The organism is Cellulophaga baltica (assembly GCF_900102165.1).
GTDB lineage: Bacteria > Bacteroidota > Bacteroidia > Flavobacteriales > Flavobacteriaceae > Cellulophaga > Cellulophaga baltica.
Genome location: NZ_FNBD01000013.1, coordinates 1 through 105,788 on the forward strand (window position 1 = coordinate 1; position 105,788 = coordinate 105,788).

Annotated in this window: 102 protein-coding genes, 5 tRNA genes and 1 pseudogene; 61 read left to right on the plus strand and 47 right to left on the minus strand. The window is 34.6% G+C overall.

Annotated features, from left to right (window positions below):
- Together BLQ19_RS17560 and pepE are read right to left on the minus strand one after the other, a co-directional pair.
- The coding region (locus BLQ19_RS17560; RefSeq protein WP_217637586.1) for a phage tail-like protein at nucleotides 1–1,783 on the minus strand (1,783 nt) is incomplete at its 3' end.
- A gap of 156 nt (nucleotides 1,784–1,939) precedes the next feature.
- Nucleotides 1,940–2,632 (minus strand): dipeptidase PepE, encoded by a 693-nt coding sequence (pepE, locus tag BLQ19_RS17565; protein ID WP_074539210.1) that lies wholly within the window; start codon nucleotides 2,630–2,632, stop codon nucleotides 1,940–1,942.
- 178 nt (nucleotides 2,633–2,810) lie between these two features.
- Between pepE and BLQ19_RS17570 the strand changes: the two genes are divergently transcribed.
- The 8 genes from BLQ19_RS17570 to BLQ19_RS17605 all read left to right on the plus strand — a co-directional run bounded on the left by BLQ19_RS17570 (nucleotide 2,811) and on the right by BLQ19_RS17605 (nucleotide 9,972).
- Entirely contained in the window at nucleotides 2,811–3,572 is a 762-nt protein-coding gene (locus tag BLQ19_RS17570) for a BamP family beta-assembly machinery protein (protein WP_024481646.1), read from the plus strand.
- A complete protein-coding gene (locus BLQ19_RS17575) occupies nucleotides 3,559–4,329 on the plus strand; it encodes a BamP family beta-assembly machinery protein (RefSeq protein ID WP_074539211.1) in 771 nt (256 codons plus the stop codon). Before BLQ19_RS17570 ends, BLQ19_RS17575 begins: the two co-directional genes overlap by 14 nt.
- Nucleotides 4,330–4,374: 45 nt before the next feature.
- Complete coding sequence (locus BLQ19_RS17580) at nucleotides 4,375–5,160, plus strand: carboxypeptidase-like regulatory domain-containing protein (RefSeq protein ID WP_254788419.1); 786 nt, start codon at nucleotides 4,375–4,377, stop codon at nucleotides 5,158–5,160.
- Nucleotides 5,161–5,177: 17 nt separating this feature from the next.
- A complete protein-coding gene (locus tag BLQ19_RS17585; protein ID WP_139150282.1) occupies nucleotides 5,178–5,975 on the plus strand; it encodes a carboxypeptidase-like regulatory domain-containing protein in 798 nt (265 codons plus the stop codon).
- A 69-nt stretch (nucleotides 5,976–6,044) separates the two neighbouring features.
- A complete protein-coding gene (locus BLQ19_RS17590; RefSeq protein ID WP_074539213.1) occupies nucleotides 6,045–6,554 on the plus strand; it encodes a DUF6702 family protein in 510 nt (169 codons plus the stop codon).
- Between the two features lie 62 nt (nucleotides 6,555–6,616).
- Nucleotides 6,617–8,923, plus strand: a complete 2,307-nt coding sequence (locus BLQ19_RS17595) for a M1 family metallopeptidase (RefSeq protein ID WP_074539214.1) — start codon at nucleotides 6,617–6,619, stop codon at nucleotides 8,921–8,923.
- A gap of 189 nt (nucleotides 8,924–9,112) precedes the next feature.
- Nucleotides 9,113–9,394: a Sec-independent protein translocase subunit TatA/TatB gene (locus BLQ19_RS17600; protein ID WP_024481640.1), complete on the plus strand. Its 282-nt coding sequence runs from the start codon at nucleotides 9,113–9,115 to the stop codon at nucleotides 9,392–9,394.
- 2 nt (nucleotides 9,395–9,396) lie between these two features.
- A complete protein-coding gene (locus BLQ19_RS17605; RefSeq protein WP_074539215.1) occupies nucleotides 9,397–9,972 on the plus strand; it encodes a phosphatase PAP2 family protein in 576 nt (191 codons plus the stop codon).
- Here BLQ19_RS17605 and BLQ19_RS17610 read toward each other — a convergent pair.
- On the minus strand, nucleotides 9,935–10,576 hold the full coding sequence (locus tag BLQ19_RS17610; protein ID WP_074539216.1) for an O-methyltransferase: 642 nt from the start codon (nucleotides 10,574–10,576) through the stop codon (nucleotides 9,935–9,937). The genes BLQ19_RS17605 and BLQ19_RS17610 overlap by 38 nt on opposite strands.
- A gap of 58 nt (nucleotides 10,577–10,634) precedes the next feature.
- On the opposite strand from BLQ19_RS17610, the gene BLQ19_RS17615 reads away from it, so the two are divergent.
- The 4 genes from BLQ19_RS17615 to BLQ19_RS17630 all read left to right on the plus strand — a co-directional run bounded on the left by BLQ19_RS17615 (nucleotide 10,635) and on the right by BLQ19_RS17630 (nucleotide 14,986).
- A complete protein-coding gene (locus BLQ19_RS17615; RefSeq protein WP_074539217.1) occupies nucleotides 10,635–11,093 on the plus strand; it encodes a GNAT family N-acetyltransferase in 459 nt (152 codons plus the stop codon).
- A 69-nt stretch (nucleotides 11,094–11,162) separates the two neighbouring features.
- Nucleotides 11,163–12,446: a kynureninase gene (gene kynU, locus BLQ19_RS17620; protein WP_074539218.1), complete on the plus strand. Its 1,284-nt coding sequence runs from the start codon at nucleotides 11,163–11,165 to the stop codon at nucleotides 12,444–12,446.
- Between the two features lie 24 nt (nucleotides 12,447–12,470).
- On the plus strand, nucleotides 12,471–13,622 hold the full coding sequence (locus BLQ19_RS17625; protein ID WP_024481635.1) for an MFS transporter: 1,152 nt from the start codon (nucleotides 12,471–12,473) through the stop codon (nucleotides 13,620–13,622).
- 332 nt (nucleotides 13,623–13,954) lie between these two features.
- Nucleotides 13,955–14,986, plus strand: coding sequence for a M12 family metallopeptidase (locus tag BLQ19_RS17630; RefSeq protein ID WP_175444448.1), 1,032 nt, complete (start codon nucleotides 13,955–13,957; stop codon nucleotides 14,984–14,986).
- Between the two features lie 171 nt (nucleotides 14,987–15,157).
- Here BLQ19_RS17630 and BLQ19_RS17635 read toward each other — a convergent pair whose 3' ends face one another.
- Nucleotides 15,158–15,835 carry a hypothetical protein gene (locus tag BLQ19_RS17635; RefSeq protein ID WP_074539220.1) on the minus strand — a complete coding sequence of 226 codons (678 nt, stop codon included), beginning with the start codon at nucleotides 15,833–15,835 and terminating at the stop codon, nucleotides 15,158–15,160.
- 121 nt (nucleotides 15,836–15,956) lie between these two features.
- On the opposite strand from BLQ19_RS17635, the gene BLQ19_RS17640 reads away from it, so the two are divergent.
- The gene (locus BLQ19_RS17640) at nucleotides 15,957–16,505 is read left to right on the plus strand and encodes a ClpP family protease (protein WP_024481632.1); all 549 of its coding nucleotides are present in this window, start codon (nucleotides 15,957–15,959) and stop codon (nucleotides 16,503–16,505) included.
- A gap of 109 nt (nucleotides 16,506–16,614) precedes the next feature.
- Nucleotides 16,615–17,955, plus strand: a complete 1,341-nt coding sequence (locus tag BLQ19_RS17645; protein ID WP_024481631.1) for an FAD-dependent oxidoreductase — start codon at nucleotides 16,615–16,617, stop codon at nucleotides 17,953–17,955.
- A gap of 6 nt (nucleotides 17,956–17,961) precedes the next feature.
- Here BLQ19_RS17645 and BLQ19_RS17650 read toward each other — a convergent pair whose 3' ends face one another.
- The 3 genes from BLQ19_RS17650 to BLQ19_RS17660 all read right to left on the minus strand — a co-directional run bounded on the left by BLQ19_RS17650 (nucleotide 17,962) and on the right by BLQ19_RS17660 (nucleotide 20,366).
- On the minus strand, nucleotides 17,962–18,387 hold the full coding sequence (locus BLQ19_RS17650) for a DUF4174 domain-containing protein (protein WP_074539221.1): 426 nt from the start codon (nucleotides 18,385–18,387) through the stop codon (nucleotides 17,962–17,964).
- A gap of 101 nt (nucleotides 18,388–18,488) precedes the next feature.
- Nucleotides 18,489–19,268 (minus strand): zinc ribbon domain-containing protein, encoded by a 780-nt coding sequence (locus tag BLQ19_RS17655; RefSeq protein ID WP_024481629.1) that lies wholly within the window; start codon nucleotides 19,266–19,268, stop codon nucleotides 18,489–18,491.
- 3 nt (nucleotides 19,269–19,271) lie between these two features.
- Nucleotides 19,272–20,366 (minus strand): Nif3-like dinuclear metal center hexameric protein, encoded by a 1,095-nt coding sequence (locus tag BLQ19_RS17660; RefSeq protein WP_074539222.1) that lies wholly within the window; start codon nucleotides 20,364–20,366, stop codon nucleotides 19,272–19,274.
- 51 nt (nucleotides 20,367–20,417) lie between these two features.
- Between BLQ19_RS17660 and lpxK the strand changes: the two genes are divergently transcribed.
- Entirely contained in the window at nucleotides 20,418–21,416 is a 999-nt protein-coding gene (gene lpxK / locus BLQ19_RS17665; RefSeq protein WP_074539223.1) for a tetraacyldisaccharide 4'-kinase, read from the plus strand.
- Here the strand turns inward: lpxK and BLQ19_RS17670 are convergent.
- The 9 genes from BLQ19_RS17670 to BLQ19_RS17710 form a co-directional block, all read right to left on the minus strand.
- Nucleotides 21,409–23,625, minus strand: a complete 2,217-nt coding sequence (locus BLQ19_RS17670; RefSeq protein WP_367888707.1) for a tetratricopeptide repeat-containing hybrid sensor histidine kinase/response regulator — start codon at nucleotides 23,623–23,625, stop codon at nucleotides 21,409–21,411. The two genes, lpxK and BLQ19_RS17670, sit on opposite strands and share 8 nt — an antisense overlap.
- Nucleotides 23,622–24,635, minus strand: a complete 1,014-nt coding sequence (gene gap / locus BLQ19_RS17675) for a type I glyceraldehyde-3-phosphate dehydrogenase (RefSeq protein WP_029449915.1) — start codon at nucleotides 24,633–24,635, stop codon at nucleotides 23,622–23,624. Before gap ends, BLQ19_RS17670 begins: the two co-directional genes overlap by 4 nt.
- Before the next feature lie 74 nt (nucleotides 24,636–24,709).
- Nucleotides 24,710–25,585 (minus strand): lipoyl synthase, encoded by an 876-nt coding sequence (gene lipA, locus BLQ19_RS17680; RefSeq protein ID WP_024481624.1) that lies wholly within the window; start codon nucleotides 25,583–25,585, stop codon nucleotides 24,710–24,712.
- A 99-nt stretch (nucleotides 25,586–25,684) separates the two neighbouring features.
- Nucleotides 25,685–26,251 carry an RNA polymerase sigma factor gene (locus BLQ19_RS17685; protein ID WP_024481623.1) on the minus strand — a complete coding sequence of 189 codons (567 nt, stop codon included), beginning with the start codon at nucleotides 26,249–26,251 and terminating at the stop codon, nucleotides 25,685–25,687.
- Between the two features lie 30 nt (nucleotides 26,252–26,281).
- Nucleotides 26,282–26,491 (minus strand): hypothetical protein, encoded by a 210-nt coding sequence (locus BLQ19_RS17690; RefSeq protein WP_029446995.1) that lies wholly within the window; start codon nucleotides 26,489–26,491, stop codon nucleotides 26,282–26,284.
- 71 nt (nucleotides 26,492–26,562) lie between these two features.
- A complete protein-coding gene (locus BLQ19_RS17695; protein WP_024481621.1) occupies nucleotides 26,563–27,321 on the minus strand; it encodes an anti-sigma factor domain-containing protein in 759 nt (252 codons plus the stop codon).
- 4 nt (nucleotides 27,322–27,325) lie between these two features.
- Nucleotides 27,326–27,892, minus strand: a complete 567-nt coding sequence (locus BLQ19_RS17700) for an RNA polymerase sigma factor (RefSeq protein WP_024481620.1) — start codon at nucleotides 27,890–27,892, stop codon at nucleotides 27,326–27,328.
- A gap of 208 nt (nucleotides 27,893–28,100) precedes the next feature.
- The gene (gene murB, locus BLQ19_RS17705) at nucleotides 28,101–29,114 is read right to left on the minus strand and encodes a UDP-N-acetylmuramate dehydrogenase (RefSeq protein WP_074539225.1); all 1,014 of its coding nucleotides are present in this window, start codon (nucleotides 29,112–29,114) and stop codon (nucleotides 28,101–28,103) included.
- On the minus strand, nucleotides 29,104–30,303 hold the full coding sequence (locus tag BLQ19_RS17710) for a pyridoxal phosphate-dependent aminotransferase (protein ID WP_024481618.1): 1,200 nt from the start codon (nucleotides 30,301–30,303) through the stop codon (nucleotides 29,104–29,106). The genes murB and BLQ19_RS17710 overlap by 11 nt, the downstream gene beginning before the upstream one ends.
- A gap of 225 nt (nucleotides 30,304–30,528) precedes the next feature.
- Between BLQ19_RS17710 and BLQ19_RS17715 the strand changes: the two genes are divergently transcribed.
- Nucleotides 30,529–31,794 carry a PDZ domain-containing protein gene (locus BLQ19_RS17715; RefSeq protein WP_083332286.1) on the plus strand — a complete coding sequence of 422 codons (1,266 nt, stop codon included), beginning with the start codon at nucleotides 30,529–30,531 and terminating at the stop codon, nucleotides 31,792–31,794.
- Nucleotides 31,795–31,846: 52 nt separating this feature from the next.
- On the opposite strand, the gene BLQ19_RS17720 is transcribed toward BLQ19_RS17715, so the two are convergent.
- Entirely contained in the window at nucleotides 31,847–32,236 is a 390-nt protein-coding gene (locus BLQ19_RS17720; RefSeq protein WP_081688274.1) for a DUF1573 domain-containing protein, read from the minus strand.
- A gap of 180 nt (nucleotides 32,237–32,416) precedes the next feature.
- Between BLQ19_RS17720 and BLQ19_RS17725 the strand changes: the two genes are divergently transcribed.
- From BLQ19_RS17725 to BLQ19_RS17740, 4 genes are all read left to right on the plus strand, one after another.
- Entirely contained in the window at nucleotides 32,417–35,047 is a 2,631-nt protein-coding gene (locus tag BLQ19_RS17725; protein WP_074539227.1) for a valine--tRNA ligase, read from the plus strand.
- Between the two features lie 19 nt (nucleotides 35,048–35,066).
- On the plus strand, nucleotides 35,067–35,678 hold the full coding sequence (locus BLQ19_RS17730; RefSeq protein WP_024481614.1) for a fumarylacetoacetate hydrolase family protein: 612 nt from the start codon (nucleotides 35,067–35,069) through the stop codon (nucleotides 35,676–35,678).
- Nucleotides 35,679–35,782: 104 nt separating this feature from the next.
- Nucleotides 35,783–36,061 carry a hypothetical protein gene (locus tag BLQ19_RS17735; protein WP_024481613.1) on the plus strand — a complete coding sequence of 93 codons (279 nt, stop codon included), beginning with the start codon at nucleotides 35,783–35,785 and terminating at the stop codon, nucleotides 36,059–36,061.
- A gap of 233 nt (nucleotides 36,062–36,294) precedes the next feature.
- The gene (locus BLQ19_RS17740; protein WP_025615782.1) at nucleotides 36,295–37,866 is read left to right on the plus strand and encodes an SDR family NAD(P)-dependent oxidoreductase; all 1,572 of its coding nucleotides are present in this window, start codon (nucleotides 36,295–36,297) and stop codon (nucleotides 37,864–37,866) included.
- Here BLQ19_RS17740 and BLQ19_RS17745 read toward each other — a convergent pair.
- A complete protein-coding gene (locus BLQ19_RS17745; RefSeq protein ID WP_051333201.1) occupies nucleotides 37,853–38,311 on the minus strand; it encodes a hypothetical protein in 459 nt (152 codons plus the stop codon). The genes BLQ19_RS17740 and BLQ19_RS17745 overlap by 14 nt on opposite strands.
- Nucleotides 38,312–38,671: 360 nt before the next feature.
- Between BLQ19_RS17745 and BLQ19_RS17750 the strand changes: the two genes are divergently transcribed.
- A complete protein-coding gene (locus tag BLQ19_RS17750) occupies nucleotides 38,672–39,826 on the plus strand; it encodes a sensor histidine kinase (RefSeq protein WP_254788421.1) in 1,155 nt (384 codons plus the stop codon).
- Complete coding sequence (locus BLQ19_RS17755; RefSeq protein ID WP_083332287.1) at nucleotides 39,810–40,514, plus strand: response regulator transcription factor; 705 nt, start codon at nucleotides 39,810–39,812, stop codon at nucleotides 40,512–40,514. Before BLQ19_RS17750 ends, BLQ19_RS17755 begins: the two co-directional genes overlap by 17 nt.
- Before the next feature lie 38 nt (nucleotides 40,515–40,552).
- Here BLQ19_RS17755 and BLQ19_RS17760 read toward each other — a convergent pair whose 3' ends face one another.
- From BLQ19_RS17760 to rsfS, 6 genes are all read right to left on the minus strand, one after another.
- Nucleotides 40,553–40,825: an acyl-CoA-binding protein gene (locus BLQ19_RS17760; protein ID WP_074539229.1), complete on the minus strand. Its 273-nt coding sequence runs from the start codon at nucleotides 40,823–40,825 to the stop codon at nucleotides 40,553–40,555.
- Nucleotides 40,812–41,483 (minus strand): phosphatidylserine decarboxylase family protein, encoded by a 672-nt coding sequence (locus BLQ19_RS17765; protein ID WP_024481607.1) that lies wholly within the window; start codon nucleotides 41,481–41,483, stop codon nucleotides 40,812–40,814. The genes BLQ19_RS17760 and BLQ19_RS17765 overlap by 14 nt, the downstream gene beginning before the upstream one ends.
- A complete protein-coding gene (locus BLQ19_RS17770) occupies nucleotides 41,473–42,288 on the minus strand; it encodes a phosphatidate cytidylyltransferase (protein WP_074539230.1) in 816 nt (271 codons plus the stop codon). The genes BLQ19_RS17765 and BLQ19_RS17770 overlap by 11 nt, the downstream gene beginning before the upstream one ends.
- Nucleotide 42,289: 1 nt before the next feature.
- Nucleotides 42,290–42,901 (minus strand): LUD domain-containing protein, encoded by a 612-nt coding sequence (locus BLQ19_RS17775; RefSeq protein WP_074539231.1) that lies wholly within the window; start codon nucleotides 42,899–42,901, stop codon nucleotides 42,290–42,292.
- Nucleotides 42,902–42,984: 83 nt separating this feature from the next.
- Nucleotides 42,985–44,964: an ATP-dependent zinc metalloprotease FtsH gene (gene ftsH / locus BLQ19_RS17780; protein ID WP_025615776.1), complete on the minus strand. Its 1,980-nt coding sequence runs from the start codon at nucleotides 44,962–44,964 to the stop codon at nucleotides 42,985–42,987.
- A gap of 12 nt (nucleotides 44,965–44,976) precedes the next feature.
- Entirely contained in the window at nucleotides 44,977–45,351 is a 375-nt protein-coding gene (gene rsfS, locus BLQ19_RS17785; RefSeq protein WP_024481603.1) for a ribosome silencing factor, read from the minus strand.
- A 94-nt stretch (nucleotides 45,352–45,445) separates the two neighbouring features.
- On the opposite strand from rsfS, the gene BLQ19_RS17790 reads away from it, so the two are divergent.
- Nucleotides 45,446–46,180 (plus strand): biotin--[acetyl-CoA-carboxylase] ligase, encoded by a 735-nt coding sequence (locus BLQ19_RS17790; protein ID WP_074539232.1) that lies wholly within the window; start codon nucleotides 45,446–45,448, stop codon nucleotides 46,178–46,180.
- On the opposite strand, the gene BLQ19_RS17795 is transcribed toward BLQ19_RS17790, so the two are convergent.
- Nucleotides 46,177–46,569, minus strand: a complete 393-nt coding sequence (locus BLQ19_RS17795; protein WP_074539233.1) for an orotate phosphoribosyltransferase — start codon at nucleotides 46,567–46,569, stop codon at nucleotides 46,177–46,179. The genes BLQ19_RS17790 and BLQ19_RS17795 overlap by 4 nt on opposite strands.
- 4 nt (nucleotides 46,570–46,573) lie before the next feature.
- Nucleotides 46,574–47,215 carry an orotate phosphoribosyltransferase gene (pyrE, locus tag BLQ19_RS17800; protein ID WP_024481600.1) on the minus strand — a complete coding sequence of 214 codons (642 nt, stop codon included), beginning with the start codon at nucleotides 47,213–47,215 and terminating at the stop codon, nucleotides 46,574–46,576.
- A gap of 7 nt (nucleotides 47,216–47,222) precedes the next feature.
- Here pyrE and BLQ19_RS17805 point away from each other — a divergent pair, with 7 nt between their 5' ends.
- Nucleotides 47,223–47,810 carry an NUDIX hydrolase gene (locus BLQ19_RS17805; RefSeq protein WP_029446981.1) on the plus strand — a complete coding sequence of 196 codons (588 nt, stop codon included), beginning with the start codon at nucleotides 47,223–47,225 and terminating at the stop codon, nucleotides 47,808–47,810.
- Nucleotides 47,811–47,813: 3 nt separating this feature from the next.
- On the opposite strand, the gene BLQ19_RS17810 is transcribed toward BLQ19_RS17805, so the two are convergent.
- The 5 genes from BLQ19_RS17810 to BLQ19_RS17830 all read right to left on the minus strand — a co-directional run bounded on the left by BLQ19_RS17810 (nucleotide 47,814) and on the right by BLQ19_RS17830 (nucleotide 53,615).
- Nucleotides 47,814–49,577, minus strand: a complete 1,764-nt coding sequence (locus BLQ19_RS17810) for a M14 family metallopeptidase (protein ID WP_074539234.1) — start codon at nucleotides 49,575–49,577, stop codon at nucleotides 47,814–47,816.
- A 145-nt stretch (nucleotides 49,578–49,722) separates the two neighbouring features.
- On the minus strand, nucleotides 49,723–50,127 hold the full coding sequence (locus tag BLQ19_RS17815) for a response regulator (protein ID WP_024481597.1): 405 nt from the start codon (nucleotides 50,125–50,127) through the stop codon (nucleotides 49,723–49,725).
- Nucleotides 50,114–51,958 carry a PAS domain-containing sensor histidine kinase gene (locus BLQ19_RS17820; RefSeq protein WP_074539235.1) on the minus strand — a complete coding sequence of 615 codons (1,845 nt, stop codon included), beginning with the start codon at nucleotides 51,956–51,958 and terminating at the stop codon, nucleotides 50,114–50,116. The genes BLQ19_RS17815 and BLQ19_RS17820 overlap by 14 nt, the downstream gene beginning before the upstream one ends.
- A gap of 193 nt (nucleotides 51,959–52,151) precedes the next feature.
- Nucleotides 52,152–52,607 carry a pantetheine-phosphate adenylyltransferase gene (gene coaD, locus BLQ19_RS17825; RefSeq protein ID WP_024481595.1) on the minus strand — a complete coding sequence of 152 codons (456 nt, stop codon included), beginning with the start codon at nucleotides 52,605–52,607 and terminating at the stop codon, nucleotides 52,152–52,154.
- 27 nt (nucleotides 52,608–52,634) lie between these two features.
- Nucleotides 52,635–53,615 carry a D-alanine--D-alanine ligase gene (locus BLQ19_RS17830; protein WP_074539236.1) on the minus strand — a complete coding sequence of 327 codons (981 nt, stop codon included), beginning with the start codon at nucleotides 53,613–53,615 and terminating at the stop codon, nucleotides 52,635–52,637.
- A gap of 186 nt (nucleotides 53,616–53,801) precedes the next feature.
- Here BLQ19_RS17830 and BLQ19_RS17835 point away from each other — a divergent pair, with 186 nt between their 5' ends.
- The 6 genes from BLQ19_RS17835 (at nucleotide 53,802) to BLQ19_RS17860 (ending at nucleotide 57,580) form a co-directional block, all read left to right on the plus strand.
- Nucleotides 53,802–54,389: a PASTA domain-containing protein gene (locus BLQ19_RS17835; protein WP_074539237.1), complete on the plus strand. Its 588-nt coding sequence runs from the start codon at nucleotides 53,802–53,804 to the stop codon at nucleotides 54,387–54,389.
- Between the two features lie 6 nt (nucleotides 54,390–54,395).
- Nucleotides 54,396–55,436, plus strand: a complete 1,041-nt coding sequence (locus tag BLQ19_RS17840; protein WP_074539238.1) for an RluA family pseudouridine synthase — start codon at nucleotides 54,396–54,398, stop codon at nucleotides 55,434–55,436.
- A gap of 116 nt (nucleotides 55,437–55,552) precedes the next feature.
- Nucleotides 55,553–56,314 carry a peroxide stress protein YaaA gene (yaaA, locus tag BLQ19_RS17845; RefSeq protein ID WP_074539239.1) on the plus strand — a complete coding sequence of 254 codons (762 nt, stop codon included), beginning with the start codon at nucleotides 55,553–55,555 and terminating at the stop codon, nucleotides 56,312–56,314.
- Nucleotides 56,315–56,396: 82 nt separating this feature from the next.
- Nucleotides 56,397–56,618 (plus strand): hypothetical protein, encoded by a 222-nt coding sequence (locus BLQ19_RS17850; protein WP_074539240.1) that lies wholly within the window; start codon nucleotides 56,397–56,399, stop codon nucleotides 56,616–56,618.
- A gap of 65 nt (nucleotides 56,619–56,683) precedes the next feature.
- A complete protein-coding gene (locus BLQ19_RS17855) occupies nucleotides 56,684–57,058 on the plus strand; it encodes a hypothetical protein (RefSeq protein ID WP_139150284.1) in 375 nt (124 codons plus the stop codon).
- Nucleotides 57,059–57,193: 135 nt separating this feature from the next.
- Nucleotides 57,194–57,580, plus strand: coding sequence for a hypothetical protein (locus tag BLQ19_RS17860; RefSeq protein ID WP_074539242.1), 387 nt, complete (start codon nucleotides 57,194–57,196; stop codon nucleotides 57,578–57,580).
- Between the two features lie 13 nt (nucleotides 57,581–57,593).
- Here BLQ19_RS17860 and BLQ19_RS17865 read toward each other — a convergent pair whose 3' ends face one another.
- On the minus strand, nucleotides 57,594–57,722 hold the full coding sequence (locus BLQ19_RS17865; RefSeq protein WP_074539262.1) for a 30S ribosomal protein THX: 129 nt from the start codon (nucleotides 57,720–57,722) through the stop codon (nucleotides 57,594–57,596).
- Between the two features lie 289 nt (nucleotides 57,723–58,011).
- Here BLQ19_RS17865 and BLQ19_RS17870 point away from each other — a divergent pair, with 289 nt between their 5' ends.
- From BLQ19_RS17870 to BLQ19_RS17885, 4 genes are all read left to right on the plus strand, one after another.
- The gene (locus BLQ19_RS17870) at nucleotides 58,012–61,464 is read left to right on the plus strand and encodes a pyruvate carboxylase (protein WP_074539243.1); all 3,453 of its coding nucleotides are present in this window, start codon (nucleotides 58,012–58,014) and stop codon (nucleotides 61,462–61,464) included.
- Nucleotides 61,465–61,595: 131 nt separating this feature from the next.
- Nucleotides 61,596–64,142 carry a phosphoenolpyruvate carboxylase gene (locus BLQ19_RS17875; RefSeq protein WP_074539244.1) on the plus strand — a complete coding sequence of 849 codons (2,547 nt, stop codon included), beginning with the start codon at nucleotides 61,596–61,598 and terminating at the stop codon, nucleotides 64,140–64,142.
- A 194-nt stretch (nucleotides 64,143–64,336) separates the two neighbouring features.
- Complete coding sequence (locus BLQ19_RS17880; RefSeq protein WP_254788423.1) at nucleotides 64,337–64,981, plus strand: hypothetical protein; 645 nt, start codon at nucleotides 64,337–64,339, stop codon at nucleotides 64,979–64,981.
- Complete coding sequence (locus BLQ19_RS17885) at nucleotides 64,978–65,646, plus strand: uracil-DNA glycosylase family protein (protein ID WP_074539246.1); 669 nt, start codon at nucleotides 64,978–64,980, stop codon at nucleotides 65,644–65,646. Before BLQ19_RS17880 ends, BLQ19_RS17885 begins: the two co-directional genes overlap by 4 nt.
- On the opposite strand, the gene BLQ19_RS17890 is transcribed toward BLQ19_RS17885, so the two are convergent.
- The 14 genes from BLQ19_RS17890 to BLQ19_RS17950 form a co-directional block, all read right to left on the minus strand.
- A complete protein-coding gene (locus BLQ19_RS17890; RefSeq protein ID WP_029446971.1) occupies nucleotides 65,643–67,064 on the minus strand; it encodes a hypothetical protein in 1,422 nt (473 codons plus the stop codon). The genes BLQ19_RS17885 and BLQ19_RS17890 overlap by 4 nt on opposite strands.
- A 179-nt stretch (nucleotides 67,065–67,243) precedes the next feature.
- Nucleotides 67,244–67,384, minus strand: a complete 141-nt coding sequence (locus BLQ19_RS21360; RefSeq protein WP_173399846.1) for a hypothetical protein — start codon at nucleotides 67,382–67,384, stop codon at nucleotides 67,244–67,246.
- 105 nt (nucleotides 67,385–67,489) lie between these two features.
- Nucleotides 67,490–68,986 carry a M20/M25/M40 family metallo-hydrolase gene (locus BLQ19_RS17895; RefSeq protein ID WP_074539247.1) on the minus strand — a complete coding sequence of 499 codons (1,497 nt, stop codon included), beginning with the start codon at nucleotides 68,984–68,986 and terminating at the stop codon, nucleotides 67,490–67,492.
- Between the two features lie 65 nt (nucleotides 68,987–69,051).
- Nucleotides 69,052–69,282, minus strand: a complete 231-nt coding sequence (locus BLQ19_RS17900; RefSeq protein WP_025615763.1) for a hypothetical protein — start codon at nucleotides 69,280–69,282, stop codon at nucleotides 69,052–69,054.
- 8 nt (nucleotides 69,283–69,290) lie between these two features.
- Nucleotides 69,291–70,052, minus strand: a complete 762-nt coding sequence (gene trpA, locus BLQ19_RS17905) for a tryptophan synthase subunit alpha (protein WP_025615762.1) — start codon at nucleotides 70,050–70,052, stop codon at nucleotides 69,291–69,293.
- 13 nt (nucleotides 70,053–70,065) lie between these two features.
- Complete coding sequence (gene trpB, locus BLQ19_RS17910; RefSeq protein ID WP_074539248.1) at nucleotides 70,066–71,247, minus strand: tryptophan synthase subunit beta; 1,182 nt, start codon at nucleotides 71,245–71,247, stop codon at nucleotides 70,066–70,068.
- A gap of 76 nt (nucleotides 71,248–71,323) precedes the next feature.
- Nucleotides 71,324–72,007 (minus strand): phosphoribosylanthranilate isomerase, encoded by a 684-nt coding sequence (locus tag BLQ19_RS17915; protein ID WP_074539249.1) that lies wholly within the window; start codon nucleotides 72,005–72,007, stop codon nucleotides 71,324–71,326.
- Between the two features lie 7 nt (nucleotides 72,008–72,014).
- Nucleotides 72,015–72,803 (minus strand): indole-3-glycerol phosphate synthase TrpC, encoded by a 789-nt coding sequence (gene trpC, locus BLQ19_RS17920; RefSeq protein WP_074539250.1) that lies wholly within the window; start codon nucleotides 72,801–72,803, stop codon nucleotides 72,015–72,017.
- 8 nt (nucleotides 72,804–72,811) lie between these two features.
- Nucleotides 72,812–73,807 carry an anthranilate phosphoribosyltransferase gene (trpD, locus tag BLQ19_RS17925; protein WP_074539251.1) on the minus strand — a complete coding sequence of 332 codons (996 nt, stop codon included), beginning with the start codon at nucleotides 73,805–73,807 and terminating at the stop codon, nucleotides 72,812–72,814.
- Between the two features lie 93 nt (nucleotides 73,808–73,900).
- Complete coding sequence (locus BLQ19_RS17930) at nucleotides 73,901–74,467, minus strand: anthranilate synthase component II (RefSeq protein WP_034668131.1); 567 nt, start codon at nucleotides 74,465–74,467, stop codon at nucleotides 73,901–73,903.
- A 2-nt stretch (nucleotides 74,468–74,469) separates the two neighbouring features.
- Nucleotides 74,470–75,867 (minus strand): anthranilate synthase component I family protein, encoded by a 1,398-nt coding sequence (locus BLQ19_RS17935; protein WP_074539252.1) that lies wholly within the window; start codon nucleotides 75,865–75,867, stop codon nucleotides 74,470–74,472.
- Between the two features lie 242 nt (nucleotides 75,868–76,109).
- Nucleotides 76,110–76,694, minus strand: coding sequence for a YceI family protein (locus BLQ19_RS17940; protein WP_024481575.1), 585 nt, complete (start codon nucleotides 76,692–76,694; stop codon nucleotides 76,110–76,112).
- Between the two features lie 32 nt (nucleotides 76,695–76,726).
- Entirely contained in the window at nucleotides 76,727–77,359 is a 633-nt protein-coding gene (locus BLQ19_RS17945; protein WP_074539253.1) for an NAD(P)H-dependent oxidoreductase, read from the minus strand.
- Between the two features lie 8 nt (nucleotides 77,360–77,367).
- Entirely contained in the window at nucleotides 77,368–77,814 is a 447-nt protein-coding gene (locus BLQ19_RS17950; RefSeq protein WP_074539254.1) for a MarR family winged helix-turn-helix transcriptional regulator, read from the minus strand.
- A 154-nt stretch (nucleotides 77,815–77,968) separates the two neighbouring features.
- Between BLQ19_RS17950 and BLQ19_RS17955 the strand changes: the two genes are divergently transcribed.
- The 26 genes from BLQ19_RS17955 to BLQ19_RS18080 all read left to right on the plus strand — a co-directional run bounded on the left by BLQ19_RS17955 (nucleotide 77,969) and on the right by BLQ19_RS18080 (nucleotide 102,815).
- A complete protein-coding gene (locus tag BLQ19_RS17955; RefSeq protein WP_074539255.1) occupies nucleotides 77,969–79,348 on the plus strand; it encodes a DUF1800 domain-containing protein in 1,380 nt (459 codons plus the stop codon).
- A gap of 12 nt (nucleotides 79,349–79,360) precedes the next feature.
- Nucleotides 79,361–80,551: a DUF1501 domain-containing protein gene (locus BLQ19_RS17960; protein WP_074539256.1), complete on the plus strand. Its 1,191-nt coding sequence runs from the start codon at nucleotides 79,361–79,363 to the stop codon at nucleotides 80,549–80,551.
- Between the two features lie 53 nt (nucleotides 80,552–80,604).
- Nucleotides 80,605–80,916, plus strand: a complete 312-nt coding sequence (locus BLQ19_RS17965; protein ID WP_074539257.1) for a rhodanese-like domain-containing protein — start codon at nucleotides 80,605–80,607, stop codon at nucleotides 80,914–80,916.
- 123 nt (nucleotides 80,917–81,039) lie between these two features.
- Nucleotides 81,040–82,320 (plus strand): DUF2851 family protein, encoded by a 1,281-nt coding sequence (locus BLQ19_RS17970; protein ID WP_074539258.1) that lies wholly within the window; start codon nucleotides 81,040–81,042, stop codon nucleotides 82,318–82,320.
- A 9-nt stretch (nucleotides 82,321–82,329) separates the two neighbouring features.
- Nucleotides 82,330–82,557 (plus strand): PspC family transcriptional regulator, encoded by a 228-nt coding sequence (locus BLQ19_RS17975; protein ID WP_025615752.1) that lies wholly within the window; start codon nucleotides 82,330–82,332, stop codon nucleotides 82,555–82,557.
- 3 nt (nucleotides 82,558–82,560) lie between these two features.
- The gene (locus BLQ19_RS17980; protein ID WP_024481568.1) at nucleotides 82,561–83,568 is read left to right on the plus strand and encodes a potassium channel family protein; all 1,008 of its coding nucleotides are present in this window, start codon (nucleotides 82,561–82,563) and stop codon (nucleotides 83,566–83,568) included.
- Between the two features lie 88 nt (nucleotides 83,569–83,656).
- A complete protein-coding gene (locus BLQ19_RS17985; protein ID WP_029446961.1) occupies nucleotides 83,657–85,366 on the plus strand; it encodes an alanine/glycine:cation symporter family protein in 1,710 nt (569 codons plus the stop codon).
- A gap of 11 nt (nucleotides 85,367–85,377) precedes the next feature.
- Complete coding sequence (locus BLQ19_RS17990) at nucleotides 85,378–86,253, plus strand: ComEA family DNA-binding protein (RefSeq protein WP_074539259.1); 876 nt, start codon at nucleotides 85,378–85,380, stop codon at nucleotides 86,251–86,253.
- 92 nt (nucleotides 86,254–86,345) lie between these two features.
- On the plus strand, nucleotides 86,346–87,518 hold the full coding sequence (locus tag BLQ19_RS17995; RefSeq protein WP_024481565.1) for an acyl-CoA dehydrogenase family protein: 1,173 nt from the start codon (nucleotides 86,346–86,348) through the stop codon (nucleotides 87,516–87,518).
- 131 nt (nucleotides 87,519–87,649) lie between these two features.
- Nucleotides 87,650–87,844, plus strand: a complete 195-nt coding sequence (gene rpsU / locus BLQ19_RS18000) for a 30S ribosomal protein S21 (RefSeq protein WP_013551133.1) — start codon at nucleotides 87,650–87,652, stop codon at nucleotides 87,842–87,844.
- A 106-nt stretch (nucleotides 87,845–87,950) separates the two neighbouring features.
- Nucleotides 87,951–88,841 (plus strand): tyrosine-type recombinase/integrase, encoded by an 891-nt coding sequence (locus tag BLQ19_RS18005; protein WP_024481564.1) that lies wholly within the window; start codon nucleotides 87,951–87,953, stop codon nucleotides 88,839–88,841.
- A gap of 450 nt (nucleotides 88,842–89,291) precedes the next feature.
- Nucleotides 89,292–89,365: transfer RNA gene (locus BLQ19_RS18010), tRNA-Thr, on the plus strand.
- A gap of 25 nt (nucleotides 89,366–89,390) precedes the next feature.
- Nucleotides 89,391–89,472: transfer RNA gene (locus BLQ19_RS18015), tRNA-Tyr, on the plus strand.
- 103 nt (nucleotides 89,473–89,575) lie between these two features.
- Nucleotides 89,576–89,648 (plus strand) — tRNA-Gly (locus tag BLQ19_RS18020).
- An 81-nt stretch (nucleotides 89,649–89,729) separates the two neighbouring features.
- A tRNA-Thr gene (locus BLQ19_RS18025) sits at nucleotides 89,730–89,801 on the plus strand.
- Between the two features lie 54 nt (nucleotides 89,802–89,855).
- Nucleotides 89,856–91,043, plus strand: coding sequence for an elongation factor Tu (tuf, locus tag BLQ19_RS18030; RefSeq protein WP_024481563.1), 1,188 nt, complete (start codon nucleotides 89,856–89,858; stop codon nucleotides 91,041–91,043).
- An 80-nt stretch (nucleotides 91,044–91,123) separates the two neighbouring features.
- A tRNA-Trp gene (locus BLQ19_RS18035) sits at nucleotides 91,124–91,196 on the plus strand.
- 72 nt (nucleotides 91,197–91,268) lie between these two features.
- Nucleotides 91,269–91,457 (plus strand): preprotein translocase subunit SecE, encoded by a 189-nt coding sequence (secE, locus tag BLQ19_RS18040; protein ID WP_024481562.1) that lies wholly within the window; start codon nucleotides 91,269–91,271, stop codon nucleotides 91,455–91,457.
- Between the two features lie 10 nt (nucleotides 91,458–91,467).
- Nucleotides 91,468–92,019, plus strand: a complete 552-nt coding sequence (gene nusG, locus BLQ19_RS18045; RefSeq protein ID WP_024481561.1) for a transcription termination/antitermination protein NusG — start codon at nucleotides 91,468–91,470, stop codon at nucleotides 92,017–92,019.
- A gap of 65 nt (nucleotides 92,020–92,084) precedes the next feature.
- A complete protein-coding gene (rplK, locus tag BLQ19_RS18050) occupies nucleotides 92,085–92,522 on the plus strand; it encodes a 50S ribosomal protein L11 (RefSeq protein ID WP_024481560.1) in 438 nt (145 codons plus the stop codon).
- A gap of 18 nt (nucleotides 92,523–92,540) precedes the next feature.
- On the plus strand, nucleotides 92,541–93,230 hold the full coding sequence (rplA, locus tag BLQ19_RS18055) for a 50S ribosomal protein L1 (RefSeq protein ID WP_024481559.1): 690 nt from the start codon (nucleotides 92,541–92,543) through the stop codon (nucleotides 93,228–93,230).
- A gap of 11 nt (nucleotides 93,231–93,241) precedes the next feature.
- Entirely contained in the window at nucleotides 93,242–93,760 is a 519-nt protein-coding gene (gene rplJ, locus BLQ19_RS18060) for a 50S ribosomal protein L10 (RefSeq protein WP_024481558.1), read from the plus strand.
- 53 nt (nucleotides 93,761–93,813) lie between these two features.
- Nucleotides 93,814–94,188, plus strand: coding sequence for a 50S ribosomal protein L7/L12 (gene rplL / locus BLQ19_RS18065; protein WP_024481557.1), 375 nt, complete (start codon nucleotides 93,814–93,816; stop codon nucleotides 94,186–94,188).
- 131 nt (nucleotides 94,189–94,319) lie between these two features.
- On the plus strand, nucleotides 94,320–98,129 hold the full coding sequence (gene rpoB / locus BLQ19_RS18070) for a DNA-directed RNA polymerase subunit beta (protein ID WP_024481556.1): 3,810 nt from the start codon (nucleotides 94,320–94,322) through the stop codon (nucleotides 98,127–98,129).
- Nucleotides 98,130–98,194: 65 nt separating this feature from the next.
- A complete protein-coding gene (gene rpoC / locus BLQ19_RS18075) occupies nucleotides 98,195–102,493 on the plus strand; it encodes a DNA-directed RNA polymerase subunit beta' (protein ID WP_029446956.1) in 4,299 nt (1,432 codons plus the stop codon).
- Between the two features lie 16 nt (nucleotides 102,494–102,509).
- Nucleotides 102,510–102,815 (plus strand): DUF3467 domain-containing protein, encoded by a 306-nt coding sequence (locus tag BLQ19_RS18080; RefSeq protein WP_024481554.1) that lies wholly within the window; start codon nucleotides 102,510–102,512, stop codon nucleotides 102,813–102,815.
- A 53-nt stretch (nucleotides 102,816–102,868) separates the two neighbouring features.
- On the opposite strand, the gene BLQ19_RS18085 is transcribed toward BLQ19_RS18080, so the two are convergent.
- Entirely contained in the window at nucleotides 102,869–104,458 is a 1,590-nt protein-coding gene (locus BLQ19_RS18085) for a peptide chain release factor 3 (RefSeq protein WP_024481553.1), read from the minus strand.
- 417 nt (nucleotides 104,459–104,875) lie between these two features.
- On the opposite strand from BLQ19_RS18085, the pseudogene BLQ19_RS18090 reads away from it, so the two are divergent.
- A pseudogene (locus BLQ19_RS18090) lies at nucleotides 104,876–105,788 on the plus strand (hypothetical protein); the annotation flags it as partial.

Consider the following 105,788-nt stretch of genomic DNA (forward strand, 5'->3'; position numbering starts at 1 on the left):
TATCTGTAGTCACAGCATCATCCGCTAGTTCATTTGTTGTAATTCCTTCAGTGGCTACAGCAACAGTAAATTCATCACCAACAACTCCCGTTCCTGTACGAGTTAATGTAGTATTAGTTACATCAACAATTTCGTTTCCAATAATTCCATCAATTTCCGTGATGGTAAGTGCAGAATCATCAACTAAGACCCAATCAGTTCCGTCCCACTGCATCAATTGTCCGGCAGCAGTACCGTCTTCCAATTTAGCAAGCGTAACATTATTGTCTGTAATTTTATCTGTAGTCACAGCATCATCCGCTAGTTCATTCGTGGTAATTCCATTTGCGCTTACCACTAAAGTATAAGGGTCAGCAGTGTTCCCAACTCCGTTTAGCGTTAAAGTGGTATTTCCTAAAGTTGGTCCCACGACTTCATTGCCTATAAAACCATCTACTTCCGTAATTGCCAATGTAGATTGGTCGGCAAGCACCCAGTCCGTACCGTCATATCTTAATATTTCACCAGCTGTCGTGCCGTCGGCTAACTTAGAAGGCGTAATCGTTCTATCTAAAAGATCTGCGTCTGCAATGCTGCCATCTAAAATATCTTCAGATACGATAGTTTCATTTAAAATTTTGGCACTTGTAATTCCGTCATCTTTTACTTGAACTCCAGTAACATTATCAGGATTTACTTCTATAGTAAGGTCATCTGCTTTTATCTCTAGATCCATAGCTACTAAGGCGGCATCGAGAGCAGTACCTGTAATAGAACCGTTTGTAGAAGTAACATCTTCGCCTAAGTTGGCGGCTATAGTTACAGCATCTTGCCATTCAGGGTTTCCATTAATATCTGTTCCTAAAACTCTATTGCCGTCTGTAGATCCTGTTGTTCCTATCTTATCCGTAGTTACGGCATCATCTGCAAGTTCTAAAGTATTTACCGCATTGTCTGCAAGTTTTGCATTCGTAATCGCATCATCTGCGACATCAGCTTCCACAATAGTACCGTCTAGAATATCTTCAGAAAGTATGGTTTCATTTAAAATCTTATCGGTAGTTACAGCATCGGGACCAAGTTTAATAGTGGTGATTCCCGCATCTGCTACGCGCACATTTGATTCTACGAGTGTGGCGCCAAGACCGTTAGTTACCACAATTGAAGTGTCACCGGCCGTAAGATCTTTTCCGGTAACATTATCAACATTTAAAGGAGCCCATTCAACGAACGAACTTGCGTTAGTTTGTAAGATAGTATTAGGTAGGCCTGCCGCCATCTTTCCAGGTTGTATGGTTCCATTCTGAATTTTACTGTTGTTTACAGCGTTATCAGCTACTTTATTTAAGGTAACGGCGCCGTCTACTAATTTTGTAGTGCCTATGGTGCCATCTTGAATGTTAGAAGCATTTAATAAACCTACTTCAAAATTATAATTTGTATCTGTCGTTTTAGTGATGCTAATGGATTCAAAATTACCAGGATTTTCTAATGCCTCACTAGTAAACGTTAAGGTGTCACCAAATGCTTCACAAATATTAATCCACTGTAAGCCATCATAATAATGGATACATTGTTCCTCGGTATTGTACACCATGGCACCTTCAAGAGGGGTAATGGCATTCATTTGAGCATTGGTTACTCTTGAAACAACAAAAGCTTTGTCAATACTTTCTAGTTCCAATAAGGAGGATGGGTTTATGGTTTGAGGGTTGTTTCCTATTTTTACTTGGGCCTGTAGCTGTCCTGATCCAAGAAATAGAAAGGCTATAATTACAACTGTTTTGAAATAAAAATTGCGCATAAGTGTAAGAACTTAATAGGGGTTATTTTGATAAAACTACAATTATATAAAGATTTCACCACTTTTTTAGGATGAAATGCAATTGCTCTAGTTTAACTGGTTGAAAGTTAAGGAATAGCTCTGTAAAAGACCAAAGTTTTTAATGTGTAATCATGATTAAAAGTGTAGGTTTATTCCCTCATACGGAGCTTTATTTTGCTCGAAAATTCTTGCTTTGAACGCTCCTTTTAGTGTAGTATTTTTGTCTTGAATATGAATGAAACTTCCTTCGCGTAGCCCAACTACAGGAGTACTATTAAAGCAATGAAATTCCTTAATTCTAGTGGCTCTAGTTTCGCCATTATGAGTGCTGGTAGGGTCCGGATCTAAATAATGTGCGTTGATATTGAATGGTACAAGTCCTAATGTTTCAAAACTTGATGGATATACAATAGGCATATCATTGGTGGTTTGCATATTTACACCTGCAATATTGCTTCCTGCACTAGTGCCAAAATACGGTGCACCTGTCAAAATTTTGCTTTTCAACGGCTTCATTAGTCCTAGTTCATGTAATTGCTGTACCAATAAAAAGGTGTTGCCGCCTCCGGTAAAGAAGGCCTCTGCCTCTTGGATGCCCTTTGCAGGATCTTTATGGGTGTGCAAGCCCACTACTTTTTTGTTTATCGTAGCAAATGCTTTTGCAACTAGAGCCGTGTATGCGTCATGTGTAATGCCTCCTGGTCTAGCGTATGGAATAAAGGTAACCGTGGTTACCGTTTTAAAAAAATCTTCTAAAGTTTCTAAAAGATAAGCCAAATATGGTTCTCCGTGAAGCGTAGATGTGCTAGCAAGTAGTAAATTTTTCAATTTGTAGTATTTTTTGATCTGCTAAATTAACAAAAGTTTAATGGTGCATTATTTTTTTTTGAGGGCAACTTATATTTCCTTTATACTTAACTTTAACTTGTAATGATACGACCCTTGTTCAATATTGGAAAACGAGTAAGGTTTTTAACACTACGTATTTCTTAGATAAAAGAACCTTATGAAAAAAATTATACTTTTTATATGCTTACTTACTTTCTCAATAGCGCAAAGTTTTGCGCAAGACCAAGACCGTACCTTTTTGCGAGGTAAAGTAATGTACCGCAATAGTAATGTGCAAAATGAAAATGTTATAAATGTAAATACCGAATTAGGAGTAATTACGAATACGGATGGCGAATTTGGTATTAATGTTAAAGTAGGAGATGAGCTTGTATTTACGGCATTGAATTACCAGATGAAACGCGTTATTATTACTCCTGAAATTATAGCCAATAACAGGCTTGTTGTTGAGGTGAATGAAAAAGTAACCGAACTTGATGAGGTAGTAGTAGGTCCTGAAAACCAAGAAGCATTTCTTATTGTAAAGAATGAAGAGTTTAAAAAATACGAGTATGGTATAGATGAAACTTCAAGAGTAGAAAATATAGCCATGTCTGATCAAGAGCGCGGTATGCAAAACGGAATCAATTTTGTAAATATTTTTAAAGCTATCAAAAAAGGAATTAAAAATGAAGATGGTGCCACTACAGAAGCTGCGCCTAGATTAAAAGTGAGTGATGTACTGCGTCAAGTGTATGATGATCAATTCTTTGTGTCTGATTTGCAATTGCCGCAAGATAAAATTACGCAGTTCTTATACTATTGTGATACGCGTTTGCCAGAACAATCGCTACTTAAAAAAACCAATGAGTTTGAACTGATTGATTTTCTAGTGAATGCAAGTAAAGATTTTCGCGCACAACTAGATGATAAAAACTAGTCTCTATAGCGCCTTTTTTTTTATTTGTGCTGCAAGTTTGTACGCACAAGACACTGCTTCTAAAGAAATAGCAGGTAGGGTATCTAGTGCGGATGGTGATGTAGCCGCTACACATGTATTAAATATTAGTTTACAAAAAGCAGCGATTACAGATATTGATGGCTTTTTTACCATTACGGCGCGTTTAAATGATACCTTAGTTTTTTCAGCAGTACAGTTTCAGCGTAAAGAGCTTGTAATGACTAAAGAATTACTAGCCAGTAAATCGTTAAATATTAACTTAGAACCCTCTTTAAATGCCTTAGATGAGGTAGTGGTTATGCCCTTTAATCTAAGTGGCCAGTTGGGTAGAGACATGAATAGGATTGAAATTGACCCGCCCCTGACGGCAGCAAGTTTAGGATTGCCTAATGCTTTTGTCGAGAAAATGAGCCAAGCGGAACGCAAAGCTTTTTCTGCAAGATCAGGAGGACCTTTACTAACCGCACTCAATGCTTTGACGGGTGAAACTAAGAGGCTGCGTCTAATTAGTGAGCGCGAAGCAAAATATACGCGTACGGAGTTTATTCGAAAAGCCTATCATGATTCTCTCTATGTAAAGCAATTGAAAATACCTGCAGATAAGATTAATGACTTTATGTATTTCTGCGAGATAGATTCCTCTTTTGCAGCAATTGATAAGAAAGATAACTTAAGTATTTGGGAGTTTATGCTACATAAAAGCATGGCTTACCGAAAGAATTATGAATTAGATTAATCCTTATTTCATGATAAATTTAAACAAACTTTTATCCCTAAGCTTTTGATTAGAAAATTAAAACATACGCTTGTTTTTATATGCTTTGCAGCTAGTTTTTACGGGCAAGCACAGGGTGTTTTTTCAAAAGATATAGAAGGGAAGGTTTCTAGTGCCGATGGCGATGTTGCAGCAACGCATGTACTCAATGTTTCTACCAAAAAAGCTGCGATTACTGATATTGACGGATTTTTTAAGATTTCAGCAAGCTTAAAGGATACCCTAGTTTTTTCGGCCATTCAATTTCAACGAAAAGAAATTATTGTTACCGCAGAGATTCTCACCAGCAAAACTATTTATATCACCCTAGATCCTGCATTAAATGAATTGAAGGAGGTAGTAGTCATGCCTTATAATTTAACAGGTAATCTAGCTCAAGATATGCGCAGTGAACCGGTAGTCGTTGCTGCTACCTTAGGATTGCCCAATGCATACGTGAAGAAAAAAACACAGGGTGAGCGTAAACTCAATGAAGCTACCACAGGTGGTGGTTTGATACCTGTAAACCCGATAATTAATGCCATAACGGGTAGAACCAAAATGCTTAAAGACCGTGTAAAACGCGATGAAAAATATGCGCGAACAGAAAGAGTGAGAGCTTTTTATGCGGATACCCTTTATGTAACGGAATTAAAAATTCCCGCTTTAAAGATTGATGACTTTTTATATTTCTGTGAAGTAGATGACTCGTTTTCGAGTGTTGTTGATACGCACAATAAAATTAGGATATGGGAATTTCTTAAGAAGAAAAGTAAAGTGTATCGGGAAAATAACAACATAGAAACCCCCTAATTTAATAGCCTACAACCGTGAGAAAAAGCGCTAAAGAATATCTTGTTATACTGATACTGTTCCAAGCAATGGGGATGCAAGCACAAGATCATCAAGTGACTTTAGAAGGGAATGTGCAGGTGGTAAATTCAGAATTAGCAGGCATTCATGTGCAAAATATTTCTACCAAGAGGGCAACGATTACAGATGGCTATGGCTTCTTTGCGCTTGCGGTACGTTTATCGGATACGGTCGTATTTTCGTCCGTACAATTGAAAAACAAAGAAATCATAATCACCCAAGCTATTTTAGAAAGCAAGCAGCTTCTAGTTCCTTTAGAAGAGGCTGAAAATGAATTGCAAGAAGTGGTGGTGATGCCCTATAATTTATCAGGAGATTTAACTAAAGATGCGCACGGATTAAAGCAGTCTGTGGTGTCTTCTTCTACTTTAGGTTTGCCCAATACTCATGTGGTGAAAATGACCTACAATGAGCGGAAATTATTGGAGGCAGATCGGGGTACCATGATTAAAGTTCTCCCGCTAGGTTTTGCTATAAATACACATAAAATCTTAAATAGAATTTCGGGTCGTACGAAAATGTTGAAAGAACGTATTGTCAGAGAGGAAAAGAATAACATGGTTGCGCAACTAATGGCTTATTACCCAGATTCTATTATTACTAAAAACCTTAAAATTCCAGACCTACAACTACATGAGTTTGTATATTTTTGCGAAACAGATGAGAATTTTGACGCACTATTAAAATCAGAAGATCAATTACTTGTTTGGGAGTTTTTAGAGCGTAAAAGCATAGTATTTCTAAAAACAGAATAAACTAGATTAGCTTTATCTTTGGCACAAGCTTTGCTAAATTGACTCATAAAAAGAAGCATACTATATATTATGAAACCACTGAAGAAACTTATTTTAATTTTACTATTCCCTTTATTAGCATTTACTGCAGCGCATAAATTTTATGTAACCGTGACCAATATTGCGTACTCAGAAAAAGATAAGGCGCTACAAATTACCTCGCGTATTTTTATTGATGATTTAGAGAAAACGCTGAATGAGCGCTACGGAATTAAAGGAAGGATGGCTACTGAAAATGAACTAAAAGATATGGAGGTGTATATTGAAAAATACATAAGATCAAAATTCATCCTCACGATAAATCAGGAGCAACAAAAATACAAATTCATTGGTAAAAAGTATGATAATGATGTTGTTGTAGTCTACTTAGAAGTACCTAAGGTTAATTACGCTAAAATAAAATCTATAGCAGCCACAAATGAGGTTCTTGTAGATATGTTTGACGAGCAACAAAATGTGGTCCATTTTAAATTTCCTGGCAAGAAGAAGAGTTTTGTACTTACCCGTGAAAATAATAAAGGAATGTTAAACTTAGATTAATACGTTAACAATTTCTTAAAAAAGCTTTAATTTTCTAGCGACTAAATTAATTAATTCGAGAAATGAGCAAAATTAAGTACTACTTCACAGCACTTTTGTTTGTGTTTGCAAGTGTTCTAAGCGCACAAGACACAGAAGTTAAAGAAAAATCAGCGCCACATGGCAATGTTAATGAATTCAAACAGATGTACGAAGAGTTTGCAACTCCGAATACGTACAGATCTGCATCTGGAGCTCCAGGTCCTAATTACTACCAGCAGCAAGCTGATTATAAGATGGATATTACGCTAGATGATAAAAATGCAAAAATCTTTGGTGAAGAAACCATCACCTATACCAACAATTCTCCTGATGATCTAGAGTTTTTGTGGTTGCAATTAGATCAAAACGTACGTACAAAAGATACGAAGTCTGATTTAAGAAATGGGTCAGCAGCACCTTTTGCAAGTACTGTAGAACGTTTTACTGGAACTTTTATGACGGCACCTTTTGATGGTGGTTTTAATATTGAGTACGTGAAGGATGCAAATGGTAAAGCATTACCTTTCACCATCAACCAAACCATGATGCGTGTAGATTTACCATCACCATTAAAAAGTAAAGCTCAAGTTTCTATAAAAGTAAAATGGAACTATAATATTCCAGATCATACCGTAAGCAGAGCACGTTCTGGTTATGAGTATTTTCCTGAAGATGGGAACCGTGCTTATGTAATTGCACAGTTTTTTCCAAGAATGGCAGTTTATAGTGATGTAGAAGGATGGCAAAACCATCAATTCTGGGGGAATGGCGAATTCGCACTTCCTTTTGGAGATTATGAAGTAAATATTACTGTACCTGCAGATCATATTTTAGATGGTACTGGAGAACTTCAGAATACAAAAGAGGTTTTCTCTAAAGAAATGATGAAGCGTTATGAGTTGGCTAAAAAATCTTATGATAAGCCAGTAATCATCGTTACACAAGCAGAGGCGGAAGCAGCAGAAAAAGGTTTTTCTGAAAAAACAAAAACATGGAAGCTGAAAGCTGAAAATGTTCGTGATTTTGGTTTCGCAACGTCAAGAAAGTTTATCTGGGACATGCAAGCGGTAAAAGTAGGTAGCAAAGATGTAATGGCTATTTCTATGTATCCAAAAGAAGGAAATCCATTATGGGAAGAATATTCTACAAAAGCAGTAGCACATACCTTAAGATCATATTCTTCACACACGTTTGATTATCCTTATCCAAAAGCAATTTCGGTACATGCAAAAAATCAAGGAATGGAATATCCTATGATCTGCTGGAATTATGGAAGACCAGAAAACGATGGTACCTATTCTGACCGCGTTAAATACGGAATGATTAGTGTAATTATACATGAAGTAGGACATAACTTTTTCCCGATGATTGTAAACTCTGATGAACGTCAGTGGGGATGGATGGATGAAGGTTTAGATACTTTTATGCAATACATGGCAGAACAAGAATTTGGAGAAGCTTATCCTGCAGCAATTGCGCCAAATGATAAATACCCTTCTAGAAGAGGAGAGCCTTCTAAGATTGTACCTTACATGAGTGGAGATCAAGATTACATATCGCCAATTATGTCTAACCCAGAAAATGTATTTCAATTAGGGAACAATGCCTACGGTAAGCCTGCTACAGCATTAAATATTCTTAGAGAAACAGTAATGGGAAGAGAATTGTTTGATCATGCCTTCAAAACATATTCTCAAAGATGGATGTTTAAGCACCCTACTCCTGAAGATTTTTTCCGTACGATGGAAGATGCATCTGCAGTAGATTTAGATTGGTACTGGAGAGGTTGGTTTTATACCACTAACTTTGTTGATATAGGGGTTGGTAATGTTAAGAAGTATGTAGTCACAGATAAGCCAACGGCAAAAATGAAAGAATATGCTGCGGCTAGAAATCAAGATATAAAAGATTTACCACCATTAGTATACTTAGCAGAAGAAGGATCAGAAGATTATGATGATGCTTTAAGAGGTAAGATGGCATCAGAAGTTTCTAAGCCATTGAAAGAATTTATGATGGATAACATGACTCCAGCAGAGAGAACGGCTGTTAAAGAACCTAAGTTTTTCTATGAAGTTACGTTTACGAAACCAGGAGGTATTCCAATGCCATTAATTGTAGAGTATACTTATGCAGATGGTTCTAAAGAGAACATTACATACCCTCCACAAATATGGAGAAAGAACCCAAAAGAGGTTACACGTATGCTTTCATTACAGAAAGAATTGACGAGTGTTGTCGTAGATCCAAAAGCTGAAACAGCAGATATTGATACGACCAATAACTCTTGGCCTAAGAAAGAAGAACAGTCAGATTTTGATAAGTTTAAAAACGATCAGGAAGACTAAGCTTATAAATTATAAAGTTTAAGGTGTTAAAAGCCTAGAATGAAAACAGCCGTTTTTTATTCTAGGCTTTTTTCATGCAATGCGTTTTTTTAGTATTGTGGTTTGTAATATGTTAAATGTTTAAAAAGGGGAATTATGTTTTAGTCTTTTTTTTTATGGGACTCACAAACTTCTGATTATATTTGTATCATGTTAACGACACATTTTTTATTTATAAGTGGTGGAGAGATATTCTTCATACTTTTTATAGTGGTGATGGTATTTGGAGCAGATAAAATTCCAGATATCGCCCGTGGCTTGGGTAAAGGGATGCGTCAATTAAAAGATGCTACTGAAGATATTAAACAAGAAATTCAGAAAAGCGCAGATAAGCAAGGCATCAATACCGACTTCACTAGAGATATTAAAAGCGAAATAAATAAAGTAAAAGAAAACATTAACGAGGTTACGGGTACCATCAAGAGAAAGTAACTATGCTCGATAAATTGTTAACCTGGGATAGGGAAACTTTTATTTATTTAAATAGCCTAGGAATAGAAAAATACGATCAGTTTTGGAGTATTGCTACTAATATTTCTACCTGGATTCCACTTTATATCACATTCCTTTTTTTGGTCATCTATAAGAATAGTACCAAAGAAAAATTCCAAAAAATCAGTACGGCTGTTCTAATGTTGATTTTTGTTCTATTGTTAACAGGATTAACCAAAGAATTAGTTGGGAGAATACGCCCTAGTGCAGACGCAGAACTAAATACTTTAATACGTATTATTAAGGGATCTGATGGCTTTAGTTTCTTTTCAGGGCATTCTGCATTTTCCTTTTCACTAACGACTATTGTTGTCCTCTTCATAAAAGAGCGTTTTAAATGGAGTTGGGCATTTTATTGCTGGCCTATATTTTTAGCATTTAGTCGCATATATGTAGGAGTACACTATCCCGTAGATTTAATAACAGGTGCTGTTGTTGGAATAGTATCCGCAAATTTATTTTATAAAATTTATCTAAAATTTATAGTACCCTACTCAGCGTCAAACCATCACGAATAGGTAATAAAACCGTTTCCACTCGTGGGTCTTCTTTTAGCTTTTTATTGTAGTCCAATAGTATTTTTGTCACTTTATCTTTAGGATGCAGGGGTTCCACCACTTTTCCAGACCACAGAACATTATCAGAAAGAATAACACTGCCCGGTCTTGTTTTTTTCAATACGGTTTCAAAATAGTGATCATAACTTGCTTTTTCTGCATCAATAAAAATCAAATCAAAGGTTTCATCCATGGCAGGAATAAGTTTAAGCGCGTCACCAGTATGCTGGATGATTTGAGAACCAAATCCGCTTTTATCAAAATACGTACGCTGCATTTCTACCAGTTCCTCATTAACATCAATCGTATGCAAAGTTCCGTTCTTCTGTAAACCTTCAGCCAAACAAATAGCGGAGTACCCAGTATAGGTGCCAATTTCTAAAATGGTTTTAGGGTTGATGATTTTAGATAATAAACTTAGAGCTCTTCCTTGAAAATGACCCGTAATCATTCTAGGCTGTATTACTTTTAAATGCGTCTCTTTTGTAAGCTCTTGTAGCACTTTAGGTTCAGACTGAGAATGATCTGTAATGTAATTTTCAAGTAATGGAGATAAGAAATGCATGTAAAAAAATTTTTACAAAAATAGATATTAATAGTATCTTCAAGTAAACTTTTTAAAGATGAATACAATTAGACTTCGGGAAGCTCTTGTTACCGATATCCCTACATTACGATTATTTGAGCAAGGCCTTATTGAAGCAGAACGCCCGTGTGATGTAACCATAAAAGATAATCCTGTGCACTATTATGATTTGGAGGGACTTTTAAAAGATACTACAGCGCAGGTATTAGTTGCAGAGTATGATGCAAGCGTCGTTGCTTGTGGCATGGTGCTAACGGCGCAGGCAAGACCTTACTTAAAACATCAACAATATGCAAATATTCGTTTTTTGTATACGGAACCAGAGTATAGAGGCAAGGGTATCAATGCAAAAATAATAGCAGCTTTAAAAACTTGGGCAAATGAAAACGGATTATCAGAGGTGAGGCTTACGGTTTATCAAGATAATATGCCCGCAATTAAAGCCTATGAAAAAGTCGGTTTTACCAAGCACATTATAGAAATGCGATTGCCTTAGGGAAGTCAATCTTTATTGTGCGTACTAAATACAATTGTAAATCGTAATTTTATAAAAAAAAAGCTTTTTATGCCATTTGAAAATTCGCTAGCCTACGCGCAACAATTAGACCAACAAGATCCTTTAAGAAACTATAGAGAAGAATTTCATTTTCCAGAAGTTAATGGAAAGCCGGTGATCTACTTTACAGGAAATTCTTTAGGCTTACAGCCAAAGAGAACGGAAGCTATAGTAGCCGAAGTAATGACAGATTGGGCAAAGTTAGCGGTAGAAGGGCATTTTTATGCGGAAAAGCCTTGGTGGGATTACCATGAGCGCTTAGCAGCCCCTTTGGCAAAAGTTGTAGGTGCAAAGACGGCAGAAGTTTCCGTGATGAACACCCTTACGGTAAACTTGCATTTGCTAATGGTATCTTTCTATAGGCCTACGCCAAAACGTTTTAAAATTATTTGTGAAGAGAAAGCTTTTCCTTCAGATCAATATATGCTTACTAGTCAGGTGAAATTTCATGGATTAGACCCTAAAGATGCTATTGTTGAGGTAAAGAAAAGAGACGGAGAACACCATTGGCGTACAGAGGATGTTGTCGCCAAGATTAACGAAGTAGGAGATGAATTAGCCTTAGTGCTTATAGGCGGCGTTAACTATTACAACGGACAAGTTTTTGATATGGGAACAATTACAAAAGCGGGACAGGCCGTTGGTGCTTTTGTAGGTTGGGATCTGGCACATGGCGCTGGTAATATTGAATTGAAGCTTAACGAGTGGAATGCAGATTTTGCCGCATGGTGTAGCTATAAATATATGAATAGCGGTCCAGGGAATGCCTCCGGAGTATATATTAATGAAAGGCACTTAAATAACCCAGATATTCCAAGATTTGAAGGGTGGTGGGGAACCAAAAAAGAAACACGCTTTTTAATGAAGCCGGAGTTTGAGCCTATGGAAAATGCAGACGCATGGCAATTAAGTAATGCCCCAATATTATCTGTAGCCCCGTACTTAGCTTCCTTAACAATGTTTGAAGAAGTAGGGATGCCGGCATTAATTAAAAAGAGAGATACTATTGTAGCTTATCTTGAGTACATACTTCACGAAATAGACGCTGAGGTTTCTAGTAGCTTTGAAATAATTACACCGGAAGACCGTGGTTGCCAGTTATCTGTTTTTTTACATGGGCAAGGTAAATCTTTGTTTGATTATTTGATGAAAAATGGAGTGATCACAGATTGGAGAGAGCCTAACGTAATCCGTTTGGCACCAGCACCTTTTTACTGTTCTTATGAAGACATGTATAGATTTGGACAATTGCTTAAAAAAGGAATTTTAGCTTTAGAAAAAGAAAATTCTTAGCATTAAGGCTAGGGCAATAACTAAATGAAGTCACTGCAACTTATTTTATCTAATCCGCGATACTTTGCACCGGCTTGGTCTTTTGCTACGCTAAATATTTTGTTTGGAACCTGGGCAACCTATATTCCGTTGATCAAAGAAGATATTGGTTTGGATAAAGCAAGCTTAGGTTTTGCGATTTTTTTTCTGTCCTTAGGTAATTTTACAATTTTTCCGGTAGCGTCAAGATTAATTAATAAGATAGGAGTAGGCAAATCTGTATGGTATGGGCTAATTTTAATTTGCCTGTCTTCCGTTTTGCCATTTATTGCCGTTAATTATTTTACTTTAATTGCGGCGCTTTATTGTTATGGTGCTGCCAATGGTTTTTTAGATATTTCTATGAATACTTTGGTGACTGAAATTGAAAAAGAAGACCGTCAAAATTTTATGTCTGCCGCCCATGGTTTTTTTAGTTTAGGGGGTGTTATTGCTGGGATTGGTAGTTTTTTAATAGTACTTCTAGATAACAGGGTACTTCATATATGTGGTACTGTAGCACTATTGTTAATTGCAAGTGCGCTCTTACGTAAAAATTATATGCATATCATATCGCCGCCCATAGAAAAAGAAGCCTTTAAGATAAAGAATTTTAAACCGCTGTTTCTCTTGGGGATTATTTCTTTTGTAATTATGGGAAGCGAAGGAGCTATAATTGATTGGAGTGGAATTTATCTACAAGAAATTAATTTAGCGCCAGAAAAATTTATCGGATTAGGGTTTTTAGCTTTTTCTATCATGATGACCTTAGGTAGGTTTCTGGCAGATGGTATTAGTGCAAAAATTGGCCCTGTTAAGATTATAATTTTAGGTACGCTTCTAGCTATAGGTGGGTATTTTTTAGTGCTTTCAGGAATTCTTTGGGTAACCATTCTTGGTTTTGCTTTAATAGGGCTAGGGTTCTCGGCTATAATACCAGAACTCTTTAGGATAGGAGGTAAGGTAGAAGGTGTAGCGTCTTCTCAAGGAATTGCATTTATTGCAGGAACAGGTGTATCAGGGTTCTTATTAGGTCCTGTGGTGTTGGGTTTTTTGGCAGAGTCTTTTTCCTTGCGGATAAGCTTCATGCTCTTGCTGGTCTGTTCTGTAATTGTTTTAGCAGCATCTTTTATCTTAAAAAGGAAAAGAGGCGTATAAGAAACGAATACTACTATTTTTTTCTGTAAGGCATCCGTAATTTCAAAATTCAGAAGAAAACTTCCTCAATGGATTTAATTTTTGTGAAAATTATCTAATTGTAAATAGTCTATAATAATCGTTGTATAAGAATTTGTAATGTTCCTATTATCAATTGCTTACAAATTGTTTTAGCTTTATTCGAGTGATTTTTAGTCTTGCTATTATTTTTTAAATCATGTATTTCATCGAAAATATAAGCTGTTCGTCGTCATTTTTCTAGTTCTGTTCGTACATAGTCTAGAGTTTTAGCCCCAAAACTTATTATGAACATGAAAACTAAAAGTGAAAAAATGAAACAAACAAAAAGAATGTACCAAGCTGCTATGGCAAGTTTGGTACTTGCATTATGCTTGACTTCTTGTCAAAAAGAAACAGAAACGACAGGAGAAGATCAAGAAGCAGTAATCACTCAGGATGCAGATTTTACAACCAAGTATTTTTTAGGTACTGAAGTAAAAGTACGATTAGAAGATGATGGTACGTATAGCTTAGCAGGGAGTGATGTTCGCTTGTTCGAAGATCAGCTAACAGATAGTGCTGATGATTTTAATGAAAATCCAAACCCAGAAGAAGGCCTTACTCGTTTAGGTTTAGGTGGTGGTGTTAGAAAATGGACGAATAGTACCGTTGTATATACTATCCAAGGATTGAGTGCATCCGTACAATCTGAATTACAGAAATCTTTTGATGAATGGACGAGTAAAACAAATATTCGTTTTAAAGAACGTACCAATGAATCTAATTATGTGACTATTTCTTCTTCGGGATCTAATAGTAACTCTGGTGTAGCAACATTAGGAATGAATGGTTCTAATGGATTTATTCGTTTAGGAACACGTGCTACTGCTGTAGTGATTATCCATGAGATTGGTCATACACTAGGGTATATTCACGAGCAGAATAGAAGTGACAGAGATAATTATATCATTATTAACGAGGAAAATATCCAGAATGATGCTATTGATCAATTTTACAAAAGTAATTCTGCAACTTTAGTTACAAGTCAGTTTGATATTAACTCTACTATGATGTACGGTAGCTATACTTTTTCTAAAAACGGACAGCCTACAATTACAGATCTTAACGGTAATGTATTGTCTCAACGTCAAGCAAAAGTTTCTGACCTTGATATTTCTGGAACCAATTCTATTTACCCAGCTGTTGACGGTGGCGGTACTGATGTGCCTGCAGTAGATTCTTGCGATGGTGTTTCGGCTTGGTCTAGTTCTAAGCGGTACGCTGTTGGAGACCGTGTGACGTATGCTGAAGGTTTATATGAAAGAGATTTTACTAGATGGATCTTTATTAAAACCTGTAACTAATTTAAAACGGGGTTAAAGTTTTTTGGAACACATCTGTGTTTTAAATAGATAAAAAGAAACCGCTCGAAAGAGCGGTTTTTTGTATTCTAATACTATTACTTAGGTCGTAATTTAATTCATCAGGTTCTTTTTTATATATCACTAGATATACAAGCCTCATTGAAATGATGTTTAATTGATGTGTATCTCCGTAAAATTTAGATCAAATTTTTGACCGTCCATTTTATGAGATTTTGCAATTTTTATGCCATTAATCGTGGTGTAGTCTTCCCAAGTAGTTATCATAGAAGGTTCTTTTTGGTTTTCCTTTCTAAATACCCATTCTTGAATGACGTAGTCTTCCCCAAAATAAAAATCATAAGCATCACCAGGAGTGTAACCACCTTCATTATCGTAAACGATGCTTAATTTTTGCATCGGTTTTTTGCTGATAGGTGCTTCGCTTTCTGCGGTATGTGTAAACTCAAAACTCTTGGCATCCCAAACTAATTGAAAAGGAGCTAGAAGCCAGTACTTATCATTGATAAAGCCGGCATCCGTTTTTGTTACCGTGCTGTCTCTGTTTTTTCTGAGATAGGTGATGGTGTCTTCTTTCGTAATACTTGTTACCTCATTTGTTTTGGGTTTCCAAGCCCAAGAGCGTTCAAAATGTGTCGTATCGCGATCTACATTAAACGTAAATTTTAATTCATTAACGTTTTTCCAATTTTCATACCCATTGGCCTGTGCCACTTGTTCAAGAATAGTAAGTTCAGGAGTGGCGATAGATGCTTTTGTTTCTTTTTTATCTGTTTTGCAACTTGCTAAAAGAAGGATAAGAATGGCAGTAAAACCTATTGTTTTTTTCATTTTTTCATTTTTTTAACAAAGATAATGGCTTTTGCAGCTACTTAAATTAAATCCTTAGGTTTTTGAGTGTAACAATTAGCGATATTTTGATTAATTTTGATATTCAATAAGAAATAAAAAAATGAGTTCAAAAAAAGGAAAAATACAAGAGGCTATAGACGAGAAAATGTTAGAAGAGCGTAAAGTCTTCCTTTGGGGAATGGTCGATGACGATTCTGCAAAGCATGTAATTGATCGTTTATTGTATCTCGATATGCAAAACGATAAAGAAATTCAATTATACATCAACAGTCCAGGAGGGTATGTAACTTCTGGTTTTGCAATGTATGATACTATAAAATCGCTAAAAAGTCCAGTTTCAACTATTTGTACTGGGTTGGCAGCATCAATGGGATCTATTTTATTATCTGTTGGTAAAAAAGGAAGGCGTTTTATTCAGCCACATGCTCAGGTAATGATTCATCAGCCTAGTGGTGGTGCAAGAGGTCAGGCTTCTAATATTGAAATTCAAGCTAAAGAAATAATCAAAACAAAAGAACTTAGTGCACGTATTTTGGCAGAAAATTGTGGCCAAGATTATGACCGAGTGATGAAAGATTTTGATCGTGACTATTGGATGGGAGCAGAAGAGTCTATTGCTTACGGAATAGTTGATGGTATTTTAGAATAAATAATATTTTTACACCTATAAAAACTAAAAATCCTTCGCGAGTAAAAGTGGAGGATTTTTTGGTTAATGTTACCTTAGTGTGCAGACACTTTTCCAGAATTAGGAATACATGATACAAACTCAAAAAAAAGTAGCCATTATTGGCTCAGGTTTAGTTGGTTCTTTATTAGCCATATATTTAAAAAAATATGGACATGATATTACTGTATTTGATCGTAGACCAGATATTCGCAATGTAGAATTTTCAGGGAGATCAATAAACCTAGCTATGAGTAATAGGGGGTGGAATGCACTTCATGAAGTGGGTATTGAAGAGGAAATTAAAAAAATTGCAATCCCATTAGATAAACGTGCCATGCACGTTGTGGGCCAACCAGAATATTATCAAAAATATGGTAAAGAAGGAGAAGCTATTTGGTCTATTTCACGTGGTGTCCTAAACCGTAAAATGATTGATCTTGCTGAAGAAGCGGGGGTGGTTTTTAAATTTGAAGAAAAAGTTTGGGATGTAGACCTTCCGGAAGGAAAGTTATTTACAGGAGAGACCGAAAAAGGAGCATGGCAAGAATACCAATATGATTTAATTTTTGGTTGTGACGGTGCTTTTTCACGAGTACGCCATAAAATGCAAAGACGCAGTAGGTTTGATTATTCTCAAGATTTTATTGATGTAGGTTACAAAGAGTTAACTATTGCGGCAAATGAAGATGGTACGCACAAGTTAGATAGACATTCATTTCATATTTGGCCAAGAGGTAAGTTTATGCTTATTGCTATGCCAAACCTTGATGGTAGTTTTACCTGTACCTTGTTTATGCCTTTTGAAGGCGAAGTTTCTTTTGAAAACATTAAAACCAATGACGACGCTAAGGACTTCTTTAAAACGTATTTCCCTAATGTGATGCAGGATTTGGATAACCTGTTGTTAGACTTCTTTAAAAACCCAACTAGCGCTATGGTAACGATGAAATGTTTTCCATGGACCTATTGGGATAAAGTAGCACTTGTGGGTGATTCTGCGCATGCTATAGTGCCTTTCTATGGCCAAGGGATGAATGCTGGCTTTGAAGACATCTTTGTGTTAGATGCTTTAATTAAGGAGCACCAAGACGATTGGCATACTATTTTTGAAGCCTATGAAAAAGTGCGTAAGCCTAATGCGGATGCTATAGCAGAATTAAGCTACCGTAATTTTGTAGAAATGAGTAGTAAAACGGCAGATCCTAAGTTTTTACTACAAAAGAAAATCGAGAAGTATTTTGCTTCACAACATCCTGATAAATGGATTCCAGTATATTCAAGGGTTACTTTTTCAGACAGGCCGTATGCAGAAGCATTGGCAGAGGGAGATGCTCAAGAGGCTATTATGAAAGAGGTGATGAGCTTGCCAAATATTGAAGAAAAATGGAATAGTGCGGAAGTAGAAAATTTAATACTTAGCCTGTTGTAATTTTTTTTAATGAGGCGAATTTTTTTCACTTTGCCGCATGGGCATTGTATCTATTAATGAGATGATAGTCTTTACAGGTACAACAAAGGGTTCTTTTAATTTAATACCACCATCTTTGCCTAGTAAAATCAATCCGCTAAAATCTTTTTTTCGATATTTTTCAAGTCCACTAAGATTTAGTAGCTGTTTATCGCTACCGTAGCTGCCTTTTGGGGTGCTAATGAAATAGATGATGTCTCTTTCTTGAAAAGCTGTATGCTGCCCTTCAAAGGCTTGAATTTGTTGCTTGATGTTTTTGCTGTTTGATGCTGTGTCTATGAGCAGTAAAACCCTATTTTTCCATTTAAAATCTGATATATCTTGAGCCATTGCAATAGGTGAGTAAAAGATAAAGCAGCCAAGAATCAGTACATATGTAGTTATATACTTCATTGTTTTGTGCTTTAAATTACGAATTTATTTAATGAGATACTATAAAACAAAAAAACCATCTGCAAAGCAGATGGTTTTTTTATGACTTTATTTTTCTAAGCTTATAACTTAGCAAAAAGTGCTTGCATTTTTTCTTGCTCTTCTTCAGCTAAAACAGGATCTACTAAAATACGACCACTGTGTTCATCTGTAATAATTTTTTTACGAGAAGCAATTTCTACTTGTACCTGTGGTGGAATAGTAAAGAAAGATCCTCCAGAAGCACCTCTTTCGATTGGCACAACTGCTAAACCATTTTTTACATTAGCACGGATACGCTTGTAAGCAATAACTAAACGCTCTTCAATATCATTTTGATAATCTTCAGATTTTGCTAAAAGTGCTTTTTCTTCTTTTTCAGTTTCCGCTAAAATAGCATTCAACTCACCTTTTTTATGCTTTAAGTGAGATTCTCTTTCTGAGTAACGCTCTTTCGTAGAAGAAACAACGGTTTTCTTTTGATCTATTTGAGCTTTAAATTCTTTGATGTTTTTCTCTGCCAATTGAATTTCTAATTCTTGAAATTCAATCTCTTTAGAAATAGAGTTAAACTCTCTACTGTTACGAACATTCTTTTGTTGCTCAGTATATTTTTTCATCAATGTTTTAGCATCATCAATTAAGTTCTTCTTTGCAGTGATCTCATAATTGATAGTCTCAACATCAGTCTTAAGCTTTTCCATTCTAGTTTTAAGACCTAATACTTCATCTTCTAAATCTTCAACTTCTAAAGGTAATTCACCTCTTACATTGCGTATTTCGTCAACTCTAGAATCAATTAATTGCAAATCATATAACGCTCTTAATTTTTGCTCTACTGTTGTTTCTGTTTTTGTTGCCATATTTTAAAAATACTTGATGGGATTTGTTTTGCTTTCCGATAAACGGACTGCAAAATTAGGAATTTTTTTCGTAAGATAGTCAACTAATAAATTTTTTGTAAACTGCTCAGTTTCATAGTGTCCGATATCCGTCAAGAGTATTTTGCCTTCTGCTTCATAAAATTGATGGTATTTTAAGTCGGCCGTGATGAAAACATCAGCGTTTACAGCCTTTGCGGCACCTATTGCAAATGAGCCGCTACCTCCAAGAACAGCAACTGTTTTTATAGGTTTTCCTAATAAATTAGAATGTCTGACGCATTTTACATCCATTTTTTCTTTTAAGAACTCCATAAATTCATGCTCAGTCATCGGATTTGCTAAAATTCCGTACATTCCCATGCCTATATTTTGATTTGTATTCTCCAAAGTGATTACTTCATAAGCCACTTCTTCATACGGATGATTTTCTAATAAAGCTTTGATAACATTTTTTTCTGCCGCTTTCTCAAATGTGATTGAAATTTTAGTTTCTTCTTCAAAATGTATGGTGCCAATTTCTCCTTTTACGGGATTTGCTTTTTCATTGGCTTTATAACTTCCAGTACCTTCTACCGTGAAACTGCAATTGCTGTAATTGCCAATATTGCCAGCGCCAGCTTCATATAAATGCGATTTTAGTTGGTTGGCATCGTTTTTAGGAACATACGTACTTAGTTTTTTTATAGTCCCTTTCTGAGGAATTAGTATTTTGGTATTTGCTAAGCCTAAAACTTCACATATTTTTGCATTAACTCCTTGATTAGAATTATCCAATGCAGTATGCATGCTGTAAATAGAAATATTGTGCTGAATGGCTTTAATGACAATACGTTGCACATAATTTGCACCCGTAATTTTCTTGAGTCCGCCAAAAATTATAGGATGAAAGCTTACAATTAAATTGCAGTTAGTCGCTATGGCTTCATCTACCACATTTTCTAAGGTATCTAAAGTAACCAATATGCCAGAAACTTCATTCTGCTGGTCTCCAACTAAAAGACCCACATTATCAAAATCTTCGGCATAAGCTAATGGCGCTAATTCTTCTAAAATTCCAATTACTTCTTTTACAATCATTTTCTAAGTTTATCTATTTTTCAAAGATAAAATATTATATTTTCGTTCTTGATGCGCGTCTTAAGAATATTAGCTTTTCCAATTTCACTGATCTATGCTGTAGTGGTATATGTTCGCAACTTCTTATTTGATATTGATTTTTTTAAATCTAAGAAGTATGAGACCCCAACTATTTGTGTAGGGAATTTAAGTGTTGGCGGAACTGGGAAAACACCTATGATAGAGTTTCTTTTGTCAACCTTAAAAACGGAACATAAAGTGGCTGTTTTAAGTAGAGGATATGGTCGAAAATCTAAAGGGTATCAAGTTTCTACTGAAATGGCTACGGTAGAGATTTTAGGAGATGAACCCTATCAAATTGCACAGAAATTTCCAGAAGTGCCAGTGGTTGTAGATGCAGATCGTCAACATGGAATAGCAGAACTCGAAAGGAGCATTGCACCAGATGTAATTTTGTTAGATGATGCTTTTCAGCATAGGAAAGTAACACCTTCGTTTTCTATGTTGCTTACGGCTTATGATAATAGGTACCAGAAAGATTGGTATCTGCCCACAGGAAGTCTCCGTGATAGTAAAAAAGAAGCTAAGAGGGCTAATTTAATAGTTGTTACTAAATGTCCCAAGGATCTGTCAAAAGCCACACAGGAAAATATAGTTGCAGAAATAGGGCCTGAGACAGGGCAAAAAGTCTTCTTTAGTTTCTTGCATTATAAAAATGAGCTAAAGGGCGGCGGCGAGAATTTAGTGGTAACAGATTTGATAGATAAAAAAGTGACGCTTGTTACAGGTATTGCAAATCCACAACCATTGTTGTCTTTTTTAGAATCTAAAGGAATTATTGTAGAACATTTAAATTTTAGAGACCATCACTTTTTCTCTGAGTCTGAGATTGAAAACTTCAATTCGAAAGAATTTATTCTAACAACGGAAAAAGATTATGTAAGGCTAAAGGGAAAAGTTTTCAACTTACACTATATTGGTATTGAGCATCAATTTTTGAATGATGGAGCTTTACGGATAAAAGAGGCAATTAGTGCGCTTCTTAACTAAGTGGTTTTGGATTAAAAACATGTTCTCCAATTTTCTGATAAAACACTTCTGGCTTAAAAGGTTTTGTAACAACATCATTACAGCCTGCGGCATAAAAGCTTTCTAAACTGTCATCTAAAGAAATTGCGGTTAATGCAATTATTGGCGTATGCTTATTAAATTTTCGAATGAGTATGGTAGCTTCCTCTCCGCTAATTCCAGGCATATGAATATCCATTAATATGGCATCATACTTAGTCTGAGAAACCATTTCTACGGCATCAGTACCGTTACTAGCAATTTCACAAGTCATTTCTTTCTTGATCAGCATTTTCTTCGTGATGACTTGATTAATTTTATTGTCTTCTACGATAAGTATGTGCAAACCTTTAAAGTCAAAATCTTGGGGAGCTATTACCGCTGTGGCTTCTTCTTCAGTAGTGTAACTCTTACTTTTCATATCCAACTCAAAGAAAAAAGAACTCCCTTTTCCTAATTCACTCATTAAATCAATTTTACTATTAAATAACCCTAACAGACTTTTTACAATAGTTAGGCCAAGACCTGTGCCACCATATTCTCTATTTATTTGAATAGAACCTTGTTCAAAGCTCTCAAAAATATTGGTGATTTGATCATCAGAAATACCTATTCCAGTATCTCTTACTTCAAAGTATATGGTGACATCATCATCACTCTTTCTAAGCAATCGGGTAATAACAGTAACGTCTCCTTTTTTGGTGAATTTTAATCCATTTCCTACTAGGTTTATTAGAATTTGAGAAATTTTCATAGAATCACTCAATAAACTTTTTGGAATATTTTCGTCGTAATCAAGCGAAATTTTGGTTTCGTTTTCTTTTGCGCTTTGTTGTAAGGAGCTGATGACTTCTGAAAGCACTTTCTTAAGACTAAATTCTGTATTGACAGGTTCTAATTTATCAGCGTCAATCTTATTTAATTGCAAGATGTCATTGATAAAGCTTAGTAAGTAATCTCCAGAAAATTTAAGCGCTTTTAAGTGTTCCTGCTGGCTTTCGCTAGGGTTTTCCTCTAGTAAGAGGTGAGTGAGCCCTGTAACAGCGTATAGAGGTGTTCTAAGTTCGTGACTTACTGTAGATAAGAAATTAGTTTTAGCTTCCATGGCTTTTACAGCGGCATCACGTGAGGCTTCTAATTCGTTATTTTTTGTCTGTAATAGATCGTTTGTTTTTACTTTAATTTGATTGTTGCGGTATAAGGATACTGCCAACAAAGAAATGATGGTTAAAAAGGCAGAGGTTAGTATCGCTGTTATTTCAGTTCTACTACTAGAGGCTTTTAATTGTTCATTTTCTTTGGTAAGGTTGGTAATGGTATTCTTTTGAGTTTCAAAATAAATATTATCTGCTTTCTTAGCTTCTGTCTTTACTTTGGTTTCGTTGTATATAGAATCTTTAATCTGAACAAGATTTTTATTGAACGCTAAGGCTTGCTCAAATTTAAATAGTTGTTCGTTTGTAGCAGCTAAGTAACTATTAAGTTCTAAAATTTCATTGAAAAAGTTATTTTTATTAGCGATGTCTAACCCTTGAAGTGCATATTCAATACCTTTTTCGGGTTCATTGGTTTTAGATTTTAATAAAGCTAATCCTAGAAACGCCCTTGAAGCAATGTAATCTTTCTCGTTGGTATCATTATTAACAATGAGCGAGTTAAAATTTTTCTCGGCTTCCGTATACTTGGGTAGTTCTAAATATATAAATCCTTTGGCTAACAAAATGTGTAATGTTAGGTTTCTAACATTAGTCATTTTATCGGCCTTATCTAACTCATGATTCGCTAGATAATATTTTTGCTCTTTCATTAAATGTAAAGCATCAATATACCTATGCGTGGCACTTCCGTAAGGGTATTCAGAGTCTTTCAACAATACATCTGCTCTTTGCCAAAGCTGTATGGATTGATCTATTTTATTAAGTTTTAAATAGAGTAGAGACAACTCATGATAGCAGTCGATAATTGTTTTTAAGTCCTCTAATTTTTCGGCCTTTTTCAAGGCTTTGTAAACAGACTCTAAAGAGAGATCTAATTTATCTTGGTTTTTATACGTTCTTGCCAATGCAAAGTAATCCTCCACTTCTTGGTATGTGGCGATAGAATCTTGGGAATATGTGGCTTGCCAAAAAAGCATGGCAAACACAAATAGCATTTTAAAATTGAAGTTGATATGTAGGTCTTTTATTTTCAAATGTACGATTTATCTTGCATCAATCTAATTAAATCTATTAATCTACTACTGTATCCTGTTTCATTATCATACCAACCGATAATTTTTACCATCTTACCAAGAACAGAAGTCATCAATGAATCAAACGTACAAGAGTAACAACTATTGTTAACATCGATAGAAACTATAGGGTCTTCTGTATAATAAAGAATATTTTTTAAAGAATTTTCAGAAACCTCTTTAAAAGCCTTATTTATTTCTTCGATGCTCGTTTCCTTTTTTACATTAAAGGTAATGTCTGTTAATGATCCATTAGCCACAGGTACACGTATTCCACAACCGCCAATAAGGCCATCTAATTCAGGGAATATTTTAGTAAGGGCCTTTGCTGCTCCTGTGGTGGTAGGTACAATAGATTGTCCTGCTGCTCGGGCTCTTCTTAAATCTCTATGCGGTTGATCATGTAAACTTTGATCAGTCGTATAAGAATGTATGGTAGTAATGTAAGCCTGTTCTACCCCACACAAATCATTAATTATTTTTATCATCGGAGCGGCATTATTTGTCGTACACGATGCATTGGAAATAATTTGGTCCTCAGCGGTAAGTAAATGTTCATTTACCCCCAAGACAATCATTTTAATATTTTCATCTTCTGGCGGTACTGATAAAATAACTTTTTTAGCACCATTATTCAAATGAGCATTTAAATGCTCTTTGGTTTTAAACTTTCCTGTAGCTTCAATAACAATATCTACCTGGTGTTTTTCCCAGTTTATATTTTCTGGCAAAGGCTGATTTGAAATGTGTACCTTCTTGTTGTGGTCAACAGTAATCGTATCTGCTGTATGGGTTACAGAATAAGGAAATACCCCATGTATACTATCGTATTTTAGTAAGTGCGCTAAGGTTTCTGTATTTGCCAAATCATTAATAGCAACAACATTTAAATTAGGATGCGCTTGAAGCAGTCTAAAAAATGTGCGGCCAATTCTTCCAAAACCATTAATTCCTATATTAATTTGTTTCATAACTACAATACGCAATCTAGTTCATTTTGTAGTATATAAAAGAACCTAAAATGAGGCTAGATTTGGATCTAAATTTAGTGGATGTGTTTATGTGCTTTGTACGAAGACCTGACAAGGGCGCCACTTTCTACGTGCCTAAAGCCCATTTCTAATCCTATTTCTTCATATTTTTTAAATTGCTCCGGAGTGATAAACTCTTTTACTGGAAGATGTTTTTTACTCGGCTGCAAATATTGACCAATAGTAATGACGTCTACATTTACATCTCTTAAATCTCGCATGGTTTGAATCACTTCTTCTTCAAGTTCTCCAAGACCTAGCATAATTCCAGATTTTGTTCTGTTAATGCCGTTTGCGCGTAAATAGCGGAGCACCTCTAAACTACGTTCGTATTTAGCTTGTATTCTTACTTCTCTGGTTAATCTTTTAACCGTTTCCATATTATGGGAAACCACTTCAGGATTAACAGCTATGATACGATCTAGGTGTGTTTCAATGCCTTGAAAATCAGGAATCAACGTTTCAAGGGTTGTTTCTGGATTCATTCGGCGAATAGCTTTGACAGTTTCTGCCCAAATAATAGATCCCATATCTTTAATATCGTCCCTATCTACAGAAGTAATCACCGCATGCTTAATGCTCATTATTTTAATAGAACGTGCCACTTTTTCTGGCTCTTCCCAATCTACATCTTCTGGTCTACCAGTTTTAACACCGCAGAAACCACATGAGCGAGTACAAACATTTCCTAAAATCATGAAAGTAGCAGTTCCTTCTCCCCAGCATTCACCCATATTAGGGCAACTACCAGAAGTACAAATGGTGTGTAGATTGTATTTATCTACTAAACCTCGAAGCTGTGTATACTTTTTTCCTGTAGGAAGTTTTACGCGTAACCATTTCGGTTTTCCTTGTGGTGGTAAAACACTTTTTACTGCGCTATCGCTCATCGTCAATTTTTATGCAAATATACAAAGAATTTTAGGTTCTATTGTTTTTTGAAAGGGAGGTTGTATCGCTTATTTTGAATGTATCTAAATGCTGATCAGTTAAGATTTTGCTCCTTTTATGGCAGAGGCTAATAGTTTTTTAGCTCTTAAAAGTTTGACTTTTACATTGTTAATTGGCTCGTTGAGTAGTACTGCAATATCAGCATAACTTAACTCATTGAAGTATCTAAGATTGATTACTTTTTGATAATGTGGTTTTAAGCTTTTAATATGTTCTAGAAGCGTGGCTAGATTTTGCTGATTTATAAGTTGGTCTTCAGCGGAAGGACTATCGTCTAATACTTTCTTTATGGCATCAGCGCTACTGTCTGTTTTTTCTAGAATATTACGTTTGCTTTTTCGAATAAGATCTACGTGTATATTTTTAGAAATAGTAATTAGCCAAGTTTTAAACTGATAGCTTTCATCGTAGGTATTTATCTTGTCAAAGGCTTTGGAAAATGTTTGAATGGTAATATCTTCCGCATCATTTTCATTTTTGGTACGTTGCAATTGAAAACTATAGACATCATTCCAGAAAGAATCTAACAATAAACTAAAAGCAATCTGATTTCCTGCTTTAGCTTTTGCTATGGATTCTTGTAAGGTGTCCTTGGTTTTGTCCAAATTGGCTTATTAAGGAACATCAGTGAGTTTTTACTGAAGTTCTGGAGAAGTATCTTTTTTGCAATCTTGTTCACTTGGCAGCTTGCCACAGAAACCACATGCTTCTCCTTCTTTGTTTAAAAACGGACTTTGACTAGCACAAGTTCCGGCAAATTCTCCATCTTTTTTTGACCATATTTTAATAGCAATCCCTGCAAAAGCAAGCGCTAATAATCCTATGGTTAATAAAACTAACTTCATGATAAAATATTTGTACAAAGGTACAAATATTTTATCTTTTGAATGTTTTAATGCAAAAAAATCAAGAGTTGTTAAAAGGTGATATTTGCTACTATATTTTCAACAGTAGGTGTTTCGTTGCTACCTTCGTTTTCTATAGTAATGTATCCTACCGCGTCTTCAGAATATGGAATAGCTAATAAGTTATCTTTAGAACCTGCATCTTTAAGAATGCCTAAGTTTAACATCTTTCCATTAACCTCTGCCCACATTTGTAAGTACTGGCCTTCCTCTAGATGAGGCAAGTTTTGTACATTAATGTATGATAATTTTTTTACAGGGTTTACATAAGCAACAGCCTTTAAATCTTTTGCTTTTTTGTTCCCTTTAAGTTTGTATTGTTTTGTATCTGGGTTATTTAATACAATAAATTGATTTCTTACATCTTCTAAACGTTCCTTCATATCAGCTTCTAAAAGCTTAATTTGATTGGTAACCATTGAATTTTCTTCCTGTAAGTTTAAATTCTGATTGTAGAAGAAATAAGATGCAGATGCAAATAATAGCGCAACAACACTTGCGGCAACTGCATAACTCATGAACTTTCTTCTCGTAGAGTTTTGAGCTTTAACTCTACTTAATATTTGTTCTTTTAAGCCTTCAGGAGCTTTTACGGCATACGATTTAGCAAATTCTTCTAAATTTTCTTGCAGCTCGTTGTATGTTTTTCTAACCTCTGGGTACATGGCAATATAGCGCTCTACTTGCAGCGTTTCTAAATCTGTTGTAGCTCCTAATAAATACTTTTCAAGAAGATCTGTATCTAAAAATAATTTAATTTTTTCTTTCATAATCTTATGCTATTAAGGTTAATAAAAATAGCAGTACTACAGGCTCAATATAGATCTTTCGTAATTCACGTAGCCCAATCTTTAATCGAGATTTAATTGTTCCTAGCGGAATGTCTAATTCCTCACTGGCTTCTTGTTGCGTCATTCCGTCAAAAAATAAAGCTTCAAGAACAATTTTATATTTCGAATCTATTTTTAAAAGATTCTCGCGCATGTCTATGAAATCAGGATTTAAACCTTCAATACCTACCTTATATACGTCAGAAACATCTAATTGGATTTCTTTGTCGGTTTTAGTTTTAGAACTTCTTAATTTATCTATGGCTGTATTTCTCGTGATCCTAAATAACCAAGTAAATAGTTTTGCCTTAGAAGGGTCATAGCTATCTGCCTTTTTCCAGATTTTTACAAAACTTTCTTGTAAAACATCTTGCGCAAGCATTTCATCTTTTACGACTTTATAGGCTACACCATACAGGGTGTCACTATAATTCTCATAGAGAAGAGAAATAGCTTTTTCATTGCGTTCATGCAATAATTCAACAATATGGTTTTCGAGTAGTGCGCTCATGAAAAAGTTAAGGTTAAAAAAAATATAGTTTCAAAAAATCTAAATCCAGTTTTACTACGTAATTAATATGTAACGAAAAATTTTACAATTGATTGTTACACAATAAATTTTGAATAATAGAATAAGTTTACGACTGGTTATCGTAAGCTTAATTTTTGGTTAGTTTGGTTTGGTATAACCCTGATATTTATTATCAGGGTTATTTTTTTTAAACGATATTAACTTCTGGCAAGATACGAATATTGAATTTTGCATAAACAGTATCTATAATTTTGTGGGCTAAATCTACTATTTCTTTTCCAGTTGCTGTACCGTAATTTACTAAAACTAATGCTTGATTCTTGTGAACACCAGCATCACCGTACCTTTTTCCTTTAAATCCACTTTGCTCTATAAGCCAACCTGCGGGTATTTTGTAGTTTTCTTCTGACAGCTTGTAGAATGGGGCTTCTGGGTGCTTCTCAATAAAGTGAAGAAAATCAATTTTATTTATAATTGGATTTTTGAAAAAACTTCCGCTATTTCCTAATTCAGCAGGGTCAGGTAGTTTACTTTTTCTAATAGCAATTACGGCATTAGAAATATCTTTAATGGTGGGTGTTGTAATACCCATATGTTGTAACTCTTGATCGATAGATCCATAAGATGTGTTTAGAACATGATCTTTCTTAGATAATCTTAAATTTACCGATGTTATAATGTATTTTCCTTTTCCTTCATTCTTGAAAAAAGATTCTCGATATCCAAAATTACAGGTTTCTTTATTAAATATTTTAAGTTTCTGAGTAGCTATTTCCATCGCTTCACAAGATTCAAACGTGTCTTTTAATTCAACACCATAGGCTCCAATATTTTGAATCGGAGAGGTCCCTGTGTTTCCGGGAATAAGAGACATGTTTTCTAAACCACCATAATTTTGGTCTAAAGTCCACAAAACTAACTCATGCCAATTTTCTCCAGCCATCACATTGATTATGACATCATGATCTGTTTCTGAAACTATTTTAATTCCCTTTAGATTTAAATGTAGTACTAAAGCATCTATATCTTTGGTTAATAGCATATTACTACCTCCGCTAATTATAAATTTATTAGGGTATTCTTCTAATTTTAGTACAGATTCTAATGCTGTTAGTGTCGTAATTTCATAAAAAAAACGAGCCTTAGCGTCAATGCCAAACGTGTTATAAGGTTTTAGCGATACATTGTTTTTAATCTTCATTTAGACGATATTCTTTTAATGCTTGTTCTAAAATACAAATGGCCCTTTTCAGCGTTTCTTTGTCTAGAACGTATGCAATTCTAATTTGGTTTTTTCCTAAACCTTCTGTGGCATAAAAGCCCGCGGCAGGGGCAACCATTACTGTTTCGTTAGCGATATTAAAATGTTCCAACATCCACTGTGCAAAAGTATCAGAATCTTTAATAGGAAGCTCAACAATGCAATAAAAAGCTCCTTGAGGAGAAATGACTTTAACTCCTGAAATTTTATTTAGCCCTTGTATAAGGGTGTCTCTACGTAAAACATATTCGGCGATTACTTCATCAAAATATTCTTGAGGAGTGTCCAAAGCCGCTTCACTCGCAATTTGTGCATAAGAAGGCGGTGAGAGTCTGGCTTGCATGAACTTTAGTATAGTATTTTTTAAAGTTTTATTTTTTGTAATAACACAACCTATGCGGGCCCCGCACATGCTGTATCTTTTAGAGACAGAATCTATTACAATACAATGGTCATCAATATTTTTCTCTTTCAACGCAGAATAATGCTCCTTTCCATCATACACAAATTCACGATACACTTCATCTACAATAAAAAATAGATCATGCTTTTTTACAAGATGCGCTAATTGTTTTATTTCCTCTTCACTATATAAGTATCCCGTAGGGTTATTGGGGTTGCAAATTAAAATGGCTTTGGTCTTGGCGGTAATTGCGTTCTCAAAATCGGCTATACTAGGAAGTGCAAATCCGGTTTCTATTTTAGAAACAATAGGTACCACGTTTACACCAAATGCAATAGAAAAACTGTTGTAGTTGGCATAAAAAGGTTCTGGAACAATAATTTCATCATCCGTATCTGCAATACTACCTATGACAAAAGATAATCCTTCAGATGCTCCTGTAGTTACTAAGATATCTTCTGCAGTGATCTCAATGCCGTGCTTTAAATAATAAGTGGCAAGTTTAGTTCTATAACTGTCATTACCTTCTGTCTTACTGTAGCTAAGAGTGGTAATAGAATTTTTTTTCACAGCATCTAAGGCAACTTGCGGAGTCTTAATATCTGGTTGACCTATGTTCAGGTGAATCACATTAATACCTCTTTTCTTGGCAGCTTCTGCAAATGGAACCAATTTGCGGATAGGAGATTCTGGCATTGATAGGCCCTTGGTGGAGATATTAGGCATCGGTGTATTTTTTTTGCAAAAATGGGAAATCAATAGGTACAAAGCAATAGAATAAATTTAATTTACAAAGCATCAGATTATTGTTAATATATTATGTTCTAATTGATTAAAATTGTAAATTATAGCATAATAATTATCTAATAACTAAAATTGAGGCAATTTATTAATCATTTTTTAATTCTTGTTTTGGTTCTTCCGTTTTTTTGCTTTTCGCAGAAATTTCAAATGGAAGAAGGGAAGCGGGTTCAGAAAATGAAGTTTCAGTTAATTAATAATGTTATTATTATTCCCGTTGAGGTAAATGGTAGTTCGCTATCATTTATTTTAGATTCAGGAGTTAGTACGCCTATTCTTTTTAATTTAACGGGTCAAGATTCTATCCAGATTAATGATGTTACGGAGGTTAAAATTAAGGGGCTAGGAGCTGCGCACTCCATCTTAGCTTTGAGTTCTAAAGGAAACACTTTTCGTTTAAGGGATATACAAAATACCCAACAAGATCTCTTTGTGGTACTAGACAAGGATATTAATTTCTCTACTACTTTTGGTATTCCTATACATGGTATTATCGGTTATGATTTGTTTAGAGATTTTGTGGTTGATATTAATTATGGAAAGCAAATTATAAAATTTTATAATCCAGAAAAATATGTCCCCAAGTTAAGTAAACACCATCAGGTGCTACCTTTGGATATACATAAAAAAAGGGCGTACATAGCCGCACATGTATTTTTTAATGATACGATTCAGACAGCAGTTAGATTATTAGTAGACACAGGAAGTTCTGATGCCATATGGCTTTTTGAGGATCAAGAGAAAGGAATAGGTGTTCCCCTTCTAAATTATGAAGCTTTTTTAGGAAAAGGATTAAATGGTGAAATATTTGGAAAAAGAACCATGGTAGAAGGTTTTAGGTTGGGTAGTAGTGAATTGCATGGTGCTAAAGTTGCTTTTCCAAAAATGGAAACTTTTAACTCAATTAATGATTTGGGAGATAGGAATGGTAGTATAGGGGGAGAGGTGCTTAAGAGATTTAATATGGTGTTTAATTATCCTAAAGGGGAAATTATCTTAAAGGAAAATAGCTATTTTAAAAAGCCTTTTAAATATAATATGAGTGGCATAGAACTAATACATGCAGGTATGCGCTATGTAGCAGATCAGATTACCGATGGAAAAGGAGTTTTGAAAAGTGGAGAGAAAGAAAATTCATTTGGCGATGTTCAGATATTATTCGAAGGAACAACGAGGCTCAGTTTGGTGCCGGAAATTGTAGTCTCTGCTATACGTATAGGAAGCCCTGCTCATGAAGCGGGCTTACAGGAAGGAGATTTGTTGTTATCGGTAAACGGAAAAAGCGTTCATAGATATAAATTACAAGAAGTGCTTGAGTTTTTAAATGAACGAGAAGGTAAAAAAATTAAATTAGTGATAGAACGTGCTAATCGAGATGTGCAGTTATCTTTTGTACTTAAAAAGCTATTCAAATAAAAAAGCCTAACACAGAGTGTTAGGCTTAAATTTTTTAAGTTGAAGTGAAAAACTATTGAACAACAGTTTCTTTAACCTCTCCTTTTATCTTTAATACAACAGTTGGTGTAGCTGCGTTAGAAATAACAGTAATTGCTTTTCTAATAGCGCCAACTCTATTGGTGTCATATTTTACTTGAATTTCACCTGTTTTACCTGGTAAAATAGGATCTTTTGGACTTTTTGGGATAGTACATCCACAACTAGAGCTAACTTTGCTAATAATTAATGGAGCATCTCCAGTATTTGTAAATAAAAACACACGATTTCCATCAGAACCTTTTTCAATAGTACCGTAATCTACAGTATCTGATTTAAAGTCGATTTTAGCAGCTTTGTCTTGTGCGTTTAGGCTAATTCCTAATAGACCAATAAATAAAATTAGTACAATTTTTTTCATCATTTTTAGTTTTGGGTGAGATTCAAATGTAACTATTTTGATATGAACCTCAAAATTCTTTTGTTATCTGATAACGTTACTTATTTTTGTTTCGTATTTCAAGAAGTCTAAATCTTATTTTTTAACATTTGTCGGGTTCTTCTAGAAGATACATATCACTTAAAACAAAAATTATACCAAAATATGGAAATAGCGTCAAAATACGAATCTCAGAAAGTAGAAAAACATTGGTATGATTACTGGATGAGCAATGGTTATTTTCATTCTACACCAGATGAAAGAGAGCCATATACCATAGTAATACCTCCGCCAAACGTAACGGGAGTACTACATATGGGGCATATGCTTAACAATACGATTCAAGATGTATTGATAAGAAGAGCTAGATTAATGGGTAAAAATGCCTGTTGGGTGCCAGGTACAGACCATGCCTCTATTGCTACGGAAGCAAAAGTAGTTGCGAAATTAAAGGAACAAGGGATTGATAAAGCCGATTTAACGCGTGAAGAATTTTTAAAACATGCTTGGGATTGGACGGATGAGTATGGTGGAGTTATTTTAGAACAACTTAAAAAATTAGGATGCTCTTGTGATTGGGATCGTACAAAGTTTACATTGGATGACAACATGTCTGCTTCAGTGATAAAAGTTTTTGTCGATTTATTTGAAAAAGGATTGATTTACCGTGGGTTTAGAATGGTAAACTGGGATCCAGAAGCGCAAACTACTCTTTCAGATGAAGAGGTAATCCATGAAGAAAAGCAAGGGTTACTATATTATTTAGAATATCAAATAGAAGGTTCTGATGAAAAAGTGACTATTGCCACGACAAGGCCAGAGACCATTTTAGGAGATACTGCTATCTGTATTAATCCTAATGATGAACGCTACACGCATTTAAAAGGGAAAAAAGCCATTGTGCCACTAAGTGGTAGAGCTATTCCTATTATTGAAGATGAGTACGTAGATATAGAATTTGGAACGGGATGTTTAAAAGTTACTCCTGCTCATGATGTAAATGATAAGACTTTAGGAGAAAAACATAATTTAGAAGTAATAGATATTTTTAATGCGAATGCTACTTTAAATCATCACGGTTTACACTATGAAGGTAAAGATCGTTTTGTAGTGCGTAAAGAAATTTCAAAAGAGTTAGAAGAAAAAGGCTTTTTGGTTAAGACAGAAACGCATTTAAATAAAGTAGGAACTTCAGAAAGAACTAAAGCCGTTATAGAACCACGATTATCGGATCAATGGTTCTTGAAAATGGAAAAACTTGCGGAACCAGCAATTAAAGCTGTTTTAGAAACAGGAGATGTAAAATTGTTCCCTAAGAAATTTGAAAATACGTACCGTCATTGGATGGAAAATGTTCGTGATTGGAATATTTCTAGACAACTTTGGTGGGGACAGCAGATTCCTGCTTACTATTATGGAGAAGGCGCAGACGATTTTGTAGTTGCAGAGCGTAAGGAGGAAGCGCTTGAAAAAGCGATTGCAAAGACCGGAAACAAAGCGCTATCTGCAGCAGATCTTAAGCAAGATGAGGATGCTTTAGATACCTGGTTTTCTTCTTGGTTATGGCCAATTAGTGTTTTTAACGGTATTCTAGAACCAGAGAATAAAGAAATAGAATATTATTATCCAACAAATGATTTAGTAACGGGGCCAGATATTTTATTTTTCTGGGTGGCTCGTATGATTGTTTCTGGATATGAATATAGAGATGAAAAACCATTTCAGAATGTTTATTTAACGGGCTTAGTTCGTGATAAGCAACGAAGAAAAATGTCTAAATCATTAGGGAATTCTCCTGATGCTTTAGGGCTGATTAATGAATATGGTGCAGATGGTGTTCGTGTTGGATTGTTACTAAGTGCAGCTGCAGGTAATGATTTGATGTTTGACGAAGCACTTTGCCAACAAGGTAAAAACTTTGCTAACAAAATTTGGAATGGTTTCCGATTGGTACAAGGTTGGGAAGTGGCAGATTTGCCACAGCCAGAAGCTTCCAAACTAGGATTAGAATGGTATAATGCTAAGTTTAATCAAACACTTTTAGAAATAGAAGATCATTTTAGCAAGTATCGTATTTCAGATGCGCTAATGGCGATTTATAAATTAGTTTGGGATGATTATAGTTCTTGGTTGTTAGAAATAGTTAAGCCAGCATACCAACAACCAATAGATAAAACTACGTTTGATGCGGTAATTGTAATTTTTGAAAATAATTTAAAACTATTACATCCATTCATGCCATTCTTAACAGAAGAAATATGGCAGCATATTGCAGAGAGAACACCAGAAGAAGCTTTGGTAATTGCAAAATGGCCTGAAGCAACAGCTATTGATGAAGCTTTAATATCAGGATTTGATTTTGCTGCTGAGGTTATTGCAGGAGTGAGAACTATTAGAAAACAAAAGAATATTCCGATGAAGGAGTATTTAGAGCTTTCTGTATTGAATGAAGGTGCAATTGCCAAAGATTGGGATGCAGTGATTACTAAATTAACTAATGTTTCTGAAATTTCGTATGTTGCTGAGGCTGTAGACGGCGCATTGTCTTTTCGTGTGAAAAGTAATGAGTATTTTATTCCCATAAGTGGCGCTATTGATGTTGATGCGGAAATTAAAAAAATAGAAGAAGAGTTAAAGTATACAAAAGGCTTTTTAAAATCTGTTGAAAAGAAATTGTCTAATGAACGCTTTGTGAGCAATGCACCTGAGCAGGTCATTGAAATAGAGCATAAGAAAAAGGCTGATGCAGAAGCAAAAATAGAAACCCTTGAGAAAAGTTTAGCAAGTTTAAAATAATTAATCAATAAAATAAATAATGAAAATAGTAGCCGTAGGGAAAAATTATGTAAATGAGTTGAGTGAAATGCCTTCAGAGAAGGTACTACCAATTGTTTTTACGAAACCAGATACCACCCTTTTAGAAAATAATGAAGATTTAGTTCTTCCTAGTTTTTCAAATGATGTGTGGTTTGAGGCAGAGTTAGCTTTTAGAATAGGTAAAAAGTGTAAAGCTGCAACTGCAGAAAATGCTTTAGATTTTATAGATGCGGTTACTTTGTCTAATGATTTAACGGCAAAAGATGTTTTGGCAAGCAGTAGAGAAACTAAAGGCCCTTGGGCATTAGCGAAAGGTTTTGATGGTGCTACGCCTATCGCTCCTTTTTACCCAATAGCTGATTTTCCAGATGTGACGGCTATTAATTTTTCTTATGAGGTAAATGGTGTAGAAGTGCAGAGAGGAAATAGTTCGCATATGATTACCAATTTGGTAGACTTTGTGGTGTATGTTTCTTCCATAATGACACTAAATCCAGGGGATATTTTATTAACAGGTACGCCTCCAAAAGGTGTTGGCAAAGTTAATTCTGGAGATGTGATGATTGGTTACTTAGAAGGAAAAAAGGTTTTAGAGACAAAAGTTAAATAGTTTTTTTGCAGTGTAAATACTTGAGGTAGCATTTGGTTTTTTTGTAAGCGATATACTACATAGTTAAATATGACGTTAGTTTCTTACCAACCAAATTTTATCATATGGATTTAACACAGCGTCTCGCATTTTGTAAGAAGTGCGAAAAAAGAACTTTTGACCCCAATAAGGGGATCGTTTGTTCTCTAAGTCAAAGAAAGCCAGATTTTATTTCAAATTGTAGTGATTTTATCATTGATCCAAAAGAGGCCTCAAAAATTGCAGCGAAATCATATGCCGCTCAATCTGTGCCTCAAGAAGAATCAAGCTCCAATCCCATTTGGGGAATTATAGGAGTTATTTTAATTGTGATTAAATTACTTTTCTACTTCGGAAGAAATTAATTCGTTATTAAAAAATAGAGTAATACTCCATTTGTATCGATACAGGTATAAATGGAGTTTTTTTATGGCATAGCTGGATGCTTTATTTATAGCGTGTGCTTTTTTCTTTCATTAGCTATATTGTTTGATCTTTTAGCGTTAGTGCTATAGTATTCAGAGGTATCTTTTTTTTAAGGGTGTTTGTTTTTAACTGTACATTTGCAGCATCAAAATCATTGAACAATAGTAGTAGTATGGATTCTGAAAATGAAAAGGAAATAACGGGTAGCAATGATACTCATGTAAGTATGGAAGAAATAGATGTGTGTATTTCTATTTTAGATAAACTTGGTGAAAACGCGTTCCAAGTATTAGCACTTCCAGAGGAGAAACGTGTTGCACTGCTTAAAGCTGCGGGGCTTTTATCACGGCCAAATCGTCATGAGTTTAAGCAGCGCAAAAAAGATGCGGCGAAAGCAGCTAAGCGTAAAATGATCGAACGCGATAAGCATGCTCGTAAAGAAACAGGAATTCGTAGCGCTAGAGAGTCTGTAGTTTTTAAAGCTCCAATTTTGCTAGAAGCAGCAAAATTAGGAGACTTAGAAGAAAGAGAGTTAGAATCTCCACGCAATTGTTATGTGTGTAAAACAGTATATACTAAACTGCATCATTTTTATGATACCATGTGTCAAGATTGTGGTGATTTTAATTATGCCAAACGTTATCAAACGGCAGACCTTACAGATCAAGTAGCTATTGTTACAGGATCGCGTTTAAAAATAGGATATCACATTACGCTAATTTTACTGCGTGCGGGTGCAACGGTTGTTGCTACTACACGTTTTCCTGTAGATTCTGCCTTACGCTTTTCTAAAGAAGATGATTTTTCTAAATGGGGCCATCGCCTTAAAATACACGGTTTAGATTTACGTCATATTCCGAGTGTGGAGATCTTCTGTAATTTCATAGAACAACAATATAGTCGTTTAGACATCTTGATAAACAATGCCGCTCAAACTGTACGCAGGCCCGCAGGTTTTTATCAGCATTTAATGAAAAATGAGGAAATGCCTGTAGATGCTTTGCCAAAAGCAGCCAAAGAAGTTTTAGCAGATCATCTGTATTGTTTAGATGAGTTAAATGCATTGGGTAAAAATACATCTAGTCAACAAAATGATACCTTACCTGTAACATGGCATGCTCCAGAACCAGGAATAGGCATTCGCGCATCTGCTAAATTATCTCAAATACCATATAGCTTTGATAATTCTTTAGCTACAAAAGAGGTGTTTCCAGAAGGAGAATTGGATGCAGATTTACAGCAAGTAGATTTACGTAAAACAAACAGTTGGCGTTTAAAATTAGGAGAGATAGAAACTCCTGAGATGATAGAAGTACAGTTGGTAAATGCTGTGGCTCCTTTTGTATTGTGTAACCGCCTTTCTAGGCTTATGCGTCAAGAGAATACCGGTAAAAAGCATATTATCAATGTTTCTGCGATGGAAGGTAAGTTTCATCGTTTTTATAAAGAAGATAGGCATCCACATACCAATATGGCAAAAGCAGCTTTAAACATGATGACCCATACTTCTGCATTAGATTTTGCAACCGATGGCGTTTTTATGAATGCTGTAGATACGGGTTGGGTAACCGATGAGGATCCCGCAGAATTGTCTAAAAAGAAACAAGAAGTTCATGATTTTCAACCTCCATTAGATATTGTAGATGGTGCTGCTCGTGTATTAGACCCTTTAATAGATGGTATTAATACCGGAAAGCATTGGTGTGGTAAATTCCTAAAAGACTATAGACCTATTGATTGGTAGCCAAACGCAGTTGCTTTTTAGTATGTACATCTTTTAATAATGTAGCTAAGGCGGCAATGATGACTATATTTTTGAATATGTACTGTCCTAACAACGTGGGGGCAAAGCTCGTATTTGAAAAAATGATTTCAGGCGCAATAAACAAAGGTGTAAATGTGAAAAACATATGTACTAAGGCCAATACTAATATTGCTTTTTTATGAAAATTTAAAAGCAAGCAGATGCCTACAAAAGTTTCCCATAGGGCAAGAAGAAGTAGGGCTGTTTTTTCAGGGATTAAATGCAAGGTGATGCTGTTAATGGTTTGAATAGCAAGATCTTCAGCCGGACTTAGAGATGAAAAAAATTTAAGGGCACCAAAAAAAAGGTAGACCAATCCTATTGAAATAGCTAGAAAATTTAATGCTTTTATCTTTGCAGATACAGTAGTGAAAATAGCTTTCATACTTTATAAGGTTTGGTTGGTTTAAAATTAAAAACCAACCAATAGGGGTAGGTTGGCTTTTAATAGGGCACTAATAATTTTTTTTTTGAAATTCAATTAACTCAGTCACTAAAGTACCGTTTATAGTTGTAGTAATAGATTAATAATAAGTCAAAAAGATTAATGAAAGGTTAATACGATTAATAAAGTAATGACGAGGCAGATTATTTTTGATTTTTACCTTACATTGTTGCTGTGTTACTTAGAAGAAAAATTTACATCATTGTATTTGTTATTTCTGTACTTGGGCTATTCATAGTACAATATCAATATTTAAGAATCGGATTAAACCTAGCAAAGGTTCAATTTGATAAAAATATATTGGCTTCAAGTAATCATATAAAAAAGGAACTAGCAACAGAAAATGAATTAACTTTTCTCTTAGGGAAGTCTATTACGAAAGATGGTTCTTATTTTAGCTTAAGTATAGATAGTGTACAAGATGCCTCAAGTCATTTTTTAAATGATTTTTTGATAGATAGACTAGCAGCGCAAGGTATCACCTCAGATTTTACATATCAGTTAGTGTCTAGAGATTCTGCCTATTATTTATATTCTCCAAAACGATTTGAGAAAGACGATACTCTTTTAAATTACCCATTAGAATTGGAAGGATATTTACCGAAATTAATAGGAGAAAAGCTATTTTTAGAACTGCAGTTTAAAGATATGAACACCTTTTTTTTATATCAGCTAAACGGACTAACGATTCCTAGTCTAGTTTTTATGTTGGCTATTATTTTTGTAGTCGTTTGGGTTTTAAAATCTTTTTATTGGCAGCGTAAGATTATTACCACTACCAACGAATTCATTAATAATTTAACACATGAGTTAAAGACGCCCGTATTTTCAATAGGCTTAGCGACTAAACTTTTAGAAGAACAAGGGGTGGTAGAGCAAAAACCAGTTTTAAAGCTTGTTAGGGCGCAAGTAGATAGATTAAAGAGTCATATAGATAAAGTATTAGATTTGGCAAAGCTAGAGGAGCGTAAGCAAGTCTATACGATGGTCTCGATAGATTTTTTTTCAAACCTAAAACAGGTTTGCGATGAATTTGAGGCAATAGCCCTTTTAGAGAATGTTCAGTTTAAGTACAACTTAGAAGTAGGGTCTTATGTACTTAGGGCAGAATCTTCGCATCTAGAGAATGCCGTTAATAATATCTTAGATAATGCGAAGAAATACTCTAAGGATTCAGAAATTTATCTAAAAGCTTTTATTAAAAATAAAAAACTTTTTATTCGTATTGAAGATAATGGTGAAGGAATCTCGGTAAAAGAGCAGCGGTATATTTTTCAAAAATACTATCGCGTCTTTGATGAAAATCTGCATAAGGTGAAGGGGTATGGTCTTGGTTTGAGTTACGTTAAAAACGTTATTAAGAACCATGGAGGTAAAATAACATTACAAAGCGAATTAGGAAAAGGAACAATAGTAGTAATTGAATTACCAGTGGCTCATGATGCAACCAGATAAATATGCTATTCTATTAGTTGAAGATGATGAATCTTTAGGATACCTTCTTTCAGAGTACCTTAAAATGAAAAATTTTCTAGTTACCTGGGTCAAGTCTGGATTGGAAGCAGTTGCGATAATTGAAACAGATGTATTTCAGTTAGCTATTCTAGATGTAATGATGCCTGAAATGGACGGGTACACTTTAGCTTCAAAAATGAAGAGCCAATTCCCTGAATTGCCTTTTTTGTTTTTAACGGCAAGATCATTAAAAATTGATGTTCTCAAAGGCTTTTCCTTAGGTGCCGTAGATTATTTAAAAAAACCAATTGATGAAGAAGAGTTAGTGGTTCGTATCAACGTGCTACTAGATCGTTTAGTGCCAAAAGAAAACTTATCACAAGAGTCTAATACGTTATTAAGCATCGGTGGCTATAAATTTGATGTTACCAATCAGCAATTAAAGTATCAGGATGCTGTAATAAAGTTAACCAGTAGGGAAGCGGAGTTGTTGCAATTATTAGTAGAGAACAAAAATCAATTATGTTCCCATAAAGATATCCTTGTAAGGCTTTGGGGTAAAAATGATTATTTTAATCGCAAGAGCTTGAATGTTTTTGTATCGCACCTTCGTAAATATCTAAGTTATGATAGTGCTATAAAATTAGAAAATATTCACAGAAAAGGATTTATTCTTTTGGTAAAATAGTAGTAATCTGTGATTGGTTTCGTTGTTTTTATGGTTGATTAAGAGTTGTCAAAATTGCCTAGTTCTGATCGTACCAATGCAATGTAGTTTTTCATAGCCTCCTTCTTTGAAAGGTTTTTAGCTTGAAATAAAGCATTTGCTTTAAAGGCATTAATTAAAGGGGTGCTACTTCCTGGATTGTCAAAATTTTCATTGGCAATCTTGTAATAAGCGTATAGCTTTAATAGAAAATCTGCGGGTAAAGGGTCTGTATAATCATTTACAAACTTTACGGCGGTTATGAATTCTGAGTGAAGTTTATCTGTCTTCATCTTTTATTGGTAAGCTAGCTATACAGGTTTTTGCACCAATAACTTTCTGATTAAGTTTCACATTAATGGTTGCATCTAAAGGTAAGAATAAATCTACTCTAGAACCAAATTTAATAAATCCAGCATCTTCTCCTTGATGTGCACTATCACCAACATTGGCATAGTTAACAATACGTTTTGCTAGTGCTCCAGCGATTTGTCGGTATAAAATTTCGCCAAATTTTGGCGTTTTGATAACGATTGTGGTTCTTTCATTCTCTTCGCTTGCCTTAGGGTGCCAAGCAACTAAAAACTTACCTGGATGGTATTTAGAAAAGGTAATAGCACCACTTGCAGGATATCTTGTAACGTGCACGTTAATAGGCGACATGAAAATAGAAACTTGAAGGCGTTTTTCTTTAAAGTATTCTTTTTCTTCTACCTCTTCAATGACCACAACTTTGCCGTCTACAGGTGCTAAAATTTCATCAAAACTTTTAGTAACGTTTCTTTTCGGGTTTCTAAAAAATTGAAGAATGATAATCAAAAATACTACTGCAGTACATTGAATAAGCAATTTCAACCAATTTAAATCAATATAATAATGAGCAGCTAAAACAATTATAGCTACTAAAAAAAACGAGATTAAAATTATTTTTTGCCCTTCTTTATGAAACATGGTTGAAAATATTTATGGTTAAATATGCGAAAGGTGCTGCAAAAATTAAACTGTCTAAACGGTCTAGCATACCTCCGTGGCCTGGTAAAATAGCACCGCTGTCTTTTACGCCAGCAGCTCTTTTAAATTTTGATTCTATTAAATCTCCTAAACTTCCGGTAACAACAATTACAACGGCTAAAATAAACCACTGTATAAGGCTGATATTGGTTTCGTATTTAGACATGAAATAAGCGGCGACCAATGCAAAGACTAAACCACCGATAGTACCTTCCCAAGTTTTTTTAGGGGATACGCTAGGGAAAAGTTTATTCTTTCCAATAGTCTTTCCAACTAAGTATGCAAACGAATCATTTACCCATATTAGTATAAAAATACCCATGATTAAAAATTTAGCAAAGTTATTTTGCTGGTAAGGAATCATGGTTAGAAATATACAACCTCCGCCGATATAAAATAATCCAATTAAAAACTTCTGTAAGCTTTGAAACTTTTTTTCTTTAGGTGAAAATAGATAAAATAGAAGAGCGATATTTATGGTAATCGTCAGAAACATTAAAACATTTATGATTGATGTTCCATAGGCATAATCATTGATGAGGTAGATAAATGCCCACCAAAGTGTTAGATAGGCCGCAAAAATATGGTAGCCAGGCAGTTTAGTCATTCTCTTAAATTCATACAAACATGCTAAGCCAAAAGCCATGAATAAAAAGTCAAAAGCATCTGAGCTTAAGAATATTGCAGACAGCAATATTACCACGTATACGATTCCCGTAAGTAATCTTCTGAAAATTTCTCCCATATTATAAGTCTTCCAGAAGGATAAGATACAAATTTTTAGAGCTACTCCCGTAGGTAAGAAAATCTTTTTTGTCCTCTGATATGGCTTGAAAGTGTTTAATAGTAGTAATGTTTGTAGGTATACTATTTAAGTGTCGCTTCTTAATTTTTTTTAATCCTTCCCCGATAGAATTTACCAATTGACTTGTTGTAGCAAATACAATAAAATTTTCTGGTAATTCATTGAGTTTTCTATCTCTTAATTGATTAGAGCAAATAAGAATAGAACCATTCTGTGCTACTAAATGTTCGCAAGTGGTAAAGAATATTTTACTTTTTTTAGGATTATCGGTAAAGGTTATGGCTTCGTGTTTAAACTTGTCCTCAAGTCTTTGATCCATAGAGAAAAAGTCAGTGTCATCCCAGCTGTTTTCTAAACGGATGTTTTTTAGTGCATCACTTACATCTTGATTGCCATCACAATAAATGAATTTTCCGCCATTCTTTTTGAAGTAAATAGTGAATTTTTCATCGATGGGAATATCAAGGTCAGGCATATGCATGCCTCTAGTTTCTTCTTCTTCCGTAGAAACCTTTTTTTTGCCACCTCCAAATAGTTTCTCAAATAGACCCATTCTTATCTTTAAAACTTCTACTACTTATTGAATATAAATAACCAGAAGTTTACAAAGATAAACTTCTGGTTGAGATAATGCTATTATATGTTGGTGTCTCCTTCTTTTGAAGCTTCTTCCTCTCTTGCAGCAGCTTCTTCAGCAACATCTTTCTCGAAAGGTCTTTTACCAAATATTTTCTCTAAATCATCTTTGAAGATAACTTCCTTCTCTAGCAAACGTTGCGCTAATTCCGTAAGTTTATCTTTGTTCTGATCTAAAAGCTCAACAGCTCTTTGGTATTGTTCTTCTATTAGAATAGAGATTTCTCTATCAATAGTTTGTGCGGTTTCTTCACTATATGGTTTTGAGAAGCCATAAGAATCTTGTCCTGAAGAATCATAATAAGTTAAGTTACCAATTTTGTCATTTAGACCATAAATAGTAACCATAGCTCTTGCTTGTTTAGTTACTTTTTCTAAATCACTTAATGCACCCGTAGATATCTTATCAAAAATTACTTTTTCTGCTGCTCTACCTCCTAAGGTAGCACACATTTCGTCTTTCATTTGATCTGGACGAACAATAAGACGTTCTTCTGGTAAGTACCAAGCAGCACCTAATGATTGGCCTCTTGGAACTATAGTTACCTTCACTAAAGGCGCAGCATGCTCTAACATCCAACTAACTGTTGCATGACCCGCTTCATGGTAAGCAATAGTTTCTTTTTCACCAGGAGTAATAATTTTATTTTTCTTTTCTAGGCCACCAATGATACGATCAACAGCATCTAAGAAATCTTGCTTAGTTACTGCTTTCTTCTCCTTACGCGCTGCTATAAGTGCCGCTTCATTACAAACATTAGCAATATCTGCCCCTGAGAAACCAGGTGTTTGTTTCGCTAAGAATTCTAAATCTAAAGCTTCTGCAGTCTTGATAGGCTTCAGGTGAACTTCAAAAATCTCTTTACGTTCTCTAATGTCTGGTAAATCAACATAAATTTGTCTATCAAAACGACCAGCTCTCATTAATGCTTTATCAAGAACATCTGCTCTGTTGGTTGCTGCCAATACGATTACATTTGTATTGGTACCAAAACCATCCATTTCAGTTAGTAATTGGTTTAACGTATTTTCACGTTCATCATTAGAACCTGTCATGTTATTTTTACCTCTTGCTCTACCAATAGCATCAATTTCATCAATGAAAATGATTGCAGGAGATTTATCTTTAGCTTGCTTGAACAAGTCACGTACTCTTGAGGCTCCAACACCTACGAACATCTCAACGAAATCTGATCCAGAAAGAGAGAAGAACGGTACTTTAGCTTCCCCAGCAACTGCTTTTGCTAATAATGTTTTACCAGTTCCTGGAGGGCCTACTAACAAGGCTCCTTTAGGTATCTTACCACCTAATGAAGTATACTTGTCAGGATTTCTTAAGAAGTCTACAATTTCTTCTACTTCTTCCTTAGCGCCTTCTAATCCGGCAACATCTTTAAAAGAAGTTCTTGTGTCTGTTTTTTCGTCGAATAATTTAGCCTTAGATTTTCCAATATTGAAAATTTGACCACCAGCGCCACCGCCACCGCCGCCAGACATTCTACGCATAAGATAAATCCAAATACCAATGATAAGTATAAATGGTAATACGCTTAAAAGAATATCAAGAACAACGTTGTTTTCTGTAGTATAATCTATTACAGTGTCTAGGTTGTATTCAACTTTAGTGTTTTTTATGTCGTTCTCAAAGTTTTGAGGGTCTCCATAATCCAATACATACTGAGGAGATTCTCCGCCAGATAATCCGAAAGGTTTCTTTGCAACTTCCTTATGCACATCTTTTTCTAAAGCTTCTTGTGTTAAGAATACTTTAGCTTGTCTTGTGTTGGTTACAATTAATATTTTGGCAACATCGCCATTTCTTAAATATTCTTGTAATTCAGAAGTTGTTGTTTTTTTCTGACTAGATAAACTAGCGCTGTTAAAAAACTGGAATCCTATTAATAATACTGCTATTATTCCGTAAATCCACCACGAACTAAACTTTGGTTTTTTCGGACTTGTATTGTTATCTTTTGCCATTTTTGTTTTTTCTTATTTAAAACTATTTTCAATCATGGTTACTTTTGCGTCTCCCCAAAGTCCTTCAATATCATAATACTCTCGTACTTGTTTTTGAAAAACGTGTACAACTACATTAACATAGTCCATTAAAATCCATTCAGAGTTATCTGAACCTTCTACGTGCCAAGGTTTGTCTTTTAATTTTTTGCTAACTGTTTTCTGGATAGAGCCTACTATTGCATTTACATGCGTGTTTGAAGTACCGTTACAGATTATGAAATAGTCGCAAACCGTATTTTCAATTTCTCTTAGGTCAAGTAAACTTATGTTATTTCCTTTAACTTCTTCTATTCCCTCAAGAATAAAACTGATGAGCTCATCTACGCTTGTTTGCTTTTTCTGCATTAAAAAAATTTAATTTTCGCAAAGTTATTATTTTTTTGTTTTCTTAGCTATTGTTTTTAGTAATAAGATTTAACTTTTATATAATAGTTAACAAATGCAAATAATCAAACTTGATGCCATAGACTCTACAAATGTATACCTGAAGGATTTGGTCTTTAATACTCAGGCATCAGATTATACTATTGTAGTAGCGGAGAAACAGACAAGCGGAAGAGGACAAATGGGGACTGCATGGCTTGCTGATGAAGGTAAGAACCTAACCTTCAGTATCTTGAAAAAATGCACGGATTTAAGTGTTCAAGAACAATTTGATTTAAATATTTGTGTTTCTGTAGCTATTTATCGCAGCTTAAATGACTTAAAAATACCTGACTTAAAGATTAAGTGGCCAAACGACATTTTGTCAGGGAATCATAAAATCTGTGGTGTTTTAATTGAAAATATACTTTCAGGAGCAAAAATTCAGGCGTCTATAATCGGAATAGGCTTAAATGTGAACCAATTATCATTTGATAATTTGCCAAATGTATCTTCCTTAAAATTAATAACGGGTATTCAATATGATTTGGATGAGCTACTAAAGAAAATAGCCAAAAACCTTGAAGAAGTTTTTGACTATTATTTTATGGTAAATAAGCAAGATTTAAAAATTGAATATTTAGAGCAACTATTTAGAAAAGATAAAGCTTCTACATTTTCAAAGGATGCTAATGATACCATGTTTACAGGAATCATTAGAAATGTCACCAGTGAAGGTAAATTAGTGCTAGAAGAGGAAGATGAAATCTTTAATGAGTACGCTCTAAAAGAACTAAAATTACGGTATTAAATCTTCTGTAAATTATCTGATAAAGTGCCTATGAAATTGGTAATAGGGTTTTTTATCATCATGGCCATCATAGCATTAAATTCTCCTTCAAAACTTAATACCACTTCCGTTTCTTTTGCACCTAATTCTATAATATTAGCAGTTAACGTAAACGGTAGTTTTTCACTAGCGGCACCTAAAACAACTTTGCTAGTTGGTACTGTTTCTTTGCGTTGAAGAACAATTTCTGGCATTCCTTTCAATGCAAATAAGAATCGCTCTTCGTTTAAGAGCTCAAATTTACTTATGTTGTCTGGCATTAATTGTTCAAAGTTTTTGATATCGATTAAGAAATCATAAACTTCTTGACTGCTCTTTTGTATTGTTTTTTTAGGAGTTTCTATATGCATAATATTATTGTTGCCATTCAGATGGATTTTTCTTCCATTCTATTAATGTGTTATATTGATCTTCTTTTATGTAATTGGTTTCTGTAGCTTGTTCTATTAAATGATCATAGTCACTTAAAGTATGAAGCTCTAAGTTGTGTTTTTCAAAATTAGACGTAGCAACATCAAAGCCATAAGTGAATATAGCTAGCATACCTTTTATCTTGGCACCAGAATCTTCCAGTGCTTTTACGGCATTTAAACTACTCTTACCGGTGCTAATTAAATCTTCAATAACTACGACTGTTTGGTTTTCTTCTAAAGCACCTTCTATCTGGTTTTGTCTTCCGTGAGATTTTGCCTCAGGACGTACATAGATAAACGGAAGCCCTAAATAGTCTGCAACAAGCATGCCTATTCCTATTGCTCCAGTAGCTACACCAGCAATTACATCTGGCTTGCCGTATAAGTGTTCTACTTGTTTGGCAATTTCTTCCCGCACGTAGTTACGTATTTGTGGATAGGACAAGATTATTCTATTGTCACAATAGATTGGAGATTTCCATCCTGAAGCCCATGAAAAAGGATTTTCAGGATTCAACTTAATTGCATTAATTTGCAACAAAAGCTCTGCTGTCTTTTTTGCTGTATCTTTATTTAAAACCATAATGCAAATGTATAAAGTTTTTGTTAATGAGTCTCAGTTGATTTTAACAAATAAACTGTCTGATATTGCTAATAACAAATATTTTTTATTGAATCAGAAGTCAATAAATGAAGCAATAGAATTACTATCTAAAGATAAACGAAGCATTGCGTATATCTATCACCCTAATGTGGAGGAAATTTTAAATAAATTCACTAAGAAAATTCCATTGGTGGTGGCTGCTGGAGGCGTAGTTACAAACAAAGAAGGAAAAGTGTTATTTATTTATAGGAATGACAAGTGGGATTTACCGAAAGGGAAACTAGATAAAGGAGAAACATTAGAAGAGTGTGCATTAAGAGAGGTAGAGGAAGAGACCGGAGTACAGGGCTTAAAAATTGAAAATATTTTAAAGACCACCTATCATGTTTTTAAAAGAAATGGGAAATACAAGCTTAAAGAAGTGCATTGGTTTGCAATGAAAACTTCATATAAAGGCGAGCTTGTTGGGCAATTAGATGAAGGTATTGAAAAGGTAAAATGGAAAGGGCCAAAGAAAATAGCTAAGGCCCTTGAAAATTCATATACCAATATTAAAATACTTTTTGAGGATTAAATCTTATTCAGAAACTACTTCAAAATCATTTAATACGCGATACACCGGATATTGATTGTGTGCTTTTTCATAATATTCTGATCGCTGATAAATATATTCTAATTGTGCGTACCAATCTTTTGCAAACGCTTCATCGGTAGCTTTTTTTAGTCGAAAAGCTTCATCTAATAAGCTGTTTGTTTGAAGTAATTCTGCAGCTACATCTTCAAAAACATAAGGAGAGAAATCTTCTTTCTGTTGTAAAATCGGATCAAAAAAGTTCCAATTAAAGAACGAGTCTGTTGCGCTAGGCTCCAATGTTTCTAAGATATAGCGTATACCTTTTTGTTTTATCGGGATAAATACGTCTCCTTGTTGAAACTGAACCTTTTGTTTACTCTTTACTATTTTTGTATCATAGTGTGGGTAGTGACCTTCGTAGCTATTCGTATACGTTTTGTATGTGTCTATCTTGTAAGATTCTACTTCTACTAAGGTATCTTTCTTAATTCGAGTAAACGCAATTTCATTCTTTGTTAGAAGGCTTATGATCTTAAAATTACTTTTCTTAAGTATGTAAGCATTGGGTATTTTGATACTTTCAGTGCCTTTGTAATAGTTATAATAGGTAGTAGGCTTTGTAAAGGGCTTGCTGCTATTGTATTTTAGCCTAGGAAAACCGGTTACTTCGCTAATAATGGTATCTGCTTCATACCCTTTAAACTCTAATGTGGTTGTTTGGCTAGAGTCTATTTCCCATTTTAATGGATAGTACTCTAAATTTAAAACCGCTTCATTGTAATTTTTACGTAATTCTTTTATTTTTTGGCCGTCATTTTCAGAGATCTCGATCATCTTCTTCATAAGCTCATAAGTGCCTTCTACTCTTTTTTTATAGGGCTTAAGCATATGAGTTTCTACCATTAGCCCTAAAGTGTTCCAGAGAGAAGTATATCCTGTAGAATATCTTGGGTGGTCTATAAATTGAGAAAATCCATTTTCAGGAACAGCATTATGTACATTTACGTATGGAGTAATGTCCCAGTTATCTTTTGCCAAACTAGCTTCTAATTTAGGCATAAGATTTTGGTTTAGATAGTCGCCCAACTCCAAACCTAATTTGTTGTGTTGCGTGAATAAATGGGTAAGGGTGTACTGGTAATCTGCACCGTTACTTACGTGATTATCTATAAAAATATCAGGCTTCACTAAGTGGTAGATAGTGGCAAAGGTTTCTGCATTTTTAGTGTCAGACTTTATAAAATCTCTATTTAGGTCATAATTTCGTGCATTACCTCTAAAGCCATATTGCTTAGGGCCGTTTTGGTTTGCTCTAGTAGATGAGTTTCTGTTTAAGGCTCCGCCGATATTATACACAGGTATTGTGGCAATCACGGTGTTTTCTGGCGGCGTAATATTTTCTGTTGCTAAATCTCTAAATAAAAGCATCGTAGCATCAATCCCATCGCTTTCACCCGGATGAATGCCGTTGTTTATTAATAAAATAGTTTTAGATTCTTTTATTTTTTTAAAATTAAAATCGGCATCTAAGTTATAGGTTACTAAATGTAATGGTAAGCCGCTATCTGTTTCTCCAATGGTCTGGATGTTAACTTCAGGAAATTCTTTGGCTAATTTTATATAAAAGTCAACAGTTTCTTGATAGGTAGCTGTTTCTGTTCCATTAGAAAGTTCAAAATGTGTTTTGTAATCTGATGTTTTGTCTTCTTTCTCTGATTCGCAAGAAATAAAGACGGTTAAAAGAAGTAGGGGAAGTAGAAATTTCATTAGCTATTAAAGGGTTGTTGCTCTAGAGTACCGCAAAAAATTAAGAGCTATCTATGCATTTGTTTAACAGGATAGTACTCAACAGTGTGTCAGTAATTCTTTTGCTATTTTACGCTTCAAAAATAATGAAAATAAAGTGTCTTTGTTAGGCTATATCCGTGATTTTCTCAATTTCAACTTTATTTAACGGTTTTGTATTATACGTGATATTATGATGGGTTCTGCACTTGTAAAAATTGGACTTATCACGGTCTTCTTTATTTATGGACGATGTAACAATATTTACGGTAATAGCATCTGCAATAGGTAATTTTAAAAACTCTTCTAGAAATTCCCACCCGTCCATTATGGGCATGTTTAAATCTAGAAATATCAAATCTGGAAGTTTTGTTTTGTTAGCAACAATTTCTGAAAGATATTCTATGGCTAGTTTTCCGTTTGAAAAAGCATCAATGTTATTACATTCAATAGTGCTTGTAAGCAACTTTTTTATGCCAAAAACAGTGATAGCATCATCGTCTATTATACAAATATGATCAATCATTTTCATTAAAATATATTTTAAATGTAGTGCCTTGTCCTACTTTGCTTGCTATCACAAATTTTCCATTCATAGCTTCAATTTGATTTCGAGCGATGTAAAGGCTAACCCCTCTAGATTTTTCTAGTTGATGGAAGGTTTTATACATACCAAAAATCTTGTCTTTGTTCTTTTCTAAATCAATTCCTATGCCATTATCTTTAATTACTAAAATAGTATAGCCTTTTATTTTGTCTGCACTTAGCTCTATCTTGTTTCCAGTTTTGTTTTGACCAAATTTAATAGCGTTAGAAAGGATGCTGATAAGAATGTTGTTTACATAGGTAGGCACCCCTTTTATGTAAACATCATTTGAGATATTGTTGATAATATGAGCTCCTTTATTTTTGATTAAGGAATGGAGATTCTTTTTTACGAAATCTATTTTTGTGTTGGCATGTATGTTTTTCTTTTCTTGTAATGGGTTAGAATTAATTTCTAAAACCTCATTTAAGTTGTCTATGGTTTCTAATAAGTTATCTGATGCGCCAATAAGCATGGAAAGGAGTTTTTCTCTTTCTTGCTCCTCTTTCTCTTTAATCAAAAAGCCTAAGAGCATGGAGAAATTTGCGGTATGAGAGCGTAAATTATGCGAGACAATATGAGCAAAATTTAGTAATTTTTTATTCTGAAGTGCAGATACATTGATAAGTCGCGTTAATTGTTCTTCTTTTTGTTTTATTTGAGTAATGTCTAGGCTAAACCCTATAAGGCCTACCACATCATTATCTTCGTTGAATAATGGAATCTTAGAGGTTAGGAAATTTGTTTGCTTTCCGTCTTTTCTTATGTTGATGGTTTCAACTCCTAACATTGGCTCCAAGGTGCTCAAAATCTTTAGATCTTCATCTCTAGACACTTGAGCAACATCATGATCGTATAAATCAAAATCACTTTTCCCAATCAATTCTTCACTTGTTAAGTTCAGGTAATCGCACTCAGATTGGTTGACTAATATTTTTTTAGACTCTAAATCTTTTACAAAAACATTCAGGGGTAAGTGGTCTATTAATGTTCTTAGTAGGTTTTCACTTTCTTTGGTTTTTTGTTGTGCTTTTACGTCTTCTGTGATATCTTGAAACGTGCCTATTATTCCTACAAATTTTTCGTCTTCGAAGAGCGGTTTCCCCGTAGCGATAACCCAGATTTCCTTACCTTTTCCGGTGATTATTTGAAACTTATCACTCCAATGTAATCCATCTTTTAAGCTTTGGTCTAAATATTTGGAAATCTTTTCTTGGTTTTTTCCTGGCTTGTAAAAACTTAAGGCGCTATCTGTATTAGGTTCATAGTCATTGGGAACTTCATGAATAATTTTGGTCATGTCAGACCATTTCAGTTCATCATTAATAGCATCGTATTCCCAACTGCCAATTTTTGCAATTTGGGATTTAACGGTAATTAGGATTTCTAATTTTTCTAGCTTTTGCTGAAGTAGAAAATGCTTCGTAACATCTTCTATTTGAATGATGGCACCAATAATATTCTCCGCTTCGTCATACCAAGGTAAAATAGTCCATTCTAGCCAGCATTTACTGGTGCTACTATCAAAATATTTATCTGTCTTAGGAGTGTTTTTATACCCTAAGAAAGCATAATCTATATCTTGTTTCCATTTTGTGGTTAGAGTAGGGAAAACTCCAAGTATGCTATTTTTTTCTATAGCTTGCAAGGATAAATTAAAATCGCGTAACCAGCTATCAGAAATGTGGGCAACAGATAGATTCAGATTAACATAAGCGGTTGCTTTTGGTAACTGTTTTATAAGATAATTGTCGTTATTTTTAATTTTTTGCCTCAAGACTAGTAATAAATTTCCTACTAAAGTAATGAGTAATTTTATAACTGACGGTGCATTTGTTGTGAATTCTTGAAAAACCGTGGTGATAAATAGGATATTTGTTACTGTGGCTTCTTCAAAGGTGTCGGAAATAAGATATAGGCTGTGTTTGTTTCAAGTTTCAACGGCGTATCAAATTCTATTTTGTAGGATTTTATTTCACACGAACAGAATCCGGCACTAAGCCCGTATAGTCTCCTCCGTTTTTGATAACATCTCTAACAATAGAAGAGCTGATGTATGATTTTCCCGAAGAGGTTAGAAGAAAAACGGTTTCAATTTCAGATAATTTTCGATTGGTGTGTGCTATAGCTTTTTCAAACTCGAAATCTCCAGGGTTACGCAATCCTCTTAAAATAAAATTGGCGTTTATTTTTTTGCAAAAATCTACCGTAAGACCCTCATAGGTAAGCACTTTTATTTTTGGCTCATGAGCAAAAGCATCTTTAATAAATTGCTTGCGGTCTTCTAATGAGAACATGTATTTCTTGTCAGAATTTACACCAATGGCAATAACAAGTTCGTCAAAAAGGGTAATGCCTCTCTGAATAATATCATAGTGACCTAAAGTTAGTGGATCAAATGAACCAGGGAATATTGCGCGTCTCATAGTTATATTTTAAGCTCCTAAAGGTACTTAATTTGCTTTTAAGGCTTCGGTTATTGCATTTTCAAAAAGCTCAGGTAATGATATGCCTGCAACTTTGGCTTGTTGTGGTAAAATACTTTCTTCGGTTAACCCGGGAGTCGTATTCATTTCTAGCATAAAAGGCTCATCGCCAATAAAAATAAATTCACTTCTAGAGAAGCCCTTCATTTTTAAAACATCATATGCCTTTTTTGCAATATCACTTACTGTTTGCATTTGTTTTTCCGTAATTCTTGCAGGCGTTATTTCTTGAGATTTTCCAGCGTATTTAGCTTCGTAATCAAAAAAATCATTCTCAGAAACAATTTCGGTTATAGGAAATACTTTTGTTTCCCCATGGTATTTTAGTACACCCACAGAAACTTCAGTGCCATCTAAAAATCCTTCAATGATGATCTCATCGTCTTCTTTGTAGGCATTAGCAATAGCGGCTTGTAGCTCTTCTATTTTATACACTTTCATTATTCCAAAACTACTTCCTGCCTTATTTGCTTTTACAAAACAGGGTAAACCTACCTTAGTAACTATGGCTTCTTCGTCAATAAGGTCGCCAAGGTTAAGATAGTACGATGGGGCAGACTTAATACCGTATGGTTTTAGTACACTCAATAAGTCTCGTTTATTAAAGGTTAAGGCAGATTGGTAAGCATCACAAGAGGTTTGTGGAATGTTTAATATCTCAAAATAAGATTGCATTAAGCCATCTTCACCAGGAGAACCATGAATGGCATTAAATACGCAGTCAAAAGTTATTTTTTGATGGTTTATTTCGATTGAAAAATCGTGTTTATTTACAGGAAATTCTTCGTTGTTTTCGTTTACGTAAACCCATTTTTCTTTAAAAATATGAATGCTAAACAGGTTAAATTTTTCCTTGTCAGTATACTTATAAACAACGCTTCCGCTTTTTAACGAAATTTTATATTCGCTAGAGTAGCCGCCCATGATAATGGCAATATTTTTCTTCATTACTCAATCTTAATATTAGAAATAAACAAACTGCAATTGTAAGTCAAAGAAAAGAAAAAACACCATGTTTTAGTTCATTACGTATATTTTTTTTCTAGTGAACTATAAATATAACGTGATTTTACGAAACGGCTGTTCGTTTCTTAGGGTCCATTTCTTATATTTGCTGTCACAATACATAATAAGATGAGAAATTTTTTAAACTTTCTGAAAAGTAAAGTTTTTTTAATACAATTAGGATTGGCACTTTTAGTTATAGTCCTATTTATATTTGGAATGCTACAATGGTTAAAAAGTTCTACCAATCATGGAGAATTTGTAGAGGTACCAGATTTGGCAAAATTGTCTGTAACGCAAATGCGTAAAGTGGTAGAAGATGCAGATTTACGTTTTGAGGTATTAGATTCTGCGAATTACAATCCAGATTATCCTAAATTTTCTGTTATTGAGCAAAATCCTCCTGCGGGAAATAAAGTAAAGCAGAGTAGAAAAATTTATGTAACGGTAAATCCTTCTGGATACAAGAAGGTTAGTGTGCCAAGTATCATCCAGGTTACCTTGCGTAATGCTACGGCAAAACTTAGAGCTGTAGGGTTAGATGTGCAAAGGGTAACTTACATTGATGAGTTTGGAAAAGATATGGTGTACCGTATCAAGTACAAAGGAAAATATATAGAGGAAGGATACAAACTTCCTAAAACTTCAAAAATAGAACTGGTTTGTGGTAATGGTAATGAAAGCCAAAGCAATCAAATAAAATCAGATTCAGAATAATATATGATGGAACCAGAAGAGCGCTCGGAGTTAGAAAAAGATGAACTTTTTGAGCACCATAAGGTAATTGCATCCAAGGGGCAAGAGCCGCTGCGTGTAGATAAATTTTTAATGAACTTCATAGAAAATGCGGTTCGAAATAAAATTCAGCAAGCAGCAAGAAATGGACATATTTGGGTTAATGATATTCAAGTAAAACAAAATTATCGTGTAAAAGCAGGGGATGAAGTTAGAGTTCTTTTTGAGCATCCTCCACATGAATTTTTATTAGTGCCAGAAGATATTCCTATAAATATTGTTTATGAGGATGATGTATTGATGGTGGTAAATAAAGAACCAGGAATGGTAGTGCATCCTGGTCACGGTAATTACTCTGGGACCCTTATTAATGCGCTATTGCATCATACAAAAGATCTTGCCGTAAATATTAATGAACGTCCAGGATTAGTGCATAGGATAGATAAAGATACTTCCGGACTTTTAGTGATTGCTAAGACAGATGAAGCGATGACTTTCTTGTCAAAACAGTTTTTTGATAAAACAAGTGAGCGTGAGTATGTGGCGTTAGTTTGGGGTAATATCGAAGAAGATGAAGGAACTATAGAAGGGCATGTAGGAAGGCATCCGCAGAACCGCTTACAAATGACTGTTTTTCCTGACGGTGAACAAGGTAAAGATGCAGTTACTCATTTTAAAGTCATAGAGCGCTTAGGATATTTAACCTTAATTTCTTGCAAATTAGAGACGGGTAGAACACACCAGATTCGGGTACACTTAAAGCATATAGGGCATACTTTATTCAATGATGCACGTTACGGCGGTGAGAAAATATTAAAAGGAACAACATTTACAAAGTATAAGCAGTTTGTTGATAATGCCTTTAAAATATTACCACGACAGGCCTTGCATGCAAAAACCTTAGGTTTTGTACACCCTGTTACCAAAGAATTTATGCGATTTGATTCTGAAGTACCAGCCGATATGGCTAATTGCATAGAGAAATGGAGGGCTTATGCCAAGCATAGCGCAGAGAATCCTCAAGGATAGATTTTTGTAATACAGCTATTGAAAACCTATCTTGAAAGATGAAATTTATACTAGATATCTTCTTTAATTTTGCGAAGAAGATATCGTATAACTAGTGAACTACTAAAAAGTATCAGATGAAAATAGTGATCTCTCCTGCAAAATCCTTAGATTTTGAAACGGAATTACCTACGGCAGCATATACTAGCCCTGTATTTCTTGAGCAATCAAAAAAACTAAATTCAGTTTTAAAAAAGAAGAAGCCCAAAGATTTATCAGACTTAATGCATATTTCTGATAAATTGGCACAATTGAATTGGGACCGAAATCAGAATTTTTCATTGCCTTTTACTCCAGAAAACGCACGTCCTGCAGTATTTGCTTTTAGTGGTGATGTATACCAAGGATTGGATGCGTATAGTTTAAAAGAAACTAAAATAGCCGAGTTGCAAAATCAGCTTCGTATTCTATCCGGTTTGTATGGTGTTTTAAAACCCTTAGATTTAATGCAAGCATACCGATTAGAAATGGGAACGAGTTTGAAAGTTGGGAATGCTAAAAATTTGTATGAATTTTGGAAGAAAGGCATCACAGCCTCTTTAAATTCGGAATTGGAAGAAGGGGAATTGTTTGTAAACTTAGCGAGCAACGAATATTTCAGTGCCGTAGATGAGAAGAATTTAAGGGTGCCTGTAATTGCACCAATATTTAAAGACTGGAAAAACGATAAATTAAAAATAATAAGCTTCTATGCTAAAAAAGCAAGAGGTGCTATGGTGCGCTATATCGTAGATGAGAAAGTTAATTCTCTTGAAGAATTAAGAGGCTTTAATTTAGATGGATATCTGTTTAGTAAAGAGCATACTTTAAAAGAAAATCAGCCTGTATTTATTCGCTAATTATCAAGGTCTGAATTTTTATAAAGAAAAAGTAACTACAACTGTAGTTACTTTTTCTTTATTTTAAACTATTACTTAGTTAATGCACTTTAGCGATTTTATAGTAGATCATATAGAACGATTGATTAATAATGAATTTTCTTTTGCTTCGACTGCAGGGCAAGAGCGGGTTCGTGAATTTAAAACTAATAGCTCTGAGATTAGTTCCTTAATATCAAACCAAAAAGGATTATTTAATAAATTACTTACAGTGACGGTTAGTGAAAAGAAGATAAAAAAATATGGAAGGCCTATGATGCTGTAAATGAGGGAGCAATAATTGCTGTAACCATTGGTTTTCCTGTAGTTATTATCGGTGCAGTTGAGGCATTGCCTTTAGTTTACTCTTTTGGGCAGTCCGCATTACCAACGGTGGGTAAAGAGTTAGGTAAAGCATTTGCAGTAAATAAAGGTAAGGTGGCATTGTTAAATGGTTTTTCTAATTTAGGGGAACAATATTTGTCAACAGGGATAGCAGAGAGTAAATGGGGGAAACAAAATTGGGGTCAGATTGATTTGTTTGATGTAGGGGCTAGTGCAGCATATGGCAATTTTGGTAGTGTTCCGCTAAAATCGGGACTAAATTATACTATTGAAGGAGGTCCCAATTTGAGTTCGTTGGAGGATTTCTCTAAAATATGCTTTTTAATAGTCTTAAATTTAAGGCAAGCAATTCTTTTAGTACTGCTGTGGGTAAGCCATTGATGGAATTAAGTAAACCAATAGGCTCAGTTTTTGATTTCGGGGGGAAGGTTACTATAAAAACAACTATATCTAGCGCAAAAAAAATGCTAACTAAAAAATGCTAACTAAAAAAAACATTATTAAATATCATAAATAATGAAATTAGATAAAGACCAAAAGAGAACATTGTTATATTTAATGGTTTTTGCTTTAATTTTAATGTGTATTACTGCTTATATAAAAAAAGACCTTAAAGAAAATTCTGTATATACGGTCTGTTTTGTAGATAGTTATATGGATGGCCCGTCTTCAAGTCCTGCAATATTTTATTATTATTATGTTAATGGTAAAAAATATGAAAATAGTAATTACTTAGATTCTAACTATGATGTTAAGGTAGGTGAGTTTTATGTAGTGAAGTTTTCAAGTAAGAATCCTGATTTGGCAGAAATACAACAAGATCAAAGAGTATTCAGTACTACTAAGATAAGAAAAGCAGGCTTGAAAATACCAAAAAAGAAAAAGAATCAGTTTAAATTTTGAACTAGGTTTGTAGTTACTTTTTCTTTTTTATGGCAATTTTTTCTTCAACGGTTGGTCTTCTTTTAATTTTTTTAGGTCTTCTGGCGCCAAAAGAATTGTTAGCGATCTTTCCTTTTCTAGATTTTTTATCTCCTTTTCCCATGTTTTTCTTTTTCTTAAAATTACAACTTTCAATAGTACTATAAAAATGCAAGGTACGCTTCTCTTTGGTAGAGTTTTGTAAGTAATTATTTAAAATTTGTTTCAAAAGTTAATTTACCTAATAGATTTCGTTTTCCTTGCTTAAATTGCTGACAAATTGCAATAAAAAGGGTTAATTAAATGCATTCGATTAATTGTGATGCGTATTCAAAAAATGTAACTTTACGATGTTTGTACATCGTAAAGATTAACAACATTTTTATAAAAAAAAACTAACCACAGAGAATTACATGGAAATCAAAAAGGTTTTAGTAGCAAATAGGGGAGAAATAGCAATTCGTATTTTTAGAGCTTGTGTAGAGATAGGCATAAAAACAGTTGGGATTTACACCTATGAAGATCGGTACTCTTTACACAGATATAAGGCAGATGAATGCTATCAAATTGGAGAAGAGAACGAACCTTTAAAACCTTACTTAGATATAGAAGCCATAATAAAAGTGGCAAAAGATAATGATATTGATGCCATACACCCTGGGTATGGATTCTTATCTGAAAATGCAAAATTTGCGCAAGCTTGTGAGGATAATGGAATTATTTTCATAGGTCCTAAAGTGTCTGTTTTAAAGGCGCTAGGAGATAAAATTACAGCGAAGGAAGTAGCTGTAGCTAATCATATTCCGGTCATACAAAGTAGTACTGAAGATTTAGTAGAAGTGTCTGTTGCTTTGTCTGAGGCAGAGCGTATTGGCTATCCAGTGATGCTTAAAGCTGCTTCTGGTGGTGGTGGCCGCGGAATGCGAGTTATCCGGACAGAAGAAGAACTAAGAAAAGGTTTCCCTGAGGCTCGAAGAGAATCTTTAAATGCTTTTGGTGATGATACCGTTTTCTTAGAGAAGTTTGTAGAAAATCCAAAGCATATAGAAATACAAATTGTTGCCGATTTACATGGGAATATAGTGCATTTATATGAACGTGATTGCTCTGTACAACGTCGCTACCAAAAAGTAATTGAGTTTGCACCTTCTTTTGGGTTGCCTCAAGAAACGCTAAATAGCTTGTACACCCACGCTATTAATATTTGTAAGGCGGTAAACTATAATAACATTGGTACCGTTGAGTTTTTGGTAGACGATGATGGAAGCATTTATTTTATTGAAGTAAACCCAAGAGTTCAAGTAGAGCATACGGTAACAGAAATGATTACTAATATTGATTTGATTAAAACACAAATCTTTATTGCTGGCGGTTATAAATTATCAGATCAACAAATAAAAATAGAAAGTCAGGAATCTGTAAAAGTAACGGGGTATGCGTTGCAATGTAGAATTACGACGGAAGATCCTGCGAACGATTTTAAACCAGATTACGGGGTAGTAACTACCTACCGTAGTGCTTCTGGTTTGGGAATTCGGTTAGATGCAGGTAGTGTATATCAAGGGGTGGTTATTTCTCCATTTTTTGATTCTATGTTGGTTAAAGTATCGGCCATTAGTAGAACACTTGATGGTTCTTGTAGAAAAATGCGTAGAGCCTTGGCAGAATTCCGTATTCGTGGTGTGAAAACCAATATGGCTTTCTTGGACAATATTTTAAAACATCAAACTTTTAGAGATGGTGATGTTACGGTAAATTTTATTAAAAATGAACCGAAGCTTTTTGAATTTGTGGAACCTCGTGATCGGGCTAATAAATTAGTGCACTTTTTGGGTGATGTTATCGTTAATGGAAATCCTGATGTAAAAAAGAAAGACCCTAAGCATGTATTTTCAAAACCGATAGTTCCTGCCTTTCCTAAATTTGATCCGTATCCTAAAGGAACTAAAGATCTACTTACGGAGCTGGGACCCGAGAAATTCTCTGAGTGGTTAAAGAATGAAAAGAAAGTTCATTTCACCGATACCACCATGCGTGATGCCCACCAAAGTTTGTTGGCAACACGTATGCGTACCATAGACATGATGAAAGTTGCAGAAGGGTATGCTAAAAATAACCCTGAAATTTTCAGTATGGAAGTTTGGGGTGGAGCTACTTTTGATGTGTGCTTGCGCTTTTTGCAAGAAAACCCTTGGGAGCGTTTGGCTAGCTTGCGTAAGGCAATGCCAAATGTATTATTGCAAATGCTGATTAGAGGATCAAACGGAGTTGGGTATACCGCATATCCAGACAATTTAATAGAAAAATTTGTTGAACAATCTTGGGAAACAGGCGTAGATGTTTTTAGAATATTTGATTCTCTAAACTGGATGAAATCTATTGCGCCTTGTATAGAGCATGTAAGGACAAAAACGGGTGGTTTAGCAGAAGGGTCTATTTGTTATACGGGCGATATTTTAGATGTCTCTAAAACCAAATATGATCTGAAATATTATGTGCAGTTAGCTAAAGATATTGAAAATGCTGGTGCTCATATATTGGGAGTGAAAGATATGGCCGGTTTGTTAAAACCGTATGCCGCTTATGAATTAATTTCTGCATTAAAATCAGAAATTAATATACCAATTCATTTACATACACACGATACGTCTTCTACGCAAGCCGCTATGTATTTAAAAGCAATAGAAGCAGGTGTAGACGTGGTCGATGTAGCTCTAGGAGGTTTGTCTGGATTAACTTCACAGCCCAATTTTAATTCGGTAGTAGAGATGCTTCGTTTTACAGAAAGAGCGAATAACATGAATACGGCAAAATTAGCAGCGTATTCTAATTACTGGGAAACTGTTCGTAATTATTATTACACGTTTGAATCTGGATTAAAATCTGGAACAGGAGAGGTGTATAACCATGAAATTCCTGGGGGGCAATACTCCAACTTAAAAGGGCAAGCGATTGCTTTAGGTTTGGAAGATAAATTCCCAGAGATTACTAAAATGTACGGAGAAGTTAATCAACTTTTTGGCGATGTTATTAAAGTGACGCCGAGCTCTAAAGTGGTGGGTGATATGGCGCAATATATGATTAGTAATAGTCTAACGGTTGATGATGTATTGACGAAAGGAGAGGATATTTCATTTCCAGAGTCTGTAAAAAGTTTCTTTAGAGGAGACTTAGGGCAACCTGTTGGAGGCTTCCCGAAGGCACTACAGAAAATTATCCTAAAAGATGAGATTCCATATACCGAAAGGCCTAATGCGCATTTAGAACCTATCGATTTTGACAAGGAATTCAAGTCCTTCAAACGAAAGTTCAATAAGGGCATGGGTAGAGCGCTTGAAATTACAGATTTCTTGTCCTATAAATTGTATCCAAAGGTATTTACAGATGCCTATAATAACCATGTAAAATATGGTAATGTAATGAATATACCTACCAAAAATTTCTTCTACGGTATGGAAATAGGAGAAGAGATTATGGTGGAGTTAGATCGTGGTAAGAATGTCCTTATCTCATTAATGTTAAAAGGAGAGCCAGACGAATCTGGGAATGTAAGTATCTATTTTAAAGTAAATGGGCAGTTGCGTAATGTAGTCATTAAAGATACCGCCGTAAAAGTTACTAAAATAGAAAATACTAAGGCAGATGGGGCTAATGACAAGCAAATTGGTGCACCTTTGCAAGGTTTATTATCTACTGTTTTGGTAAAGAAAGGACAAGAAATAAAGCGAAACCAACCTTTGTTTGTCATCGAAGCCATGAAAATGGAAACGACCGTTACTGCAACAGAGGAAGGCGTGGTAGAAAGCGTTCATTTATCAGGAGGTTCATTGGTTAATTCTGAAGATTTGGTGGTAACGTTAAAATAAAAAATTAAGCAAAAAGTATAATTCCCTTTAGCTACTTTAGCTAAAGGGAATTTTTGAGTCTGACGCTTAGGTATACCATCAGATTTCGACTATAGAATAAAAAGAATTTTACGTTTAGTTAGCTATAAAATATGAAACAAGTACAGCGGTTAGAAGAATTTAAGAAGTCGGTAAACAATAAGTTTAATGTTTACAACAGTTTGTTTTTAAACTTACCATACCGAAATATAGAAAATGTGGGTATGGTTATTCCGTTGATGTTAGACCAATGTCAAAAGGGATTAAAATCGGGACAAAATCCTAAAGAAATTTTAGAAGCTTTCTTTGAGAATTTTATGGCCATAGATTCAGAGAAAGAGCGTATTGATTTTATGTTTCGCATTATTCAGTATGTAGAACGCCAAGTAGTTTTATATGATAGTGTAGAAGATGCTGCATTTCCAAAAATATATAAGCATAGCAATAATTTAGCGATTAAAGATTATTTTGAACTTGTAGACAAGAATAAAAGCTGGGATAAAATATCAGACCATCTGTCTAATTTTAGTGCACGTTTAGTATTAACCGCACACCCAACACAGTTCTACACTCCTGCGGTTTTAGATATTATTGCAGAATTAAGAACTCTTATTTTAGGAGATAAAATAGATGATATAGATGTTACCTTACAGCAGTTAGGGCTTACGTCTTTAATTAACTCTAAAAAGCCAACACCTTTAGATGAAGCCAAAAATATTATTTACATCTTACGTAATGTATATTATGATGCTGTAGGGGAGCTTTACGCTTATTTAAAAAGTAATATTAATAACGCTGAGTTTGAAAATTACAATATCATGAAACTAGGGTTCTGGCCTGGGGGCGATCGTGATGGTAATCCATTTGTTACAGCAGATATTACTAATGATGTGGCAGATGAATTGCGCATAACGTTGATGAAATGTTATTATAATGATCTGAAGAAACTACAGCAGAAACTTACGTTTAGCGGACTCCAGGAAGATATAAACAAGCTTAGAGCTAATTTGTATACGGCGATGTTTAACCCAGAAAAGCAGGTTGGATATCAGGATATTATAGGGCCATTAACGCAGATAAGAGCGGTGTTAGTAGAAAGATATCATTCTTTATATTTAGAAGAATTAGATTATTTCATTGATAAAGTAAAAATCTTTAAAACGCATTTTGCTACGCTTGATATTCGTCAAGATCATAGCATGCATGTTAAAGTAATTACAGAAATCTTAACTAGAAATGGTTTAATTAAAGAGCGTTTAGATGAGCTTTCAGAAAAAGAATTAATTGATATTCTATTGAATGAAAAGCTTAGTTTAAAGGTCTTCGATTACAATGAGGAAATTACTCAAGAAACAATTAAGAATATTTTACAACTAAAATCTATTCAAGAAAAGAATGGAGAAGAAGGGTGTAACCGATATATTATAAGTAATTCTGAAGATATATTTTCTGTGTTATTTGTATTTGCATTGTTTAGATGGTGTGGTTGGAATGCGAAAGAAATATCTTTTGATATTGTTCCACTTTTTGAAACCATGAAAGGTATGGAAGATTCTGAAGCTATCATGCAACAATTGTTTGATATGCCGGAGTATATGGCACACGTAAGACAACGTTCAGAAAAACAAACGATGATGTTAGGTTTTTCTGATGGAACTAAAGATGGGGGCTATTTAAAAGCCAACTGGTCTATCTTAAAAACTAAAGAAAGTTTGTCTGGGGTTTGTGCTAAGAATAATATCAAAGCAATATTCTTTGATGGTCGTGGTGGCCCACCAGCGCGTGGAGGAGGAAAAACACATCGTTTTTACGCAGCGCAGACTAAAGACATTGCTAATAATGAAATACAATTAACGATACAAGGACAAACTATTACCAGTACCTATGGTACTAAAGAGCAGTTTGTTTATAATTGCGAGCAACTTTTAACAGCAGGTTTGTCTAATAGTTTTTATGGTGATGAAAATGTCATTACTGAAAATCAAAGAACGTTAATAGAGCAACTCTCTGAATTGAGTTTTGAGAAGTATGATGCGCTTAAACATCATGATAAATTTATGCCGTACTTAGAGAATATGAGTACGCTTAAATATTATACTAAAGCTAATATTGGTAGTAGACCAGGGAAACGTGGTAATAAAGCAAAATTAGAGCTTTCGGATCTTAGAGCCATTTCTTTTGTAGGTTCATGGAGTCAGTTAAAGCAAAACGTTCCAGGATATTTTGGTTTAGGTACTGCTATTAAAACCATGAAAGACAAAGGCAAAATGGAGGAGGTGAAAAACTTGTATGAAAAAGTACCTGTTTTTAGAGCTTTAATGTCTAATAGTATGATGGCTTTATCTAAATGTTATTTTGAATTAACAGCCTACATGAGAGATGATGAAGAGTATGGCGATTTCTGGATCATATTGAAAAATGAGTATGACTTATCCAAAGAAATGCTTTTAGAAATTTCGGGAATGGAAATTCTTATGGAGCAAGAAGCACTTTCAAGAGAGTCTATTAAAATACGTGAGAATATCGTATTACCATTATTGGTTATTCAGCAGTATGCTTTACAGAAAATTGGAGAAGATTCTCCAATGAAAGAATTGTATGAAAAGATAGTAACGCGTTCGCTTTATGGTAATATTAATGCGAGTCGTAATTCAGCATAAAAATCACAAATTATTGTTTCATATAAAAACCTGTATTCTTTAAAGGGATACAGGTTTTTTTGTCAAAAATTATATAATTTAGGCAATAGTCAATAACTTAATTGGGTTAAAGAATGTTATATTTTTTAGGTATCGCCTTGCAGATCTTCTGTGTTTACCATTGTTATACAAACCGCAATTCATATTACTGGATTATGGCAATAATTTTTCTTCCAATCTTTGGGGCTTTGTCGTATCTAATTTTGAATGTGTTTACAAAGAGAGATTTAGATGTAGTTCAGGAAGGATTAACTTCGGTTATTAATCCAACGAAGAGGATTACGGATTTAGAAAAGAAGTTTAAATTTTCAAATACATTTAAAAATCAAGTAGCCCTTGCTGATGCGTATTTAGATCATGGAATGTATGAGAAAGCAGCAGAGAATTATGAGGGATCCTTAAAGGATGTTTTTGTCAACGATTATTATGTAATTTTAAAATTAATAAAAACAAATTACTTATTAGGGGATTATGAGCAAGCTAAATCCTATGCCCAAAGAATTAAGGAGGATAGTAAATTTAGAAAGTCAGAAGGTTTATATTATTATAGTCTATCCATCGAAAAACTAGGGAACATCAAGGAAGCCGAAATGTTGTTTGCTCAGTTCGATGCACCTTATTCTAATTATTTTGAACGCTTAGAATTGTCTAGGTTTTATATGCGAAATATGAAAAAATCAGAAGCTAAATTGCTGTTAAGCGAGATTTTGATGGAATCAGAAGGTATGTCAAGGCCAAATTATAAACAGCACAAGTCTGTGTTTAAAACAGCGAAAGAACTATTAAATAGTATTACATGATATTCCTTCATACGCATCCCTACACACCTTTTCTATTTCCAGAAGCCACAAAATTAATTGTAGGCACTTTACCGCCGCCAAGATTTACCACGGGAGATTTAAAAGAAGGAGATGTAAATTTTTGTTACGGAAGTAGAGACGGACAATTATGGCCTATTATAAATCGTATTTTTGATTTGGATTTGTTATTTGAAACCTCTGATGCTGCAGTAATACAACGAAAGGAGTTTTTAAAACGTGAAAAAATTGGTATTTGTGATATTGTTGCAAGTGCAGAACGTGTTAAGGTTGATGCTTCTGATTTAGGAATGCAAAACATACAATTGCGAAATGTTATTGGGTATCTAAAACAATACCCTACTATAAATACTTTATTATTTACAGGAGGTAATAGTAAAAATGGACCAGAATATTTTTTTAGAAAGCATTTAAAAGAGCAAAACATTCAGTTTGAAGTTTTATCTGATATTGTACCTCGCATCCATCAATTTCAATTAGGGGATAGGTATATAAAAACAGTATCCTTGACAGCGCCTTCTGGAGCGGCCAATAGAGCTCTGGGTGGTTTGGATGCTTATAAAATGATGAAAAGTAAAAACCCGGAATTCAATACTATTGATTTCCGGGTTTTACAGTATAGACAATTTTTAAAAAACGATATTTAAGGCATTGTTCTGTTTACGGTAATAGCATTTGACAAATCAAAACAACCTGCTAGGTCATTTGCATTCATCCCTACTTCGGCACCTGTTAATCCATCTTCATAACGTAAATACCAGATTAAACATACGCCAACTCCTGCGCCATCAAAATCTACACCTTCCACAGCTTCTAAAGTAGGAGGCATTCCTAAGATATTTCCATCTGCATCTGTAATCACATAAGTACTTAATGATCCGCTAACATTCGTATTATCTAGAGTAATCCCAGATACAAAATCTGATGTCCCGTCAATAGTAAAGTTATAAGGACCGCCAGAAAGTACTCCTGCTTCAGTTTTGCTCCTTGTTACAGTTAACGCGTTAGAAAGGTCATAATCTCCTGCTAAATCATTTGCATTCATCCCTACTTCAGCTCCGGTAATAGTACCATTGTAACGTAAGTACCATATTAAGCAAACGCCAGCACCAGCTCCGTCAAAATCTACGCCTTCAACAGCATCTAATGTTGGTGGTAATCCCAAGATATTTCCTTGATCATCCGTAATTACCCAAGTACTATTGTCACCAGAAGTATTTGCACTATCTAAAGAAATTCCTGAAACCATATCAGCAGTTCCATCAATACAAAAATCATAAGGACCTCCTGCAATTGTCCCTGCATTAGCTCCTTGTAATCTAGTTACTGTAACTGAATTTGAAAGACTAAAACAGCCATCTAGATCATTTGCGTTCATGCCTACTTCTGCACCTACTAAACCATCTTCGTAACGTAAATACCAAATTAAGCATACACCAGCGCCAGCGCCATCAAAATCAACACCTTCTACAGCTTCTAAGGTAGGAGGCATTCCTAAGATATTTCCATCTGCATCTGTAATTACATAGGTGCTATTACTACCACTAGCATCACTGCTATCTAAACTTAATCCGGTAACCATATCCGGTGTACCGTCTACAGTAAATTCATAAGGTCCACCAGTTAATACTCCTGCATTTGTTTTATTTCTAGTCACTTGTATAGAATTAGAAAGGTCAAATGTTCCATCTAAATTAGCCGTGTTCATTCCTACTTCTGCGCCTACTAAACCATCTTCGAAACGTAGGTACCAGATAAAACATACTCCAGCTCCAGCATCGTCAAAATTCACACCTTCTACATCAGTCAATGTAGGTGGCAATCCTAAGATGTTTCCTTGGTCATCTGTAATAACCCATGTGCTATTTGCACCTATAGCATTGGAATCGTCTATAGTAATACCGCTTACCATATCTGCAACACCATCTACGCAAAAGGTAAAAGGGCCACCAGCAATAGTTCCAGCTGCTGGGATTATTTGTACTTCTTGATTGTCATCATCGTCATCGCAACTAGTAAATGCTAAGGCGAGAATCATACTTGTAATTAAATAGATTTTTTTCATTTTTCTGAACTTTTTAGGTTTATACAAATGAAGTGAACCTATTCGGTAATAAAATCACACCGAGTTAAACTTACTGTGATACTTTCGGGATATTTGTAATAGCCTTTGTAAGGCTCGCATAAAAAAAGCCCCAAATTCAATTTTGAATTTGGGGCTTTTGAAAACAAACTAAACAACTATTATTTTTTGTTTTGCTGATCTTTTATAGTGTCCTTTTCAATATCAAACGTGTTAGTAGTTTGATTTGTGTTCCCAGTAGGGTTTGTCGGATTGGTTTGTTCTACTTTTCTTTTAAGTCTCTTATCATCTATAATTCCCATAGTTTTTTCTTTTTTATGTTCCACTACAAGTTATAAAAAGGGATAGTAACTCTCCGTTAAGACTATTGTAAAGCTTTGTTAGTGCCTTGTTAAACTAGTGTATAACTATTCTAACGGAGTTGATAACAAGCTGTAAAAAGTACGAATACCGTAACCTATCTGACTTATTTTTAAATTTTCATTAGGGCTATGCTGATTGTTGTCTGGGTTGACCATAGGAACAATAAATGCAGGAATTTTTAATTCATTAATAAAAGGGGCTATAGGTACGGTACCACCCATAATACGTATTTGAACCACGTCTTCTTGAAATTGTTTTTGTAATGTATTTAGAATGAAGTTACCATAGGTATTGTTGAGGTCTGTTCTAAATGCATCGGTAACACCACTTTCTGTAATTTTAATAACACGGTCATGTTTAAGGCGTTCTTCTGTTGTAGGTTCCTTCGTGGTTACAAAATACCCTTGTGCTTCAATATGTTTTTTTACGAGAGATTTTAATCGAGTTCCGTCAGACTCAGGAACAAGACGCAAATCTAATTCTGCCGTAGCACTCTCAGGTACAATTGTTCTGGCTTCTTCACCCACCCATCCAGAAGACAAGCCTCTAATGTTTAAGGATGGATATTGTAATGCCTCTTGATAAAAAGAGCCTACTTTTTCAGGAGCTTTTATTTGTAAATTTTTATTGATGTTTGCAGCATCATCAGGAACATTTTTTAGAATAGCCATGGTTTCTTCATTAATGGTAATGCCATCATAATACCCATCTATAGTAACCTTCCCATCTTTGTCTTTCATACTTGCTAATAATTCTGAAAGCTGAAAACCTGGGTTAGGAGCGTAGTTGCCATAATGCCCGCTATGTTGAGGTTTTATAGGACCGTATGTAGTAAGGCTCATTGTTGTTATTCCTCTACAACCATAAACAATAGTAGGTTTTCCAGAACTGTGAACGGGACCATCATTAATAACCAAAAAGTCGGCCTCTAATAATTCTCTATATTCTTTGACGGCATTAGGAAGTGGCTTACTGCCGTTTTCTTCTTCGCTATCTAAAATAATTTTGACATTAAAAGGAAGGGTTGCATTGTTCTTTTTTAACAAATCAAAAGCGTTTAGTAACAGAACAATCGGACCTTTGTCATCTGAAGTAGATCTACCAAATAAACGCCATTCCTCATTTAAATCAGTATTTAAATCTTCAAATAATTCATTTTTAAACGTATCGCCCTCTGGAGATTTTAAGACCACTTGATACGGATTTTTTTGATCCCATTTAGAGGCATCTACAGGCTGCCCGTCAAAATGCATGTAGAAAAGAATTGTTGGCTTGCCATCTATGATGGGAAGCGTCGCAAAAAATAAAGATTCTCCTGAAGTGGGTAGTACAGATGTATTGAACCCTCTTTCGGTAAATTTTTTCGTTAGCCAAGTTAAGTTTCTATTGATGTCTGCGTGATCACTAGCATTATTAGGGATGGAAACAAAATCTCTGATTTCATCAATGCTATGTCTAATTTGTGATTCTAATTGGGCTTTTTCTTGCGCGTTGATTGCTACACTTGCCATAGCTAAAAGGCAAATTATAATCTTCTTCATTCTCTAATTTTGATTTCTATTGAAAAGTAAGATTAAATGTATCGATTTTATATCAGAAAACAGCTTTATTTAACGTCCTGTTTCTTCCATAGCTTCACCACCATTAATCGTAGTAAAAGTAAAAAAGGAAAACCGTGTAAGAGTACATCAAACCAGTCCTGAAAATTCATTCCTGTAGCTCCGCCAGCAATCCATTTTAATTTACCCCATAGATGTGGTTCAGGGAAAAACGGAGCTAAACCTAATGTAAAACATGCTAATAAAATTAGCTTCCAGCTGTTTAAAAATTCTTTCATGCTATTAGCTATCTAATTTCCTTCACAAACTCAGGAATAGTAGCTACGCCATGTTCTGTAAGATGCTTTATAAAGGCAGAGCCAATAATAGCACCTTTAGCGTGTGTTGTAGCTTGCTTAAAAGTACTTGAGTTATTAATCCCGAAACCTACTATCTGAGGATTTTTAAGGTTCATAGCAGCAATACGATTAAAATAGGTAGTTTGTTCTTCACCAAAGCCAGACTTTGATCCTGTAACACTTGCGGTACTCACCATATAAATAAAGGCATCAGAAGCGGCATCAATTTGTAGAATGCGGGCATCACTTGTTTGCGGCGTAATTAGGAAGATATTTTTTAAATCATATTTCTTGAAAATAGCTTCATACTCGTCTTGATATACATCTAATGGAAGATCGGGCATTATTAACCCATCAATTCCTATTTCTGCGCATTTCTTACAAAAGGCTTCTACACCGTACTGCAACATTGGGTTAAAATAGCCCATTAAGATTAAGGGAATGGAAACCGATTTCCGGATGTCTTTCAATTGCTCAAAAAGAATATTTGTGGTCATCCCATTTTTCAATGCAGCTGTAGAACTGTTTTGAATAGTGGGTCCATCTGCCAGAGGATCACTAAAAGGTAATCCTATTTCAATCATATCAATACCATTGGCCTCTAAATCTTGAATCACTTTTACGGTATCATTTAAAGAAGGGTATCCTGCAGTAAAATATATAGACAAGAGTTTTTTATCCTCTTGCATTTTTTGATTTATTCTATTCATTGATACTATTTTTTTACAAATTGAAATATTTTATATAATTATCTAAATCTTTATCTCCACGACCAGATAAACTAATTACCACCACATCGTCTGGTTTAAAAGTTTTGTGTTTAAAGATGGCTAAAGCATGACTGGTTTCTATAGCAGGAATAATACCTTCTAATTGCGTTAATTCTAAGCCAGAATTCATAGCTTCATCATCTGTAGCAGAATAAAATTCTCCGCGACCAGAGGTATACAGGTGAGCATGTAAGGGGCCAACTCCTGGATAATCTAATCCTGCGGAGATAGAATACGGTTCTGTAATTTGTCCGTCATTAGTTTGCATTAATAAGGTTTTGCAACCATGGATGACACCTTCTTTTCCTAAAGCTGAAGTTGCAGCGCTCTCGCCAGAATTCACACCTTTACCAGCAGCTTCTACTGCAATAATACCAACTTCTGGTTCATGTAAAAAATGATAATATGTACCTGCAGCATTACTGCCGCCACCTATACAAGCTACAACATAATCAGGATTTTCACGACCTTCTTTTTCTTTTAACTGCCATTTTATTTCTTCAGAAATAATAGATTGAAAGCGCGTGACCATATCAGGGTATGGGTGCGGACCTATAGCAGAACCAATAATATAATGGGTGTCTACTGGATTATTGATCCAATCACGAATTGCTTCGTTGGTAGCATCCTTTAGAGTTCTACTGCCAGATAAAGCGGGCCTAACTTCGGCACCTAACATTTTCATACGTGCTACGTTGGGTGCTTGGCGTGCAATATCTATTTCCCCCATATATACCACGCATTTCATGCCCATTAATGCACAAACGGTAGCGGTTGCTACTCCGTGTTGCCCGGCGCCAGTTTCAGCAATAATCCTAGTTTTTTTAAGACGCTTAGCCATTAATATTTGGCCTATTGTATTATTTACTTTGTGAGCTCCAGTATGGTTCAGGTCTTCACGCTTTAAATATACTTTCGTATTGTATTTTTCAGAAAGGCGTTTAGCGAAATATAACGGCGATGGTCTGCCGACATAATCTTTTAATAGCTGATCAAATTCTTTTTTAAAGTCTGGTTCAACCATTACTTTCAAATAGTTCTGGCGTAACTCTTCCACGTTAGGGTATAGCATCTCTGGGATGTATGCTCCGCCAAATTCTCCGTAGTATCCTTTTTCAGTTGCGTTATAATTCATATGAATTAGTATTTAGTAAGAAATAAAAAGTATTCTCTTTTTTGTCGATAAAGAAGGCTTAAGATTTCTTTGTATTTTAGTTCTTTTTCAAATTTTTTATCAATTGTTCTAAGCGGTCTATGTCCTTAAGGCCAGGTGATGTCTCAAATTTGCTATTAACATCTATAGCATGGCAATATTTTGAAGCGGGTATCTTTAAAAAGGCTTCTAGTTTACTTATTTCTTCAAGACCAATACCGCCACTTAGAAAATAGGGTTTTTTAGAAGGGTAGTTATTCAATACATTCCAATTAAAAGTATAGCCATTTCCTCCTGGAAGTTTTCCTTTGGTGTCAAATAAAAAGAAATCTGCGACCTCTTCATAGGCTTCTAAAGCTTCAAAATTAAATTCGTCTTTGATAGAGAAAACTTTAATGATTTGAATGGTGCTAATTTTTGCTTTTAATGCTTCGCAAAATTCAGGAGATTCATGACCATGAAGCTGCACAGCCAGTAACTTATAATCTTCAACTTTACGAGAAATTTCTTCGATAGTAGCATCAACAAATACCCCCACTTTTTTAATGTGATGTGGAATTGCTTCCAGTGGGCCTTCAAAATTTCTTTTAGAAGGTTCCCAAAAGATAAATCCTAAATAATCAGGTTGCAACGCAGCAACATTAGCGGTATTAAATTTCATCCCGCAAATTTTTAACTTTAGATGATGATGCTCTAAAGTGGTCGGTGTGTTGTCTGATATGGTGTATTTATCTGCCGTCATTTTTATATTATTTCGCTTCTAATTGTTCAATAAATTTTTTGGCATGAGCTCCAGGAGCATCCGTTTTCATAAAATTTTCACCAATTAAAAAACCTTGGTATCCATAGTTTTTCAAATCTTGAATAGCAGCAATAGAACTAATTCCGCTTTCAGAAACTTTTACAAAATCATCAGGAATTAAGGTAGAAAGTGCTTTACTGGTTTCAAGGCTTACGTCAAACGTCTTTAAATTTCTATTGTTTACGCCTAACATATCTAAGCTTGGCATGATAGATTTCTGTAACTCTTTTTCATTATGAACCTCTAATAGCACATTTAGTTTTAGGCTTTTTGCAAACTCAGAAAGATTTTTAATTTCTTCTTTAGATAATATAGCAGCAATCAATAAAATTACATCTGCCCCGTATGCTTTTGCTTCTAAAAGTTGGTATTCATCAATGATAAATTCTTTACGCAATAATGGAAACTTAGTAGCTGCTCTTGCAATGAGAAGATCATCTAGCGAACCACCAAAATATTTGGCATCGGTTAAAACAGACATGCCACACACTCCTGCGTCTTCATAGCCTGTAGCAACATCTTGCACATTTAAACTTTGATTAATTTCTGATTTAGAAGGCGATCTTCTTTTGTGTTCTGCAATGATGCCAGAGGCACTATTGCGTAAGGCAATTGCTAGAGAATTTTCAGGTCTGTCAAATAAAACCGATTGCTCTAATTGCTTTATTGGAATTAAAGACTTTCTAAGGATTACCTCTTTGCGTTTGTCTATTACTATTTTATCTAATATGTTCATCTTATTCTTTATAAGGCGCTCAATGCTTGTAGTTTTTTTAAAGCGGCTAATCCTTTTCCGCTTACTAATGATTCTTTTGCTCTTTCAAAACCTTGCATAGGCGTTAAACGGTCAACCGTAGCAATGGCCATTCCGGCATTAGCACACACCACATTAATTTGAGCTTCTGTGCCTTTTCCTTGCAAAATATTTAAAAATATTTGAGCAGATGCTTCAATACTTTCTCCCCCTGCAATTTCTTGCATGGTAACAGCACGCACGCCAAAATCTGAAGGCTTAAGCATGCTTTCTGTAGTGTTGGATATAGTTTTTGTATTTCCGGTTAGTGAAATTTCATCATACCCATCTAAGGCATGAAGTACAGTGAAATTTTTATCGGTATTCTGATAAAGGTATCCATACATTCTAGCGAGTTCTAGATTAAAAACACCTACCATTTGGTTCTTTGGGAAGGCAGGGTTTACCATAGGTCCTAACATATTGAAAAATGTTTTAACCGCTAGTTCTTTTCGGATGGGAGCTACGTTTTTCATGGCTGGGTGAAATAGGGGAGCGTGTAAAACGCAAATTCCGGCCTCATCAATACTTTTTTCTAAAAAACCAGCATCACTACTAAATTTGATGCCTAGAAATTCCATGACATTACTGCTTCCGCATTTTGAAGACACACCATAATTACCATGTTTGGTCACTTTTATACCAGCACCTGCAGTAACGAAAGAAGCTAGTGTAGAGATGTTAAAAGTATCTTTACCATCACCACCAGTACCGCATAAGTCTACTGGATTATAGGCAGATAAATCTACCGCTAAACAAAGCTCTAGCAAGGCATCACGAAAGCCTTCTAGTTCTTCTATAGTGACACTTCGCATCATATATACCGTTAAAAAAGCAGCAATCTGGCTGGTGTTGTAATCTCCTTTTGCAATGTTAACCAATACCTGCTTTGCATCTGCTTTAGACAGTACATCGTGGTTAATTAGTCTGTTTAATATATCTTTCATAATCGCCTCTTTACCGCTCCAAACTAGGACGGTTTTTAGTGTGTTATTACTTTATTTTTTGGTCCTCCTAAAATTATGTGTTTCTTTTCTAGCTTAAGATAATAACCAGTTCTGTAATATCTTTTTCCCGTCAGGAGTTAATACAGACTCTGGATGAAATTGTACTGCGGATACATCATATGTAGAATGGCGCAATGACATAATTTGTCCGTTTACATCAATAGATGTAGCAATCAAAGAGTTGGGTAAATCTTTAGGGTTTACGACCCAAGAATGGTAGCGACCCACTTTTATTTCTGTCGGTAAATCTTTAAAAAGAGCATCTTCTTGTGTGATAGAAATAGGCGTAGCAATACCGTGGTATACCTGCTCAAGGTTAATTAATGATCCACCGAAGACTTCGGCTATCGCTTGTTGTCCTAAGCACACGCCAAAAATTTTCTTTGTAGGAGCGTAGGTTCTAATAATCTCTTTTAATAAACCTGCCTCTTCAGGGATTCCTGGTCCTGGAGAAAGAACAATGTATTCAAAAGCATCAACCTCTTCTAAAGAAAGTTGATCGTTTCTTTTTACAATCACTTCGCAATCTAGGTCTTCTAAGTAATGAACTAGATTATAGGTGAAGCTATCGTAATTGTCTATAACTAAAATTTTCTTCATGATTATATGGTCTCAGCAATTTCAAGTGCTTTTGTTAAAGCACCAAGTTTATTATAGGTCTCTTGTAATTCGTCTTCAGGGTTAGAGGCAGCAACAATACCTGCTCCAGCTTGGTAATGTAAGTGATGGTTTTTACTAAGGAAGGTCCTAATCATAATGGCATGATTAAAATTTCCGTTAAAATCCATAAAACCTATTGCACCACCATAATAACCTCTGCTTGTTTTTTCGTATTTTTCTATCAATTGCATGGCCATATGTTTTGGCGCACCACTCAGGGTACCTGCGGGGAAAGTATCTGCAACTACTTTCATTGTAGGGATGTCTTTTTTCTTTTGTCCCACGACTTTAGATACTAGATGAATAACATGCGAAAAGAATTGTACTTCGCGGTAGTTGGTTACTCTCACCATATTTCCATTACGACTCAAATCATTACGTGCTAAATCTACAAGCATTACATGCTCGCTATTTTCTTTGTCATCCTCCGTCAATTCTTTTGCGATAATCGCATCTTTTTCATCATCTCCGGTACGTTTAAATGTACCTGCAATAGGATGAATTTCTGCAGCACCATCTTTAACGACTAATTGTGCTTCGGGAGAACTTCCGAATATTTTAAAATCGCCATAATCAAAATAGAATAAGTACGGTGATGGATTGATAGAGCGCAGTGCTCTATATACATTAAATTCATCGCCTTTAAACCCTTGGGAAAAACGACGTGATAATACCAATTGAAAAACATCTCCTCTTTGGCAGTGCTTTTTAGCTAGTTTTACATGTTCTTTAAAATCATCGTCTTCTAAATTTGAAGCAACTGCACCATCTAAGGTAAAGTTATAAGAAGCAAAATTCTTTACATTTAATATCTGCTCTATTTCAGATACGTTATTTTCAGACTCATAACAGTTAGAAAAAATATACGCTTCATTTTTAAAATGATTTATAGCGATGATATTTTTGTATACCGCATAGTAGATATCTGGGATAGCAACAGAGTTTTCTTTTTTAGAAACCTTTACATCCTCAAAGTACCGAACCGCATCATATGCCATATAACCAAAGAGGCCGTTGTCAATAAATTTAAAATCGTTCTCATCGGCAATAAATCGCTTGCTGTAATTTTCAATGATACTTACTACATCCGTAGAAGCATCAATAGCTATTTCTTCAACCTTACCATCTGGGAACTGCTGGGTAATAATTTCGTTTTCAACTTTAATAGACGCAATAGGATTGCAGCAGATATAAGAGAAACTGTTGTCATTAGCATGGTAATCACTTCCTTCTAGTAGTATACTGTTAGGAAAGCGATCGCGAATTTTTAGGTATACGCTTACTGGTGTAATGGTATCAGCAAGTATTTTTTTGTAATGGGTATGTAGTTTGTACGTCATCTTAATGCTATAAAATAAGTAAGGCTTGTCGTGATGACAAGCCTTATATAAATTGAATACAATGGTGCTATGCTCACGCGTTTTTTCGTAAGTTATTCCACCACCAAGTATTTACAGTTAAATTTTTCATTGACTCCAAAGATAGAAATCATTTTTAAGATTTCAAACAGCATTGTGTAAAAAAATAAACCCCATTATACGAATTAACAGTACAATGGGGTTTTGTTATTTTTTTTAGTGAATTAGAACTGTAAATCAACCACTAAGTCAAATTCATCATAAATAGCTTTATCCTTTAAAGTATCTGTGAAATTTGTAGAACCATAATGTATATCATAGTTAGTTCTATCTACTTTTAAAGTAGCTGTTGCTTTGCTACCGTATACAGAGATGTCAAAACTAACTGCTTTTGTAATGCCTTTAATCGTTAAATCTCCAGTAACATCATAAGAATTTTTACCTGTTGCTTTTACGCTCGTAAAAACTAATTTTGATGTTGCGTAGTTTTCTGTTCCAAAAAAATCATCAGCTTTTAGGTGGCCTTCTAATTTTTCTTTTCCTTGACCAGCAGCTAAATCGCCAACCGTAATACTTGCCATATCTACAACAAACTCACCTCCTGTTAATTTATCACCGTCAAATAGAAGTTCTCCGGACTGCAAAGCAATCTTACCTTCATGAGATCCTGCAAATTTGTACCCTTTCCAAGTTACAGTACTCTCTGTTGTTTTAACGGTTTTCTTTTCACCATCTATTGGGTTTACTCCTGCTGTTGCAGCGGTAGCTATTACGATTGCAAATACGGCACTTAAAATATTTTTTTTCATGTTTTAAAAATTTAGTAATTAGTAATTGTTGTTTATATGTATTGAATTAATTTTTCTTTAGATTTTCTAACTTTTTTATAATGCTGTGTGTCATCATCTTCTGCTCGGTATCCAATGGTTACCAGTAAAGAAGTGTTTAAATTTTGAGCGTCTAAGCCTAAAATTTTATTGAACTCAGCAGGCTCAAAACCCTCCATTGGGCAAGTGTCAATTTTTAGATCAGCCGCAGCAGATAATACATTTCCTAGTGCAATATAAGTTTGTTTAGCTGCCCAGACAGCTTTAGTTTCGTCAGATAAAGAAATTAGTTTAGATTTCATGAAATCTGAATACCCTGCTAGTGCTTCAGAAGGAATACCTCTTATCTCACTTATATCCTGTAAATGAGTATCTATTAATTCTTCATTAAAGGTGGTGTGGTGCACAAAAGCTATTAAATAGGTAGCATCCGTAATTTGAGATTGTCCCCAAGCAAATGGTTTTAATTGTTCCCGTATAGCAGGATCTTCTATTACAAGTATTTTATACGGTTGTAGCCCATAAGAAGATGCTGTTAAGGATGCGGCTTCTAATATAGTTTCAAAATCTTCTTTTGAAACCTTTTTTGTAGCATCAAATTTTTTGGTGGCGTAACGCCAGTTTAAGTTGTCAATATAATTGTTCATGTGTTATTTTAAAATTTATCAAATAATTTGTTCAATACTATTAAGTCTTCGTTTGTAAATTTCTCAAGGATAGTCTCGTCTGCACTTTGCATTGCTTTATCCATTTGCAATAAAGCGTCTAAACCTGATTCCGTAATGTAAATCTCTACTTTTCTGCGGTTGCTTTCACAAGCAGTACGTAATACATACCCTTTAGTAATAAGCTTATCAACAAGTCTAGTGGTATTGCTCATTTTAGTAACCATACGGTCATTAAGTGTACTCAAATTGGCAGCTTTACCTTTTTGACCTCTTAAAATTCTTAAAACATTAAATTGCTGAAGCGAAACATCAAAAGGTTTTAGCTTATTTGTAGTAACCTCTGTTACCTTATTACTTACTAGATTTAAATGAATAAGAGTCCTTTGGCGTAAAGGAATTTCTTTTTCTGTTTTTATGATCGCTTCTACATTCATGTCTGTACAATAATTGTATATACAAATGTAAGATTTAAATTTAATTAAATATTTAATGAAATGTTAATTTTTTTAGGTGATTCTGAGAAGAATTTGTGTATAAACTAAACCTTTTCGTTAAATGCGTATCTTAGATATATAAATACTTGAGATAGTGAAAAAAGAAGATATATTACACGTGTATCAAAGGGCTGCATTTGGAATGACTCCGTCAAAATATAAAAAAGAGGAGAATAGATCTAGAATTGAAGTAGTACAAGACTTGTTTGCTGCTTCAGATAAAATTGAAAAACTTAAGGTTGAAACACCAGAATTAGATGAATTTTTAGAAAATTATTCCGAAAGAAACGACCGTAAAAAGTTAAGACATCTAATTCAAGAGAGTAGAAGTAAAACTATTGAGTTTAATTCTTTGTGGTTAGACCGTATGGCTACTTCTGATGCTGCGTTTAGGGAGCGCATGACATTGTTTTGGGCAACTCATTTTGTGGTTCGTTCTAGAAATATCATTTTTTATCAAAAATTTAATAATACGCTTCGAGAAAATGCTTTGGGTAATTTTAGAAAGCTCCTTTTAGTAGTTACGCAAGAATCTGCTATGTTAGATTATTTGAATAATCAGCAGAATAAAAAAGGGAGCCCAAATGAAAATTTTGCTAGAGAATTAATGGAGCTTTTTACGTTAGGTGAAGCCACCTTATATAAAGAGGCAGATATTAAGGAGTCGGCTCGTGCATTTACAGGCTGGGGACATACATTTAATGGGCACTTTGTAAACCGTAAAAAACTTCATGATGATGATGAAAAAACATTTTTAGGGAAAACAGGAAATTTTGATGGAGAAGCTATAGTAGATATCATTCTAGAGCAACCAGAGTGCGCGTATTTTATTTGCAAGAAAATCTATCAGTATTTTGTTAACGACACGATAAATGAAGCTCACATAGCGGAAATGGTAAAAGTGTTTTACGTTAATTATGATATTAAAGAATTAATGAAATTCGTATTTCTATCAGATTGGTTTTATAATCAAGAAAATTTGGGTAGTAAAATTAAATCACCTATAGATTTGCTTGTGGGCTTAAAAAAGGTAGTGCCGGTGTCGTTTAATAATGATAAACAGTTAGTATATGTTGAACGCTTATTGGGTCAGCTTTTAATTGAACCGCCAAATGTTGCAGGTTGGCCAAAAGGTAGAGGTTGGATAGATGCAAATACTATGATGGTTAGATTGAAGTTGCCTTCGGTATTATTGAAAAACGGGGTAATTGCTTTTGATGTTAAAGGCGAGTTTGAAGATAGCTTTGAAGAGTTTAATAAACAAAGTAACCTAAATAGAAAATTGAATGTTACTGTAGATTGGAATCAATTTACAAAGAATTTTAATTTACTAACCTATCAAGATATAACAGATTTATTAATTCGCTGCCCTATTAATAATGGCACTAAAGAATTTTTAAAAAACTTAGAACAAGTTGATAAACAAGAATATTGTATCCAATTAATGTCACTACCCGAATATCAATTAAGTTAAAACATTTAAAATATGAAACGTAGAGATTTTATAAGAAACAGTAGTCTAGCTAGTAGTGTTTTATTTGTGCCTAATTTTTTAAAGGCATTCGAATCATCGCAACTTAAAGTTGACGGAAATAAGAAATTGGTTATCCTTCAATTATCAGGAGGTAATGACGGTCTAAATACCTTGGTACAGTTTAATAATGATATTTACTTTAAAAATAGGGGAACGATAGGACAACAAAAAAATCAATTGCTTTCCGTGAGCGATGAGTTAGGTTTACATGAAAGTTTAAAAGATTTTAAAACATTGTATGATGAAGGTTTGGTTAGCGTTATCAATGATGTTGGATATCCTAATCCAAGTCGTTCTCATTTTAGAGCTACAGATATTTGGCAAACAGCAAGTTCATCAAATGAATTTTTGAAAGCAGGCTGGATTGGTAGGTATTTAGATACAGTATCAAAATCGCAACTTGGAGCTATAGAAGTTGACGATACTTTATCTCTTTTAATGAAAGGGGAACACATAAATGGTATCGCTACTAAAGATGCTAAATTATTCTTTAAAACTACACAAGATCCTTACTTTGGTGCTGTATTAAATAATTATAAAGATGCACATTTGAGTGAACATAATTTGGGTTATTTATACAAGACTGTCATCGATGCAAAATCTTCAGCCAAGTATATCTATGAAAAAACAAAATTGTATGACTCTAAAGCAGAATATCCACAGAACTCTTTTGGTAAACAATTGAAGACTATTTCGGAGTTTATAAGTTCAGGTTTAGAGACACAATTATATTATGCCAGTTTAGGTGGGTTTGATACGCATGCTAACCAGGTAAATTCGCAAAAAAGATTGTTAGAAGTTTTTTCTACAGGAATACATACTTTTATTAATGATTTAAAAGCAACTGGAGCTTTAAAAGATACTGTTGTTTTGGTATTTTCAGAATTTGGCAGGCGATTAAAGCAAAATGCAGCTAATGGTACAGATCATGGTGCGGCTAACTTAGTTTTTTTGCTCGGCGATAAGTTGAAAAAACCTGGAATGTATAATGCTCCAGCAAATCTTGTTGATTTAGATAGTAACGGCGACATAAAATATAAAGTAGATTTTAGAAATATATATGCGTCTTTATTAAAAGATTGGTTACTTACCCAACCTGATGCTATTTTGAATGGAAAATTTGAATCTCTAAACTTAGTGTAAGGTTTTATTTAAATAATGCACTATTTTTGGAGAACTTAAAAATACATAAAGAAATGGCAGATTTATCACAAGAAGAATGGGTAGCGCAACTATATAATGATGACAATGCTTTTATTTTAGATGTGCGTACACCTGAAGAGGTAGAAGGCGGTTACATTCCAGAAGCTACGAATATAGATATTCATTTAGGGCAAGGTTTTTTAGATGAAATTGAAAAACTAGACAAAAATAAAAGTTACTATGTGTATTGTCGTTCTGGTGCAAGAAGCGGACAAGCATGTGCTATCATGAATAGTGTAGGATTTGAAAATGCTTATAATTTATTAGGTGGTTTCATGAATTGGGAAGGTGAGGTTGTTGAGTAAATCCTATAAAATTACCTAGAATCTTATTTTATATAAAGGAAAGATCGTACTGCTGATTATATGAGCAGTACGGTCTTTTTTGCTTTTATTTACTATCTTATGCCTTGTTAATGATATGATTACATGCGCGAAGACTTTTTGCATTTTATATGGAAACATAAGAAACTTCCAATAACCAACTTGGTAAGTACAGGTGGGGAGGCTATTGAAATAGTTCAAGTAGGAACTCATAATCATCTTGCAGGTCCAGATTTTTTTAATGCCCAAATTAGAATAGGAAGTCAACTATGGGCCGGCAATGTAGAGATACATATAAAATCGTCTGATTGGTATGCACATAACCACGAACAAGATGAGAACTATGATACGGTTATTTTGCATGTAGTATGGGAAGATGATGCTACAGTTCATAGAAAAGATAATATTCCAATACCAACTTTAGCGCTTAAAACTTATTTATCTCCAAAATTGATTAAAGCTTATGAGGCGCTATTTTCAAAAAGTGGAAAACGTTTTATTAACTGTGAAAAGCAAATTTCGGGTTTAGATAGTTTTGTTTTAAAAAACTGGTTAGACAGGATGTATTTTGAGCGATTAGAAGAAAAATCGACCTTAATTCTAAGTCTTTTAAAAAAGTCTAAGAACAATTGGGAAGAAGTATTGTTTGTGCTGTTGTTAAAAAATTTCGGATTAAAAATAAATGGAGATGCCTTTTTGAGTTTGGCTCAAAGTGTAGATTTCACTTCTGTACGTAAAATAGGAGCAGATACCTTGCAATTGGAAAGTTTGTTATTTGGTCATGCAGGCTTGTTAGACGAAAACAATACAGATCTTTATTTTAGGGAATTAAAAGATGAATATCAGTATGTGAAGCGTAAATTTCAATGTGAGGACTCAAATGCAGTAAGGCCTGCATTTTTTAAATTGAGACCACCCAATTTTCCAACCATTAGATTGTCACAATTTTCAAATTTATACGCAGGGCAAAATAACTTATTTCGTCGGCTTATAGATGCCACTTCCATAGAAGAACTTTACGGTATATTCAGCGTATCGGCCAGTGAGTATTGGGATACCCATTATACGTTTGCAAAAGAATCTAAAAAAAGTAAAAAGAAACTTACTAAGAAATTTATAGATCTTTTGATTATAAATACGATATTGCCACTTAAGTTCTGTCATGCGCAATACCATGGAAAAGAGATTGAAAGTAATTTAATACCTATTATAATAGGTATCAAAAAAGAAGATAATTCGATTATAGAAACTTTTAATAATCTCAAAATCTCGGCTCATAATGCTATGGAAAGTCAGTCTTTGCTGCAATTGTATACTAATTATTGTTTGAAAAATAAATGCTTGCAATGTGCAGTAGGTAATAGTTTATTAAAAGGAAATGACTAATTTTAACAGATGAATTTCTTATATCAATTATTATACTTTTTTCAAAAACATGGTTTTGAAGTATGTAGGCGTATTGCGGAACGTTTAGGAATTCGTATTCGTGTAGTGAGAACATCTTTTATTTATTTAACCTTTGTAACCCTTGGTTTTGGTTTCGCCTTATATTTATTTGTAGCCTTTTGGTTAAAAATTAAAGATTTAATATACACCAAGAGAACGTCAGTCTTTGATCTGTAACTTATGCTTAGACTTTTTAGATCTAAAATATATTTAGCAATATTTTTAATGACAGCTGTGTTGCTGTTTGGAATACTAGGATATCGTTATATTTCAAATTATGATTGGGTAGATGCTATTTACATGACCATAATTACGGTAACCACCGTAGGGTTTTCTGAAGTACGACCATTGGATGCGCAATCTAAATTTTTTACCATATCATTAATTGTTTCGAGCGTTTTTATATTTGCCTTTGCGATTTCGGTAATAACCGAATATGTTTTAGGTAGAAATTCGCTTCAAATATTAAAAAAGAAAAAAGTGAAATCTAAAATTAATAGTCTTACAGATCATGTTATTGTTTGTGGTTACGGCAGAAATGGTACGCAAGCAGCAGAACGTTTAAAAGCTTATAAGCGCCCGTTTGTAATTATAGAAAAGGATAAAGAAATTATTGAACGTTTTGAAGAAAATATACTTTTTATTGAAGGCGATGCCAATGACGATGAAATATTGATGGAAGCGGGAATAGACCGCGCAAAGTTTTTAATTACTGCTTTGCCGGATGATGCTACCAATTTATTTGTAGTGCTATCTTCAAGACAATTAAATAAAGATCTTTTTATCATCAGTAGAGCCTCTTTATTAAATTCTCAAAAGAAATTAATGTTGGCTGGGGCTAATAAAGTGATTATGCCAGATAAAATTGGTGGGGATCATATGGCCTCTTTGGTGGTGATGCCAGATTTAATCACTTTTATGGACAAGCTTTCTGTGGAAGGTGGGCATACCACTAACTTAGAAGAGGTTTCTATAGAAGATTTTACAGATCAAATGGAATGTAATTCGCTTCGTGATCTTGATCTAAGAAGAAAAACAGGCTGTACAATTATAGGGTATATATCGCCAGAAGGCGACTATATAATTAATCCTGAAGCAGATTTGCAACTGCAGCCAAAAAGTAAGGTAATTGTATTAGGAAGGCCGGAGCAAATCAGAAAACTGAACGAAATGTTTCATATCGTTTAAAGAAATTTAAATAATATTCCTTGATTGCGTTGTTTTTTTTTAAGATATTGCTGACGACTAGACTAATTATAAAACAAATTTACATATTATGAAGTATAGACTTCTTACGCTGTTTGCATTAATGGCGCCTATTTTTACCTTTTCTCAAGAGGTAGTGGAAAAAGGATTAGATGAAAAAATTGATGAAGCATTTAAGCCTATTTCCGATTTCTTTTCTGCAGTAATTTTCTTCAATGTTTGGCAAGACCCAGATATTCCTTTTGTTTTAGTTTTATTAGTAGCAAGTGCTTTGTTTTTTACAATCTATTTTGGATTTCCTAATGTTAGGTTTTTTGGAAAAGCAATTAATACGGTAAGAGGTAAGTATGAAGATATTGAAAAGCATGGTGCAAAAGAATTATACGGTGAAGACGGTATTGCACAAGGTCAAGATTTATCTAACGTAGATATAGAAGAGCATTTAGTAGGCTTAGAAGATGATTTAGCAGTAAACGGAGATATTATAGATACCATCAGGGATGAAAGCTCAGACGGAGAAGTAAGTCACTTTCAGGCACTTGCGACCGCAGTATCCGGTACTGTAGGTAATGGTAACATTGCCGGGGTGGCATTGGCAATTGCGTTAGGTGGTCCTGGGGCTACATTTTGGATGATTGTCTGCGGTCTTTTAGGGATGTCTACAAAATTTGTAGAATGTACATTGGGAGTTCAGTATCGTGATGTCGGAGAAGATGGAACGGTTTACGGAGGTCCTATGTATTATTTGAGCAAAGGATTAAAGGAAAGAGGATTCCAAAAATTAGGTAAAGTTGCTGCGGTAATTTTTGCTATTTTCTGTATTGGAGGTTCTTTTGGTGGCGGTAACGCTGCGCAATCTAACCAAGCAACTATTGTATTAAAAGAATTATTTAACTGGCAGAGTACAGCGGCCGGTGCTATTGTTGGTTTAGGGCTTGCAATATTAGTAGGTATTATCATTATCGGAGGTATTAAGAGAATTGCGCAGGTAACGGAAAAAGTAGTTCCTTTTATGGCTATTATGTATGTAGTTGCCTGTTTGTATATCATTTTTGCTAATTTCAATTTAATTGATGATGCGGTTGCTTTAATCGTTACAGAAGCATTTAATCCAAAAGCCATTGGTGTTGGTGGGGTAATTGGTGTTTTGTTAGTCGGGTTTAAAAGAGCAGCATTCTCTAATGAAGCAGGTGCAGGTTCTGCGTCTATTGCTCACTCTGCAGTAAGAACAAAATATTCAGCAAGTGAAGGTTTAGTAGCTTTACTAGAACCTTTTATAGATACCGTGTTAATTTGTACCATGACGGCTTTAGTAATTGTTATCTTCAATTTTGGCGGATATTTTGAGTATGGTTTAGATGTAAGTACAGATGGTAGTGGTGCGGTTCAGATAGGGGCAGATGTTGTTCAAGGAGCTGGTATTACCGCTAAAGCTTTTGCGGCTTACATTCCTTACTCTAATGTTTTCTTAACAATAGCAGTAGTATTGTTTGCAGTTTCTACTATGATTTCTTGGTCTTATTACGGACTACAATCTTGGAAGTTTTTATTCGGTAGAGGTAAAGCGGCAGATTTAACCTATAAATTTTTATTCTTAACATTTGTAGTAATTGGTGCTGCTGCAAGTATGGGGTCTATTTGGGCATTCTCAGATGCAATGATTTTTGCAATGGTTTTCCCTAATATGGTAGGATTATTTTTCCTTTTCCCAGTAGTTAAAAAGCAACTTAAAAGATATCTTGATGCTATTAAGTTAAAGTATGATGCTATAGATAACTAAATAGTATTCTTATGAATTCATTTAAATCCCACTTCAAGTTCTCAAAACAAGAACGAAGTGGGATTTTCTTTTTACTTCTCATTATTGTCATACTTCAAGTGGGGTATGTGATATATTCTAGGGTAGCAAGTCGTAATTCAGCAAAACTTTTAAAGGTTGATGACGCCACGCAAGCTCAAATAGATGCACTTAAGGAAACTGCAAACCAAAAGGATCGTCTTATTATTTATCCCTTCAACCCTAATTACATTACAGATTATAAAGGATACACTTTAGGGATGTCCGTCTTAGAAATTGATCGGTTACATCAGTTTAGGGCTGCAAATAAATTTATCAATTCTGTTCAAGATTTTCAACAGGTAACCATGGTGTCAGATTCTTTATTGAATAAAATTTCACCTTATTTTAAATTTCCGGATTGGGTTAAAAAAGCTAAGGATCCAATCAAGGTAATGGTGGGTGATCTTGAAGGAAATCTTACATCAGGGGCTATAACGGTAAAAGATATCAATACAGTTACAGCGATCGAGTTACAAGAGGTGAATGGAGTGGGTGAAAAGCTTTCTGCTCGCATTGTAAAATTTAGAGATAGATTGGGAGGTTTTGTAGATGATGTACAAGTGTCAGAAGTCTATGGTTTAGAGCCTGCTGTAGTGCAAAGAATAACAAAGAAGTTTAAAGTGTTAGCTCCACCAGAAATAAGTAAGATCAATATTAATACTGCTTCGGCCTCAGAAATGGCGCAATTAGTTTATTTAAGTTATGCAGTTTCTAAGGCTATTGTTTTATATCGTGAAGAAAATAAGGGTATTCATTCTTTTGAGGAATTAAAAAATATAGAGGGTTTTCCTTCCGAAAAAATCAGTAGAATATCTTTATATTTGTAATTGTAAAAAAAAGCTATGGAAAGTACCATTATTTGCCCGTCAGATGAATGGTATTTTCATCTTAAAAATTAATTTTCAAAAAAAATATATAGATGAAAAGTATGTACTTCACAGAAGAGCATCAGTTGTTTAGGGAAAGTCTCAAAAATTTTTTAAAGAAAGAAGTTGTTCCTCATATTGAGAAATGGGAGAGTACGGGTACTATAGAACGTTTTATTTGGGCTAAGTTTGGTGAAATGGGCTATTTCGGTCTAGCTACACCAGAAAAAGATGGTGGTTTAGAATTAGATTTGTTTTATACCGTTATTCTTCTTGAAGAACTTCAAAAAATTAATTCAGGAGGCTTCGCTGCTGCAATGTGGGCACACGCTTATCTTGCCATGACACATTTAAATAAAGAAGCAGATGATCAATTAAAAAAAGAATATTTGACGCCTAGTGTGTTAGGGGAAAAAATAGGTTGCTTGTGTATTTCAGAACCCTTTGGTGGTAGTGATGTTGCGGGGATGCGAACTACGGCAGAGAAGAAAGGAGATACCTATGTTATCAACGGGTCAAAAACATTTATAACCAACGGGGTCTACTGTGATTATATGATTGTTGCGGCAAAAACTAGTCCTGAGTTAGGAAACAAAGGAATAAGTATTTTTTTAGTGGATAAAAAAGTATCAGGGATCACGGCGACAAAATTAAATAAATTAGGCTGGCGTGCATCAGACACCGGAGAGATTGCTTTTGATAATGTAACTATTCCTGCAGCAAATTTAATGGGAGAAGAAGGAAAGGGTTTTTCATATATTATGGAGCACTTTGCTTTAGAGCGTTTGGTTATGGGGATAAATGCTCATGCTAGGGCAGAATATGCATTAGATTACACGTTACAATACATGTCAGAAAGACAAGCCTTCGGTAAATCTATTAATAAATATCAGGCCTTACGTCATCGTTTTGTAGAGTTGCAGGCAGATATGGAAATGTGCCGTGAGTATAATTATTTAGTAGCTTACAGGTTAAATAAAGGAGAGTACGTGGTTAAAGAGGCTACCATTTCTAAATTAAAGTCTACTAAAATGGCAGATGTGGTCATCTATGACTGTTTACAGTTTTTAGGAGGCTATGGTTATATGGAAGATTATCCGTTGGCGAGGTTACTTCGTGATAGCCGATTAGGGCCAATTGGCGGAGGAACTTCTGAGATCTTAAAAGAAATCTTAGCCAAGATTATTATAGATAAAAAGGAATATAAGACTACGAAGGTAGAATAGTATTGTTTTTATAGTGTTGATTTTCAGTATTATAGTTTTAATTTTGTGGATTTCTCTAAGGATGGGTTGCTAGTTAGAGAATAGTTTATATATTTGCAGCCTTAATCACTAAAGAGAGGAGGTTGTAGCCCATGTTAATTATACCGATAAAAGAAGGAGAAAACATAGATAGAGCATTGAAGCGTTTCAAGCGTAAGTTCGATAGAACTGGAACAATGCGTCAATTAAGAAAGCGTCAGCAGTTTACGAAGCCATCAGTGGCACGTAGAGCGCAGATTCAGAAAGCGCATTATATTCAAGGCTTGAGAGATCAAGAAGAGATTTAATAGCTCTATGTTTATAATATAGTAAAGCCTTGCAATTTATTGCAAGGCTTTTTTTATTGCCTATTTTAAGAACATAGGTGTCTTAAACTTTTTGTAATTTTGAGATATGTCTGAAGCAGCATTTATTGCGTACCTAGCTCTTGAGAAAAAGTATTCTTTGAATACTTTAAAGGCTTATGAAAATGATCTTGCGGAATTTTCTTTGTTTTGTAAGGCGGAATGCCCTAAAGAGGTTATTGATCATGTCTCTTATGCAATTATTAGAAATTGGATTGTAGCTTTGGTTGATGCTAAAATTGCAAACCGTACCATTAATAGAAAAATTTCTTCCCTAAAGGCGTATTACAAGTTTTTGTTAAAGACCGAAACTATTGCTGTTAATCCATTGGCAAAACATAAAGCCTTGAAAACAGCTAAAAAAATCGAGATCCCGTTTTCAGAAGCGGAAATGCAGCAGGTGTTAAATGCGTTGTCATTTTCGGATGATTTTGAAGGGCTAAGGGATAAATTAATTATTGAGCTTTTGTATGCTACGGGGATAAGGCGTATAGAGTTGGTTATGATGCGGCTTTCCAATGTTGATTTGCAGCAGAAGACTATTAAAGTTTTAGGGAAAAGAAATAAAGAACGTATCATTCCTTTGATAGATTCTTTGGTAATGTTGTTTCAAGAGTATTTTAATAGCAGAAAGGCGGTAGTAATAAATGAATCTGATGATTTTGTTTTTCTATTAAAATCTGGAAGTAAGATTTATGAAACATTAGTTTATAGGATTATAAATCATTATTTCAGTTTAGTGTCAAGTAAGGTAAAGAAGAGTCCGCATATACTGCGTCATACCTTTGCAACACATTTGCTAAATAAGGGGGCGGATTTAAATTCTGTCAAAGAATTGTTAGGACATGCTAGTTTGGCTTCTACCCAGGTGTATACTCATAATAGTATTGCGGAGTTGAAAAAAGTACATTTAAGATCCCACCCAAGGAATAAGAATTAATTTTGGCATCACTTTTTTTAATTTTTGGTTGCTTATTTTTTTAGGAGGCAAAACCAATTTTTTGCAAACGGAAAAGTTTAATACGTGTATAATTGTATTAATTCTTTCTCAATGTGGATGAAATAAATTTAATTGGTGTAATAATTTTTTAATTTATTCAAATAGCTAGTTGAAAGTGTTAAAAGTGAGCTTTAGATAGAATTAAATTATATGGATTAAATTGTATCTGCCTAAAAATGAATTTATTGTAATTGGGAAGTGTGGGTCTTTGGAGGAGGTGTTTAATGTGGCTTGTGTGTTGTTGTGAGGGCTCTTGATAAGGGGGGGTGAAAAAAAATGAAAAAAAAATGAAAATTTTCTTGAAAAATATTTTGAATAACTAAAAATATATCTACATTTGCAGTCCGTTAGAAAAGCGGGCTTTTTTTAAGCCAAAAAAAGTAATAAAAAGCCGATGTAGCTCAGCTGGCTAGAGCAGCTGATTTGTAATCAGCAGGTCGTGGGTTCGAGTCCCTCTATCGGCTCTTAAGTTCTTTAAAATAATGGTTTGGGGAGATACTCAAGCGGCCAACGAGGGCAGACTGTAAATCTGCTGACTACGTCTTCGCAGGTTCGAATCCTGCTCTCCCCACTTTAAAGAATTTTTTTTAAAGGTATTAAGGGTAATTTGAAAAAATTGTTCTTAAATTTGAAATGTTGAAATATTGTTAATCTGTGAGATTAGCAAAATAATTGCGAGAGTAGCTCAGTTGGTAGAGCGTCAGCCTTCCAAGCTGAATGTCGCCGGTTCGAACCCGGTCTCTCGCTCTAATAAAACCTTGAGTTTAAAAGGTTGTTTTTTTTGGGTTTTAATCTTCTTTTTAGTATTTGGATTATGAACTCAGATAGGCCGGTGTAGCTCAGGGGTAGAGCGTTTCCTTGGTAAGGAAGAGGTCATGAGTTCAAATCTCATCATTGGCTCAAACAAGACATAAATTGTACACTAATATAAACTAAGATTAAAATTCAATAAACATGGCTAAGGCAACATTTGATCGTTCTAAACCGCACTTAAATATCGGTACTATTGGACACGTAGATCACGGTAAAACTACATTGACTGCCGCTATTACAACAGTTTTAGCAAACGCAGGATTGTCTGAAATGAGAAGTTTCGACTCAATTGATAATGCACCAGAAGAAAAAGAAAGAGGAATTACTATTAATACATCTCACGTAGAATATTCTACAGCTAACCGTCACTATGCTCACGTTGACTGTCCAGGTCACGCGGATTACGTAAAGAACATGGTAACTGGTGCTGCTCAGATGGATGGTGCTATTCTTGTTGTTGCTGCTACAGATGGTCCAATGCCACAAACACGTGAGCATATCCTTTTAGGTCGCCAGGTTGGTATTCCTAGAATGGTTGTATTCATGAATAAAGTGGATATGGTTGATGATGAGGAATTATTAGAGCTTGTTGAAATGGAAGTTAGAGAATTACTTTCTTTCTATGAGTATGATGGTGATAATGGTCCTGTTATAGCAGGTTCTGCTTTAGGAGCTTTAAATGGTGAGCAAAAATGGGTTGATACAGTTATGTCTTTAATGGATGCTGTTGATTCTTGGATTGAATTGCCAAAGAGAGATGTTGAAAAAGATTTCTTAATGCCAGTTGAAGATGTGTTTACGATTACTGGTCGTGGTACTGTTGCTACTGGTCGTATTGAAACTGGAGTAGCTAACACTGGTGATCCTGTTGAGATTATTGGTATGGGTGCTGAGAAGTTAAATTCTACAGTAACTGGAGTAGAGATGTTCCGTAAGATATTAGATAGAGGTGAAGCTGGAGATAACGTAGGTCTTTTGTTGAGAGGTATTGAAAAATCTCAAATCAAAAGAGGTATGGTAATCTGTAAGCCGGGTTCTGTTAAGCCACACGCTAAATTTAAGGCTGAGGTTTACGTTCTTAAAAAAGAAGAAGGTGGTCGTCACACACCATTCCATAATAACTACCGTCCTCAGTTCTACGTAAGAACAACTGATGTTACAGGAACAATTAATCTTCCTGAAGGTGTTGAAATGGTTATGCCAGGTGATAACCTTACTATTAATGTTGAATTATTATCTCCAATTGCCTTGAGTGTTGGTTTACGTTTCGCTATCCGTGAAGGTGGTAGAACTGTAGGTGCAGGTCAGGTAACTGAGATTACTGATTAATTCATTACAGTATAGTATATAGAAAAGTATTTTCATCAAGGGTGTCCGTTACTAACGGATACCTTTCGATGTAAATATATACGGGTGTAGCTCAGTTGGTAGAGCACTGGTCTCCAAAACCAGGTGTCGGGAGTTCGAGTCTCTCCTCCCGTGCGATTAAAGAAAGGTTATTAAGCGAGAAATTGGTTAGGACCTATAGAATTATAAAAGTAAATCTTTCGCAGCATGTTAACATATATCAAGGAATCCGTAGAAGAACTTAGAACCAATATAACATTACCTTCAAAAGCTGAGGCTTCAAATTTGATGGTAATTGTTGCTGTTTTTTCTATTTTGTTTGCTTTGGCAACTTGGGGTGTAGATAGTCTTTTTAGTGAATTGATTCAAATTTATTTTGATAAATTAATAAATTAAGAAAACACCTATGTCAGAAGTATTGGATAAGAAGTGGTATGTAGTTAGGGCTGTAAGTGGTCAGGAAAACAAGATTAAGGGTTACATCGAATCAGAGGTAGCTCGTTTGGGTTTTGGTGATTACTTAGATGAGGTTTTAGTACCTACTGAAAAGGTAATTCAAATCCGTAATGGGAAGAAAGTAAATAAAGAAAGAGTTTACTTTCCTGGGTACATTATGGTAAAAGCTAACCTAGGAGGTGAAGTTGCGCATATTATACGTTCTATAACTAATGTAATCGGTTTTTTAGGGGAAACTAAAGGAGGGGATCCTGTTCCATTGAGAAAAACTGAAGTAAATAGAATGTTAGGTAAAGTTGATGAGTTAACGGTTACAACAGATAATGTTGCTATTCCATATGTAATGGGAGAAACGGTTAAAGTTATTGATGGTCCTTTTAATGGGTTTAACGGAACTGTTGAGAAGGTTAATGAAGAGAAGCGTAAGCTAGAAGTTATGGTGAAGATTTTCGGAAGAAAAACTCCATTAGAGCTAAGTTATATGCAAGTTGAAAAAGTATAAATTTAGAACTGTTACATAAAAATTGTGTTGCTTCCAATTGACACAATTTAATTTAATTTAAGACAATGGCAAAAGAAATTAGTAAAGTAGTTAAACTACAAGTTAGGGGAGGTGCAGCGAATCCGTCGCCACCGGTTGGACCCGCTTTAGGTGCTGCCGGTGTTAACATCATGGAGTTCTGTAAGCAATTTAATGCACGTACGCAGGACAAACAAGGTAAAGTTTTACCTGTTGCTATCACCGTATACAAGGATAAGTCGTTTGACTTCGTTGTAAAGACACCGCCGGCGGCAGTTCAGCTTATGGAAGCGGCTAAGATTAAAAAAGGATCAGGTGAACCTAACCGAGTTAAAAACGGAAACGTATCTTGGGATCAAATTAAGACTATCGCTGAAGATAAGATGGTAGATCTTAATGCATTTACAGTTGAATCAGCGATGAGTATGGTTGCTGGAACTGCAAGATCTATGGGTTTAAAGGTTTCAGGAACAAGACCTTTTTAATATCTTAAAAGCAAAATAATGGCAAAATTAACAAAAAATCAAAAAGAAGCGCTTTCTAAGATTGATAAGAATAAAATTTATTCACTATCTGAAGGGTCAGCTTTAGTAAAAGAAATCACAAAGGCAAAATTTGATGCGTCTGTTGAAATCGCTGTTCGTTTAGGAGTTGATCCTAGAAAAGCTAATCAAATGGTACGTGGTGTCGTTACTTTACCTCACGGTACTGGTAAGGATGTAAAAGTTCTTGCTTTAGTAACTCCAGATAAAGAAGCGGAAGCTAAAGAAGCTGGTGCTGACTTTGTAGGTTTAGATGAGTATCTAGATAAAATCAAAGGCGGTTGGACAGATGTTGATGTTATCATCACTATGCCAAGCGTTATGGGTAAATTAGGTCCCTTAGGTAGAGTATTAGGTCCTAGAGGTTTAATGCCTAACCCTAAAACAGGAACGGTAACTATGGATGTAGCTAAGGCTGTAGCTGAAGTTAAAGCTGGTAAAATTGACTTTAAAGTTGATAAAACTGGTATCGTTCATGCTGCAATTGGAAAAGTTTCATTTTCTGCGGATAAAATCCACGAGAATGCAAAAGAACTTATTGATACTTTAAATAAGTTGAAACCAACTGCCTCTAAGGGTGTTTATATTAAGAGTATTTTCATGTCTAGTACTATGAGTCCTAGTTTGCAATTAGATACTAAATCAGTTTAATTCGTATTAAGATGACAAGAGAAGAAAAATTAAACGTAATAGAAGATTTAACTGCACAATTAGGTAATGCAAGTACAGTATACTTGGCAGATATATCTGGTTTAGACGCAGTAACAACTTCAGATTTAAGAAGAGCTTGTTTTAAAGCAAATATTAAATTAGCTGTTGTTAAAAATACATTGCTTGAGAAAGCAATGAACGCTTCTGATAAAGACTTCGGAGATCTTACCGATGTTCTTAAAGGTAGTACTTCTTTAATGTTTGCAGAAACGGGTAACGGTCCTGCAAAGTTGATAAAAGCTTTTAGAGCTAAAACTAAAGATAAGCCATTATTAAAGGGTGCTTTTGTAGAAGAAGCAGTTTATATTGGTGATGATCAATTAGAAGCTTTAGTTAATATCAAATCTAAAGAAGAAGTTATTGGTGATATCATATCATTACTTCAGTCTCCGGCTAAGAATGTTATTTCTGGTCTTAAGTCTGGTGGTGGTAAAATTGCTGGTATCCTTAAAACTTTATCAGAGAAATAACACGTACGCACTAAAAACAATTATATTTTAAAAATTTATTAAACGATAGAAAAATGGCAGATTTAAAAGATTTCGCAGAACAATTAGTTAACTTAACAGTAAAAGAAGTTAATGAATTAGCTAATATATTAAAAGATGAGTACGGTATCGAGCCTGCTGCTGCTGCTGTTGCAGTTGCTGCTGGAGGTGGTGGAGATGCTGCTGCTGCTGAAGAAAAAACTGAATTTGATGTTATCTTAAAAGCAGCTGGTGCTTCTAAGTTAGCAGTTGTTAAATTGGTTAAAGAATTAACTGGTTTAGGTTTAAAAGAAGCTAAAGATATCGTTGATAGCGCACCAAAAGCTATTAAAGAAGGTATCTCTAAAGATGAAGCTGAAGGAATTCAAAAGTCATTAGAAGAAGCTGGAGCAGAAGTTGAGCTTAAATAGTAGAAGCAACCATAATATTTTTGGTTTAGGTCTATTCACTTTCGTGTCTAGACCTAAACCTATTTATGTATGTAGCCTTGAGCTACATGCAATTATAGAATAAGTATTCATAATCAAAATTTTGTCCATTGATGATTACAAATCAGACTGAAAGAATAAATTTCGCATCCGCTAAGAACATTCCGAGCTATCCGGATTTCTTGGACATTCAGGTTAAGTCGTTTCAAGATTTTTTTCAACTAGAAACTAAATCTGACGAAAGGGGAGATGAAGGACTATATAATACATTTCAAGAGAATTTTCCTATTACAGATACTAGAAATCAGTTCGTATTAGAGTTTCTTGATTATTTTATTGATCCTCCTCGTTATTCTATACAAGAATGTATAGAGCGTGGTCTTACCCATAGCGTTCCGCTAAAAGCAAGATTAAAATTATATTGTACTGATCCGGAACATGAGGATTTCGAAACTATTGTTCAGGATGTATATTTAGGGACTATCCCTTACATGACACCAAGTGGTACCTTCGTTATAAATGGTGCTGAGCGTGTTGTTGTATCTCAATTACATAGATCGCCAGGTGTATTCTTTGGACAATCATTCCACGCAAATGGAACAAAACTATATTCTGCAAGAGTTATACCTTTTAAAGGTTCTTGGATAGAATTTGCAACTGATATCAATGGCGTTATGTACGCTTACATTGATAGAAAGAAAAAATTACCTGTTACTACACTATTTAGAGCTATTGGTTTTGAAAGTGATAAGGATATCTTAGAGATTTTTGACCTTTCTGAGGAAGTAAAAGTTTCTGTAGCAGGACTTAAAAAAGTGCTAGGTCGTAAATTAGCGGCTAGAGTATTAAATACTTGGCATGAAGATTTCGTAGATGAAGATACTGGCGAAGTAGTGTCTATTGAAAGAAATGAAATTGTATTAGATCGTGATACTATCTTAGAAAAAGAACATATTGAGCAAATTGTAGATGCTGATGTGAAAACTGTTCTTTTACACAAAGAAAGTGCCGCACAATCTGATTATGGTATTATACATAACACATTACAAAAAGATCCTACGAATTCTGAAAAAGAGGCAGTAGAACACATATACCGTCAATTACGTAATGCTGAGCCGCCAGATGAGGAAACAGCAAGAGGTATTATTGATAAATTATTCTTTTCTGATCAACGTTACAATTTAGGTGAAGTTGGTCGTTACAGAATGAACAAAAAATTAGGTTTAGATATTGGAATGGACAAGCAAGTCTTGACTAAAGAAGATATCATAACTATTATTAAGTATTTAATTGAGTTGATTAACTCAAAAGCTGAAATTGATGATATTGATCACTTATCTAACCGTCGTGTTAGAACTGTAGGTGAACAATTATCACAACAATTTGGTGTTGGTTTAGCGCGTATGGCTAGAACAATTCGTGAGCGTATGAATGTACGTGATAACGAAGTGTTTACTCCTATCGATTTAATTAACGCTAAGACCTTGTCTTCAGTAATTAATTCTTTCTTTGGTACCAACCAGTTGTCTCAATTTATGGATCAAACGAATCCATTAGCTGAGATTACGCACAAGAGAAGATTATCGGCTCTTGGACCAGGTGGTTTATCAAGAGAAAGAGCAGGTTTCGAAGTACGTGATGTTCACTATACGCACTATGGTAGACTTTGTCCTATTGAAACACCAGAAGGACCAAACATTGGTTTGATTTCTTCTTTATCTGTATTCTCTAAAGTTAACTCTATGGGCTTCTTGGAGACGCCATATAGAAAAGTTGAGAATGGTAAAGTTGATATTGAAAACTTTGGGTACTTAAGTGCAGAGGAAGAAGAAGGAATGAAGATTGCTCAAGCAAACATTCCAATGGATGCTGAAGGTAATATTACGGCAGAAAAAGTTATTGCAAGAGAAGAAGGTGATTTCCCAGTGGTAGATCCTTCAGAAATTCAATATACAGATGTTGCTCCTAATCAAATTGCCTCTATTTCTGCATCCCTTATTCCTTTCTTGGAACATGATGATGCGAACAGAGCATTGATGGGATCAAACATGATGCGTCAAGCAGTTCCTTTATTAAAACCTCAAGCGCCAATTGTTGGTACCGGATTAGAGCGTCAAGTAGCTTCTGATTCTAGAGTATTAATAAATGCTGAGGGAGACGGACTTATTCAATACGTAGATTCTCAAATCATTACTATTAAGTATGATAGGACTGAAGAAGAGCGTTTAGTAAGTTTTGAAGATGATTCTAAGACATATGAGCTTGTTAAGTTTAGAAAAACAAACCAAGGTACTAGTATTAACTTAAAACCTATCGTAAGAAAAGGTGATAAAGTTAAAAAAGGTCAAGTACTTTGTGAGGGGTATGCAACTGAAAATGGTGAGTTAGCTTTAGGTAGAAACCTAAAGGTAGCCTTTATGCCTTGGAAAGGGTATAACTTTGAGGATGCTATTGTAATTTCTGAAAAAGTAGTTCGTGAAGATATCTTTACATCTATTCACGTAGATGAGTATTCTTTAGAAGTTAGAGATACTAAATTAGGTGCAGAAGAATTAACTAATGACATACCTAACGTTTCTGAAGAGGCTACTAAAGACTTAGATGAAAATGGTATGATTAGAATTGGTGCTGAAGTAAAACCTGGCGATATTCTAATTGGTAAAATTACTCCAAAAGGAGAATCTGATCCTACTCCAGAAGAAAAATTACTTCGGGCTATTTTTGGTGATAAAGCTGGTGATGTAAAAGATGCATCTTTAAAAGCTTCTCCATCATTAAGAGGTGTTGTAATTGATAAGAAATTATTCTCTCGTTCTATAAAAGATAAGAGAAAACGTTCTGAAGACAAAGAAGCTATTTCTAAATTAGAATTAGAATACGAAGTTAAATTCCAACAATTAAAAGATATTTTAGTTGAGAAATTATTTAACCTAGTAAATGGTAAAACTTCTCAAGGGGTATTAAATGACCTTGGTGAAGAAGTACTTCCAAAAGGAAAGAAATATACCATGAAAATGCTTAATGCTGTTGATGATTTTGCTCACTTAGTGGGTGGAAGTTGGACGACAGATAAAGATAATAATAACCTAGTTACGGATTTATTACATAACTATAAGATTAAACTTAATGACCTTCAAGGTAACCTAAGAAGAGATAAGTTTACGATTTCTGTAGGTGATGAATTACCAGCAGGTATTATGAAATTAGCTAAAGTTTATGTTGCTAAAAAACGTAAATTAAAAGTTGGTGATAAAATGGCGGGTCGTCACGGAAACAAGGGTATTGTTTCTAGAATTGTACGTCATGAAGATATGCCTTTCTTAGCAGATGGTACACCAGTAGATATCGTGTTGAACCCATTAGGGGTACCTTCTCGTATGAACATTGGTCAGATTTATGAAACTGTTCTTGGATGGGCAGGTCTTAAGTTAGGGAAGAAATATGCAACACCAATTTTTGATGGAGCTAGCCTTGATCAAATCAATGAATATACAGATGAAGCTGGTATTCCAAGATTTGGACATACGTACCTTTATGATGGTGGTACTGGTCAACGTTTTGATCAACCAGCTACGGTAGGTGTTATATACATGCTGAAATTAGGTCACATGGTAGATGATAAGATGCATGCACGTTCTATAGGACCGTACTCATTAATTACACAGCAACCATTAGGTGGTAAAGCACAATTTGGTGGTCAGCGTTTTGGAGAGATGGAAGTATGGGCACTTGAAGCATATGGTGCATCTGCAACTTTACGAGAAATATTGACAGTGAAATCTGATGATGTTGTTGGTAGAGCTAAGACGTATGAAGCTATCGTAAAAGGAGAGACAATGCCAGAACCTGGTTTACCAGAATCTTTCAACGTATTAATGCATGAACTTAAGGGATTAGGTTTAGATATTAGACTGGAAGAGTAGTAAGAATAGGTTTTTGAGAGACACTATTTAGTAAAACAATTTTAATTTATCATCACCATATTGTTATGGCTAGACAAAGAGATAATAACACAATAAAAAGGTTCGATAAAATTTCAATAGGATTGGCATCACCAGAATCTATTCTGGCAGAGTCAAGAGGAGAAGTTTTAAAGCCTGAAACAATAAACTATAGAACGCACAAACCTGAGCGTGACGGTCTTTTTTGTGAGCGTATATTTGGCCCAGTTAAAGATTATGAATGTGCTTGTGGTAAGTATAAGAGAATTCGTTACCGTGGTATCGTTTGTGATCGTTGTGGGGTAGAAGTTACCGAAAAGAAAGTACGTAGAGATCGTGTAGGTCACATTAACTTAGTGGTTCCTGTGGCTCATATTTGGTACTTCCGTTCTTTACCAAATAAAATTGGATACTTATTAGGATTGCCTTCTAAGAAATTAGACATGATCATCTATTATGAGCGTTATGTTGTAATTCAAGCAGGTATTGCAAAAGGTCCTGAAGGGGAAGAAATCAATAAAATGGATTTCTTAACCGAAGAAGAGTATTTAAATATATTGGAATCAGTTCCAGTAGAAAATCAATATTTAGAAGATTCTGACCCTAACAAGTTTATCGCTAAAATGGGTGCTGAGTGTTTAATAGATATTTTAGCACGTATCGATTTAGATGTGCTTTCTTATGAGTTAAGACATAAAGCAAATACAGAAACCTCTAAACAACGTAAAACGGAGGCTTTAAAAAGACTTCAGGTTGTTGAGTCTTTAAGAGAGTCTCAAGAGAATAGAGAGAACAGACCGGAGTGGATGATTATGAAAGTAATCCCAGTTATTCCACCAGAATTACGTCCTCTTGTTCCTTTAGATGGTGGTCGTTTTGCAACGTCAGATTTAAATGACCTTTACAGAAGAGTTATTATCCGTAACAATCGTTTAAAAAGATTGGTAGAGATTAAAGCTCCAGAAGTTATTCTTAGAAATGAGAAGCGTATGCTTCAAGAATCTGTAGATTCTTTATTCGATAACACAAGAAAAGCTTCTGCCGTTAAAACAGAATCTAACAGACCTTTAAAGTCGCTTTCAGATTCATTAAAAGGTAAGCAAGGTCGTTTCCGTCAAAACTTATTGGGTAAGCGTGTAGATTATTCAGCGCGTTCAGTAATTGTTGTAGGACCAGAATTAAGACTTTTTGAATGTGGTCTTCCAAAAGATATGGCTGCAGAACTTTACAAACCTTTTGTAATCCGTAAGTTGATTGAAAGAGGTATTGTGAAAACAGTTAAGTCTGCTAAGAAAATTATAGATAAAAAAGAGCCTGTAGTTTGGGACATCTTGGAAAATGTATTGAAAGGTCACCCAGTATTATTAAACAGGGCTCCTACATTACACCGTTTAGGTATCCAAGCGTTTCAACCTAAATTAATTGAAGGTAAAGCTATCCGTTTACACCCATTAGTATGTACTGCATTTAATGCGGATTTTGATGGGGATCAAATGGCAGTTCACTTACCATTAGGCCCAGAAGCAATTTTGGAATGTCAATTATTAATGTTGGCTTCGCATAACATATTAAACCCTGCAAATGGTTCTCCAATTACGGTACCATCTCAGGATATGGTCTTGGGTCTGTATTATATGACCAAAGAGCGTAAATCTACTCCGGAAGTACCTGTTAAAGGTGAAGGATTAACTTTCTATTCTGCGGAAGAGGTAGTTATTGCTCATAACGAAGGAATGGTAGACTTAAATGCAGGTGTTAAAGTTAGAGCAAAACACTTTAACGAAGCAGGAGAGTTAGTATATCAAATTATCCCAACTACCGTAGGTAGAGTGCTATTTAATAGAATGGTGCCAGAAAAAGCGGGATATATCAATGATGTATTAAATAAAAAATCTTTAAGAGATATTATTGGTGGTATTTTAGAGGCTACAGATGTACCTACTACTGCAGATTTCTTGGATAAGATTAAAACAATGGGGTATGAGTTCGCTTTCAAAGGTGGTCTTTCATTCAGTTTAGGAGATATTATTATCCCACCTGAAAAGCATGAAATGATTGCTGATGCTAACGGACAAGTTGATGGTATTATGGCCAACTATAACATGGGTCTTATTACTAATAACGAACGTTATAACCAAGTTATTGATGTTTGGACATCAACAAATGCTCAGTTAACTGAGTTGGCTATGAAACGTATTCGTGAAGATCAACAAGGTTTCAACTCGGTGTATATGATGCTTGATTCTGGTGCGAGGGGTTCTAAAGAACAAATCCGTCAGTTAACTGGTATGCGTGGATTGATGGCGAAACCTAAGAAATCTACAGCAGGTGGTGGTGAAATTATTGAAAACCCGATTCTTTCTAACTTTAAAGAAGGTCTTTCAATTCTTGAATACTTTATTTCTACTCACGGTGCGCGTAAAGGACTTGCGGATACGGCATTAAAAACTGCAGATGCAGGGTACTTAACACGTCGTTTGGTTGATGTTTCACAAGATGTAATTATCAACACAGAAGACTGTGGTACATTAAGAGGTATTGAAGTAGAAGCTTTAAAGAAAAACGAAGAGATTGTAGAATCTTTAGGAGAGCGTATTTTAGGTAGAGTTTCTTTACATGATGTATACAATCCTTTAACGGAAGAGTTAATTCTTAGAGCTGGTCAAGAAATATTAGAAGTTGATGTAAGATTGGTTGAAGCGTCTCCAGTTGATAAAATTGAAGTACGTTCAGCATTAACATGTGAGGCATCAAAAGGTATTTGTGGTAAATGTTACGGAAGAAACCTTTCTACCAATAAAATGGTACAAAGAGGTGAGGCTGTAGGTGTAGTTGCGGCACAATCTATTGGTGAACCGGGTACACAGTTAACATTACGTACCTTCCACGTGGGTGGTATTGCGGGTAACATTTCTGAAGATAATAAGCTTTCTGCTAAATTTGGTGGTATTGCTGAAATTGAAGATTTAAGAACTGTAACGGCTAAAGATGGTGAAGGTAAAGATGCAGAGATCGTAATATCAAGAACTTCTGAAATTAAAGTAGTAGATGCTAAAACAGGTATTACTTTAAGTACAAATAACATTCCTTACGGTTCCCAATTGTTTATCAAAAACGGCGCTAAGGTTGCTAAAGATGATGTAATTTGTCAATGGGATCCATATAACGGTGTTATTGTTACAGAATTCCCTGGTAAGATTGCTTACGAGAATATTGACCAAGGGGTAACGTACCAAGTAGAAATTGATGAGCAAACTGGTTTCCAAGAGAAAGTAATTTCTGAATCTAGAAACAAGAAATTAATACCAACATTACTTATTAAAAACAATAAGGATGAAGTGTTACGTTCATACAACCTACCGGTTGGTTCACACATTATGGTAGATAACGGCGAAGATGTTACGGAAGGTAAGATCTTAGTTAAAATACCACGTAAATCTGCAAAATCTGGGGATATTACGGGTGGTCTTCCAAGAGTTACTGAGTTGTTTGAAGCTCGTAACCCTTCTAATCCAGCTGTTGTTTCGGAAATTGATGGTGTTGTTTCTTTTGGTAAAATTAAAAGAGGTAACCGTGAGATTATTATAGAGTCTAAATTAGGTGAGGTTAAAAAGTACTTAGTAAAACTTTCTAATCAGATATTAGTACAAGAGAACGATTATGTTCGTGCTGGTATGCCGCTTTCTGATGGTTCTATAACTCCAGAAGATATATTAAAAATTAAAGGCCCATCTGCTGTGCAGCAGTACTTGGTAAACGAAGTGCAAGAAGTATATCGTTTACAAGGGGTGAAGATTAATGATAAGCATTTTGAGGTAGTTGTACGTCAAATGATGCGTAAAGTTAGAATTCAGGATCCAGGAGATACTATCTTCTTAGAAAACCAATTAGCTCATAAGGATGATTTCATTACAGAAAATGATGGAATGTTTGGTAAAAAAGTGGTAGTTGAGACAGGAGATTCTGAAAACTTAAAAGCGGGTCAAATTATTACAGCACGCCAATTAAGAGATGAAAACTCTGTATTGAGAAGAAATGATAAAGCTTTAGTTGAAGCTAGAGATGCAATTGCTGCAACAGCAACGCCAATACTTCAAGGTATTACTCGTGCTTCACTTCAGACGAAATCATTTATATCAGCAGCTTCTTTCCAAGAGACGACTAAAGTATTAAATGAAGCAGCAGTAGCTGGTAAGGTTGATGATTTAGAAGGATTGAAAGAGAATGTTATTGTAGGTCATAAGATTCCTGCAGGAACAGGTATGAGAGATTATGATAGTATTATCGTAGGATCTAAAGAAGAGTATGATGAGATAATGGCTCGTAAAGAAGAATTTAAATTCTAAAAGTAATAGTCTATTTATGAGTGATCAAAACCAAAAGCAAATTAATATAGAGTTAGATGAAAAAACAGCTGAAGGAATTTATTCCAATTTAGCAATCATTAACCACTCTGTCTCAGAATTTGTAGTTGATTTTATTAGTATGATGCCGGGAGCACCTAAAGCAAAAGTGAAGAGTAGAATTGTTCTTACTCCTCAGCATGCTAAAAAGTTCCTTAAAGCATTGAATGATAATGTTAAAAGGTTTGAAAGCGCTCATGGAACTATTAAAGATTACGAGCAGCCTTCAATTCCAATTAATTTTGGACCAACTGGAGAAGCATAAAAACAAAAAATCCCGTGATGTAAATCACGGGATTTTTTTATTTAATAGTTTTTTTATTCAAATTCAGAAGTAAATTTCAGAACCACACTTGGGTATTTTTGTTGTGTCATCTGCAATGAGAATTGAGAATCGGCAAGAAATACTAATTGTCCTCTTTTATCTTTTGCTAGAAATTTCTGCTTTACACGCTTAAATTCTTTGAATTCATCATTCTTAGGATCCTTAGGTGCTAACCAACAAGCCTTATATACGGGGAAGTTCTCATAGGTACATTTGGCACCGTATTCATGTTCTAGACGGTATTGGATAACTTCATATTGAAGAGCTCCAACAGTACCAATTATTTTACGCCCATTTAATTCTAGCGTAAATAACTGTGCAACACCTTCGTCCATTAATTGATCTATTCCTTTAAATAATTGTTTTGATTTTAAAGGATCAGCATTGTTGATATATCTAAAATGTTCCGGTGAGAAACTCGGGATTCCTTTGTAGTGTAACTCTTCTCCTTCGGTAAGTGTATCGCCAATCTTAAAGTTTCCGGTATCATGAAGACCTACAATATCACCTGGGTAGGAGATATCTACAATCTCTTTTTTTTCAGCAAAGAACGCATTGGGACTAGAAAATTTTAATTTCTTGTTATGGCGTACATGAAGGTAAGGGGTGTTTCGTTCAAACGTACCTGAGACAATTTTAATAAAAGCCAATCGGTCTCTGTGCTTAGGGTCCATGTTGGCGTGAATTTTAAAGACAAAACCAGTAAATCCTTTTTCATTGGCTTTTACTAAGCGTTCTTCTGCCATTTTCGGTCTTGGAGTAGGAGCAATGTCTACAAAGCAATCTAAAAGCTCTCTAACGCCAAAATTATTCAAAGCAGATCCGAAAAATACAGGTTGTAAATTCCCTTCTAGATAAGCCTCGCGGTCAAATTCAGGATAAACACCATGAACTAATTCTAAATTCTCTCTTAAATCTGTTGCTGCTTTTGTTCCAATAGTATTCTCTAACTCTGGATTATCTATATTGTCAAAAGCAATAACATCTTCAATATTTTTCTTACTATCACCACTAAATAAATTGATGTTCTTTTCGTATATATTATAGATTCCTTTGAAATCATATCCCATACCAATAGGGAAGCTTAGAGGAGTAACCTTTAAACCTAATTTTTGCTCTACTTCATCCAATAAATCAAACGCATCTTTACCTTCTCGGTCCATTTTGTTAATGAACACAATCATGGGAATGTTACGCATTCTACATACTTCTACAAGTTTTTCTGTTTGCTCCTCCACACCTTTTGCAACATCGATAACAACAATAACGCTATCTACAGCGGTTAGGGTTCTAAATGTGTCTTCTGCAAAATCTTTGTGCCCAGGAGTATCCAGAATATTTATTTTTTTGTCCTTATATATAAAGGCTAAAACAGAAGTAGCAACAGATATACCACGTTGTCTTTCAATTTCCATGAAATCACTCGTAGCTCCTTTCTTTATTTTATTGTTTTTTACAGCGCCAGCTTCTTGAATGGCTCCACCAAATAAAAGTAATTTCTCTGTTAATGTGGTTTTTCCTGCATCTGGATGCGAAATGATACCAAATGTTCTTCTTCTTTGAATTTCCTTTTCAAAACTCATATTCAATGTTTTTGCAAAAATAGGATAAAATTCATTGACGGTTCTTTTTATAAATAATTAAAAAACTTTTGCTTTTTTTTAAGATTATTTATTTTTGTAAAATACTGATTATCAGTATTTAAAATTGTTAAAATCATCGATAAACGGTATAATTCCTACAATTGTAAGAAATTACCCGACGTCTATATTTATCGTTAATCCGTATCTAAATCAGTTCAATTTATTTAGGTTTATGCATTACATCGAGTATATTTGCCTTTTAAAGATTTAAAGGACTTAGCGGAAGTTGTGGTTTATCAATTATATTTATAAGCTATATCTTGCGTCATAATTCTAAAGACCAGAAGACCCCATCTTCTTACTAAAATTTGCTAACCTAAATGCCATGGTGATTAGTTCAACTATAAACTAACTCATATGGATATTTTTACTTTAACGAATATTTTTAGGACAGTACAGAAATTTTCCTATAAATTTTTTCTTATACTTTTAGCGTTTACTGCTTTAACTTCATTTAGTGGTTATAGTAGAGGCTTAGATTTCGCAGTTTATTTTGTGGATTCTGATGGAGATAAGATTCCTGATTCAAAAGACATTGATGATGATAATGATGGTATCCTTGATACGGTAGAGGGTTATAGCCCTTACGGCTCTAGAGATACTGATGGTGACGGTGTCCCAGATTATTTAGATGTTGATTCTGATAACGACGGAATTTTAGATAACGTAGAAGCACAAACTACTACTGGTTTTATTCCTGCAATAGGAGTAGATAAAGACATGAACGGTTTAGATGATGCTTATGAGCATTGTCCTAAACAAGGTTTAACTCCAATTGATACAGATGGTGACGGTGTACCAGATTATTTAGATATTGATTCTGATAATGATGGCATCTTAGATAATGTAGAAGCGCAGAATTCTTCAAATTATATCAAACCATGTCTTTTAGATGCAAATGGGAATGGTTTAGATGATCATTATGAAAATTATTCAGGTTCAGGTTTAACTCCAGTAGATACAGACGGCGATAAAGTTCCAGACTATAGAGATATAGATTCTGATAACGATGGTATTCTTGACAATGTAGAAGCTCAAACACCATCAAGTTATACGCCAGTATGTGGTATTGATAGTGATGGCAACGGATTGGATGATCATTATGAAAATACTCCTGGGTCAGGAGAAGGCTTAACACCAAAAAACACAGATACAGATACAAATCCTGATTTTAGAGATATCGATGCTGATAATGACGGTATTCCAGATAACGTAGAAGCGCAAACAACGGATGGTTATATAGCACCAAGCGGAAACGATTCTGATATGG

Excerpts from the sequence above, each read along its gene's own strand:
- BLQ19_RS17965 (WP_074539257.1), top strand. The coding sequence starts at position 80,605 with ATGGCAGATTTATCACAAGAAGAATGGGTAGCGCAACTATATAATGAT.
- BLQ19_RS17575 (WP_074539211.1), top strand. The coding sequence starts at position 3,559 with ATGATAAAAACTAGTCTCTATAGCGCCTTTTTTTTTATTTGTGCTGCA.
- BLQ19_RS17940 (WP_024481575.1), bottom strand. The coding sequence starts at position 76,694 with ATGAAAAAAAATATTTTAAGTGCCGTATTTGCAATCGTAATAGCTACC.
- trpD (WP_074539251.1), bottom strand. The coding sequence starts at position 73,807 with ATGAAAGATATATTAAACAGACTAATTAACCACGATGTACTGTCTAAA.
- BLQ19_RS17660 (WP_074539222.1), bottom strand. The coding sequence starts at position 20,366 with ATGATTGTAAAAGAAGTAATTGGAATTTTAGAAGAATTAGCGCCATTA.
- rplJ (WP_024481558.1), top strand. The coding sequence starts at position 93,242 with ATGACAAGAGAAGAAAAATTAAACGTAATAGAAGATTTAACTGCACAA.
- BLQ19_RS17710 (WP_024481618.1), bottom strand. The coding sequence starts at position 30,303 with ATGCCTAATATCTCCACCAAGGGCCTATCAATGCCAGAATCTCCTATC.
- BLQ19_RS17890 (WP_029446971.1), bottom strand. The coding sequence starts at position 67,064 with ATGAAAAAAATCTATTTAATTACAAGTATGATTCTCGCCTTAGCATTT.
- BLQ19_RS17895 (WP_074539247.1), bottom strand. The coding sequence starts at position 68,986 with ATGAAGAAGATTATAATTTGCCTTTTAGCTATGGCAAGTGTAGCAATC.
- BLQ19_RS17770 (WP_074539230.1), bottom strand. The coding sequence starts at position 42,288 with ATGGGAGAAATTTTCAGAAGATTACTTACGGGAATCGTATACGTGGTA.
- BLQ19_RS17590 (WP_074539213.1), top strand. The coding sequence starts at position 6,045 with ATGAAACCACTGAAGAAACTTATTTTAATTTTACTATTCCCTTTATTA.
- BLQ19_RS17720 (WP_081688274.1), bottom strand. The coding sequence starts at position 32,236 with ATGATGAAAAAAATTGTACTAATTTTATTTATTGGTCTATTAGGAATT.
- coaD (WP_024481595.1), bottom strand. The coding sequence starts at position 52,607 with ATGAGACGCGCAATATTCCCTGGTTCATTTGATCCACTAACTTTAGGT.
- rpoB (WP_024481556.1), top strand. The coding sequence starts at position 94,320 with ATGATTACAAATCAGACTGAAAGAATAAATTTCGCATCCGCTAAGAAC.
- BLQ19_RS17730 (WP_024481614.1), top strand. The coding sequence starts at position 35,067 with ATGAAAATAGTAGCCGTAGGGAAAAATTATGTAAATGAGTTGAGTGAA.
- BLQ19_RS17990 (WP_074539259.1), top strand. The coding sequence starts at position 85,378 with ATGAATTCATTTAAATCCCACTTCAAGTTCTCAAAACAAGAACGAAGT.
- BLQ19_RS17690 (WP_029446995.1), bottom strand. The coding sequence starts at position 26,491 with ATGAAGTTAGTTTTATTAACCATAGGATTATTAGCGCTTGCTTTTGCA.
- BLQ19_RS17915 (WP_074539249.1), bottom strand. The coding sequence starts at position 72,007 with ATGACGGCAGATAAATACACCATATCAGACAACACACCGACCACTTTA.
- BLQ19_RS17755 (WP_083332287.1), top strand. The coding sequence starts at position 39,810 with ATGATGCAACCAGATAAATATGCTATTCTATTAGTTGAAGATGATGAA.
- BLQ19_RS17760 (WP_074539229.1), bottom strand. The coding sequence starts at position 40,825 with ATGAAGACAGATAAACTTCACTCAGAATTCATAACCGCCGTAAAGTTT.
- BLQ19_RS17595 (WP_074539214.1), top strand. The coding sequence starts at position 6,617 with ATGAGCAAAATTAAGTACTACTTCACAGCACTTTTGTTTGTGTTTGCA.
- BLQ19_RS17875 (WP_074539244.1), top strand. The coding sequence starts at position 61,596 with ATGAAACAAGTACAGCGGTTAGAAGAATTTAAGAAGTCGGTAAACAAT.
- BLQ19_RS17980 (WP_024481568.1), top strand. The coding sequence starts at position 82,561 with ATGCTTAGACTTTTTAGATCTAAAATATATTTAGCAATATTTTTAATG.
- rplA (WP_024481559.1), top strand. The coding sequence starts at position 92,541 with ATGGCAAAATTAACAAAAAATCAAAAAGAAGCGCTTTCTAAGATTGAT.
- BLQ19_RS17830 (WP_074539236.1), bottom strand. The coding sequence starts at position 53,615 with ATGAAGAAAAATATTGCCATTATCATGGGCGGCTACTCTAGCGAATAT.
- BLQ19_RS17985 (WP_029446961.1), top strand. The coding sequence starts at position 83,657 with ATGAAGTATAGACTTCTTACGCTGTTTGCATTAATGGCGCCTATTTTT.
- BLQ19_RS17775 (WP_074539231.1), bottom strand. The coding sequence starts at position 42,901 with ATGGGTCTATTTGAGAAACTATTTGGAGGTGGCAAAAAAAAGGTTTCT.
- yaaA (WP_074539239.1), top strand. The coding sequence starts at position 55,553 with ATGAAAATAGTGATCTCTCCTGCAAAATCCTTAGATTTTGAAACGGAA.
- BLQ19_RS17725 (WP_074539227.1), top strand. The coding sequence starts at position 32,417 with ATGGAAATAGCGTCAAAATACGAATCTCAGAAAGTAGAAAAACATTGG.
- trpB (WP_074539248.1), bottom strand. The coding sequence starts at position 71,247 with ATGAATTATAACGCAACTGAAAAAGGATACTACGGAGAATTTGGCGGA.
- BLQ19_RS17930 (WP_034668131.1), bottom strand. The coding sequence starts at position 74,467 with ATGAAGAAAATTTTAGTTATAGACAATTACGATAGCTTCACCTATAAT.
- BLQ19_RS17625 (WP_024481635.1), top strand. The coding sequence starts at position 12,471 with ATGAAGTCACTGCAACTTATTTTATCTAATCCGCGATACTTTGCACCG.
- BLQ19_RS17970 (WP_074539258.1), top strand. The coding sequence starts at position 81,040 with ATGCGCGAAGACTTTTTGCATTTTATATGGAAACATAAGAAACTTCCA.
- BLQ19_RS17795 (WP_074539233.1), bottom strand. The coding sequence starts at position 46,569 with ATGCATATAGAAACTCCTAAAAAAACAATACAAAAGAGCAGTCAAGAA.
- BLQ19_RS17640 (WP_024481632.1), top strand. The coding sequence starts at position 15,957 with ATGAGTTCAAAAAAAGGAAAAATACAAGAGGCTATAGACGAGAAAATG.
- rplL (WP_024481557.1), top strand. The coding sequence starts at position 93,814 with ATGGCAGATTTAAAAGATTTCGCAGAACAATTAGTTAACTTAACAGTA.
- ftsH (WP_025615776.1), bottom strand. The coding sequence starts at position 44,964 with ATGGCAAAAGATAACAATACAAGTCCGAAAAAACCAAAGTTTAGTTCG.
- BLQ19_RS17630 (WP_175444448.1), top strand. The coding sequence starts at position 13,955 with ATGAAACAAACAAAAAGAATGTACCAAGCTGCTATGGCAAGTTTGGTA.
- BLQ19_RS17995 (WP_024481565.1), top strand. The coding sequence starts at position 86,346 with ATGAAAAGTATGTACTTCACAGAAGAGCATCAGTTGTTTAGGGAAAGT.
- BLQ19_RS17695 (WP_024481621.1), bottom strand. The coding sequence starts at position 27,321 with ATGAAAGAAAAAATTAAATTATTTTTAGATACAGATCTTCTTGAAAAG.
- BLQ19_RS17975 (WP_025615752.1), top strand. The coding sequence starts at position 82,330 with ATGAATTTCTTATATCAATTATTATACTTTTTTCAAAAACATGGTTTT.
- BLQ19_RS17610 (WP_074539216.1), bottom strand. The coding sequence starts at position 10,576 with ATGCATTTCTTATCTCCATTACTTGAAAATTACATTACAGATCATTCT.
- BLQ19_RS17645 (WP_024481631.1), top strand. The coding sequence starts at position 16,615 with ATGATACAAACTCAAAAAAAAGTAGCCATTATTGGCTCAGGTTTAGTT.
- BLQ19_RS17840 (WP_074539238.1), top strand. The coding sequence starts at position 54,396 with ATGGAACCAGAAGAGCGCTCGGAGTTAGAAAAAGATGAACTTTTTGAG.
- kynU (WP_074539218.1), top strand. The coding sequence starts at position 11,163 with ATGCCATTTGAAAATTCGCTAGCCTACGCGCAACAATTAGACCAACAA.
- rplK (WP_024481560.1), top strand. The coding sequence starts at position 92,085 with ATGGCAAAAGAAATTAGTAAAGTAGTTAAACTACAAGTTAGGGGAGGT.
- BLQ19_RS21360 (WP_173399846.1), bottom strand. The coding sequence starts at position 67,384 with ATGGGAATTATAGATGATAAGAGACTTAAAAGAAAAGTAGAACAAACC.
- BLQ19_RS17790 (WP_074539232.1), top strand. The coding sequence starts at position 45,446 with ATGCAAATAATCAAACTTGATGCCATAGACTCTACAAATGTATACCTG.
- rpoC (WP_029446956.1), top strand. The coding sequence starts at position 98,195 with ATGGCTAGACAAAGAGATAATAACACAATAAAAAGGTTCGATAAAATT.
- gap (WP_029449915.1), bottom strand. The coding sequence starts at position 24,635 with ATGAAACAAATTAATATAGGAATTAATGGTTTTGGAAGAATTGGCCGC.
- BLQ19_RS17850 (WP_074539240.1), top strand. The coding sequence starts at position 56,397 with ATGCACTTTAGCGATTTTATAGTAGATCATATAGAACGATTGATTAAT.
- BLQ19_RS18005 (WP_024481564.1), top strand. The coding sequence starts at position 87,951 with ATGTCTGAAGCAGCATTTATTGCGTACCTAGCTCTTGAGAAAAAGTAT.
- BLQ19_RS17880 (WP_254788423.1), top strand. The coding sequence starts at position 64,337 with ATGGCAATAATTTTTCTTCCAATCTTTGGGGCTTTGTCGTATCTAATT.
- tuf (WP_024481563.1), top strand. The coding sequence starts at position 89,856 with ATGGCTAAGGCAACATTTGATCGTTCTAAACCGCACTTAAATATCGGT.
- BLQ19_RS17950 (WP_074539254.1), bottom strand. The coding sequence starts at position 77,814 with ATGAATGTAGAAGCGATCATAAAAACAGAAAAAGAAATTCCTTTACGC.
- BLQ19_RS17765 (WP_024481607.1), bottom strand. The coding sequence starts at position 41,483 with ATGTTTCATAAAGAAGGGCAAAAAATAATTTTAATCTCGTTTTTTTTA.
- trpA (WP_025615762.1), bottom strand. The coding sequence starts at position 70,052 with ATGAATAGAATAAATCAAAAAATGCAAGAGGATAAAAAACTCTTGTCT.
- BLQ19_RS17745 (WP_051333201.1), bottom strand. The coding sequence starts at position 38,311 with ATGAAAGCTATTTTCACTACTGTATCTGCAAAGATAAAAGCATTAAAT.
- trpC (WP_074539250.1), bottom strand. The coding sequence starts at position 72,803 with ATGAACATATTAGATAAAATAGTAATAGACAAACGCAAAGAGGTAATC.
- BLQ19_RS17945 (WP_074539253.1), bottom strand. The coding sequence starts at position 77,359 with ATGAACAATTATATTGACAACTTAAACTGGCGTTACGCCACCAAAAAA.
- BLQ19_RS17600 (WP_024481640.1), top strand. The coding sequence starts at position 9,113 with ATGTTAACGACACATTTTTTATTTATAAGTGGTGGAGAGATATTCTTC.
- BLQ19_RS17635 (WP_074539220.1), bottom strand. The coding sequence starts at position 15,835 with ATGAAAAAAACAATAGGTTTTACTGCCATTCTTATCCTTCTTTTAGCA.
- BLQ19_RS17805 (WP_029446981.1), top strand. The coding sequence starts at position 47,223 with ATGTATAAAGTTTTTGTTAATGAGTCTCAGTTGATTTTAACAAATAAA.
- lpxK (WP_074539223.1), top strand. The coding sequence starts at position 20,418 with ATGCGCGTCTTAAGAATATTAGCTTTTCCAATTTCACTGATCTATGCT.
- rpsU (WP_013551133.1), top strand. The coding sequence starts at position 87,650 with ATGTTAATTATACCGATAAAAGAAGGAGAAAACATAGATAGAGCATTG.
- BLQ19_RS17605 (WP_074539215.1), top strand. The coding sequence starts at position 9,397 with ATGCTCGATAAATTGTTAACCTGGGATAGGGAAACTTTTATTTATTTA.
- nusG (WP_024481561.1), top strand. The coding sequence starts at position 91,468 with ATGTCAGAAGTATTGGATAAGAAGTGGTATGTAGTTAGGGCTGTAAGT.
- BLQ19_RS17655 (WP_024481629.1), bottom strand. The coding sequence starts at position 19,268 with ATGGCAACAAAAACAGAAACAACAGTAGAGCAAAAATTAAGAGCGTTA.
- BLQ19_RS17735 (WP_024481613.1), top strand. The coding sequence starts at position 35,783 with ATGGATTTAACACAGCGTCTCGCATTTTGTAAGAAGTGCGAAAAAAGA.
- murB (WP_074539225.1), bottom strand. The coding sequence starts at position 29,114 with ATGAAGATTAAAAACAATGTATCGCTAAAACCTTATAACACGTTTGGC.
- BLQ19_RS17885 (WP_074539246.1), top strand. The coding sequence starts at position 64,978 with ATGATATTCCTTCATACGCATCCCTACACACCTTTTCTATTTCCAGAA.
- BLQ19_RS17810 (WP_074539234.1), bottom strand. The coding sequence starts at position 49,577 with ATGAAATTTCTACTTCCCCTACTTCTTTTAACCGTCTTTATTTCTTGC.
- BLQ19_RS17860 (WP_074539242.1), top strand. The coding sequence starts at position 57,194 with ATGAAATTAGATAAAGACCAAAAGAGAACATTGTTATATTTAATGGTT.
- BLQ19_RS17870 (WP_074539243.1), top strand. The coding sequence starts at position 58,012 with ATGGAAATCAAAAAGGTTTTAGTAGCAAATAGGGGAGAAATAGCAATT.
- BLQ19_RS17700 (WP_024481620.1), bottom strand. The coding sequence starts at position 27,892 with ATGAGCGCACTACTCGAAAACCATATTGTTGAATTATTGCATGAACGC.
- BLQ19_RS17835 (WP_074539237.1), top strand. The coding sequence starts at position 53,802 with ATGAGAAATTTTTTAAACTTTCTGAAAAGTAAAGTTTTTTTAATACAA.
- BLQ19_RS17715 (WP_083332286.1), top strand. The coding sequence starts at position 30,529 with ATGGAAGAAGGGAAGCGGGTTCAGAAAATGAAGTTTCAGTTAATTAAT.
- lipA (WP_024481624.1), bottom strand. The coding sequence starts at position 25,585 with ATGAGCGATAGCGCAGTAAAAAGTGTTTTACCACCACAAGGAAAACCG.
- BLQ19_RS17900 (WP_025615763.1), bottom strand. The coding sequence starts at position 69,282 with ATGAAAGAATTTTTAAACAGCTGGAAGCTAATTTTATTAGCATGTTTT.
- BLQ19_RS17960 (WP_074539256.1), top strand. The coding sequence starts at position 79,361 with ATGAAACGTAGAGATTTTATAAGAAACAGTAGTCTAGCTAGTAGTGTT.
- BLQ19_RS17865 (WP_074539262.1), bottom strand. The coding sequence starts at position 57,722 with ATGGGAAAAGGAGATAAAAAATCTAGAAAAGGAAAGATCGCTAACAAT.
- BLQ19_RS17815 (WP_024481597.1), bottom strand. The coding sequence starts at position 50,127 with ATGAAAATGATTGATCATATTTGTATAATAGACGATGATGCTATCACT.
- secE (WP_024481562.1), top strand. The coding sequence starts at position 91,269 with ATGTTAACATATATCAAGGAATCCGTAGAAGAACTTAGAACCAATATA.
- BLQ19_RS17740 (WP_025615782.1), top strand. The coding sequence starts at position 36,295 with ATGGATTCTGAAAATGAAAAGGAAATAACGGGTAGCAATGATACTCAT.
- BLQ19_RS18085 (WP_024481553.1), bottom strand. The coding sequence starts at position 104,458 with ATGAGTTTTGAAAAGGAAATTCAAAGAAGAAGAACATTTGGTATCATT.
- BLQ19_RS17650 (WP_074539221.1), bottom strand. The coding sequence starts at position 18,387 with ATGAAGTATATAACTACATATGTACTGATTCTTGGCTGCTTTATCTTT.
- rsfS (WP_024481603.1), bottom strand. The coding sequence starts at position 45,351 with ATGCAGAAAAAGCAAACAAGCGTAGATGAGCTCATCAGTTTTATTCTT.
- BLQ19_RS17615 (WP_074539217.1), top strand. The coding sequence starts at position 10,635 with ATGAATACAATTAGACTTCGGGAAGCTCTTGTTACCGATATCCCTACA.
- BLQ19_RS17935 (WP_074539252.1), bottom strand. The coding sequence starts at position 75,867 with ATGACGTACAAACTACATACCCATTACAAAAAAATACTTGCTGATACC.
- pyrE (WP_024481600.1), bottom strand. The coding sequence starts at position 47,215 with ATGGTTTTAAATAAAGATACAGCAAAAAAGACAGCAGAGCTTTTGTTG.
- BLQ19_RS17570 (WP_024481646.1), top strand. The coding sequence starts at position 2,811 with ATGAAAAAAATTATACTTTTTATATGCTTACTTACTTTCTCAATAGCG.
- BLQ19_RS18080 (WP_024481554.1), top strand. The coding sequence starts at position 102,510 with ATGAGTGATCAAAACCAAAAGCAAATTAATATAGAGTTAGATGAAAAA.